Genomic DNA, 111,049 nt, shown 5'->3' with positions numbered 1-111,049 from the left:
TGGCACGGCAGTCGGAGATGGTCGAGTGGGGCAGCCGCCGGTTCGGCCCCTATCCCTTCGGTACGGCGGGCGCGGTCGTGCTGCCGGCCGGGACGCTCGCCTACGCGCTGGAGACGCAGACCAAGCCGGTGTACCCGGGTGCGCCCGTGGACGAGGGGCTGGTCCTGCACGAGCTGGCCCACCAGTGGTTCGGCAACTCGGTGTCGCCGAGGACCTGGAAGGACATGTGGCTGAACGAGGGCTTCGCGACCTACGCCGAGTGGCTGTGGGACGAGGACCACGGCGGGCCCACGGCGCAGCAGCACTTCGACGCGCTCCTGACCGGGGACACGGATGTCGACGAGACCGCCGACTCCGACTGGGCGGCCTTTCCTCCGGCCGATCCGCCGGGACCGGAGGACATCTCGGCGAGCCCGGTCTACCAGCGCGGTGCGATGGTCCTGCACCGGATCCGGCAGGAGGTCGGCGACGAGAAGTTCTTCGCCCTGGTGCGGGGCTGGGCCGCCGACCACCGGCACGGGAACGCCAGCACGGCCGACTTCACCGCCTACGCGCAGGCCCGGACGGGCCACGACCTCAAGCGGGTGTGGGACGTGTGGCTGTACGGCAAGGGCCGTCCCGCATAGATCCGCGGCTCCGCCGCCCTGCCCCGCGCCGTCCTGCGGGGCTACCCGGCGTCGAGGGGTTTGCGCAGGACCGTGCAGTCGCGGCCGCGTTCGCGGTCCTTGGCGCGGCGCACGGGCGAGTACCCACGGGAGCTCCAGAAGGCCGATGCCTTCGGGTTGTTGTCGAGTACGGCGACCTGCACGCCGGTGCGTCCGGCGGCGCGGAAGCGGTCCTCGACCAGGGTGGCGACGGCGCGGCCGTGGCCCTCGCGGTGCGCGGTGGCATCGATGAGCAGCAGGCCGATCCACGGGTCGTCGTCGCCCGGGGCGGCGGCCGGGACGTGGGCCAGGGTGGCGGCGAGGCCGACGAGGCGGCCGGCGCTGCGGGCGAGGAGGATCTCCGCGCCTTCGTGGGCGAGTTCGTCGGCGAGTGCGGCCGCGACCTGTTCGACGGTGATGCGGTTCGGGTCGGGGAAGTCGCCGCTGAGTTCGAAGAACGCGTGGTTGGTCGCGTAAAGGGCGGCGATCTCGGTCAGGACCGGGCCGGGGAGGGCGCCGTCCACGGGAACCAGCGGTTGGAGGATCACCTCTGAACGGTAGCGAAGCCCCCTCCCCGGACGGCCGGGAGGGGGCTTCGCCCGCGCTGGGGTCCGTCAGCGCCGGACCGGTGGGACTCAGACGTTGACGCCGAAGTCCTTGGCGATACCGGTGAGGCCGGAGGCGTAGCCCTGGCCGACCGCGCGGAACTTCCACTCCGCGCCGTTGCGGTAGAGCTCGCCGAAGACCATGGCGGTCTCGGTTGCGGCGTCCTCGGAGAGGTCGTAGCGGGCGATCTCGGCGCCGCCGGCCTGGTTCACCACGCGGATGTAGGCGTTGCGGACCTGGCCGAAGTTCTGGCTGCGGCTCTCGGCGTCGTAGATGGAGACGGGGAAGACGATCTTGTCCACGTCGGCGGGGAGGCCGGCCAGGTTGACGTTGATCGCCTCGTCGTCGCCCGCGCCCTCGCCGGTGCGGTTGTCACCGGTGTGGACGATGGTCTGGTCCGGGGTGGACTTGTTGTTGAAGAAGACGAAGTGGCCGTCGGAGACGACCTTGCCCGTCGCGTTCACGGCGATGGCCGAGGCGTCGAGGTCGAAGTCGACACCGGTCGTCGTACGGACGTCCCAGCCGAGACCGACCGTGACGGCAGCGAGGCCCGGGGCCTCCTTCGTGAGCGAGACGTTGCCGCCCTTGGACAGGCTGACAGCCATGGGAATGTCCCTTTCCTCATCCGACATGCACGTACAGGCGGTCAAACTACCGCTGACCTCTATAACGCGACGAGAGGCCGGTCGGGTTCCCGGCGTGAATTCCGCGTGACGGCAAATGCGGGTGACGCGGGCCGGGCGGCCGCGGATCATAGGGGCATGCCTGGTCCCTATGTCATCCGCGGTTCGGTCGTGCTCCCCGAGGGAGAGCTCTCCTGGCGTTTCTCGCGGTCCTCCGGGCCCGGCGGACAGCACGTGAACACCTCGGACTCGCGGGTGGAGCTCCTATTCGACCTGGGGGCGACCAAGGCGCTGCCGGAGGTGTGGAAGGAGCGGGCGCTGGAGCGTCTGGCGGGCCGGCTGGTGGGCGGGGTGGTGACCGTCCGGGCCTCCGAGCACCGCTCGCAGCTGCGCAACCGGGAGATGGCACTGGTCCGGCTGGCCTCGCTGCTGGCCGAGGCGACGGCGCCGCCGCCCAAGCAGCGCCGGCCGACGAAGATCCCGCGCGGGATCAACGAGCGGCGGCTGCGGGAGAAGAAGGCGCGGGCCGAGACCAAGCGCGGCCGCACCGGCCGGGACTGGTAGCCGACGCCCGCGGCGCGACCGCCGCGGCGGGCCGGCCCGGTCCCGGTTTCAGCCCAGGTGCCGGTAGCGGCCGCGGAAGTACGTCAGGGGTCCCGAGTCCGGGGACGGCAGGGCGGCCGTCAGCACGCGGCCGATCACCAGGGTGTGGTCGCCCGCCTCGACGCGGTTCTCCGTACGGCACTCCAGGGTGGCGAGGGCGCCGTTCAGCAGGGGCGCGCCGGAGGCCTCGCCGCGCACGTACGGCAGGTCGGCGAAGAGCAGCCGGTCGCTGATGCGGCCCTTCATGGCGAAGCGGCCGGCGATCTGCAACTGGTGGTCGGCGAGGACGGAGACCGCCCACAGCGGCTGCTCCGCCAGCAGGTCGTCCATGCGGGAGCCCTCGCGCAGGCTCACCAGGACCAGGGGCGGCTCCAGGGAGACGGACAGGAAGGCGGTCGCCGTCATGCCGACGTCCTCGCCCCGTGGGCCGCCGGGTGCCGTCGGGGCCTCGTGGGCGGTGATCAGGCACACGCCGGCGGCCAGTCGGGACATCGCGGCGCGGAACTCGTCATTGCTCACCCCCTCAGCATGGGGGCTGGCGTCGGGCTCGGCGGGTACGGGGGTCGTCTTCAGCACGCCGAAACGCTAATCTCGCCCTCCCGTACGGCACATCGGGCCCTGGTCCGAGTCGTGCCCCCGCCCCTCGGCCTAGGCCCGGGCGTATCGTTTGCTCAAGAGAAGGTGGGGGAGCGCTCCCAGTCAGAAACCCCTCCGTCCGCACCGTTATTCATCTCATGTGACTTGAGTCACAGAGGGCAAGATTTGTTGACCCTGTGTACCTGGCGCACAGCTCACTGTGATTCAGTGGACGGGACACCGCAACGAAACGCCGATGACAAACCTGGAGTTGCTGTCGAGGTCTCGGGGAGAGCGAGCAATGGAGACCGAGTCGGAGCCGTACGTCCGTCTTGCGACCCTGCGGCAGCTGCACCGGGTGGTGGCCGATCTCAACACGGCCCGGAGCCTGGCGGACACTCTGCAGACCGTCGTGGACGGCATCGTCGTGGGCCTCGGCTATGAGCTCGCCTGTGTCAACCTCGTTCGCCCGGACGGCGATCTGGTCGTCGCCGCCTTCGCCGGCGACCCCGCCGCGGAGGCTCTCATCACAGGTCGCGTGGGTTCCCGCGCCTCGTGGGAGCGCCGTCTGACGATGGGTGAGTGCTGGGACGGGCTCCGCTTCATCCCGCACACGGAGGGCTGGGTCCTCCTGGAGGACGACGTCCCCCAGTGGCACACCGACGGCCCCGATCCGCGCTTCGAGGACGAGTGGCATCCCGAGGACCGGCTCTACGCCCCCATGTATGCGTCCGGCGGGGAACTACTGGGTGTCATTTCGGTGGACAGACCCCGCAACGGCCGCCGGCCCGGCGCCTGGGGCCGTGAAGCGCTCCAGATGTACGCCTTCCAGGCGGCGATTGCGATCAGCAATGCGAGGCTCCGCGCGAACATGCAGCGCGCCCTCGTCCGCCTGGAGCGCGAGCAACAGGCCCTCCGTGCAAGTGAAGAGTCGTTCCGCCAGGCCTTCGAGTACGCGCCCAGCGGCATGGCCATCGCCGAGATGGGCGGCGACCAGCACGGCCGGCTGCTGCGCACCAACGACGCCCTGTGCCGGCTGCTCGGCCGCCCCGCCTCCGTCCTGCGCCGCTACTCCTTCTCCGACCTGGTCCACCCCGAGGACATCGGCACCCTGCTGCGCACCTCCGCCGAGGGCGGCCGCGCCGAGCTGCGCCTGGGCCGCCGGGACGGCACGTACGTATGGGTCTCGCTGCGCAACTCCGTCGTCGCCGACGCCGCCGACGGGCCGCGCTTCCTGCTGACGCACGTCGAGGACATCGAGGAGCGCAAGCGGCACGAGCTCCAGCTCGCGCACCGGGCCAGCCACGACTCGCTGACCGGCCTGCCCAACAGCGCCGAGCTGCGGGCCCGGCTCGGGGCGCGGCTGTGCCGCAGGCCGCAGTCGGCGCGGGCCAGCGCGATCGAGGCGCTGGACGCGGCCTTCGAGGGCCGGGAGGCGCACGGCGGACAGGGGGGACAGGTCGGGCGCGACGGGTTCGAGGTGCGGGCGGAGGCGGGGGGCGGTGCCGGCGAACACGGCTTCCAGCCCGACGGACCCGACCGGTACGGTGCGGTCGATCCCTTCGACTTCCCCGGGGCGCCGACGGCCGCGACGGACGGGCCGTACGACCACCACGTGCACACGGTGGCGCCCGCCACGGACGTCGACGACGGGACGAAGGGGCTCGCGGTGCTCTTCTGCGACCTCGACGGCTTCAAGTCGATCAACGACCGGTTCGGTCACCACACGGGCGACGCGGTCCTGATCGAGGTCGCCCGGCGGCTGACGACGGGCGTCAGGGACGGTGACACCGTCGCCCGGCTGGGTGGTGACGAATTCGTCGTCCTGGCCGACGGCCTCGGCGCCGCGGACGCCGCGGACCTCGCGGTCCGGCTGCGCAACGCGATCATCCCGCCGATCCGCGTGGACGGCCGCGCGGTGCGGGTGGGCGCCAGTTTCGGCATCGGCTGGGCCAGCTGCGGCATGTCCGCGGACGAGGTGCTGCGCTCCGCCGACCAGCGGATGTACATCGAGAAGAGGTCCCGTTCCAAGGCGCACCGCCGAGCGGGCTGAGGCGGTCCGTCGCCCGTGTGGGCACCTGTTCGGGGTAGGCTCCCGGGGGTCGAAAGGAGTGACCTGCGATGACGACGCCCGCGAACAACGGCCCGCACGGTGGGGCGAACAAGCCCGAGGACGATGATCCGTTCGGCTATCTCTACGCGGACGGCCAGTCTGCCGGAGCCACCCCGCCCACGTCGGGCGGCGGATACGGCTATCCCGGCGGCGCGGCCGGCGGTCACCCCGGTGCACAGCCCGGTGTCCCCCGTACCTCGCACCACCAGGTGCGGACGGTCGGCGAGCGCAGGAACGGCGGCGGCCAGCGCGGCCCCGTCCCCCAGCAGAGCCCCGGCTACCAGGCCCAGTACCAGGCGCCCGAGGCGCTGCAGGCGGGCGGGTACGGCGTTCCGCAGCAGCCGCAGGCCGGGCAGACCCAGACGATCTCGCACGCCGGCGGCCACGGAGCGGGCGGTGGCCGCAGGGTGGGCGGCGGTGCCTCCAGCCGGCGCGGGCTGCTGATCGCGGCTGTCGCGGTGGTCGGCGCGGTCGTGATCGGCATCGGCGCGGCCCTCGCCTTCGGCGACCGGGACAAGCCGGAGGACAAGGGCCAGGACACGGCGAACGGCGGCCAGCAGTCGGCGGCCCCGCCCAACCCGGCGAGCCCCACTCCGAGCGCGAAGCCCTCGCAGGCGCCGCTGCCCAAGGCGGACTTCGGCGGCAGCGGCATGTCCCTCACGGGCGGCGCGAACCTGCAGAACACGCTGCCGGGGGCGAAGAGCGAGAACGGCCAGTACGTGACCGGCCTGAACGCCGTCGGTGCGGCCGCCACCTGGTCGGTGGACGTCCCCAAGGCGGGCAAGTACAAGCTGAAGATGACCTACGGGGTGCCGGGCAAGGACGCCAGCACCACGCTCACCGTCAACGGTGAGGCGCAGACCCGGCCGGTCAACATGGCGAACTTCTCCAAGGCCGCCCCGGGCGACTGGGCCAAGGGGTGGACCAACACCTACTCGCTCGTCGACCTCAAGCAGGGCGCCAACACGATCAGGATCTCGTGCGAGGCGGGCAACCAGTGCGACGTCGTCCTCGACCAGCTCTGGCTGGAACAGGGCTGACCCGTGCCGCGCCCTAGGCCGGCGTGACCTTCACCGACCCCCGTACCTCCTCGTAGGTGCGGGGGTCGAACTCGCCCGCCACCGGGGACAGGACCGTGGCCGCCGAGAGGGCGACCGCGCGGGTCAGGCGGTCCGGCCAGTCCAGGTCCTCCGCCAGGGCCGACAGCAGGCCGGCGACGGCGGAATCGCCGGCTCCGGTGGGGTTGCCGGACAGCGGGCGCGGCGGGGCCGCCTGCCAGGTGCCCGCGGCGGTGGCGGCCAGCAGGCCGCCCGGCCCCAGCGAGGTGACCACCGCGTGCGCTCCGCGGCGGCGGGCGTCGCGGGTGGCGGGGAGCGGGTCGCGGGAGCCGGTGAGTTCGGCCAGCTCGGCGGCGTTCGGCTTGATGATCTCGGGACGGGCCGCGACCCCGCGCCGCAGGGCCTCGCCGCTGGTGTCCAGGAGCACGGGGACCCCGGCCGCGCGGGCCACCCGTACGAGCACCGCGTACGCGCCCACGGGCACGCCGGGCGGGAGGCTGCCGCACAGGGCCACCGCCCGGGCCCCGGCCGCCAGTTCCTCGTAGTGGGTGAGGAACCGCGCCCACTCGGCCGGCGTGATCGGCGGACCCGGCTCGTTGAACTGCGTGGTGTCGCCGGAGGCTTCGTCGACCACGGCCAGGGTGCGGCGCGAGGTGCCCGTGCAGGGCACCAGCGCGTCCACCACCCCGGGCGACGCCGCCAGCATGGCGCGGACGACGGCGCCGACCGGGCCGCCGGCGAAGCCCGTCGCGGTCACCTTGTGGCCGAGGGCGGCCAGGACGCGGGCGACGTTGAGGCCCTTGCCGCCGGGCCGCTCGGTGACGGCGGTGACCCGGTGCGAGGCGTGCGGAAGCAGCCGCGGCACGCGGTACGTGACGTCGAGCGCGGTGTTGAGCGTCACGGTCAGGATCATGGGCACCCCCGGGTCTGTTGCTGCCGGGATCATGCCAAACGCGGGGCGGTCGGCCCAGCCCTACGGGCCGACCACCTGTGCGCGACCAGCCGGTCGGCCGTCGGCACGGCCTGGGGAGCGGCGGCCGGAGGCGGTTCTCAGGCGTCCGGCCGGACGACCCATTCGCCGCGCCGCATGACGCCCCGGACGTCGAAGGCGGCGTCCAGGACGACGAGGTCCGCGTACTTGCCGGGCTCCAGCGAGCCGATCTCGTCGTACAGGCCGAGCAGGGCGGCCGGGTTGGCGGAGATCGCCTGGACCACGGACTCCACGGGCAGCTTGTCGAGGGTCACCGAGCGCTTGAAGGCGGTGTCCAGGGTGAGGGTCGAGCCGGCGATGGAGCCGCCCTCGACGAGGCGCGCCACCCCGCCCTTGACCTCGACCTCCAGCGGACCGAGGTGGTAGGTCCCGTCGCCGAAGCCGGCCGCGTCCATGGCGTCGGTGATCAGCGCCACCCGGTGCGCACCGGCGTGGTGGAAGGCCAGTTCGAGGGCGGCGGGATGCAGGTGGGTGCCGTCGTTGATGAGCTCGACGGTGATCCGCTCGTCCTCCAGGAGGGCGGCGATCGGGCCGGGTTCGCGATGCGCGAGGGCCGGCATTGCGTTGAAGAGGTGGGTGGCGACGGTCGCGCCCGCGTCGATGGCGGCGCGTGTCTGCTCGTAGCTGGCGTCGGTGTGGCCGATCGCGGCGACGACCCCGTGCTCGGCCAGCAGCCGTACGGAGTCCAGGCCGCCCGGCAGTTCGGTGGCCAGGGTGACCATGCGGGCGGCGCCGTGCGCGGCGTCGATGAGCTTGCGGACCTCGGCCGGGTCGGGATCGCGGAGCAGGTCCTCCTTGTGGGCGCCCTTGCGGCAGGGGTTGATGAACGGCCCCTCGAAGTGGATGCCGGCGATCTCGCCCGCCTGCGTCAGCTCGGCCAGCAGCCCGGCCCGCCGGGCCAGTTCGTCCAGGTCCCCGGTGACGGTGGAGGCGACCAGGGTGGTGGTGCCGTGCGCGCGGTGGGTGCGCACGCCCCGCAGGACGTCCTCGGCGGTGCCGGAGGTGAAGGAGGCGCCGCCGCCGCCGTGGTTGTGCATGTCCACGAAGCCGGGGACGATCCAGTGCCCGGTCAGGTCGACGGTCTGCGCGCCCTCGCCCGCGCTGCCGGCGATGCGGTCGCCCTCGACGATGACCCGGCCGCCCGCCACGGTCCCGGTGGGCAGCACCACCCTGGCGCCGGAGAGAACAGTGCTGTGTGCGCTTCCGGACATCAGGCCGGTACCTCCGTGGCGAGTAGGTCCCAGGCGAGCAGCCCTGCGCCCAGGCAGCCGGCGGTGTCCCCGAGGGCCGCCGGAACGATGTGGGGGAGCCGCTGGAACGTCACGCGCTCCTCCACGGCCTTCCGTAGTGGTGTGAACAAGGTTTCCCCCGCCTCGGCGAGCCCGCCACCGATGATCAGCGTGCGCGGGTCCAGCAGGGTGATGGCGGTGACCAGCCCGTCGGCGAGGGCTGCGACGGCGGCCAGCCACACCTCGCGGGCGCGCGCGTCGCCGGACTCGACGGCCTTGGCGCAGTGGGCGGCGTCGGCCGCCGGGTCGCCGGAGGCGGCCGCCCAGGCGCGGCTGACGGCGGCGGCCGAGGCGAGGGTCTCCAGACAGCCGCGCTGCCCGCAGCCGCAGTCGGGGCCGCCGGGGCGGACCACGATGTGCCCGATCTCGCCCGCGTACCCGTGGGCTCCGGCCTCGATGCGGCCGGCGATGCCGATGGCGCCGGCGATGCCGGTGCCGAGCGGCACGAAGAGGAAGCGGTCGGCGCCCCGGCCGGCGCCGATGCGGCCCTCGGCGAGCCCGCCCGTGCGCACGTCGTGGCCGAGGGCCACCGGGATCCCGCCGAGGCGTGCGGCGAGCAGCGCGCGCAGCGGTACGTCGCGCCAGCCGAGGTTCGCCGCGTAGACGGCGGTCCCGCGGTCGGCGTCGACGATGCCCGGGACGGCGACCCCGGCGGCCGAGGCGGCCCGCCCGAAGCGTTCCCGGCCGGTGGCGAGGAGCTCGGCGGCGAAGTCCTGGATCGTCTCGACGACGGCGTCGGGGCCCCGCTCGCGGCCGGTGGCGCGGCGCGCTTCGTGCAGCAGGGTGCCGTCGGCGGCGACCAGGGCGGCTTTCATCCCGGTGCCGCCCACATCGAGGGCGATGACGTGTTTCACGGGTTTCACAGAGACAGTCTCGCGTGCTTCACGGGGAAAGGTCTAGTCCATTGAGGGGGATTGTTGAGTGGCCATACAAATCGGGCGCCCCCAGGGGGAGCCGGATGTGGACGAGCCGCCAAAGTGGTGTAGACCTTACGTGGATCGTACGTACAACTAGGGGTGGATCGATACCTGTGAAGGGCCGTTACCTGAGCCTGGCCGCGTCGGGCGCCGCGCTGTGCCTGACCGCTGTGACGCTGACGGGCTGCGGAGCCGTCGACGGACTCACCGGAGACAACGAGGTGACCCTGCGGGTCGTGGCGGCCGACTACGGGGACAATCCGCAGAACTCCTCGGCGGCCTACTGGAAGGAGATCGCCGACGGCTTCCAGAAGGACCACCCCGGCGTCAAGGTCGACGTCGACGTCTACTCCTGGTCCGAGGTCGACGCCAAGGTCGCCGAGATGGTCAAGGCCGGCAAGGCCCCCGACATCGCCCAGATCGGCGCCTACGCCGACTACGCCGCCGCCGACAAGCTGTACTCCGCGGCCGAGCTGCTCTCCGTGAAGACCGAGGCCGACTTCCTCGCCCCGCTGGCGGACGCCGGGAAGGTCAAGCAGGTCCAGTACGGCATGCCCTTCGTCTCCAGCACCCGGCTGCTCTTCTACAACGAGAAGCTCCTCGCCGACGCGGGTGTGATCGCCAAGGACGCCAAGGGCTGGCAGCCCAAGAGCTGGGCGGACCTGGAGGCCGCGGCGAAGAAGCTCAAGGGCGCGGGCGTGCCCACCCCCTTCGCGCTGCCGCTGGGCCGCGAGGAGGCCCAGGCCGAGACGATGATGTGGATGCTCGCCGGCGGTGGCGGCTACACCGACAACGAAGAGGGCTACTCCATCGACTCCGCCGACAACGTCAAGTCGCTGGAGTTCCTGCGCGACAAGCTGGTCGGCCAAGGACTGACCGGCCCCGTCGAGCCGGGCAAGCTCGACCGCCAGGCCGCCTTCGAGGCCTTCACCAAGGGCGAGGTCGGCATGCTCAACGGCCACCCCACGCTGATGAAGCAGGCCGAGGCCAAGGGCGTGAAGTTCGGCATGGTCGCGCTGCCGACCTCCGACGGCTCCCCGCAGCCGGCGATGGGCGTCGCCGACTGGATCATGGCGTTCAAGAACGGCCACCGCGCCGAGTCCGGCAAGTTCCTCGACTACCTGTACCAGCCGAAGAACGTGACGGCCTTCACCGACAAGTACGACCTGCTGCCCGCCACCACCACCGGCTACCAGGCCAAGCAGGCCGCCACCAGCGGCCCGGCGGTCCAGCTGAAGCCCTTCCTGGCCGCCCTGCCCGGCTCCCGCCTGTACCCCGTCGGCAAGAAGTCGTGGGCGGGCGTCAGCGAGGACATCAAGCAGAACATCGGCAAGACCGTCCAGCCCGGCGGCCAGCCCGCCAAGGTGCTGGAGGACATCGCCGAGGCGGCGCGCGCGGCGGAACCGCGCTGACCCGGCGCCGCCGTCTGTCGTACGGCGGCGTTAATGTGGCGGTATGACGGACGAGGGGCAGCTGACGGCCGCGGAGGCCGCGGTGCTCGCGTACGAGGCGCGCACCTGGCCCGGGCCCGGAGCCAAGGAGCGGGCCATACGGGAAGGACTGGGGATGACCCCCGTCCGCTACTACCAGCTGCTCAACGCGCTGATGGACGATCCACGGGCCCTGGCCCACGCCCCGGGCACGGTCAACCGGTTGCGCCGGATCCGCGAGGCCCAGCGAGCCCGGCGGTAGCCGTAGCCGTCGCCCCGCCGGGCCGTTAGGGTCGTGCGTATGGGGAGCCATCCGTACGATCTGCCGTCGCCCGTCACCGCAGCCGGGCGCGAGGGACTCGAAGCCCTGCTCCGCGCACCACGCCGGTCCGTGGTGGCCCTGGACTTCGACGGGACCCTCGCCGACATCGTCCCGGACCCGGACCAGGCGCGGGCACATCCCGACGCCGTGCCCGCGCTCTCGGTGCTCGCCCCCGAGGTGGACGCGGTGGCCGTGGTCACCGGGCGGCCCGCCGGCGTCGCCGTGCGCCACGGGGGTTTCGCCGGGGTGCCCGGACTGGAGCATCTCGTCGTCCTCGGCCACTACGGAGCCGAACGCTGGGACGCGGTGACCGGCCTCGTCCAGGCCCCCGCCGAGCACCCCGGGGTGGCGGCGGTACGGGCCGAACTGCCCGGGTTCCTGGACTCCATCGGGGCCTGGCGGGGCACCTGGATCGAGGAGAAGGGCCGAGCCCTCGCCGTCCACACCCGGCGCGCCGAGGACCCCGTGGCGGCCTTCGCGGCGCTGCGCGAACCCCTGACCGACCTGGCCGCCCGGCACGGGCTCATGGTCGAGCCGGGGCGGGCCGTGCTGGAGCTGAGGCCGCCGGGCATGGACAAGGGCGTCGCCCTGACCGAGTTCCTGACGGAGCGGGACGCCGAGACCGTGCTCTACGCCGGGGACGACCTGGGCGACCTCGCCGCGTACTCGGCCGTCGAGAAGCGGAGGGCCGAGGGGCTGCCGGGGCTGCTGGTGTGCAGCGGCTCGGCGGAGGTACCCGAGCTCGCCGCCCGCGCCGACCTGGTCCTCCCCGGACCGGGCTCCGTGGCCGCCTTCCTGGCCGCCCTGGCCGCAACCCTGCGGGGTTGAACCCCCGAGCTGCGGTGGCGCGCCGCCGCTGCGGGTGCGCTGCCGCCGAGCCCCCGCTCCTCGAACGCCGGAGGGGCTGAAACGACCCGGGGGGGGGCGCGGGTCCGGGGCGGAGCCCCGGCAGCGGCGCCCGGTCTGATCCGTCAGGTCTGCAGGGCGTCGAGCTGGGCCTCGAACCAGGCGGCCGGGGGAAGGGTCGTGGCGGCCGCCGCCAGGCGCTTGGTGCGCTCCGCCCGCTCGGCGTCCGGCATGGCCAGCGCCGCGTGCAGCGCCTCGGCCGTCGCCGACACGTCGTACGGGTTCACCGTCAGCGCGTCCTGGCGGAGCTCCTCGTACGCCCCGGCCCCCGTCGACAGCACCACCGCGCAGCCCGCCTCCGACACCACCGGGATCTCCTTGGCGACCAGGTTCATCCCGTCCCGCACCGGGTTCACCAGCGCCACGTCGGCCATCCGGTAGATCGCCAGCGACCGCGAGAAGTCGTCCTTCACGGACACCAGGACCGGCTGCCAGTCCCCCGTGCCGAACTCCGCGTTGATCTCCGCCGCCAGTTCCGAGACGTCCGCCGTGTAGTCCCGGTACACCTTCAGGTCCTGCCGCGACGGGTACGCCGAGGCCAGGTGCACCACCCGGCCGCGCCACTCGGGGTGGAGCCGCAGCAGCTCCCGGTAGGCCAGCAGGCCCCGCAGGATGTTCTTCGACAGCTCCGTCCGGTCCACCCGGGCGATCGTCCTGCGGTCCCCGACCTCCGCCCGCAGCCCGGCCAGCTTCTCGTCCACCTCCGGCCGGTGCGCCAGCGCCCGCAGTTCTTCGGCGTCCACGCCCAGCGGGTACACGGCCACGCGCCGCTCGTCACCCCCGCGCGCGGCGTCCTCGAAGGCGTCGGCCCAGGCCCGCGTGTGGAAGCCCACCACGTCGGCCCCGAGCATCCCGCGCACCAGCTGCTCCCGGACGTCCGCCGGGAGCATCTCCAGGAACTCGCGCGACGCCCACGGCGTGTGGGTGAAGTGCGCGATCCGCAGGTCCGGCCGCAGCTCCCGCAACTGCCCCGGCACCAGGGCCAGGTGGTAGTCCTGCACCAGCACCCGGGCTCCCTGCGCCGCCTCCTCGGCGAGAGCACGCGCGAAGGCCTCGTTGTAGGCGGTGTAGGAGTCCCACCGGCGGCGGAACTCCGCGTCGAAGACCGGCTCGCGGGGGACGTCGTACAGGTGGTGGTGGGTGAACCACAGCACCGAGTTCGCGATGCCGTTGTACGCGTTGTCGTACATCGTGGGATCGATGTCCAGCATCCGGACACCCGGTTCGGAGACGCCCCGGCGGACCGCCTCCCGGTCCGCTTCCGACAGTGCCGCGCAGATCCACAGCGCCCCCGGCTGCTCCGCGAGGGCGGCCGACAGCCCGGAGACGAGACCGCCCCCGCCGCGCCGGGCACTGAGGGTGCCGTCGTCGGAGAGGGCGTAGGAGAGCGGGCCGCGGTTCGCGGCGACGAGTACCTGAGAAGCCATGCGCCGAACCTAGCCCGGCGGGCGCTCGCTCAAACGTATGGACACGTCGTGCGACGTGGCCGGACACGTCATGCGACGTGGCGCCGGCCGTACTCCTGCACGCCCAGCATCGGCGGCCGTTCCTCGGTGTCCACCGCGTACGTCCGCGGTACGAAGCCCTCCGGCCCCCGCTCGAACTGGGTCAGCTCCGGCCGGACGAGGTGCCCGCGCGAGAGCCGCACCTGCGCCGTCCGGTAGATCGCCGCGGCCATCCGGCCCAGGGCCTGGCCGCCCTGGTGGCGGTGCAGCCGCACGCCCACGTCCACCTGGGCCAGCGCGTCCAGTCCCACGGTGTGCAGCGCGTCGACGAGCAGGCCCAGCTCGACGCCGTAGCCGACGGGGAACGGCAGCCGCTCCAGCAGGGAGCGCCGTACGGCGTACTCGCCGCCCAGCGGCTGCACGAAGCCGGCCAGCTGCGGCCAGTGCAGGTTCAGCAGCGGGCGGGCGACCAGCTCGGTGACCCGGCCGCCCTGGCCGGGGGCGTCCCCCAGCGGGCGGTCGTACATGGCCTTGACGAACTGGACCTCGGGGTCGGTCAGGAGCGGGCCGACGATGCCGGAGACGAAGGCGGCGGAGAAGTCCCGCAGGTCGGCGTCGACGAAGCAGACCACGTCCCCGCCGGTGACCAGCAGGGAGCGCCACAGCACCTCCCCCTTGCCGGGCACGGCCGGGATCCTCGGCAGGATCTCGTCGCGGTGCACCACGCGGGCGCCCGCCTTCGCCGCGACCTCGGCGGTCCGGTCGGCCGACCCGGAGTCGATCACGACCAGCTCGTCCACCAGGGGGACGGGCAGTCCCTCGATCAGCTCACGCCGGATCACCTCGACGATCGCGCCGACGGTGGCCTCCTCGTCCAGCGCCGGCAGCACCACGCTGACCGTGGTCCCGGCCGCCCGTTTGAGGTCGAGCAGCTGGTCGAGCGGTCGGTCGGCGGCGGACCAGGAGCGGTCGGCCAGCCATCGCTCCACCTCTTCCAGCACCCTCAGCACTCCCTGCATGTCGGCGTTATGGGCCTTTATGTGATCCATCTCGCGGTTCGGACGGCTGTCTCAACCGCCCGGCCCTTCGGTTACAGTCTTGAACAACGCGAAGGACCACCGCATGCCGGGGTCCCCCGCGTACAAACGCACCGGCGCGCCACAGAGCGCGTGTGCCGGTGCCATACCGCTCATCCAGAGGGGCAGAGGGACACGGCCCGTTGAAGCCCCGGCAACCCTCCAGTCGGTTCTCGCGATCGCGCAGCAGCGCTCGTCGACGAGGTCCCCGGCTAGGGAAGGTGCCAATTCCGTCTCATGGCGAAATGCGCCATGGGGAAGATGAGGAGAAAGGGCCTCGCCATCATGGCTGCACAGACTGTCGCCACCTCTGTCGATCTCGGACCTGCCAACGCTCTTTCCTGTCGTGAGTGCGGTACCCGCTTCGAGCTCGGTCCCCTCTTCGCCTGCGCCGAGTGCTTCGGACCGCTGGAGGTCGCCTACGAGCTCCCGGCCGGCGACCCCGAGGCCCTGCGCGCGGCGATCGAGGCCGGCCCGGCCAACATCTGGCGTTACGCGCCGCTGCTGCCCGTCCCCGCCGACGTGGCGTCCAAGCCGAGCCTCAACCCGGGCTTCACCAAGCTCGTCGACGCCGCGAACCTGGCCAAGGAGCTGGGCGTCACCGGCAAGCTGTACGTCAAGGACGACTCCGGCAACCCGACGCACTCCTTCAAGGACCGCGTCGTGGCCATCGCCGTCGAGGCCGCCCGCGCCTTCGGCTTCACCACCCTGTCCTGCTCCTCCACCGGCAACCTGGCCGGCGCCGTCGGCGCCGCCGCCGCCCGGGCCGGCTTCCGCTCCTGCGTGTTCATCCCGCACGACCTGGAGCAGGGCAAGGTCGTCATGGCCGGTGTGTACGGCGGCGACCTGGTCGGCATCGAGGGAAACTACGACGACGTCAACCGCTTCTGCTCCGAGCTCATCGGAGACCCGCTGGGCGAGGGCTGGGGCTTCGTCAACGTCAACCTGCGCCCGTACTACGGCGAGGGCTCCAAGACGCTGGCGTACGAGATCTGCGAGCAGCTCGGCTGGCAGCTGCCCGACCAGCTCGTCATCCCGATCGCGTCCGGCTCCCAGCTGACGAAGATCGACAAGGGCCTGCAGGAGCTGATCGGACTCGGCCTCGTCGAGGACAAGCCGTACAAGATCTTCGGTGCCCAGGCCGAGGGCTGCTCCCCGGTCTCGACGGCCTTCAAGGCCGGTCACGACGTGGTCCGCCCCCAGAAGCCCAACACCATCGCCAAGTCCCTCGCGATCGGCAACCCGGCGGACGGCCCGTACGTCCTGGACATCGCGCGCCGCACCGGGGGCTACGTCGAGGACGTGACGGACGAGCAGGTCGTCGAGGCCATCAAGATCCTCGCGCAGACCGAGGGGATCTTCGCCGAGACCGCGGGCGGCGTGACCGTCGGCGTGACGAAGAAGCTCATCGAGAACGGGCAGCTCGACCCGACCCTGACCACCGTCGTCCTCAACACCGGCGACGGCCTGAAGACCCTGGAGGCGGTCGCCGCGGACAGCGGCCAGACCGCCACCATCCGCCCCAGCCTGGACGCGTTCCGCGCCGCCGGCCTGGCCTGACCCCTCCCTCCGCACTACCGGAAAGGCAGTAGCGCCATGAGCGTCAACGTCCGCATCCCCACCATCCTGCGCACCTACACCGGCGGACAGGCCGAGGTCCCGGCGGAGGGCGCGACCCTCGCCGAGGTCATCGAGTCCCTGGAGAAGAACCACCCGGGCATCGCCGCGCGCGTCCTGGACGACCAGGGCAAGCTCCGCCGTTTCGTGAACGTCTACGTCAACGACGACGACGTGCGCTTCGAGGGCGGGCTGCAGGCGGTGACGCCGGACGGCGCCGGCGTCTCGATCATTCCGGCCGTCGCGGGCGGCTGCTGATCCGGGCAGAGCCCGGCCGAGAAACCGAAATTGCCCCCTCCGCTAAAAGTGGAGGGGGTAATTCTGCTTGATTGGGCACGGTAGAGTTGGGGAAGTCCCCTCCGCTGGACTTGCCCGCTGCATATGAACGGGTCGCGTGAGGGTCGACATCGGGCCAATGTGCGGGCGCGGTATGGGGCTTTGGCGAGATATGTCGGGCCCGAGTTGCCCTGGAACATGCCAAATTTTCACTCTATTTCAATGTTTCTCGGTGTCCAGATTTCTCGTCGGATTGACCTGTTGCAGACAGCACTCGCGCAGATACATTCAGCCTCGGTCGAAGCGTTCCGACGCAAGTTCTGACCCGGGAACGCGAAGTGCGTTCCCGCGCAAGGGCCAGTAATAGGGGAGTTAGGCATGGCTCAGGGCACCGTCAAGTGGTTCAACGCGGAGAAGGGCTACGGCTTCATCGCGGTCGACGGTGGTGCGGATGTGTTCGTCCACTACAGCGCCATCCAGATGGACGGGTACCGCACCCTTGAAGAGGGTCAGCGGGTCGAGTTCGAGATCTCGCAGGGCCAGAAGGGTCCGCAGGCGGACATGGTCAAGCTCGCGCTCGGCTAGTCCCGGAGCCTCGACCACCGACGCTCGGTCTTCCGTCGAAGACCCGGAAGACCTACGAGGGGCCCACATCCCGCCACGGGATGTGGGCCCCTCGCGTGTCGCCCGCGCCTGCGCCGAAGCCGCCTGCGGCCACCCGTCACCCGACCGCCGCACCTCACCGGCGCTTCCTCGAAGCCGCTTGCACTCTCGGGGGTCGAGTGCTAATCATTGGCGTTAGCACTCTACGAGTGAGAGTGCTACTGAACGAGGACCGGGTCGGTGAGGCCCGCAGGGTCCGGTGGGAAGGAACCGCCGGGCACGCAGGCCGTCCGTCGCGGGCGCGGGCGCGGTCCTGGGAGCAATCCACCGCTGTCCGGGAGGACCACTTCAGATGGCCAAGATCATTGCGTTCGACGAGGAGGCCCGGCGCGGCCTTGAGCGTGGGATGAACCAGCTCGCCGACGCCGTCAAGGTCACCCTTGGCCCCAAGGGTCGCAACGTCGTCCTTGAGAAGAAGTGGGGCGCCCCCACGATCACCAACGATGGTGTCTCCATCGCCAAGGAGATCGAGCTCGAGGACCCGTACGAGAAGATCGGCGCCGAGCTGGTCAAGGAAGTCGCCAAGAAGACGGACGACGTCGCCGGCGACGGTACGACCACCGCCACCGTGCTCGCCCAGGCGCTCGTCCGCGAGGGCCTGCGCAACGTGGCCGCCGGCGCCAACCCGATGGCCCTCAAGCGTGGTATCGAGAAGGCCGTCGAGGCCGTCTCCGCCGCCCTGCTCGCCCAGGCCAAGGATGTCGAGACCAAGGAGCAGATCGCTTCCACGGCCTCCATCTCCGCCGCCGACACCCAGATCGGCGAGCTCATCGCCGAGGCCATGGACAAGGTCGGCAAGGAAGGCGTCATCACCGTCGAGGAGTCCCAGACCTTCGGTCTGGAGCTGGAGCTCACCGAGGGTATGCGCTTCGACAAGGGCTACATCTCGGCGTACTTCGCCACCGACATGGAGCGTATGGAGTCGGCCCTCGACGACCCGTACATCCTGATCGTCAACTCCAAGATCGGCTCGGTCAAGGACCTGCTGCCGCTCCTGGAGAAGGTCATGCAGTCCGGCAAGCCGCTGCTGATCATCGCCGAGGACGTCGAGGGCGAGGCCCTGTCGACCCTGGTCGTCAACAAGATCCGCGGCACCTTCAAGTCCGTCGCCGTCAAGGCCCCGGGCTTCGGCGACCGCCGCAAGGCCATGCTCGGTGACATCGCCATCCTCACGGGCGGCACGGTCATCTCCGAGGAGGTCGGCCTCAAGCTCGAGAACGCGGGCCTGGACCTGCTGGGCCGCGCCCGCAAGGTCGTCATCACCAAGGACGAGACCACCATCGTCGACGGTGCCGGCGACAGCGACCAGGTCGCCGGTCGCGTGAACCAGATCCGTGCCGAGATCGAGAACTCCGACTCGGACTACGACCGCGAGAAGCTCCAGGAGCGCCTCGCGAAGCTGGCCGGCGGCGTGGCCGTCATCAAGGCCGGTGCCGCGACCGAGGTCGAGCTCAAGGAGCGCAAGCACCGCATCGAGGACGCCGTCCGCAACGCGAAGGCGGCCGTCGAGGAGGGCATCGTCGCCGGTGGTGGCGTGGCCCTGCTGCAGGCCTCCGCGGTCTTCGAGAAGCTGGAGCTCGACGGTGACGAGGCGACCGGCGCCAACGCCGTGAAGCTCGCGCTGGAGGCCCCGCTGAAGCAGATCGCCGTCAACGGTGGTCTCGAGGGCGGCGTCGTCGTCGAGAAGGTGCGCAACCTCCCGATCGGCCACGGCCTGAACGCCGCGTCCGGCGAGTACGTCGACATGATCGCCGAGGGCATCATCGACCCGGCGAAGGTCACGCGCTCCGCGCTGCAGAACGCCGCGTCGATCGCCGCGCTGTTCCTGACCACCGAGGCCGTCATCGCCGACAAGCCGGAGAAGGCCGCGGCCGCTCCGGGCGGCATGCCGGGCGGTGACATGGACTTCTGATCGACCCCGGTCGATCGGCTGTTCTCGAACGAGGGCGGCACCCCCACGGGGGTGCCGCCCTCGGGCGTTCCCCGGGGCCCGCACGGCCGGAAGGCCGCGTCGAGCGCCGGGTCGGGCGGGCCGTGGCGCCGCCGCACCCTCCCGGACGGGAAAAACGCTGGCCGGGGCGGGTGGGGGCGTGTGACCGTACGGCCATGGGGAACTCCGTCGCTCATCCCGTACTGCGTACCGCCGATCCCGCCGAGGCCCATGAAACGGCGCGCCATCTGTGCCGGCTCCTGGCCACCCGGTACGAGCAGGTGTACGTGGGGGCCGAGCTGCGAACGGTCGCGGACGTGCGGCGGATGGCCGGGCTGCTCCCGGACGCGCTGTACGACTACGCGGAGAACCGCACCGACCCGGCGACCGGCGCAACCCTCTACTTCGGCATGGACGTGCGGACGGCCCCCGACACGGAGCTGGCGGGGGAGATGCCGCTCTGGTTCTGCCAGGAGGAGCTGCCGGAAGGGGTCGGCGAGGAGGACTTCGTGCGCGCCGTGGGCGCCGGGCCGGCCTCGGTGCGGTGGGAGGGCTGCTGGCCCGACGAACCGGAGTGGGGCTCGTACCCCTCGCCCGCCTGCGACGGTGTTCAGCTGGTGCTCAACAGCGAGGTGTGCGAATGGCCCGGGGAGACGGCCGGGGTCCACACGGTCTACGTCCACGTGACCACGTTCGGTGACCTCGGGCGGGCCGAGCGGCTTGCCGCCGCGGTCGGCGGGGCCGTGCTCGGCGGGCCGGAACAGGGCTGACGTGGGGAGTTCGCGGGCGTATCCCGTGTTTCGGACGGACGACCTCCGGGAGGCGTACCGGAGGGCGCGGCTGCTGTGCGGGAGGATGAGGCCGCTGGAGCCGGAGCTGTGGCTGTGCGCGCGGACCGAGACCGTCGCCGAGGCCCGGGGAATGGCGGCGCTGCTGCCGGCGGGCATGTTCGATCCGTCGGACTACTGGGCGTCCGCGGACACCTGGTACCTGGGGGCCGAACTGCCCGGCGACGACCGGGAGCTCGCGGCGGCGCTGCCGCTGACCGTCGACGCGTACGCCGCCCCCGGCCCGGTGGAGCAGGCGTTCCTGCGGGCGCTGCACGGCGGGGCCGCCACGCTCCTGTGGCGCGGGGCCTGGCCGGACGTACCCGGCATACCGTCCGCGTCGGCCGATCCGTCGAACCAGCGGGTGGAGCTCGGTCTCAACGAGGCCCGCCCCGACGGGCGGCACACCGTCTATGTGCACTTCGCCGAGGCCGACGAGGTGGGCGCGGCGTACCTCGCCGCCGCCGTCGGCGGGTCGGTGCTGGGTCCCGTCCAGGTCGGCCGCTGACCCCGTCCGGTCGGCATAGGCTGGATCCATGGCTGACCTCTTCGTCAAGATCTGCGGGCTCAGTACCGCGCCGGACGTCGACGCCGCGGTGGCGGCCGGGGCGGACGCCGTCGGGTTCGTGTTCGCGCCCGGCAGCCCCCGTACGGTCGACGCGGCGACCGCGCGGGAGCTGGCGGCGCGGGTGCCGGAGACGGTGCTGACCGTCGGGGTGTTCCGCGGACAGACCGTCGAGGAGGTGCGCCGCTTCACCGAGGAGAGCGGCGTACGGGGCGTGCAGCTGCACGGCGAGGAGGGACCGGGCGACTTCGCGGCGCTGCGCGCCGAGGGCCGCACCCTGCTGCGGGCCACGGCCGGGCGCGTGCAGCGGTGCGGCGAGTACGGCGAGGACCTGCTGCTGCTCGACGCCCCCGACCCGGGATCCGGCAAGCCGTGGAACTGGGGATCGGCGGACTTCACCGCGCCCGAGGGCCGCTGGCTGCTGGCCGGCGGGCTGGACCGTGGCAACGTGCGCGAGGCGATCGCGGCGACCGGAGCCTGGGGGGTGGACGTGTCCAGCGGTGTCGAGCGGGAGCGGGGGGTCAAGTCACCCGACCTGATCCGCGCCTTCGTCGAGGCGGCGCGCGACACCCCCCGGGGAGTGCGCATGTGAGGGAGCGGGCGGGGCACCAGCGTGGTGAGGACGGTCCGTCGTTCAGGAGGTGGCAGCGGTGCGCCCCACACAGGTGTTGGACTCCTTTCCCGCCAGTGACCCCTACGGCAGTTGGCCCGCGGAGGAGTACGCGGCCAGGTGCCGCGAACGGGGCCAGCGGGCGACCGTCGTGATGGACCTCGACCGGGATGCCTTCCTCGTCGTCGCCCTCGAAGGGGACGCCTCGCAGGGGTAGCGCGTCAGGGGGCCGCCCGCCAGACGGTCAGGTCCGCCCGGATCCAGCTCGGGTCCTTCGACAGGCCCGGTGCCGACTTGATCCCGATGACGAACAGCGCGATGTCACCCGAGGGGTGCCGGACGCAGACCTCGCTGCCGGCTGCCATGACGTGCAGCGTCAGGTCGTGTTGCCGGGCGTGGCGCAGTTGCTCGCGGCACGCGTCGAGGCTGCCGGTGCCGGCTTTCTGCGGCATGGAGAAGACGCTGTCGTCGCTCTCCATCCGGCAGCCGCTGGCCATGCCGCACCGCATGCGGATGTCCCCGCTGCGGTCGCCGTCCTCGTGCTGGACCGGCTCTTTCAGACTGATCGAGTTCTTCTCGTTCAGTTCCACCCCGGGGTGCGGCACGGGCCTGGGCGGCTGCGACACGCTCGCTGCCGGAGCGGGCGCGGGGCTGCCGCCGGCGGACGGCGTCGGGCCGGACGACCGGTTCGCGGTCGCTTCCCTGCCGGCCGCCCGGTCGGTTCCGTCCATGAGCTTCCAGCCCAGACCCCCCAAAGCCAGGGCGCCGGTCACGGCCGCCACGGCGGCGACGCGCACCGTGCGCCGCCGCTTGCGGCCCGCCGGCCGCGGACCCGCCGCCACCGCCCGCCCGTCCGGCGTCGCTTCCGCGGTCCGAGCGGCGTGAGCCGCCGGTACGGCCGGGGTCGACCGGCCGGTCTGCGGGGCCGCCGGCCGCTTCCCGGCCTCCCCCGCGAGCGCCGTCACCCGTCCCGCGTCCGGGGCCGGTGCCTCCTCGGCCGTGCCCACGACGTCCCGCCAGACGGCGGGCCCGCCGCCGGCGGCTGCCTCCTCGCCCAGGTAGGCGCGGCACCACGCGAGGATCTCGGCCGGGGTGGCCCGTTCCTCCGGGGCGGTGGCCAGGCACAACTCGAAAAGCGGGCGCAGCGGTTCGGGCAGTTGGGTCAGGTCCGGTGCGGAGTGCACGATCCGGAACAGCACCGTCAGGGACGGCCCGTCCCCGTACAGCGGCCTGCCCAGCGCGGCGTACGCCGCCGTCTGGCCCAGCGCGAAGACGTCGGTCGCCGGGCTGGTCTCGCCCGCCAACCCCTGCTCGGGGGCCATGTACTGGGGCGTGCCGATGGTGCCGCCCGTGCCCGTGCCCGTGGCCGTGAGTCCGGAGGCCTGGGAGATGCCGAAGTCGATGACCCGTGGCCCGTCGGCGGCCAGCAGGACGTTCGACGGCTTCAGGTCCCGGTGCACGATGCCCGCGGCGTGGACGGCGGCGAGGGCCTCGGCCACGCCTGCCACCAGCCACACCACCGCGGCGTCGGGGAGCGGTCCGCGCCGGCGGACGGCCTCCGACAGCGAGGGCCCGGGCACGTACACGGTCGCCAGCCAGGGCGGCGTCGCCTCCGCGTCGGCGTCGATCAGCTCGGCGGTGTACGCCCCCCGGACGCGCCGCGCGGCCTCCACCTCCCGGCGGAACCGCCGCCGGAAGGTCGGGTCCTCGGCCAGCTCGGGGTGCACCACCTTCAGCGCGACGGGACGGCCGCCCCCGGTGTGCGACAGGTAGACCCGGCCCATGCCCCCCGACCCGAGCCGGGCGGCGAGCCGGTAGCCGCCCACACTCTGCGGATCGTCGGCCCGCAGCGGTCGGAATGCCTCGGTCGCACTGTGCATCGGTCTCCCCCCGATCCCCCCGGACCAACCGATGAGCTGATCCACGCAACCCTAAGTGCTGTACGCCGCGAAAGCCTCCCGGTTGCCGGGCTGCCGGTGCACCACGGCGTCCATGCGCCACCAGGGGCGTCGCAGGAGGCCATCCGAGCTGCGAAAACGCAACTTCGACAGGGCCGGTGGCGGCAGCTACGGTCACCGGGTCCTCGGCGAGCGCCTGCGGCGTGAGCCACCGGCCCGGGTCCCTCGGGGACCCCCACCAAGGAGAGACGCATGCCCCTCGCGCTCCACACCTTCGGTGTCCTGAAGTCACCCCTCGCCGATCCCGCCCCCGCCGTACGGGAGTTCTACGACCTGGGCGAAACCGTGTACCGGACGATCGGTCAGCACCCCGGGTTCCTCGCCCGGGCGGAACCGGCCGGCGCAGAGCGGGGCGAGCTCTTCGGGGCGGACTGGGGCCCGTGGGGAGAGTTCGCCGTACCCACGTGGTACGACAAAGGCCGTACGGCCGAGACCACCGCCCTGGCCGCGACCCTCTCCCTCTGGACCGGCCTGCGCCCCGCCTTCGACGCCGTTCACACCGGCCTGCACCGGACGGCTTTGAACCGGCGTCACGACTGGTTCGAGCGGACGAGGCACCCCACGCACGTGATGTGGTGGGTGTCCGACGGCGTGACACCCACCTGGCAGGACGGGGTGGCCAGGCTGGAACACCTCCACGTCCACGGCTCCGCGCCGCACGCCTTCACCTTCCACCGCCCGTACGCCCCGGACGGCACGCCGAGCAGGGCGGCGCGGGCCGGTCAGTCCGCCGTGCCGAAGGAGGACACGCCGCCGTCCTCGTGAATGGACTCCACGCCGGGCATGACGCGCAGGGCCTTGACCTGGCCGGGGGTGAGCCGGGCGGAGAAGCCGTGCAGGGCGGTGCCGAAGACGTAGTCGGGGGAGGCCCCGACCATCATGGCGACCCGCGCCGGATCGGCGTCCTCGTGCACGGTGACGATGTAGGGGGCGTCGTGGGCGTCGGCCGCACGGGAGACGGGCGCGGCGACGGCGGCGGTGGCCGCGGCCACGGGCAGGGCGGTGACGACGGCCAGTGCGGCGACGGCGGCGGCGACGGGCAGGGCTCGGCCGGCCCGGTTCAGGAGGATGCGCATGGGGGGAGGCCATCACGCACGGCAGTGCGGGTCAACGACGTCCGGGGGTGTGGCGGGGGCACGGGCGACGCACCCGCCGCGCGCCCCCCTGATGTGGCGGCGGCCCGTACGGGTGATTCCGCGGGGCCGCCACCGCCAGTACGGGCGGCCCGACACCGGCGTGCGGGACCCGCGCGGCGGTGTGTCTCAGAGGCTGGCCACGAACGCCGCCCAGGCGTCCCCGCGGAAGGCGAGGTGCGGGCCGTCCGCCACCTTGGAGTCCCGTACGGGCACGACGTCGTGCAGCCCCTCGGCCACCTCGACACAATTGCCGCCGCTTCCGTCGCTGTAGCTCGACTTGTGCCACGTTGTTACGGACAGGTCGTACTCACGCGTGCTGATCATGTTCGTAATCCTCCGCTACAGATTCGATCAGAGCCAGCGATTCACGTCGTGGCAAGGCGTCGGCCGTGAGGAGATCGTAGGTCAGGGAATGCCGGTTGACCGTGGCCGGATCATCAAACAGCAGCCCGGTTCCACTGCCCTCGACGTAGGCGAGCGGAGGGGCGTCGTCGAAGGACATCAGCTTGATCGAGCCGCCCGTCGAGGCGTGTGCACCCGCCCGGAACGGAAACACTTGAACGACGATGCGGTTTGCCCGGACGAGGACCGTGAGGTGGCGCAGGGCCTCTGCCATGACTGCACTGCTGCCGACCGCCCTCCGTAGGACCCCTTCGTCAAGGACGATCCACAACAGGGGGGTTGTTGGATCTTGCAGCAAGGCGGCACGGGCCAGCCGGTTCTCGACCAGCTCGTTGATGACCTCCTCCACAGCGGTCGGCTGGTAGGCCCGGAAGATGGCCCGCGCATACGCTTCTGTCTGCAGCAGCCCGGGGATGATCAGAGGGGCGTACTCCCGGATGGCCGTCGCCAGAGCCTCCGCTTCGGCCGCGGCCGCGAAGTGGTCCGGGTACTTGGACTTGGCCGCCGCCCCGCAGTTGCGGACGAAGAACCCGTTCGTGGCGAGGATGTCGTCCATCTGGCGTGCGAACTCGATGTGCATCCGGCGGGTGCCCGCTTCGAGTTGGCCGATGAACGAGCCGCTCACGAACAGCGGCTCGCCCAACTCGGCCTGGCTCAGACCTGCCCGCTCGCGCGCCACGCGCAGTTCGGCGCCGAGCAGGGCGCGGGGTGAGGAGGAGGGGTCGAGGTTCTTACCTGCCACGGCAACTCCAAGGCCAACAGGTGGGGTTGTTCTCGGTGGTTCCTTGAAAGGCTAGCCAGCCGGTCACCACTCTGTGTGCAGAACCCGACCACTCAGAGTAGAAAGGTGACATGCCATGGTGCTCACGCCCACGGAACGGATCCAGGCGGCCGAGGAGGCCGTACGGGAACTGAAGGAGGCGCTGCACGGGGTGGGCGTCGTGTTCCCCTCGCTGGGCGTGGAACGGGTGTCGGCGGCCGGTACGTACGGGTTGCCTCTGGTGGACCTCGGCCGCTGCAACCTGGACACCGCCCTGCGGCTGGCCGCCGTACTCCACGAGCGGGCGAACCCGTGAGCGCCGGGGACCCGGACCGGGACCGGGCTCGCTGTGCGGCCGCCCTGGAGGGGTTCTTCGCGGTGGCGGAGAGCTGGGAGTTCGAGCTGGCGTGGAAGCTGTGCTGGCTGGAGAAGGAGTTCGCCGAGGCGGGGTGGAAGGGCGGCCCGCCGGACCACGGGCCGCCGGAGCAGCGGCCGGAGCTCGTGACCTAGGCGGCATCCGTGCGCAGGCGGGCGTGGAGGTGCTCGTCGTGCCAGCCGTCCGCGTGGAGGAGGGCGCCGCGCATGGTGCCCTCCAGGGGGAAGCCGGCCTTCGTCGCGACGGCGCAGGAGGCCGGGTTGGCCACGGAATGGGTGATGCGCACGCGGTGCAGGCCGAGGCCGTCGAAGGCCCAGCGGGCGAGCCGGTCGGCGGCCTGTGCCATGACGCCGGTGCCGCGGCCCGCGGGCAGCAGCCAGTAGAGGATCTCGCCGCTGCCGCCCGCCAGGTCGAGGTCGGCGATGCCGATCAGGCCGACCGCGCGGCCGCCCTCGGGGGCGATCGCCCAGATCCCGGACTGCTCCGCCTGCCAGCGGCCGCGCCACACGGCGATCCGCTCTTCGGCGCCGGCCAGGTCGAGGCGGCTCGGGCGGTTCCAGTGCCGGATGTCCGGGTCGCGGTGGGCCGCCACGAGCGCGGGGGCGTCGTACGGGGTCCAGGGCCGCAGGAGCATGCCGCCGGTCAGGGCGAGTTCGGGCTGGACGAGCGCGCGCATCCGGCCGGCCGGGACCACCGGGGGTATCGGGTCGATCATGGTCCGATCATGCCCGCCACCGGGTGGTGACGGGCGCGCGGGCCGGGGTCAGGTCAGGGCCGGTTCCTTCGGGGGGCCGGTCACCGGGTCCGGGGTGTCCGGTCCGCCGTCCGGATCGGGGTCGGTGTTGAGATCGGCCAGCATCCGATCGGTGAAGCCGAAGAAGTAGGTGGCGGCGAAGCCGGCGAGGTAGCCGGTGAGGAGGCCGCCCGCGTAGACCGCGACGGTGACGCCCAGTCCCGAGGAGCCGTCCAGCAGGGGGAAGAGGGCCCAGCCCGAGGGGCCGATGGCGGTGGAACCGAAGGCGGTGCCCAGCTGGTTGCAGAGGCCGACGAAGGCGCCGCCGGCCGCGCCGCCGATGCAGGCGGTGACGAAGGGGCGGCCGAGCGGCAGGGAGACGCCGTAGATCAGGGGTTCGCCGATCCCGAGGAAGCCGGCCGGGAGGGCCGACCTGATGGTGGCGCGCAGCGAGCGGTTGCGCGGGAGCCGGCAGTGGACGGCGAGGGCGGCGCCGACCTGGCCCGCACCCGCCATGGCGAGGATCGGCAGCAGGACGGTGTGGCCGGACTGCTCGATGAGGGTGGTGTGGATGGGGATCAGGGCCTGGTGCAGGCCGAGCATCACCAGCGGGAGGAAGAGCCCGCCGAGGACCAGGCCGGCGAACGCGCCGCCGGTGGACAGCAGCCGGTCGGCGAAGGTGCCGATGGCCGCGGACGCCTCACCGGCGAGGAACATCAGGCCGTAGAGGGTGACCAGGCCCGGCACCAGGACCGTGACGGTGGGGGTGACCAGGACGTCCAGGGCCTCGGGGACCAGGCGCCGGCAGCGCTTCTCCACGTACACGCCCAGCAGGGCCGCCGCGAGCGCGCCGAGGACGCCGCCCTGGCCGGGCCTGAGCTCCGTCCCGAAGGCGGTGATCTTCTCGACGCCCGGGAAGACGATGACGGCGGCGATCGCGCCGCCGAGGATCGGGGTGCCGCCGAACTCCTTGGCCGTGTTGTGGCCGACGAACACCGCGATCAGCGACATGAAGCCGGACGCGATCGCGGCGAGCGCCGGGACGACGGTGGGCAGTTGGCCGAAGTTCGTGAGCAGACCGTTCAGGCCGGCGATGATCCCGCAGCCGATGAGGGCGGGGATCAGCGGCACGAAGATGTTCGCGACGCGGCGCAGCATCAGTTTGACGGGGGTGGCGTTGCGTACTTTCCGGGCTTCCTTCAGCGCGGCGCCCTGCGCGGCGAGTTCGTCGGCCGTGACCGGGTGGGGGGCGGGTGCCCCCGCCGAGCGGCCCTCCTCGACCAGCGCCTCGAACTCGGGGGTGATGCGGGCGACGGCACCCGGCCCGAGCACGATCTGGTAGGTGTCGTCCTCGACCACGCCCAGCACCGCCGGGAGCGCCTTGAGGGCCTCGTCCTGGACGAGCGAGCGGTCGCGCAGCGCGAGGCGCAGGCGGGTCATGCAGTGCGCGATCGAGGTGATGTTGTCGGGGCCGCCGACCAGCGGGAGGATCGCGGCGGCCGTGGCGCGGTTCTTGCCGGTGGACTCGGGGGACTCGGGGGACTCAGGGGCCATGGTGGGGTCGCCTTGCCGTAGGGGGTGGGGTCGGTTCAGCGGGTCCGGGCGTGGGCGAGGGCCGTGCGGAGGTGGCCCTGCGAGGCGGCGAGGAGTGCGGCGGCGGCCGGGCCGTCGACCCGGCCGAGGACGACGAGGACGGCGTTCTTGACCTCACCGCCGGTCGCGGTGAGCGCGGCCTCGATCTCCTCGTCGGGGGCGCCGGTGGCGAGGGCGACGATGCGGTGGGCGCGGGCGCGCAGCTTCTCGTTGGAGGAGCGCATGTCGACCATGAGGTTCCCGTAGGTCTTGCCCAGGCGGATCATGGTGATCGTCGAGATGAGGTTGAGGACGAGCTTCTGCGCGGTGCCGGCCTTGAGGCGGGTGGAGCCGGTGAGGATCTCGGGGCCGACGACCACTTCGATGCGGTGGTCGGCCGCGGCGGCGAGCGCGGAGCCGGCGTTGCAGGACAGGCCGACGGTGAGGGCGCCGCGGGCGCGGGCGGCGGTGACGGCGCCGATCGCGTACGGAGTGCGGCCGGAGGCGGAGATGCCGACGACCGAGTCGTCCGGTCCGATCCGCAGGGCGGCGAGGTCCTCGGCTGCGAGCTGCGGGGAGTCCTCGGCGCCCTCGACGGCCTCCACCATGGCGGTCGGGCCGCCCGCGATGAGGCCGACGACGTCGGCCGGGTCGGTGTTGAAGGTGGGCGGGCACTCGCTGGCGTCCAGGACGCCCATCCGGCCGGCCGTGCCGGCACCGGCGTAGACGAGGCGGCCGCCGCGGGCCATCCGCTCGGCGACGGCGTCGATGGCCGCGGCGATCTGCGGCAGCTGCGCGGCGACGGCGGCCGGGACGGTGGCGTCCTCGGCGTTCATGGTGCGGGCGATGTCGAGGGTGGACAGCCGGTCGATCTCGGCGAGCTCGGGACGGAAGGCCTCGGTGGTCAGCGCCTCCAGCTGGGCGCGGAGTTCGGCGTGTGCGGTCATGGCGGGGGCCTCCGGCGGTTCGGCAGGTCGGGCGGGCTGCGGCGGGTGGGGTGCCACGCCGTCGACGCCCGGCGGGGCGAGCGGTGCGGTGCGCGCTGCGGGCGGCGGGTGTTCTCGCGGCTTCGCGTCCGGGGTCGCCGGCTGCCGGTCGGCGTGGGGCCTGCCGTCGGCCGGCGTGAGGTCCGCGGCCGGTCGGTGTGGGGAGGGCCGGGCCGTGTCCGGTGGGGCGCCGGCTGCCGGGCGGGTGCGGGCCGCGGCGGTGGTCCGCGGGATGCCGGCGGGGGCCCCGGAGCCGGGACCCGGGCCGGTGGCCGGGGTTCCGTTCGGCTCCTTGGTCACGCCTGAAAGCTATTTTCGGGCGGGACGGGGGTCAATCCGCCATTGGGCCCACGCCGGACGGGCCTTCGTCAGCGGCTGCCGGGAGGTCCACAATGGGCCCATGGACCACACGACCCCCCTGGAACAGGCGCTGCACGTCGCCCGCGCACTCGTGCTCGCCGACCTCGCCGCAGGTGAGGTCGCCGATGCCGATGTCGTCTCCCTCGTCGAGGACTCGGTCATGCACCGCCGCTGGTGGGTGGAGCAGTGGCCGGAGGGGGTCGACTACCTCCCGGGGCTCGTCGCCCAGGACGTGCAGGACTCGCTGCTGGAGAAGCACGGGCGCTGGCCGCTGTGCCCGGTCTGCGGCCACGGCGAACCGCATGCGCTGGACGTGGAGCCGGAGCTGGGACCCGACCCGCACTGGGTGTGCTCGGAGGCGGGCGTGAGAGTGGCCGCGGTCGGCGGCCTCGGACCGGTCCTCGGCGCCCGGTGAGCCGCCGGTGACCGTCTACATCGATCCGCCGACCTGGCCGGGCCACGGCCGCCTGTGGTCGCACCTGGTCAGCGACGTCTCGTACGAGGAGCTGCACGTGTTCGCGGCGGCCATCGGCTGCCCGCCGCGGGCCTTCGAGCGCGACCACTACGACGTGCCCTCGCACCGCTACGCCGACGCGGTCGCCGCGGGTGCGGTGGAGGTCGGCAGCAAGGAGTTGGTCCGCCGGCTCACGGCGGCCGGCCTGCGCCGCCCGAAGGGCCGGCCGGCGGCGGGCTAGGCCGCACGGCGGGCGAGGTCCGGAAGGGACGGGCCGGGGCGGAGCGCGGTGCCGGCGCCCCGGGCCATCCGGCCGACTACTGGCTCGGCGACGCGGGCGGCGGCGAGGTCGCGGGGGGTGCGGACGGCTCCGGGACCGCGTTGGGCTGGGCTGCCGCGGGGAGGGACCAGACGTGCTGCGGAGTCACGATCCTGGTGATCCTGTTGGCGACGAGGGAACTCAGGCTGCCGGCCTTCCCGTCGACGTCGGAGTTGATGACGATCACCAGGGTGGCGCGGTCCTGCGGCAGGCGGACGGCGATCGTCTCGTAGCCGGGCAGTTCGCCGTTGTGGCCGATCCAGCCGTCGATGGAGGCGATGCCGAGGCCGTAGCCCACGTCGGGGTGGCCGGTGGGCAGCATCCGCAGCCGCTGGGCCTGGGTGCCCGGCTCCAGCATCCGGCCGCCGTCCGGCAGCCGGCCGCCGACCAGGGTCGGGACCCAGCTGCGCAGGTCGTCGACGGTGGAGATCATCGCCCCGGCCGACCAGGCCCAGGAGGGATTCCACCGGGAGGCGTCGACGGTCGCGCCGTCCGGGGTGAAGTTGCTGTAGCCGTGCACGTACGGGCTGGTGATCTCGGCGCCGGTCGGCAGTGAGGTCGCGGCCAGGTCGGCCGGTTGAAGGACGTTCTGCTCCAGGTAGGTGTGCAGGGGCTGACCGCTGACCTTCTCCACGAGGAGGCCGAGCAGGACGGTGTTGGTGTTGGAGTACTCCCAGCGGGCGCCCGGCGGGAAGTTCGCCGGGTGCCGGAAGGCGATGTCCAGCAGTTCCTGCGGCTTCCAGGCGCGGTAGGGGTCCGCCTGGTAGGCGGCCAGCATGCGCGGGTCCTGGGTGTAGTCGTACAGGCCGCTGCGCATCTCGGCGAGTTGCCGGACGGTGATGCGTCCGCCGCCGGGCACCCCGTCCAGGTACGTCGAGATCGGCGCGTCGAGCCGTACCTTCCCGTCGTCGACGAGCTGGAGGACGCCGGTGATGGTGAAGGTCTTGGTGACGCTGCCGATGCGGGTGTGCATGTCGGTCTTGAGGGGTGCGCCGGTGGTCTTGTCGGAGGTGCCGAAGGACCGTACGTAGGCCTCGTCGCCGTCGATCCACAGGCCTACGCCCACCCCGGGGATGCCCGCCTCGCGCATGGCCGCGGTGATCGCGTCGTCGAGTTTCTCGGCGATCACGTCATCGATGCCGACCCGGCCGGGCGGGGCGGTGGCCGGGGCCTGGCCGGCGCACAGCGCGGTCAGCAGGAGGGAGGCGGCGGCCACGACGGTGGGCGTGCGGTAACGGCCCATGCAGGATCACCCCTGAGGCACGTCCCCGAGCGGTCCCTGGTCCCCGAGCGGTCCCATCCATCGTAGGGAGCCCGATGCGGGGCGGCGACCGGGGGCGGCCGGGCCCGGGAGGGACCGCGGCCGCGACCCGGGGCCCGGGCCGTGGCCCGGACGCGACGCCGCCGCGGGCCGGGCGGTCAGGTGCGGGCCGGCGCGGGTGCGGCGGCCCGGGCGGCGCCGCCCGCGGCGACCACGCGGGTGGCGCGCGGCGGCGTACGGCGGTCGAGGCGCAGGGCGGCCACGGCGAGGGCGATCGCGGTCACCGTCATCGCGGCACCGGCCCAGGCGGTCGCGGAGAAGCCCAGCCCGGCGTCGATGACGGTGCCGCCGAGCCAGGGGCCGCCGGTGTTGCCGAGGTTGAAGGCCGCGGTGGTGGTCGCTCCGGCCAGGGTCGGGGCGGCGCCTGCGACGTTGAACATGCGGGCGTTGAGCGCCGGGGCGGTGAAGAAGGCCGAGACGCCCAGCAGGAAGGACAGCGCGACAGCGGCGACGGCCACCGGGGCGAGGAGGGCGAGCGCGGCCAGGAAGACGGTGGAGGCGGTGATGCCCCAGATCATCACGCCGAACAGGTGCGCGTCGGCGACGCGGCCGCCGACGGTCGTTCCGACGAGTGCGCCGATCCCGAAGAGGCCGAGGATCCACGGCACCCACTGCGAGTCCATCCCGGCCACGTCGGTGAGCAGCGGCGAGAGGTAGCTGATGGCGCAGAAGACGCCGCCCGCGCCCAGTGCGGTGATGCCGATCGCGAGCCAGACCTGGCGGTCGCCGTAGATGCGCAGCTCGCGGCGGAGCGTCGGCCGCTCGGCGGGCAGCGGGATGCGGGGGATGAGCGCGAGGATGCCGACGAGGGCGACCGCCGAGGCCGCGCCGACCGCCCAGAACGCGGAGCGCCAGCCGAGGTGCTCGCCGAGGAACGCGCCGGCCGGGACGCCGAGGACGTTGGCGATGGACAGGCCGCCGATCATCACGGCCATCGCGCGGGCGCGCTGGTCCTCGTCGACCATGGCGATGGCGACGGCCGCTCCGACGGCCCAGAAGCCGGCGCAGGCGAGGGCCGCGACCACGCGGGAGGCGAAGAGGAGCTCGTAGGAGGGGGCCAGCGCACCCGCGACCTGCCCGAGGCCGAAGAGGCTGATGAGGGCGATGAGGGTGGTGCGGCGGGGGAGCCGCAGGGTGGCCACGGCCAGCAGTGGCGCGCCGACGACCATGCCGATCGCGAAGGCGGAGATGAGCAGGCCCGCCCGCGGGATGCTGACGCCCATGTCGTCGGCGATCGGCGGCAGCAGCCCGGAGAGCATGAACTCGCTGGTGCCGAGTGCGAAGACGGACAGTCCGAGGACGTGGACGGCGACGGGCATGCGGGGGCGTGCGGTGGCTGCGGGCATGACTGTCACCAACCCGTGCGAACGGGCTTGCATTCCCCCGGCCGTGCCCATTGCGTGCCCGTCCCGTGTCGCTCCCGTGTCATCCTGCGGCCGCCGTGCCCCGGCTCTGCGGTCCGGGCGGCGCGTTCGGCGCGTCAGACGGGTTCGGCGGGTTCGGCGGGTTCGGCGAGTTCGGCGAGTTCGGCGGTGATGTTCGCGCGGGCCCGGGCCTCCCAGTGCGCCGCGCCGTGGGGGGTGCGGAAGAGCCGCGGCAGGTCGAGGAGGTGGCGCAGGACGGCGGCCCGGCCGGTGCGGAAGGCGTCGTCGGGGACGAAGCCGTACTCCTCGCGGACGGCGGCCGCGTAGGCGGCGTACTCCGGCCCGGTGCCGGCCAGCACGGCCAGGTCGGCGTCGCAGAGCACCTCGCCGTCGGTGTCGCCGGGGGCGGGGTCGTGGGTGACGGTGAGCCGGACCAGGCGGGCCACCTCGGCGGTGCGCGCGGCGTCGATGCCGAGTTCGGGGAGGGCGCGCTCGGCGAGGGCGGCGCTGCGCTCCTCGTTCTCGGAGCGGTCGGGACGGTAGACGGCGTCGTGGAACCAGGCGGCGAGCCGGACGGCCGCGGGGTCGGTGGCGTGCGGGGCCAGTACGTCGATCCGCGCGAGTACGTCGGCCAGGTGCGCGGTGGTGTGGTAGCGGCGCTGGGGCTCCGCCCAGGCGGCGAGGAGGCGCTCGGCGTAGGGGTCGGGATCACGGCCGGCGGCGCCGCCGGCCGCGGCCACGGTGGCCCGCCAGCGGGCGCGGAGGTCCGTCGTGTCGGTGTGCGGGGTGCCTGTGTCCATGCGCACATTGTGGGGGTGGCGTGATTGTGCTGGTGGAGCTCCCCCGGCGGCCCGTACCCTGAACATTGGACTAGACCTCTTTTGCGTGGCTTCTCGAAGGATGGGATCGAATGAGCAACCGTGTGCTCCTGGAGGTGATCGCCCTCGACGTGGAGGACGCGGTCGCGGCCCAGGCCGGTGGGGCCGACCGACTGGAGCTGGTGACCGACATGGCCGCCGACGGGCTCACCCCGGCGCGCGAGACGTTCGCGGCGATCCGGGCGGCGGTCGACATCCCGCTGCGCGTGATGATCCGCACGGCGGACGGCTTCGCCGCGGGGGACGTCGCGGGCCTGGCGGCGACGGCGCGGGGGCTGCGGGCGGAGGGGGCGCGGGAGTTCGTACTCGGTTTCCTGAACGCGGACGGCAGCCCCGACCTGGCCGCGGTCGAGGCGGTCGTGGCGGAGCTGGACGGCTGCCCGTGGACGTTCCACCGGGCCATCGACCGCGCGGCGGACCGGGACGGGCTGCGCAAGGCGCTGGCCGACCTGCCGGGGCTGGACACCTACCTGACGGCGGGCTCGGCGGCCGGGGTCGAGGACGGGCTGCCGGTCCTGCTCGCCGAGGCGCGGCGGGGTGGCGAGCCGGGGTACGGGCCGCGGATCCTCGTCGGCGGCGGCCTGACGCTCGCACACGTGGCGGCGCTGCGGGCGGGCGGGGTGGACGCCTTCCACATCGGCGGCGCGGCGCGCCCCGACGGCTGGGACCGCCCGGTCTCGGCAACGGCCGTCGCCGCCTGGCGAACCGCCCTGGACCGCCCGGATCGCAGCCTCGCGGGCGTCTGAGGCGCGGTGTCCGGGGCGGACCTCGGGAGCCCGGCCGGGCGGCGTCCCCGCCCCCGACCAGGCCGGTCCGCCCACGGGACGGCAGTTCCAGCCGCGCCGGCGTTCGAGGCGTGGGGGCCGGTCAGCGGAGGGCGGCGGGGAGGGGGGAGGCGTGGAGGGCCGTCAGGCCGGAGACGGCTCGGGTGAGGCAGACGTAGAGGCGGCGCAGCCCGGTGCGTTCGTCCGGTTCGCCGTCGACGATCGCAGCCGGCTCGTCGAGGACCACGTAGTCGTACTCCAGGCCCTTCGCCAGCGACGCCGGGACGAGCGTCAGGCGCGATTCGGCGGTGGTCTCCTCACCGGGCGACAGGTGGGGCAGGTCCGCCGCCCGCAGGGCCTCGGCCAGGGCGGGGATGCGGGCGTCCGCCGCGATCAGGCCGGTCGAGCCCTCGTGGGCCAGGGATTCCCGACAGGCTTGCACCACCGCCGCCGTCAGGTCGTCCGTCGGCGTCACCCGCAGCGACCCGGGTGCCTCGCGGACCGAGGAGACAGGAGCCAGGCCCGGGGAGATCGCCGGCAGCAGGCGGGACGCGTAGGCGATCACCTCGCGCGGCACACGGAAGCCCGCCGTCAGCTCCTCCAGCACCGCCTGCGGCTTGCCCAGGTGCGCCAGTGCCTCGTCCCAGCTGCGCGTCGCCCACGGCGTGGTGCCCTGCGCGAGGTCGCCCAGGACCGTCGCCGAGCCGGTGGTGCAGCGCCGTCCCACCGCCCGGTACTGCATGGGGGAGAGGTCCTGTGCCTCGTCGAGGACGACGTGGCCGAGTGAGGGGGTGCGTTCCACCAGGTCGGCCGCCTCGTCGATGAGGACGAGGTCCGCCGCCGACCACTTCGCCGACTTCACGCTCCGGAACGGCTTGGGCCACAGCAGCAGCTTCTGCTCCTCCGCCGTCAGGACGTCCTGGGCGTGGACGGCGAGGAAGTCGGGGTCGGAGAGCAGCCGCAGGACCAGCTTCGCCGGTTCGACGGGCGGCCAGATCTCCTTGACCGCGGCCTTGACGGCCGCGTTGCGGGCGACCGCGTCCTGGACGCGGTCGTCGGGGGCCTCGCCCGCCTGCTCCATGCGGACCAGGACGGCGTGCGCGATGCGCCGGGGGAGGGCCTCGCGGGCGGCGCCGTAGCGGATGTCGCGGTTCTGCAGTTCCTCGACCATCTCCTCCAGCTCGTACGCCGGCACGCGCCAGCGGCGGGAGCCGCGGACCACCATCAGGGGTTCCGTGGGGCGGGCGACGTGCGAGCGGACGGCGCGGCGCAACACCTGCGCCATGCGGGCGTCGCCCTTGACGACGGCGGTCGCGGCGGGGTCGCTGCCGCGGACTTCCAGGCCCTCGCGGGCGACGAGGTCGTCGACGGTGGCCTGCTTGACCTCCAGCTCGCCGAGGGCGGGCAGGACCTGCTCGATGTAGTGCAGGAACGAGCGGTTGGGTCCGATGACGAGGGTGCCGGTGCGGGCCAGGCGCTCGCGGTGCGCGTACAGCAGGTACGCCACCCGGTGCAGGCCGACGGCGGTCTTCCCGGTGCCGGGGCCGCCCTGTACGCAGACGGAGCCGGACAGTCCGGCGCGGACGATCTCGTCCTGCTCGGGCTGGATCGTCGCGACGATGTCGCGCATGGGGCCGACGCGGGGGCGTTCGATCTCCTGCTGGAGGAGTGTGCTGACGGCGGCCGCCTCGGCCGGGTCGGACAGGTGCTCGTCCTCGTAGGCGGTGAGTTCGCCGCCCGTGTAGCCGAAGCGGCGGCGCAGCGCGATGTCCTGCGGGTCCTTCTTGGAGGCGCGGTAGAACGGCTGGGAGACGGGGGCGCGCCAGTCGATGACCATCGGGTCGCCGTCGGCGTCGTGGACGTGGCGGCGGCCGATGTAGAACTGCTCGCCCCCCGCACCCTCGGCGAGGTCGGCGCCGGGGGCGTGCAGGTAGTCGAGGCGGCCGAAGAAGAGCGGCGTGTGGGAGAGGTCGGCGAGTGCCTTGATGCGTTCGTCGATCTGGGCTTCCAGCACGGCCGCGTTGACCCAGTTCGCGGTGACGTCGCGGATGTCCAGGGCCTCGACGTCCTCGCGCATGGCGCGCAGGGCGGAGCGCGAGGCGGCGAGGTGGGCCCGCTCGCGGCCCAGCGGGTCGGCGGGCGCGGTCGTGTCGTCGGGTGGGGTGGTGGTCTCGGGGGCGTGCGCGGGCACGGGAATGCCTCCAACTGCTGGTACCTGGTACGGAACAGATGCCCCCGGTTTCCGGCCGGCAGGCGGCTCTCCCCGATGAGCGGTGGGAGGCGGCAAGAGCGGAGATTGTAGCCAGCGCGGGGTACCTGCGCGAACCGATTTCCCGGCCGCCGGTTCCTTCCGCCCGGGACCTCCGTACGGGTGTCGTACGGGGGAGTGTCAGACCTACGGGAGGGCTTGTCGGGGTTGGCATGCGACTGGAGGTGGAGGCTGGAGGCCGTGGGACTGGCTCCTCAGGGCGATGTGCATCCGGTGGCGTCGGCGCACCATGGATTCATGAGCACCGCAACCTTCACCCCGGTCCAGGGTGGCCGCCCGAGCGGCGCCACCGCCATCTCCGATTCCACGCCCCGCCACCGCCTCGGCAGCATGCTGCGCGCCGCGAAGGTGTTCGCGGCGGCCGCTGTGAGCGTCGTCGTGCTGGGCGAGTACGCCGAGGACGCGGGCGTCATACGCCGCTGAGGCCGCCCGCGTCCCGCGTCCGGCGTGCCGCGTCCGCCCGTCAGGCCTCGATCGCCTGGTAGACGGTCGTCCAGAAGTCGTGGATGAGCCGCGCCGGAGCGGGGGTGGTCAGCCCGACCTGCGTGAGGAGGATGCCGGTGATTCCGTTCTCCGGGTCGGGGTAGGCCGAGGTGCCGGTTCCGCCGTCCCAGCCGAACTGGCCGGTGGGCGCGTAGTCGCCGCGGTAGGTGCGCACCGCCATCCCGAAGCCCCAGCCGCCCTGCTGGCCCTGGCCGAAGGACACGTGGACGGCGTTGCGGGCGAGGGCCGACCTCGCGGCTTCCTGTTCGGGCGTGAGGCGGTTGGTGGTCATCAGCTCGACGGCGGGCCGGGACAGGATCCGCTCACCGCCGTGCATGCCGCGGTTCAGCAGCATCCGGAAGTAGGCGTGGTAGTCGTCGACCGTGGAGACCAGTCCGCCGCCGCCGGCCTGGAACGCCGGGGGCATGCTGTACTGCCCGGTCCCGGCCTCGTCCCAGACGGTGAACTCGCCCGTCTGCGGATCGGGTGCGTAGCTGGGAGGCAGGCGGTCGAGCTTGTCGGCGGGCACGTGGAAGCCGGTGTCACCCATGCCGAGGGGGTCGAGGACGCGCTCGCGCAGGAACGTCTCGAAGGGCCGGCCGGTCACCCGCGAGACGAGCACGCCGAGCACGTCGTGGCTGAGGTGGTACTGCCAGTGCTCGCCGGGCTGGTGCATCAGCGGCAGCGTGCCGAGGCGGCGCATCCACTCGTCCGGTTCAGGCAACGGCGTCGCGCCCTGGCTGAACACGCCGCTCTCGAAGACGGCGTTCATGATCGGGGCGCCCAGCGCGGTCAGGTCGATGCCCAGACCGAAGGTGGAGGTCAGCAGGTCCCGGACGGTGATCGGGCGCCGGGCGGGCCCGGTGTCGTCGATCGGGCCGTCGATCCGCTTGAGCACCTGGCGGCCGGCCAGTTCGGGCAGCCACTCGTCCACCGGGTCGTCCAGCCGCAGTCGGCACTCGTCGAGCAGGACCATCGATGCCGCCATGGTCACCGGCTTGGACGTGGAGGCCATCCGGAAGATCGTGTCCCGGCTCATCGGCGCGCCGACGTCGTGGCGCATCGTCCCGATCGCCTCGACGTACGTCTCCTCGCCGCGGCTGACGAGGGCCACCACTCCGGGGATCCTCCCCGAGTCGACGTGCCGGTTCAGTACGTCCCGCATCGTGCGCAGCCCTGCTTCGGAAAAGCCGCCCTTGCTCTTGCCCATGATGGGTCTCCCCCCGGTCGATGTTCGGCGTTTGCTGAACGACTTCGACGCTACATTGCGTTTACGAATCGGTCAACGAAATAGCGGGCTACTGGCCTGTGATTGCAGGGGGGTGTTGGTATTCATTGCAATGAATGTGGCGATGAATGCAATGCGCACCGGGCGGGTGTTGCAATGAGCTGAAGCTGAAAGCGCAGGGGTCGGACAAAGGGGTGTGCGGCCGGCCGGTCCGGCGGATCGGCGGACCGGCAGGGCATGGGCATGGGCGTGGCCTCCGGCCCGGCCCCGACCGGGCGCCGTATCGCCCTGCGCGTCCCGACGGCCGATGACCTCGATCGCGGTGGCCCTCTTCTCGCCGGCCCTCTTCACGCCGACCGCCCGGCTGCCGCCCGGCCCGGTGGGCGCCGTGCTCGTCCTCGGCGGCGCCTGCAGCTCGACCTGCGGTCGCCCGGTCCTACCCCCCCCGAGGGGTGGACCGGGCCGGCCCCGGCGGCCGCCGGTGGCGTCCTCGTCCTGGAGGGGCCGGGTCGGCGGGTGTGGTGCGTTCCGCTGCCCGCCGCGCTGACCGCGCAGGGGCGGATCGCCGGCGGCCGGTCGGTCAGTCGCTCGCCAGCAGCTCGTCCGCGTCCATGATCCGGTACGCGTAGCCCTGCTCGGCGAGGAACCGCTGGCGGTGCGCCGCGAAGTCCTGGTCGATCGTGTCGCGCGCCACGACCGAGTAGAAACGCGCCTCGTGGCCGTCCGCCTTCGGACGCAGGACGCGGCCCAGGCGCTGCGCCTCCTCCTGGCGCGAGCCGAAGGTGCCCGACACCTGGATGGCGACCGTGGCCTCCGGCAGGTCGATGGAGAAGTTCGCGACCTTCGACACGACGAGCACGTTGATCTCGCCCTCGCGGAAGGCGTCGAAGAGCTTCTCGCGCTGAGCGTTGGAGGTCTCGCCCTTGATGACGGGCGCGTCCAGGTGTTCACCGAGCTCGTCGAGCTGGTCGATGTACTGGCCGATGACGAGGGTCTGCTCGCCGCGGTGCTTGCGCACCAGCGCCTCGGTGACCTTCCGCTTCGTCGCCGTCGTCGCGCAGAAGCGGTACTTCTCCTCCGTCTCGGCCGTCGCGTACGCCAGCCGCTCCGACTCCGTCAGGTTGACCCGTACCTCCACGCAGTCGGCGGGCGCGATGTAACCCTGCGCCTCGATCTCCTTCCACGGAGCATCGAACCGCTTCGGCCCGATCAGCGAGAAGACGTCCGACTCCCGTCCGTCCTCGCGCACCAGAGTCGCCGTCAGGCCGAGCCGGCGCCGCGCCTGCAGGTCGGCGGTGAACTTGAAGACCGGCGCGGGCAGCAGGTGCACCTCGTCGTAGACGATCAGCCCCCAGTCCCGGGAGTCGAACAGCTCCAGGTGCGGGTAGACGCCCTTCCGCTTCGTCGTCAGGACCTGGTACGTGGCGATCGTCACGGGCCGGATCTCCTTGCGGGTGCCCGAGTACTCGCCGATCTCGTCCTCCGTCAGCGACGTCCGCCTGACCAGCTCGTGCTTCCACTGGCGGGCGGAGACGGTGTTCGTCACCAGGATCAGCGTGGTCGCCCGCGCCTTCGCCATCGCGCCCGCGCCGACCAGGGTCTTGCCGGCGCCGCACGGCAGCACGACCACCCCGGAGCCGCCGTGCCAGAAGCCCTCGACGGCCTGCTGCTGGTAGGGGCGCAGTGCCCAGCCGTTCTCCGCCAGGTCGATCGGGTGCGCCTCGCCGTCGACGTAACCGGCGAGGTCCTCGGCGGGCCAGCCCAGCTTGAGCAGCGTCTGCTTGATCTGCCCGCGCTCGGACGGGTGCACGGCCACCGTGTCGGGGTCGAGTCGCGCCCCGACCAGCGGGATGATCTTCTTCGACCGCAGGATCTCCTCCAGCACCGGCCGGTCGGTGCTGGTCAGCACCAGGCCGTGCACCGGGTGCTTGGAGAGGGTGAGACGGCCGTACCGGGCCATCGTCTCGGCGACGTCGACGAGCAGGGCGTGCGGCACCGGGTAGCGGGAGAACTCCACGAGCGCGTCGACGACCTGCTCGGCGTCGTGCCCCGCGGCCCGGGCGTTCCACAGCCCGAGCGGGGTGATGCGGTAGGTGTGGATGTGCTCGGGTGCCCGCTCCAGCTCGGCGAAGGGAGCGATGGCGCGACGCGCCGCCCCGGCGAGCTCGTGGTCGACTTCCAGCAGGAGGGTCTTGTCGCTCTGGACGATTAGTGGACCATTCACGCGCGGCGCCCCGTTTCACTCAGGTCAAACCTCCAGTGTGCCGTACGGCGCCGGAGCGGGGAACACGCCGCCCGGGAGGGTCAGCGGTCCAGCCCCGCCAGCAGCAGGGCGAGACCGCCGTGGAACTCCCGGTCGGGAGTGAGTGAGGGCGCGCCGCGGGCGGCTTCGGTCAGGTGCGGGAAGTCGGCCGCCGGAAGCCGGGCGATCGCCGCGGTGCCCGCACCGGACAGGGCGCCGAGGTGCTCCTGCTGGATCGCACCGATCACGTAGGCGAGCAGGGCGCGCAGGGCGACGATCCGCTCCTCCGGTCCCAGTCCGGCCTCGGTGAGCACTCCGAGGACGGTCTCCCCCCAGCGCAGGACGCTCGGGGAGCGGTGGCGGTGCGTGAAGGTCAGCGGCAGTACGTCGGGGTGTGCGCCCACGGTCGCGCGCAGCCGGTCGACGAGGAGGGTGATGCGCGCCTGCCAGGTGCCGGTGGCCGCGGGCGGCGGGGTGCTGTCGACGGAGCCGAGGACCAGCTCGACGACGAGGGCTTCGAGCTCGCCGCGGTCCTGGACGTAGCGGTACAGGGCCATGGTGCTGATGCCGAGCTCGACGGCGACGGCGCGCATCGACAGGCCGGCCAGCCCCTCACGGTCGATCACGGCGAGTGCGGCGGCGGCCAGTCGGTCCTGGGTGAGCGAACGCGGGCGCGGCATGGTGTTGACAGCGTACGGCATACGCTTACGCTGGTAGGTGTACGGCATACGCCTACCAGGGAGGCCCCAGTGCGACTCGACACCGGCTCCACCGTCCGACCCCGGACCCTCACCGCCGTCCGCGACGGCCTGCCCGTCCCCGTCCCGGACCCCGCACGCCTGGTCCACCTGCAGTTCCGCCGGTTCGCCGGCTGCCCCGTCTGCCACCTGCACCTGCGTTCGGTCGTGCGCCGGCACGACGAGATCGAGGCCGCCGGCATCCGGGAGGTCGTGGTCTTCCACTCCGCCGCCGACGAACTGCGCGAGCACGTGGCCGGCCTGCCCTTCGAGGTCGTCGCGGACCCCGACAAGCGGCTGTACGCGGAGTTCGGCGTCGAGTCGTCCTGCCGGGCGCTGCTCAGCCCGCGCGCCTGGTGGCCCGTACTGCGCGCCGTCGCCCTCGGCACGGTGGAGTTGCTGCGCGGGCGGCAGAAGGCGCCCGCCCGGACCCAGGAAAACGGGCGCCTCGGACTGCCCGCCGACTTCCTCGTCGCGCCCGACGGCACCGTCCTCGCCCGGTCGTACGGAGAGCACGTCGACGACCAGTGGCCGGTCGAGACACTCCTGTCCCTCGCCGCGGAGGCGCGTACGGCCCGGTGAGCCGGGGCCGAACGGGTCGGAGGGCGCCGCCGCACGACGTTGCGGGCGGATGATCGTGAAACTGCCGTCATACGGTGGCCGTCGCTCACAGGCGACGTAGGGGGGACCGTACGCTCCTGACGAACGGACGCTCACGCTCATGACGCAAGCACGCTACGACCGCTCGCTCCTCCACGACTCCTCCGCTGCCGGCGAAGGCTCCGTCCACGACGTCGGCCTGCTGGTCCTCCGCCTCGTCGTCGGCCTGTCGATGGCCGGTCACGGCACGATGAAGCTCTTCGGCTGGTTCGGCGGTCCGGGCCTCACCGCGACCGGCAAGGGCTTCTCCATGGCCGGTTACCCCGCCGGCGACGCCATGGCCGTCATCGCCGGACTCTCCGAGACCCTCGGCGGCCTCGGACTCGCCCTCGGCCTGCTCACCCCGCTCGCCGGCGCGGCTCTGACCGGCGTCTTCATCAACATCCTGGACGTCCGCGGCTTCGGCGCCTACTTCCCGCCCAAGGGCATCGAACTCGAAGTCGTGCTGTTCGCGTCGGTCATCGCCCTCACCCTCACCGGGCCCGGCCGCTACGCCGTCGACCACTACCTCCCGGTGCTGCGCGATGCCCGGCCGCGCTACGGCGTGCTCGCCCTGGTCGCGGGCGCCGTCGTCGGCTTCCTCGTCCTGCTCATCAGGGACTGACGGCTCACCCGTCCAGGTGGGCCGGCGGCGCCGCCGGGTAGGGCGTCTCCACCGGCAGCAGGGCGCGTGCCGCGGCGTCCTCGCCCGACCGGACCAGGTGGTGGACCTCCCGCGCCAGCGGGGTCACGTCGCGGATGGAGACCGTCCACTCGTCGGCGTACGCCCGCGAGGCCGGGCCGGACAGGCCGAGCTGGAGCGAGCGGTACGGCAGCTGGTTCAGGTGCAGGTCCCGCTCCGGGTCCCACTGCACCCGGGCGGGCGCGGCACGCAGCGACTCCTGCCAGGCCGCCCGGTCGGCGTGCAGGCCGGGCACGTAGTGCGACAGGCAGGCCTCGCGCAGCGCCCGGTCGAAACCCTCGCGGGTGATCTCGACCGCCAGCACCGTCTCCTGGTCGGCCTTGGTGGCCCAGCCGCAGCGGTACATCATCCACAGGAACGACGGCTTGATCCACGTCATCCGCTCCCGCTTCCAGGCGGGCGGGAAACGGTTGTCGCGGGCCGCCGGGACCCCGAGGTGCGGGGCGTAGGCCTGGTAGACGGTGATCGTGGTGTCGGTGTGGGCGGCGCGGATCTGGCGGTGCGGGGCCTTGTGCATGGGGTCAGGGTGTACGGCGGCGGGGCGGGCCGCCAGCCGTTTTCCCTGCGGGTGCCGCGCCGTCGCCGGGGGCGCCGCCCCCGGACCCCCGCGCCTCAAACGCCGGCGGGGCTGGGAGATCGGGGCTCCGCCCCGGACCCCGCGCCTCAAACGCCGGCGGGGCTGGGATGGCGCGGCGGGGCTGGGATGGTGCGGCGGGGCTGGATGGTGCGCAGGGGCTGAAACCGGGTCAGAGGTGTTCGTCGGCCAGTTCTGCCACGCCTGTGACCCGGTGGAGGGCGTAGGTGCGGACCTCGTCCGCCGTGTGGTCGTAGCCGGTGACGAAGCCGCCCTCGACGCGGACCGGTGCGATGACCCGCTGGCTCGCAGCTCCGTCCGCGTTCACGTAGCCGATCCACACCGCCGAACCGGTCAGCGCCGCCGCCTGCACCGTCGCCAGGGTTTCCGCCGCGCTGGTGCGCGGCAGCTCGCCCGGTGCCCCGGCCGCCGCCGGGGCCGGCTCCTTGCGGACCGCCGTCGCCGCGAGGTCGCCCGCGCGGATCGCCCGTACGGCCGCCCCCAGCAGCGTCGCGTCCGGCACCGGCGGGCCGTCCGGCACCGGTACGGGCGCCTGGCGGGCCGGTGTGCGGTGCGCGTCGGCCCGCGCCACCAGCACGTCGCCGGTCCCCGACTCCGCGGCCGGCGCGTACCCCATCGCCCGCAGCCCCTCCAGCAGCGCGGTCGGTTCGGCCTGCGCGGCCAGCACCGTCGGTGCCAGGCGGCGCAGTCCCAGCCCGGCCGAGCGCTTGTCCGCCAGGATCTCCCCCAGCATCGCGTCGTCGTCGCACCGCACGTACGAGGAGGCCGCGCCGACCCGCAGGTGCCCGTGCCGCCGGGCCACGTCGTCGATCAGGTACGCCAGCGGCTGCGGAACCGGCGTACGGCTGTGCTCCTTGAGGAAGGCGTGCAGGTCGGCGGCCGTCCGACCCGCGTCCAGCGCCCGCCGCACCGAGCCCGGAGTGAACCGGTACACCGTCGCCCCGCCCTTGGACTCCACGTCCGCGAGCACCGCGAGGGTGTCCCCGAGCGGGCGGCGCAGCGGACCCGGCGCCACCGCCGTCAGGTCGGCCTGCAGCAGTACGTGGTCCACCGGTTCGGGCAGCAGCGGCGCCAGTACCGGCGCCGGGTCCCGGTGCTCCAGCAGCGCCCGGCCCGGCCCCGACAGCGCGCCCCGGCCGGTCACGCCGAGGACCTCCGCCTCGGTCAGCGCCCAGCCCGCGAGCCGGGCCCGCAGGTCGCTCGCCGTGCGGACGGGCCGCTCCCACGCGAGCCGCTCCAGCACCGCCGCCGTATCGGGCGAACCGCCCTCCGGCAGCTCCGCCAGCAGCTCCAGGACGCGCCGGCGCACCTCCGGCGCCGCGGAACGGTCCAGCTCCGGGCCCAGCGCCGACAGCGTGCGCCCCTTCGCGTCCTGCTCGCCGACCAGCCCGGGTGTACGGGTGGCCGGCAGCCAGGCCGCCGCCAGCACCGACCACCGCTCGGCGGGCGGCAGTTCGCGCCAGTCGTCGAAGGCCGGGGTCGGCGCGTACCGCTCGTCCGCCTCGCCGTCACTGGCCAGCAGCCCGGCCGCGTACGCGAGTTCGATCCAGAACGCCGCCGACGCCTCGGTGGTGTCCAGGCCGGCCGCGGCCCGCTTCAGGTCCCGTACGGACAGCCCGCCCGCCCGCAGCACGGCCGGACCGGCGTGCTCCCAGGACTTCACCAACTCCTCGACGGTGGCCAGCGAGGCCAGCGCCTGGCCGGCCGCGTTGGCGTCCACAAGCTGTGGACGGTGTTCCCGGTGGGCGGGCACCGGCGGCGGCACCGGAGAGGTGTCCCGGTGCGCGCGACCGCCGCGCAGGTGCAGCGCCACCTCCCGGGGCAGGACCACGGTCCGCGCCGTCGCGGGCAGCAACAGCCCCCGGTCGCGCAGCCAGCGCACCGGCGGCGCCGGGTTGGGCGTCACCTCCCCGTACGGCGGCCCCCACACCAGCCGCCCCAGCACCTGGTGTGCCTCGGCCGGGGCCTCGTCCAGCAGCGCCGACATCCGCTCCGGGTCGGTGAACAGCGCCGTCAGCGCCGTGACCGCGGAGACCGGGTCGTGCGTGGCGGGCAGCCCGACCGCGGCCACGATCTCCTGGACCCGTGTCGGTGACATCCCGGCCGTGGCCTCGGCGACCGTCGGCCCGAGCCCCGTCGGCGACGGCCGCTGCGCGGACGGCGCGAGCAGTTCGCGGGCGGTGCGCACCAGCCGCAGCCGGTCCTCGTCGCCCCACACCAGGGCCTGGTCGCGCAGGCCGGCCAGCGCCCGGGGGAGCGCGGCACGCGCCCGCTCGTCCTCACCGCCGGTCAGCAGTCCCTCCAACACCGGGTAGGGGCACGGGTCCGGGGCCACGGCGAGGGCCTCCGCCGTCTGCAGCGTGAACCGGTCCAGGCGCTCCAGCGCCCGCACCACCGAGGCCCGGGTCCCGGCGCGCGTCGCGAGCTGCGTGATGTCACCGGGCACCGGGTTCAACAGGTCCGGGCGCGCGTGCAGCAGGGCGGACAGCGCGGCGTCGTCGCGGGCGCGCAGCGCCTCCGCGAGGGAGCGCGGGGGGCTCGCCCCGGTCCCGCCCTGCGGAGCTGCCGCAGCAGTGCTTGGCTCGGGCACAGTCGCCTCCCGGTCGCGTCGGCCGGTCGTGTCGGCCGGTCCCCATCCGGCCAACGGTATCCGCTGCGCCCGGGGCGGCTCCACGGATGCACGCGCTACCTTCGGGAGAGCCGGTACGGGAGGAGCCTGGGCGTGGGGATCGAAAGCGACCACCTGGTCTACGAATATCTGAGCGCCGTCGGGGACTTGGCGCAGCGCCGGCACCTCTCCTCCGGCGACCGGATGCGGCTCGTGGCGGGCCTGCGGGACGAGATCGACCGTCGGCGCGCCAAGTACGACCCGGAGACCCCGGCGGCGGTCCGCCGCATCCTGGAGCGCATCGGCACGCCCGAGGAGGTCCTGGACACCCTCGGCACCCGCCAGGGCGCGGCGCCCGACACCGGCCCCGCCGATCCGGTGCCCTCCGTACCCGCGCAGCGGGCCCCCGGCCGGCTGCGCCTGCCGGGGGTGCCCCCGCCGCGGCCCGCGCCGCAGCGGGAGCCGGAGAACGTACCGCCGCACCTGGCCGGGCTGGACGAGCTCGGCCCGTCCGGCGGCGCCGAGCCCGACTGGTGGCGGCTGACGCCCGCCGGCCACGGGCGCGGCCCGCAGGTCGAGGGCTTCGCGGGCGGCATCGAGATCCCCGACCTCTTCGAGGAAGGGCCGGAGGAGGACGAGGAGCAGGGGCGGGGCGATGCCCCGGCCGGGCCGCCGGACTCGCGTGCCCGGACCCTCGTCGCGTTCCTGCGGGAGCGGCGGCGCGCGAAGGCGGAGGCCGCCGGGCCGGCCAAGGCGGGGGCGCAGCCGGAGGCGGCCGTCGTCCCGGCCCGCCCGCGGCCCAACGCCTTCCTGCTGCTGGCGGCCGCGGTCCTCGTCGCCGGGGTCGTCAGCGGCCAGTGGCTGCTGCTCGTCATCGGCTGGCTCCTGCCGTACGCCTCGCGGGTGCTGCGGCCCGCCGAACGCAAGTGGGCCGTCTTCGGGCCGCCGGGCCTGGTCCTGGCGGGCGCCGCGGTGTGGCTGTGGGGACGGACCAACGGCACGTGGGGCGAGGCCCTGGCCGGCGACCAGGTCGGCGGGGCGGTCCAGGGCATGTGGCCGTGGCTGCTGCGGGGCGCCGCCCTGGCGTCCGTGCTGTATCTGGTGTGGCGCTCCCGCCGCCCCTGAACCGGAAAGGTCGAACACGAGTTCCGGGGAGGTTCGCCACAGCGTCCACCGCAGTCCGCCCGCCTCGGCACAATGGGCCGTATGAATCTCACCGTCGGCTTCGACCTCGACATGACCCTCATCGACTCCCGCCCCGGCATCCGTGCCGCCTACCGGGCGCTGTCGGCCGAGACGGGCACGTACATCGACGCCGACGCGGCGGTCACCCGCCTCGGGCCGCCGCTGGAGGAGGAGCTCGCGCACTGGTTCGCGCCGGCCGTGATCCCGGCCATGGCGGACCGCTACCGGGAGATCTACCCCGACCACGCCATCGAGCCGACGCCCGCGATGCCGGGCGCCCGCGAGGCCGTGGCGGCCGTCCAGGCGATGGGCGGCCGCGCGATCGTCGTCACCGCCAAGCACGAGCCCAACGCCCGACTGCACCTCGCACACCTCGGCATCGAGCCGGACGCGGTCATCGGCTGGCTCTGGGCGGAGGCCAAGGCGGGCGCGCTGCGCGAGCACGGCGCGCAGGTCTACGTCGGCGACCACATCGGCGACGTACGCGGCGCCCGCACCGCCGGCGCACTGTCCGTGGCGGTGCCGACCGGCCCCTGCCCGGAGCCGGAGCTGCGCGCGGCCGGCGCGGACGTGGTCCTGCCGGACCTCACCGCGCTGCCCGAGTGGCTCACGCAGTACGTCGCCGCACAGCCCGTCGCCGCACCGTCCGGCACCGCACAGCCCGTCGCAGCGAGCCCGGCCTGATCAGCACTCACCGCAGGCTGCCCAACACCCCCTAGGCCCCCTGCGAGGCCCGGGCAGCCCTGCGCTGGGCGGCGGCCGAGCGCAGCACGCCCGCCGCGGAGATCGCGAAGCCGACGCCCATCAGCATGCACACGGCCCACGCGTACGACGGGAACGGGTCGATGTCGAGGAACAGCGGGGCCATCGTCACCAGGGTGGCCACGGCCCCGGCGATGAACACGATGCCGCCGGCCCTGACCAGTCCGTCGCCGGGCCGCGCTTCGTCCGAATGAGGAGTAACAGTCACCTCACCAGGGTAGTTCCCTGGCCGAAGCAGCCGACCGCGAAGGACCGGGGAACGTCTTGTCACCCGGCCCCCGACCATTAGCCTTGAGGCGGCGGGTCACACATGGCCCGCTGCGCTGTTGTCCGGAGCCGTTCGCGGCCTCTCGGACCCCCGACGAGCACAAGGACAGAGGACGGACGTGCCTACCGGCAAGGTCAAGTGGTTCAACAGTGAGAAGGGCTTCGGCTTTCTCTCCCGCGACGACGGCGGCGACGTCTTCGTCCACTCGTCGGTGCTCCCTGCCGGGGTCGACGCCCTCAAGCCCGGTCAGCGAGTCGAGTTCGGAGTCGTCGCCGGCCAGCGCGGTGACCAGGCACTTTCGGTGACCGTCCTGGACCCGGCGCCGTCCGTCGCGGCCGCCCAGCGCCGCAAGCCCGACGAGCTCGCCTCGATCGTGCAGGACCTCACCACCCTGTTGGAGAACATCACCCCGATGCTGGAGCGCGGCCGCTACCCCGACAAGGTGCACGGCACGAAGATCGCCGGCCTGCTGCGCGCGGTGGCCGACCAGCTCGACGTCTGACGCCCGCCCGCGCCCACCCGCGCCCCGCCCTCCCACGAGCGGCGGGGCGCCGGTGTGCGGGGCGCGCACGGCACTACGGGAAGGCGAGCGCGCCCGGCGCGATGGCCGGTACCAGCCCCTCGGCGGCCGCCCGCGTCAACAGGCCGCGCACCGCCGCGTAGCCGGAGTCGCCGAGGTCCGCCGTGAACTCGTTGACGTACAGCCCGATGTGCTGGTCGGCGACGGCCGGGTCCAGCTCCTGTGCGTGCGCCCGTACGTACGGGCGGGAGGCCTCCGGGTCGTCCCAGGCCATCCTGACCGAGGCCCGCGCCGACTCCGCCAGCTCGCGCAGCCGCTCCGTACCCAGCGACCGCTTCGCGATGATCGCGCCGAGCGGGATGGGCAGGCCGGTCGTGGACTCCCAGTGCTCGCCCATGTCGGCGAGGCGGTGCAGCCCGTAGTCCTGGTACGTGAACCGGGCCTCGTGGATGACCAGTCCGGCGTCCACCCGGCCGTCACGGACCGCCGGCATGATCTCGTGGAACGGCAGGACCACCACCTTGCCGACGCCGTCCGGCAGCACGTCGGCCGCCCACAGCCGGAACAGCAGGTAGGCGGTGGAGCGCTCGCTCGGTACCGCGACCGTCTTCTCCGCCAGGTCCAGGCCCGGCTCGCGGGTGAGCACCAGCGGGCCGCAGCCGCGCCCGAGGGCCCCGCCGCAGGGCAGCAGCGCGTACTCCTCCAACACCCACGGCAGCACCGCGTACGACACCTTCAGCACGTCCAGCTCACCGCGCTCGGCCATGCCGTTGGTGAGGTCGATGTCCGCGAACGTGACGTCCAGGGCAGGCGCGCCGGGCACCCGGCCGTGTGCCCACGCGTCGAAGACGAACGTGTCGTTCGGGCAGGGCGAGTAGGCGATCCTCAGCGGCGCGTCCAGCGGTTCACCGCCGCTCAGGGCGCCGCTGACGGTGTTGGTCCCGCTGCTGCTCCCGGTGTTGCTCATGGCGTTCTCCCCAGTTCGCGATGACGGGTCCCAGCACGTGGAAGCCCTCGGTGAGCGCCGCCAGCGCCCCCCCGATCCGCCAGGCGGCACGGTCGCGCGGCCCCACGGCGTTGGACACGGCGCGGATCTCCAGCACGGGCAGCCCGTGCGCGGCGGCGGCCTCCGCGACCCCGAAGCCCTCCATGGCCTCGGCCCCGGCCATCGGGTGCCGGGCCGTGAGCCCGGCCGCCCCGTCGGCGGTACCGGTCACGGTGGAGACGGTCAGTACGGGAGCCAGCAGCGCCCCGGTCGCCTCCGCGGCCCGGGCCGCCAGCTCGGCGGGCGGCAGGTGCACGCTGTGCCCGAAGCCCAGCGCCGACACGTCGAGGAACCCCTCGGGGGTCTGCGCCCCCAGATCGGCCGCGACGATCGCGTCCGCGACCACGAGGGAGCCGAGCGGGGCGGCGGGCACGAACCCGCCGCCGATGCCGGCGCTGACGACGAGCCCGTACCCGGGCTCGGCGAGCGCCAGCGCCGTGGCGGTGCCCGCGGCGGCCGCGGCCGGGCCGACGCCGGCGACGAGCACGTCGAAGGCGATGCCCGGAAGGTCCCGGCGGGTGATGAGGTACCCGCCGGGCAGGGTGCGCGGCTCGGCACCGGGGCTGTCCGGATGAGGGGTCAGCCCGGCGAGGACGGAGTCCGACTCCGCCCCCACCGCCGTCACGACGAGCGCGCGCACCGGTGCGTCCGTCGTCCGGTTACTTGAGCTTGAGGTTGTAGGACCAGACGGCGAGCGGCTTGCCGTCCTCGCCGATCTGCAGGAACGCGAGCTTCTTCGAGGACGGGGCCTCGCCCTGGCCGCCCGTCGCGAAGACGTCGGCGTTCGGGAAGCTGCGGTACGTGCTCGACGAGGGCTCGGTGATCGGCTGGCCGTCGAGAACCGCCGACCAGCGCTTGCCGTCCTCGACGACCTCCGGCTCGACGCCGAGGCGCAGCGTTTCGCCGCGGCCGTACTCGATGGTCTTGGGGTTCTTGAGGTTCGTCAGGCACTCCTGGACCTCGTCCATGGAGAGCTCCTTGCCGTCGTTGTGGCAGGAGGCCTCTGCGGACACCGACGAGCTGCCGACCGTCACGGTCGCGAGCGGGGTCGGCTTGTCGCAGGCGGAGAGGAGGAGGAGGCCGGCGGACACGGCTCCGAGGGCCGCGACGCTGCGGCGGGCCCTACCCGAGAAAAGCGGTGCGGTCATGAGCCGAAGGCTATCGGGCCCTCGGGCTGCGCCGCTGCATGGGGTACCGCCGGCCTGCGGCGTGGCTCCCGCCGGGACGCCGTTCGGCTCCCGCCGGGGTGGCCGCGGGTGGCCGTGGGTGGCCGCGGGTGGCCGCGGGTGGCCGTGGGCGGACCGGCGCGGCGCCGTTGCCGGGGGCGCTGCCCCGGGCCCCCGCGCCTCGAACGCCGGCGGGGCTGGAGGTGCGGGCGGGGCTGGGCGGGTCAGGCGACCTTCGGGCGGGACGGGCGTTGCGGGTGGGGGCGGTGGGGGGCCGACAGGGCGCCGCGGACGGCCATGGTCGCGCCCAGCGCGACGATGGCCGCGGCCACCGACATGCCGAGGACGCCGTTCAGCGGCAGGACGATGCCGATGGAGCCGCCCAGCACCCACGCCACCTGGAGCAGCGTCTCCGAACGCGCGAACGCGGAGGTCCGCACCGCCTCCGGCACGTCCCGCTGGATCATCGCGTCCAGCGACAGCTTCGCCAGCGCCTGGCAGAATCCCGCCGTCGCGGCCAGCACGGCCACGAACACCCCGCTGTAGAAGACGGCAGCCAGCACCGCCACTCCCAGCGTCACGCACAGCACCGACGCGACGATCACCTCCGGCGCGCGCGCCCGCAACCACGCCCCCACCGCCGTACCGCACGCGTTGCCCACGCCCGCCGACACGCCCACGATGCCCAGCGACACCGCAGCGTTCTGCCCCGCCAGGGGATGCTCGCGCAGCAGGAACGCCAGGAAGAAAATCAAGAAGCCGGAGAGCCCGCGCATCGCCGCGTTCGCCAGCAGGCCGCACAGCACGCTGCGGCTCACCGTCCGCAGCCCCGGCCGCTTCGAGTGCGCCTCGTGCGTCGACAGCCGGGCGCGCCGCTCGCCCTTCGCCTCGTCCACCTTGTGCGGCAGCGTGAACGCCGCGAAGGCGCCGCCCAGGAAGATCACGCACGCCCCGTACAGGGGCCACTGCGGCCCCACGGAGTTCAGCCCCGCTGCCACCGGCGCCGCCGCGCCCGTCGCCAGCAGCCCGGCCAGCGTGACCCGGGAGTTCGCCTTGACGAGTGAGAAATTCGGCGGGAGCAGCCGGGGCACCACCGCGCTGCGCACCACCCCGTACGACTTGGACGCGACCAGCACGCCCAGCGCCTCCGGATACAGCTGAAGGCCCCCCGTGGCCACCACGGCCGACATCAGCAGCGCGAGGACCGCCCGCGCCAGCATCGCCGCCGCCATCGACGCCCGCCGCCCGTGCGGCAGCCGGTCCAGCAGCGGCCCGATCACCGGCGCCAGCACCGTGAACGGCGCCATCGTGATCGCCAGGTACAGGGCCACCCGGCCCCGCGCCTCGTCCGTGGGCACCGAGAAGAACACCGTCGACGCCAGCGCCACGGTGATCATCATGTCGCCCGCGCCGTTGATCGCGTGCAGCTCGATCAGCTTGCCCAGACCCGACTCGCCCGCCCCGTGCGCGTGCGTGGCCCGCCGGATGCCCTTGGCCGGACCGGTGATCGGAAGGTGCAGGGCACGCCCGACAGCCCGGCCGGCCCGCCTGGCCGGTCCCGAGCCGTCGTCGGACGACCGTGCGGGTGCCACACTCGACATAGTGCCCCACCCGGCCCCCGCCCGGGGGCCACCCGGCGCGTCGTGGAACCGGCGGCTTGTCCGCGAATCGGACCTTGCATGTGTGCCCAGGGCTTGAGAGGAGGTAGCGTGCGTAGCGCGCCACCGGCGGTTGCTCCTGGCCGCGCGCCTCTTCGTGATCCCGCAGAATGGATCGCAGTGAGGTGCGCCCGGAGTCCGATCGGGTGCGGACGTCGACGCGGCCCTCTGGTCCGCTCCGCCCGCGCCTCGTACGGACAGCACCACCGGGTCGTTGTGGACGACAGTACGGACGGCGCACACGTGAGACGGCGTAGGAGAGAACGAGACCAGTGAGTGCTGCGACGCGAAGCCGTACCCCGCGTACCCCCGACCGCCTCTGCGTCGAGGCGGTGGAGCTGGCCCGCGCGGCCGCCGAGGAGGCGGCCTTCCCCGGCGTGGTGGGCGCACACGTCTCCGCCGTGGCGGAGGGCGACCGCGTCGTCACCCACTTCTTCGAGTCCAAGGAACCGGGCTACCGCGGCTGGCGCTGGGCCGTCACCGTGGCCCGCGCCTCCCGCGCCAAGAACGTCACCCTCGACGAAACGGTGCTGCTCCCCGGCGACGACGCCCTCCTCGCCCCCGAGTGGGTGCCGTGGAGCGAGCGGCTGCGCCCCGGCGACATGGGCCCGGGCGACCTGCTGCCCACCGAGGCCGACGACCTCAGGCTGGAGCCCGGCTGGACGGGCGAGGACGCCCCGCCGCCGAACTCCGTGGTCTCCGCCGAGATGGCCGAACTCGTCGAGGCCGAGGACGCCGACGTCACCGACCGCCTGACGGTGCCCGCCCGCGGCTCCATCACCTCCGTCGCCGAGGAACTCGGCATGCGCCGGGCGCGTGTGCTCTCCCGGTACGGGCTGCACACCGCGGCCGACCGCTGGGACGAGTCCTTCGGCGCGAAGACCCCGATGGCGCAGGCCGCGCCCGCGTCCTGCGTCTCCTGCGGCTTCCTCGTCGCCATCGGCGGTTCGCTGGGCCAGGCCTTCGGTGTCTGCGCGAACGAGTTCAGCCCGGCCGACGGCCGCCTGGTGTCGCTGTCCTACGGCTGCGGCGGCCACTCGGAGGCCGCGGTCATGCCGGCGCCGCCGCGGCCGGCCCCGCCGGTCCTCGACTCGATGGCCTCCGACGAGTTCGTCCTGCGGCCCGCCGCGGACACCGGCTCGGTCCCCGTCCAGGACGTGCAGCCCGCCGACCTGGACCTCGGCCACTCGTAACCCGTACGGACCCGTCCGCGCCGTCAGCCGCGGGCGCGGCGGCGCAGGAGACGCCTGGCACCGAAGACCAGCACCATGCCGCCCGCCAGGACCAGGGCGCCCTTGCCGAAGCTGGCGGTCGGCTCCGGCGCGGCTGCCGCGTCCGGCGGTGCGCCCGGCTGCGGCGAGGCGGAACCGCCCGGCTGGGCGGCGGCGGCCGCCGGGACCGCGACGACCCGGCTGCTCGCGCCCTCCGAGCCGAACATGAGCGTGGAGCCGTCCGCGCTGTACGCCACCGACTCCGCCTGCCCCTGCCACGGCGCGTCCACGCGCTCGCCCTCGCCCTCCGGCCGGCCGTCCTGCCACGGGTAGGTCCGGGCCGTGAAGTAGCCCCGCAGGGTCAGCCGCCTGCCGTCGGGGGAGAACGCCCCGTCCGTCACCCACGGGACGTCGGCGACCCGCCGGAAGGTGTTGTCCGCACCCGCCGCCAGCTGCGCGGGCCCCTCGTACAGGCCGCCCCGGCTCTCGTCCTTGCTGGCGATGTACACCCGGCCCGTCACCGGATGGACCATCAGGGACTCGGCGTTGCGCGGCCCGTCCGCGTACCGCACCGTGAACTGCGTTGCCTTCACTGTGACATCACCCAGCTGCCGCGGCTCCTGGAAGCGGTAGATCCACACGTGGTCCCAGGTGCCGCCCCGGTTGTCGCCGATGTCCCCCACATAGAGCTGTCCGTCCGGGCCCAGCGAGATCGCCTCGACGTCGCGGGGCCTGCCGATCCCCGTCAGCGTCACCCGGGCGACGGTGCTGCCGGTGGCCGAGTCCACCGCGTAGACGTAGGGGCCGTCGTCGCTGTCGTTGTGCGTCCAGTACACGCCCGGATGGACCCGGCTGGCCGCCAGCCCGCTCGACTCCTTGATGCGCGGATCGGAGATGGTGAACGAGGGCGACTCCGGCGACTGCGCCGCGGACGCTGTGCCCGGCAGCACGGCGACGGCGGTCAGGACGGCGGCGAGGACGGTGGCGGTGGCGGTGGCGGTGGCGGCCGGCAGGGCGGCGGCGGGCGGCAGGGGCGGGCGCATCCTCCCAGCCTGCCAGTACGGGCCGCGTGTCCGGCGTCACAGCGGTTTCCGTCGCGCGATCCGCGATGATGACCGGATGCGTTTCATGTTCGTCGGCGACTCCATGACCATCGGACGCGCCGGCGACTACACCTGGCGCTACCGGATGTGGCAGCACCTCGAAGCGACCTTCGAGGGCCCCTACCGGATCGTCGGCCCGCGCTGCGAGGTCTACGACACGGCCGCCGACGCACCCGCCAGCCACGCCTACGCCGACCCGGACTTCCCGCCGCACGCCCGCCGCCACCTGGCCGGCTGGGGCGAGGGCTGGCAGCACATGGCCCCCGTCATGGCCGAGACCGCGGCCGCCCACCGCCCGGACGTCCTCCTGGTCTCCCTGGGCCTGATCGACCTCGGCTTCTACACCGACGCCGAGCAGACCGCCGCCAACGTCCGGCTCTTCACGGCCGGGGCCCGCGCCGCCCGCCCCGGCATCCGCATGGTCCTGCTGCCCGTCATCCCCAACAGCAGGGCCGAGGAGGACGCCCCCTTCGCGGCCGAGGTGGACCGCTTCAACGAGCTCCTCGCCAAGGCGGTGGCGGACCTCACCACGGACGCCTCGCCGATCCTGCTGGCCGCCCGCCCGGCCTCGTACGACATCCACCGTGACACCTACGACGGCACCCACCCGAACGCCTCCGGCGAGCACCGCCTGGCGGGCGAATTCGCCGCGGTCCTGCACCAGGCCTGGGGCCTCGGCGGCCCGTACCGCCCCGCTCGCGACCCGTAACACGCCCCGCCCACGAGGGTCTTGCTTCGAGTGCACTCCAAGCAGTTGGCTAGTGCCCCATGAAGTACACACAGCTCGGACGCACCGGCCTCAAGGTCAGCCGACTTGTACTCGGCACCATGAACTTCGGACCCCAGACCACGGAGCCCGAAAGCCACTCGATCATGGACTCCGCCCTCGACGCGGGGATCAACTTCTTCGACACCGCCAACGTGTACGGGTGGGGCGAGAACAAGGGCCGCACCGAGGAGATCATCGGCACCTGGTTCGCCCAGGGCGGCCGGCGCCGCGAGAAGACGGTCCTCGCCACCAAGGTCTACGGCTCCATGTCCCGCGAGGGCGAGACCTGGCCCAACTACGACCGCCTGTCGGCGCTGAACATCCGGCGGGCCGTCGACGCCAGCCTCAAGCGGCTCCAGACCGACTACATCGACCTCTACCAGTTCCACCACGTGGACCGGCACACCCCCTTCGAGGAGATCTGGCAGGCCGTCGAGGTCCTCGTCCAGCAGGGCAAGATCCTCTACGTCGGCTCTTCCAACTTCCCCGGCTACAAGATCGCCCAGGCCAACGAGGTCGCGGCGCGCACCGGCCGGTTGGGCCTCGTCAGCGAGCAGTGCCTCTACAACCTCGCCGAGCGGCGCGCGGAGATGGAGGTCATCCCCGCCGCCGAGGAGTACGGGCTCGGCGTCATCCCGTGGTCCCCGCTGCACGGCGGACTGCTCGGCGGGGTCATCAAGAAGGAGGTCGAGGGCGGCAGGCGGGCCTCCGGGCGCTCCGCCGACGCCCTCGCCAACAGCACGGTACGGGCGCAGGTGCAGGCCTACGAGGACCTGCTCGACAAGCACGGGCTGGAGCCGGGCGAGGTCGGGCTGGCCTGGCTGCTGACGCGGCCCGGGGTCACCGGGCCCATCGTGGGGCCGCGTACGCCGGAGCAGCTCGCCTCGGCACTGCGCGCCGTGGAGCTGGAGCTGAGCGAGGAGGTGCTGGCCGGGCTGGAGGAGGTCTTCCCCGGGCCCGGACCGTCGCCGGAGGCCTTCGCCTGGTAGCCGCCCGCCGGCGGCGGCTGCCCTCGGGGCGGCCGGGCCTCGGGGCGGCCGGGCCTCGGGGCGGCCGGGCCTCGGGGCGGCCGGCGCAGGGGCTACTGGCCGACGGCGGCCGCCGCGGCGACGACGAGGAACATCAGCACGAGCACGCCGGCCATCACACGGTTTCTGGTCTTGGGATCCACCCGTCGAGCCTAACGCGGCAGCCCCTGCATCGTGGACGCAGGGGCTGTGCCGTGGGTCATGCGCTGTCGGCCGTGGCCGGACGGTCACTGCCAGCTCATGTCACCGTTCTGGGCGGCGACCGGGGGCTTGGCGGCGGTGAGCGGGGCGGCGGAGGCGACGGCCGGCGCGCCGAGGACGAGGGCGAGGGCGACGACCGCGGCGGCCTTGGCGATGCGGGTGGTGTTCATGGTGTCCGGTGTCCCTTCGGAGGTGCCGTGAGGCGCTGTGACGGTGGCTTCCCGGTCGGTCCCGCACCCCGCGGTGGCGCCGTCCCTTTCCGGTGAGACCTAGCTAAGCCGCAGCTCAACGGGGGGTGAAGGGGTATCGGCTGGCCCAAACCGTCCGTGGACGGATGAGGACAGGCGCCGGAGGACGGGTCGGCGGCCCTGCCGGCCGCACACGCCCGACGCGGTACGCGCCCGCCGTCCGGTGCTGCGGCGCTCCGCCGGGTGCTGCGGTCCGCGGGTGGTCAGCCGCCGCGGAGCTCCAGCACCGACAGCGGCATCAGCGGGACGCCGACGTCCAGCAGGCGCGCCGCGGGCAGTGCCCGGCTGCCGAGCAGGCGGCGGCAGACGGACTCGGCGTGCCGCTCGGCCTCCTCCAGGGAGTCCGAGAGCAGGTAGAAGCCGAGCGTGAAGTGCTCCGCGGACTGGGGGTGCACGGCCAGGTGCTCCACCCGGTCCCTCGGGCGCAGCCCGGCTCGGGCCGCCTCGCGCAGATCGTCGGGCACTTGCACCGGAGGCACCGTCCGCAGACGGGCATGGACGAGGTACATGTCACCACCGTGGCCCCGCCGGACCCCTGCCGGACACCGATCCGGCTGGCCGCTTGTGGCCGTGGACACATCTGGCCAGACGACGCTTCTTTGAGATGATCTTTCCCATCGAAGTACCAACGGGGTGGGGGGATACACATGTTGACCGAACTGGGCCTCGACGCGAGAGCCGAGGCCGTCTACCGGGCCATGCTCATGGAACCCGGATCGGGCGTCACCGCGCTCGCCGACGCCGTGGGGATCGGCGAGCGCGACGTACGGGATGCCCTGGACCTGCTGAGCGAGCTGGCGCTGGTCCAGCCGTCGGCGGACGACAGCGGGCGGCTGCGCGCCGTCTCCCCGGACATCGGGATGGAGATCCTGATGGCCCGGGGGCAGGCGGAACTCGCGGCGCAGCAGCAGCGGTTGGAGGCGTCCCGGGCGGCCGCTGCCCGGCTGATCTCGGAGTACTCGGAGCTGCGGCCGGCCGCCAGGCACCCCGGCGTGGAGCAGCTGATCGGCCTGGACGCGGTGCGCGACCGGCTCGTCGCGCTGACCCGGGAGACGAAGGAGGAGCTGCTGGCCTTCTCGCCGGACGCCACGCTCAGCGAGTCGGCGCTGGCCGCCTCCCGCCCCCTGAACAGGACGCTGCTCGAACGGGGCGTCCGCATGCGCACCCTCTACCTGGACAGCGTGCGCAACAGCCGGCCCTCCGTCGAGCACGCGAACTGGCTCACGGAGTTGGGCGGCCAGGTCCGTACGGTGGCGTCGCTGCCGACGCGGATGCTCATCGTGGACCGTACGACGGCCCTGATCCCGGTGAGCGACGACTCCTCGGCGGGCGCGGTCGTGCTGACCGGGCACGGGATGCTGGTCGCCCTCTGCGCGCTCTTCGAGTCCACGTGGGCGACGGGGCAGCCGCTGGCGGAGGTCGCGGTCCTGGGGCCGGACGGCCTCACCGCACAGCAGTCGGCCGCGGTACGGCTGTTGGCGGACGGGCACACGGACGACGCGATCGCCAAGCGGCTGGGGGTCTCCTCGCGCACGGCCCGGCGCATCGCCAACGAGCTGATGGAACGCCTCGGGGCCCGCAGCCGCTTCGAGGCCGGCGTCCGCGCCGTCCAGCAGGGGTGGTTGCCCACCCGCGCCTGAGGCGTGTCCTTCGGATCGTGCCGGGCTGATCCGAGGGACACGCCCTGGGCCGCACGCTGTGAGCCGCTCGGCGGGACCACGGGAGTGGTCTCGTCGGGCGGCTTTCGTGTGTCCGGGGCCGGACGGCGCAGAAGGGCCGGATCCGGCCACTGTGGACTGGTCCGGCCATGGCCCGTTCGGGCCAGTCGATCTCTCTTCCGCTCGGCCCGGGCAGCGGCGAATCTTTTGCTTGTCAGCGGGGCAGCCCCCGCAGACACGCACCGAAGGCCCTGAAGCCCCCTCAACGGACGCCACCGCGGGACGTCCGAGGGCGACGGGATCAAGCCAACCGACCCTCTTCGTCTCAGGAAGGACGAACACCCCATGCGTACGGGAATCCTCAGGGCCACCGCGGTCGTCGCCCTCACCCTCGGCATCACCTCGGTCGCTCCGATGGCCTCCGCCCACGCCCCGGCCCACCCGGCCCCGGCGACCGGGACGGCCGGCCCGCCGGGCGCCCCGCTCGTCCCGGTGACCGGCCCCCGCTAGCCGGACCGGCCTCGCCGCGGGACCCGTACGAACGACCCGTAAGCAGGACCCGCACACAGGGCCCCGCACGCCCGCCGCTCCGCGCCGTGCCGCACCCCGCACCTCCGTACCACCGCACCGTCCCAGGACCGCTGTACCTGCAGGACAGCTGTCCCCCCGCCACACCGCGCACGCCGTGCGCCGCAGTACCGCCGGTCGAGCCCGCGCTCCCGGCCCCCGACCTCCTGACCCGCCAGAACCGGAGCACAGCCATGTCCCGACACCTGCCCAGAACCCGCCACGCGGCCGTAGCCGCCCTGATCGCCGGCGCCGTCGCCGCCGGCACCGTGGTCGCCGTGGACTCCGCGGCGGTCGCCGCCCCGGCGGCCGTCACCGCCGAAGCACCCGCCAACCCGGACTACGGCAGCCCCGGCCAGGGCGCCGAGGAAGCGGTCGACGGGGAGACCCGGGCGACGTCCTTCGCCGCAGCCACCACCACGAAGATCACCCGCAGCGCGGTCATCGCCCGGGCCAAGAGCTGGGTCGGCATCGGCCTGGACTACAACAGCGGCGGCCGCCACGGCGGATACCGCACGGACTGCTCCGGCTTCGTCTCGATGGCCTGGGACCTGGACTTCCAGCCGGCCACCAACACCTTCGCCTCGCGCGGCGTGACCGAGTCGATCACCAAGTCCGAACTGAAGGCGGGCGACGCCCTCCTGGACGACGACGCCAACGCCTCCGGGCACGTCGTCCTATTCGAGAAGTGGGCCAACTCCGACCGCACGCAGTACTGGGGCTTCGACTTCACCCCCAGCGGCGTCCACCACCGCATCTACGACTACCCGTACTACTCGGGCTACGGCCCCTACGAGCCCGTCCGCTACAAGAACATCGCCGACGACGTCACCACCCCGCCGGCGCCCAAGCCCGGCATGACCGATCTCGTCGCGGCCAACATCAACGGCGACGCCGTGGACGACGTGGTCGGCGTCGAGGCCTCCACCGGCAAGCTGTGGCTCTACAAGGGGGCCTCCAACGGCACGATCTCCTCGGGCAGCAGCCGCGCGGAGATAGGCAGCGGCGGCTGGAACGGCATGGCCGACCTCGCCGGCGGCGACTTCACCGGCGACCGCAAGGACGACATCGTCGCGGTCGAGGAGGCCAGCGGGAAGCTGTACCTCTACCCGGGCACCGGCAGCGGCCTCGCCCCCCGCAAGGAGATCGGCTCGGGCGGCTGGAACGGCATGGCCGAGCTGATGGGCGGCGACTTCAACGGCGACGGCAAGGCGGACATCGCAGCCGTCGAGAAGTCCACGGGCAAGCTGTGGCTCTACAAGGGCAACGGCGCGGGATCCGTGGGCGGCGGCAGCAGCCGCGTCATGATCGGCAGCGGCGGCTGGAACAGCCTGCACGACCTCGTCGGCATGGACATCGACAACGACGGCAGGACCGACGTCGTCGGCGCCGAACAGGCCAGCGGCAGGCTCTACCTCTACACCAGCAACGGCACCGGCCTGAACTCCCGTACGGAGATCGGCTCCGGCGGCTGGAACGGCATGAACGACCTCATCGGCGGCGATTTCACCTCGAACGCGAACGACGACCTCGTCGGCGTCGAGAAGGCCACCGGAAAGCTCTACCTCTACCCGGGCACCGGCACGGGTCTGGGGGCGCGCAAGGAGATCGGCTCCGGCGGCTGGTAGCCCCCGGACATCTCCCCGCTCTCCTGCGCAACCCCCCTCCCCCGACACCTTCTTTGGCACGCCTGTGCCGGTTTGGAAGCACTCCCATGTCTGTCGAGACCACCTCCACCCTCTCCCGCTTCATGTCCCGCCGGGTCCGCATCGCGACCGGTCTGGTCTGCGCCACCGTCGCCGCCGTGGCCCTCTCCGCCGGCGGGGCGAACGCCGACGGCGGCCCGGAGGACCCGCACGGCGACATGACCGAGCTGACTGCGGCCGACCTCGGCCTGCCCGAGAGCACGCAGATGACCGCCATGGCGGCCACCGCCGGCGATGACCGCCCGGACTTCCAGATGCCGTTCAAGTGCGGCGAGACCTGGCAGGGCGCCTCCCGCCCCCACCACAGCCCCACCGCCAACGCGATCGACTGGACGCAGGGCGGCTCGACCGTCAACTCCCCGGTCGTGGCGAGCGCCGACGGCGTCGTGTCCAAGGTGAGGGACCTGGGCGGCTCCAGCTACGGCAAGTACGTGGTCATCAACCACGGCGGCGGCTGGTCCACCGTCTACGCCCACCTCAACGGCTTCAACACCTCCACCGGTGCCACGGTCAAGGCCGGACAGCAGATCGGCATCGTCGGCAGCACCGGCAACTCCTCCGGCGCCCACCTCCACTACGAGCAGCGCCACGACCTGGTCGACCGGACCACCGTCTTCAACGGCACCGCCTTCAGCGGCACCGGATCCTGGTCCAAGTCGCTGACCAGCAAGAACTGTGAGACCAAGGCTCCCGAGCCGAAGCCCGAAGGCCCCGGTGACGGGGGTGCCGGCTCCACCGGCATGGTCGACCTGGCCTCGGCCGACCTCAACGGCGACAACGTGGTCGACATCGCGGCCGTGGAAGCGTCCACCGGCAAGCTGTGGCTCTACAAGGGCGCCTCCAACGGCACCATCGCCTCCGGCAGCAACCGCGTCCTGATCGGCTCGGGCGGCTGGAACGGCATGACCAACCTGACCGGCGGCGACTTCACCGGCGACGGCAAGGACGACATCGCCGCGGTCGAGGAGTCCACCGGCAAGCTGTGGCTCTACAAGGGCGCCGACAACTCCACGATCTCCTCCGGCGGCGCCCGCGTCCTGATCGGTTCGGGCGGCTGGAACGGCATGTCGAACCTGACCGCCCTGAACCTCAACGGCGACAAGATCGCCGACCTGGCGGCCGTCGAGAAGTCCACCGGCAAGCTGTACCTCTACCCGGGCAACGGCACCGGCCTGAACGCCCGCAAGGAGATCGGCTCCGGCGGCTGGAACGGCATGTCGAACCTCACCGGCATGGACCTCAACAACAGCGGCCGTCAGGACCTCGTCGCGGTGGAGAAGTCCACGGGCAAGCTCTTCATGTACCCGGGTGACAGGGGCTACCTCAGCCCGCGCATCCTGATCGGCTCGGGCGGCTGGAACGGCATGTCCGACCTGGTCGGCGGCGACCTGCTGAACTCGCAGCTCTCGGACGACCTGATCGCCGTGCAGAACTCCACCGGCAAGCTCTTCCTCTACCCCGGCACCGGAGCCGGCGGTCTCGGCGCCCGCAAGGAGATCGGCACCGGCGGCTGGTAAATCCCCGGAGACGACCCACTGAAGTGCAGACATGTGAGGCGGCCCGTCCCTGCAGGACGGGCCGCCTCACGGCGTTCTGCGCAGGGTCAGCCGGCCAGCGGCCAGGCGCGCACGGTCTCGTAGCGGGGCTGCTCGCCCGGCACCCCACCGACGGGCAGGTTGCTGCGGACCAGGCAGAGCGTGTCCACCTGCCAGGCGGTGCCCTCGAAGTCCGCGAGGGCGTCCAGGTACGGGCGCAGGGGCGCGGCGGTGCCCCGGCCGTGGCTGCGCGCCAGCGTGAGGTGCGGGGTGTAGCGGCGGTGCTGCTCCATGGGGACCCCGGCCCGCCGTGCGGCGGCGTCGGCCCGCTCGGCGAGCAGGCGCAGGGCGGGGAGGTCCCCGGCGGCCCCGGCCCACAGGGCGCGGTCGCCGAAGTGCCCGCAACAGTGCAGGCGCAGCGCGAAGGGCGCCGTGCGATGGGCGGCCCGTTCCAGGCGCGCGTACAGCTCGGGGAGCACGTCGTCGCGCACCTCGCCCATGAAGGCGAGCGTGAAGTGCCATCCGGCTTGCGCGGTCCAGGTCAACCGGTCGTCACGGAGCGGCTGTAGCGCCTCCCGCAGCTCGGCGACGGCAGCCTCGGGCGGGAGGACGGCGGCGAACAGTCTCATGCGGTGAGGGTATGCCGTGCGGGCCGCCGGTGCGGGGGGCTCCGCCCCGGCACCGGCAGCGCCGGCGGCTTCCCGGGGCACACCCCCCGCCCTAAGCCACCGTCACCAGTTCGCGGGGGCGCGAGACGGCCGGGACGAAGGCCACCCCGTGCCGGCCGACCCGCAACCGGAGGTTGCCGACCCGGGCCAGGACCACGGCGATCGCGACGGACGCGGCCAGGGAGATCAGCGCACCGGAGGCCATGCCGATGCGTGCGCCGTAGGTGTCCGTGATCCAGCCGAGCAGCGGGGCGCCCAGCGGCGTGCCGCCGGTGAAGACCATCATGTAGAGGGCCATGACCCGGCCCCGCATCTCGGGGTCGGTGGCCATCTGCACGCTGGAGTTGGCGGTGACGTTGACCGTCAGGCCGAAGACGCCGATGGGCACGAGGAGCGCGGCGAACAGCCAGAAGCCGGGCGCGAAGGCCGTCACGAGCAGCAGTACGGAGAACAGTGCGGCCGCGGCCACCAGCAGCCGCAGGCGGGAGTGTCCGCGCCGGGCCGCCAGCAGGGCGCCCGCGAGGGAGCCGGCCGCGATCAGGGTGTTGAAGAGTCCGTAGGTGCCCGCGTCGCCGTGGAAGACGTCGCTGACGAACGCCGACAGCCAGATCGGGAAGTTGAACCCGAAGGTGCCGATGAAGCCGACGAGCACGATCGGCCAGACCAGCTCGGGCCGGCCGGCGACGTAGCGCAGGCCTTCGCGCAGCTGGCCCTTGGCGCGGGGTCGGGGCTCGACCGGGTGCAGTTCCTTCGTCCGCATCATCAGCAGGCCGGCGACGGGCGCGGCGAAGGACAGGCCGTTGAGCAGGAACGCCCAGCCGGAGCCGACGGCGGTGATCAGTACGCCGGCGATGGCCGGGCCGACCAGCCGCGCGGACTGGAAGTTGGCCGAGTTGAGGCTGACGGCGTTGGCGACCTGGTCCTTGCCGACCATTTCGGGGACGAAGGTCTGGCGGGCCGGGTTGTCCACGACGGTGATCAGGCCGAGCAGGAGGGCGGCGAGGTAGACGTGCCAGACCTGGACGTGGCCCGCCAGGGTGAGCGCGGCGAGGGCGATGCCGGTCAGGCCCATCGCGCTCTGGGTGGCGAGGAGCAGGGGCCGCTTGGGCAGCCGGTCGGCGAGTACGCCCCCGTAGAGGCCGAACACCAGCATCGGAAGGAACTGCAGGGCGATGGTGATGCCGACGGCGGAGGCGGAGCCGGTCAGGGAGAGGACCAGCCAGTCCTGGGCGATGCGCTGCATCCAGGTGCCGGTGTTCGAGACGACCTGGCCGGTCGCGAAGAGCCGGTAGTTCCGGATCCTCAGCGAGCCGAACATGGAGTTCCTGCTCGCGGTCGCCACGGTCGCGCCGGGGGCCGCGGATGCGGCCGGTGGTGCGGCGGTAGTAGGGGTGGATATGTGGCCGGGTGCGGAGTCTGCTCCGTTTCCCGTACTCAAAAGCGTTCGCCTCCTGGCGTCGTTCCTACAGGTGCGCGAGCTTCTCCAGGACGGGTGCGGCCGCGCGCAGCTTGGCCCATTCGTCCTCGGTCAGCTCTGCCGCGAGCCCGGCCAGGAAGGCGTTGCGCTTGCGGCGGCTCTCTTCGAGCATCGCTTCGGCCTCCTCCGTCTGGCGGACCACCTTCTGGCGGCGGTCGTCGGGGTGCGGTTCCAGCGTGACCAGTCCCTTGGCTTCCAGCAACGCGACGATGCGCGTCATGGAGGGCGGCTGGACGTGCTCCCGCCGCGCCAGCTCGCCGGGTGTGGCCTGGCCGCAGCGGGCGAGGGTGCCGAGGACCGACATCTCGGTCGGGCTCAGCGACTCGTCGACGCGCTGGTGCTTCAGGCGCCGCCCCAGCCGCATGACGGCGGAGCGGAGGTCGTTCACGGCGGCAGCATCGTCGCCATGGGAGAGGTCGGGCATGTACTTAGAATAACTCATTACTCTCGCTAAGGAACACCGGGTTTCCCGGCCATGCGCGGGGTCACTCAAACGGGTGAGTCGGCGGCCGAAAGCGACCCGCGTGCGCCCCCTGTGCCCCGACTCTTTCGCCATGGGGACACATGTGCTGAGCATGCGCATAGACGGGGAGCTCCTCGACAGGCTCCGGATCCATGCCGCCAAACGCGGAATGAGCGTCCAGGACTATGTGGTCCGGACGCTCATTCGCGACGACTTCGACGAGCGCTTCAAGGCGGCCGTCGACGAGACGGAGAAGTTCTACGGGCTGACGTGAGCCCGCCCGGCCTTCTGCAGCACCCTTCAGCCGAGACCGAGCGCGGGCATCGCGTAGTAGAAGACGAAGACCGCCGAGACGACGTACATGGCGGTCGGGACCTCGCGGCCCCGGCCGGTCGCCAGGCGCAGCACGCTGAAGGCGATGAAGCCGATGCCGATGCCGTTGGTGATCGAGTACGTGAAGGGCATCATCACCATGGCCAGGAAGGCCGGGACGGCGATGGTGAAGTCGCTCCAGTCGATGTCCTTGACCGAGCCCGCCAGGATCAGGAAGCCGACCGCGACCAGCGCGGGCGTGGCCGCCTGCGACGGCACCATGGTCGCCAGCGGGGTGAGGAACAGCGCCACGCCGAAGAGCGCGCCGGTGACGATGTTCGCCAGGCCCGTACGGGCACCCTCGCCGACGCCGGCGGTCGACTCCACGAAGCAGGTGGTGGCCGAGGACGAGGTCGCGCCGCCCGAGGCGACGGCGAGCCCGTCGACGAAGAGGACCCGGTTGATGCCGGGGAACTCGCCCGAGGTCCTGTCGATCAGCTTGGCCTCGTCGCCGACGCCCAGGATCGTGCCCATCGCGTCGAAGAAGCAGGACAGCAGCACGGTGAAGACGAAGAGGATGCCGGTGAGCACGCCGACCTTCGCGAAGCCGCCGAACAGGCTGACCTGGCCGACGAGCCCGAAGTCGGGTGCGGCCACCGGGTTGCCGGGCCAGGCCGGGACGGTCAGGCCCCAGCGGGAGTCGGGCAGGTCGGCGACGAGCTGGACGACGACCGCGACGAGCGTCATGGCGACGATCGAGATCAGGATCGCGCCGGGGACCTTGCGGATCAGCAGCGCGAGGGTGAGCAGGGTGCCGATGGCGAAGATCAGCACCGGCCAGCCGTCGAGGTGACCGTTGCCGCCGAGCTGCAGCGGGACCGTGGTGTGCGCGGCGTCCGGGATGCGGGAGACGAAGCCGGAGTCGACGAGGCCGATCAGCATGATGAACAGGCCGATGCCGATCGCGATGCCCTTGCGCAGGCCCTGCGGGACGGCGGTCATGACGCGCTCGCGCAGGCCGGTGGCGACCAGCAGCATCACGACGAAGCCGGCCAGGACCACCATGCCCATCGCGTCGGGCCAGCTCATGCGCGGGGCGAGCTGGAGGGCCACGACGGTGTTCACGCCGAGGCCGGCGGCCAGCGCGATCGGGACGTTGCCGATGACGCCCATGAGGAGGGTGGTGAAGGCGGCCGTCAGGACGGTGGCCGTCACGAGCTGGCCGCTGTCGAGCTGGTGGCCGTACATGTCCTTCGCGCTGCCCAGGATGATCGGGTTCAGCACGATGATGTACGCCATGGCGAAGAAGGTCGCGAAACCGCCGCGGACCTCGCGGGCCACGGTGGAACCGCGCTCGGAGATCTTGAAGTGGCGGTCCAGCCCGCCGGAGGGCTCCCGGGGGGAAGGCTCCGAGGAGGCGGGGGCGGGGGCCGGGGTGCTCATACGGTCCTCATTGGTGGTTCATACGAAGAAAATGGGCCGCGCCCAAACCGTTTCAGTATGAACAGATCAGAGAAGGGCCGTCCATCTCCGCGCGTAGACCGCGTGGGCCGTGCAGACCGCATGGCCGCGGCCGCGGGCGGCCGCCCCGGAGGGGCGTTCCGGCGCCCGCTTAAACTTGCGACATGGCGAAATGGATTGCGAAGTACGAGGCGCCCGAACCTCTGGAGGGTCCCGTCGTCGCGACGGTCACGGGCGGCACGATCCTGTGGTTCGCCCTCTTCGTGGTCCAGCTGCCGTTCTACGGATGGTTCGCGGACCGCGGCCAGCTGTGGTGGGTCTGGACCTGTGCGGCCGGCGGCTTCCTCGGCCTGATCGGCATCTGGTACGTCCGCGGCCGCGACGCGGCGCTCAAGCGGCACGCCGCGGCGGCCGCAGCCGCCGCCGCTGCCGCCCAGGGGCGGCCGGAGCCGGGCGGGGCCGGGCCGTCGTAACCGCGGGTCGGGGGGCGGCGGGGCGACGGGTCCTCCTCGGGGACGATCCGGGTCATCCCGAAGTCGGTTCTTCGGGCTTCTCGGCGGGTGAAGCCCCACGACCCCGCTTACCGTCGAAACCATGACGGAGCGGGCGAGGGCAGAGCAGGACGGGCGGGAGCCGGGCGGCGGCGGGCCCGGTACGGCCATCGACGCCGGGGCCGAGCTGGACCCGGTGCACCCCGTGCGGCCGCCGGCGCCCCGGTTCAAGCCGGGCGGGCTGACCACCGCGGAGGTCGCCGAACGCGTGGCCCGCGGAGACGTCAACGACGTCCCCGTGCGCTCCTCCCGCTCCACCGTCGACATCGTCCGCGGCAACGTCTTCACCCGGTTCAACGCGATCATCGGCGTCCTGTGGGTGATCATGCTCTGCGTCGCGCCGATCCAGGACAGCCTCTTCGGCTTCGTGATCATCGCCAACACCGGTATCGGCATCATCCAGGAACTGCGCGCCAAGAAGACCCTCGACAGCCTCGCCCTCATCGGCGAGGCCAGACCCAGCGTGCGCCGCGACGGCCGTACCGCGGAGATCTCCACCTCCGAGATCGTCCTGGGGGACGTCGTCGAACTCGGCCCCGGCGACAAGGTCGTCGTGGACGGGTGCGTGGGCGAGGTCGACGGCCTGGAGGTCGACGAGTCCCTGCTCACCGGCGAGGCCGACCCGGTCCTGAAGAAGCCCGGCGACCAGGTCATGTCCGGCTCCTTCGTGTGCGCGGGCGGCGGCGCGTTCACCGCCACCAAGGTCGGCCGCGAGGCCTACGCCGCCCAGTTGGCCGAGGAGGCCTCCCGGTTCACCCTCGTCCACTCCGAGCTGCGGTCCGGGATCTCCACCATCCTCAAGTACGTCACGTGGATGATGATCCCGACCTCCATCGGCCTGATCATCAGCCAGCTGGTCGTCAAGGAGGACGACCTCGACGACGCCATCGCCCGGACCGTCGGCGGGATCGTCCCGATGATCCCCGAGGGGCTCGTCCTGCTCACCTCCGTCGCCTTCGCCATCGGCGTCATCCGCCTGGGCCGCAAGCAGTGCCTCGTGCAGGAGCTGCCCGCCATCGAGGGCCTCGCCCGCGTCGACGTCGTCTGCCTGGACAAGACCGGCACCCTCACCGAGGGCGGAATGGACGTCACCGAGCTCCGGCCGCTCGGCGGCGCGGACCCCGCGTACGTCCAGAAGGTGCTCGGCGCCCTCGGCGAGTCGGACCCGCGCCCCAACGCCAGCCTCCAGGCGATCGTCGACGCCTACCCCGACAGCGCCGACTGGCGGTGCACCGAGTCCCTGCCGTTCTCCTCGGCCCGCAAGTACAGCGGCGCCAGCTTCAGCGAGGGCGACGGCGAGAACACCACCTGGCTGCTCGGTGCCCCCGACGTCCTCCTGCCCGCCGGGGACCCCGCCCTCGACGAGATCAACGAGCTCAACGAACAGGGCCTGCGGGTCCTGCTGCTGGCGCGCTCCGCCCGCGAACTGGACGACGAGGCCGTCGCCACCGGCGTCCGGCCGACCGCCCTCGTCGTACTCGAACAGCGGCTTCGGCCCGACGCCGCCGACACGCTGCGCTACTTCGAGGACCAGGACGTCAGGGCCAAGGTCATCTCCGGCGACAACGCGGTCTCCGTCGGCGCGGTCGCCGGCAAACTGGGCCTGCCCGGTGCGCAGAACACCGTCGACGCCCGCAAGCTGCCCGCCGAACGGTCGGCGATGGCCGAGGTCCTCGACGGCAACTCCGTCTTCGGGCGCGTGACCCCGCAGCAGAAGCGGGACATGGTCGGCGCCCTCCAGTCCAGGGGCCACACGGTCGCCATGACCGGCGACGGCGTCAACGACGTGCTCGCCCTCAAGGACGCCGACATCGGCGTCTCCATGGGCTCCGGCTCCGAAGCCACCCGCGCCGTCGCGCAGATCGTCCTGCTCAACAACAGCTTCTCCACCCTCCCGTCGGTGGTCGCCGAAGGCCGCCGGGTCATCGGCAACATCACACGCGTGGCGACCCTCTTCCTCACCAAGACCGTCTACTCGGTGCTGCTGGCCATCCTGGTGGTCTGCTCGCAGGTCGAGTACCCGTTCCTGCCGCGCCACCTGACACTGCTGTCCACCCTCACCATCGGCATCCCGGCCTTCTTCCTGGCGCTGGCCCCGAACAAGGAGCGCGCGCAACCGCACTTCGTGCGGCGGGTGATGCGCTACGCGATCCCCGGCGGCGTCATCGCGGCGACGGCCACCTTCGCCACGTACCTGATCGCCCGCCACCACTACACGGGCCCCGAAGCCCTACCCGCGGAGACCAGCGCGGCGACGCTGACGCTGTTCCTCACCTCGATGTGGGTCCTGGCGATCATCGCCCGCCCGTACACCTGGTGGCGGGTCGCCCTGGTGGGCGCGATGGGCGGCGGCTTCCTGGTCGTCCTGATCGTGCCGTGGCTCCAGGACTTCTTCCAGCTCAAGCTGGTGGGAACCACGATGCCGTGGACCGCGGTGGCGATCGCGGCGGTCGCCGCGACCCTCATCGAGTTCGTCTTCCGCCGGGTCGACCGCACCATCCCGGCCTGACGGCCTAGGCCAGACCGTCCTCCTGCAAGCCGGTCAGGACGGCCCGGCCCAGGGTCTGGACCGCGGACAGGGGGCGGACCATCACCGTGAACTCCTTGATCCGGCCCGCCCCGTCGAAGTGCAGCATGTCGATGCCGTGGACCTCCTTGCCGTCCACGGTGGCCCGGAACGGCAGGACCGAGGCCGGGCCCGCGGTGCCGTCCCGGCCGGTCTCGGTCGCACCGTCGAAGTGACCGACGTAGCGCAGGTCCTCGAAGACGCGCAGCAGGACCCCGAAGAGGCCCAGCACCATCGGCCTGCCCTCGAAGGGGCGGAACTTCACCGGGCTGTACAGCCGGATGTCCTCGGTGAACAGGTCCTCCAGCGCGGCGAGGTCCCGTTCCTCCACGGCGGCACGGAAGCGTTCGGCGGTCTCCACGACGGACTCCACGGCCCCTCCTGATACTCAAGGAATTGACTAATCAGTTTTGTGAGTATCATGCGGGTCGTACGAGGACAAGGGAAGGGGGCGGCCGCGATGGCCCTGCGACATGCCGTACTGGCGGCGCTGCTCGACGGCGAGTTCAGCGGCTACGAGCTGGCGAAGTCGTTCGACATCGGCGTCGCGAACTTCTGGTACGCCTCACCCCAGCAGCTCTACACCGAGCTGGCCAAACTGGAGAAGGCAGGCCTCGTCGATGGCCGGCAGGTGGTCCAGGAAGCCCGTCCCAACAAGCGCCTCTTCCGCGTCACCGACGCCGGCCGGGCCGAGCTGGAGGCGTTCGCCGCGGCGGCCGTGAAACCCTCGGTCATCCGCGACGACCTCCTCGTCAAGGTGCAGACCGCCGACCGCATCGGCACCGCCCCCGTGATCGCACAGCTCGAAGAACGGGCGGCCGCCGCCGACGCCAAGATCGACCTCCTCGGCCGGGTGCTGCGCAAGATGCGCGACGGCCTCGACGAGGAGGAGTTCCTGCTCCGCGGCGAGGCGATCGGGGGGTACCTGACCTGCCTGCGCGGCATCGCCTTCGAGCAGGGCCACCGCGACTGGTGCCGCCGCAGCGCGGCGGTCCTGCGAGAACGAGAGGGGCTGACCGCCCGTGCCGACGAGCACTGACTACCGACGCTACGTCGCCCTCGGCGACAGCCAGACCGAAGGCCTCGGCGACGGCGACGACACCGCCGGCCTGCGCGGCTTCGCCGACCGCTTCGCCGGACACCTGGAGGCCGCCCGGCCCGGCCTGCTCTACGCCAACCTCGCCGTACGCGGGCGCCTCGCCTCCCAGGTCCGCGCCGAACAGCTCGGCCCCGCCCTGGCCCTGCGCCCCGACATCGCCACCGTCGTCGCGGGCGTCAACGACGTGTTGCGGCCCCGCTTCGACGCGGCCGAGGTCGCCCGGCACCTGGAGGAGATGTTCGCCGCGCTCACCGCCGCCGGGGCGCACGTGGCGACCGTGACCTTCCCCGACATCGGCCGGATCGCCCCCCTGGCCCGCCCCCTCGCCCCGCGCCTGCTCGAACTGAACGCGCTCGTGCGCGCCGCGGCCGCCCGGCACGGGGTCTTCGTCGCCGAGACCGCCCTGCCGGAGGCCGTCGCGGACCCGCGGATGTGGACCGAGGACCGCCTCCACGCCAGCTCCACCGGCCACGAACGGATCGCCGCCGCCCTCGCCCACGCCGTCGGCCTGCCCGGCAGCGACGACACCTGGACCCGGCCGCTGCCCCCGCAGGGCGCGGCCCGCCGCTCGGCCGTCGCCGCCGAACTGCGCTGGGCGGCCGCGTTCCTCGGCCCGTGGCTCGGCCGCCGCCTGCGCGGCCGCTCCTCCGGCGACGGCCGCACCGCCAAACGACCCGACCTGCTCCCGCTCACTGCCGGCCCGTCCGGTACGGCGTCCTAGTCGAACCAGCGGTCGCGGGCCAGTTCCGCCGTGCGGGACGGGTCCTCCAGGAGGGCCGCCACCTCGAAGCGGCGCGGCCACTGGCCCGCCGACCAGGCCAGGCCCGCCGCCACGCCCTCCAGCGTGGACGCGTGCAGGGTTCCGTCGGGCGTACGCCGCCAGTCCAGCTCCGTGCCGCCCGCGACCAGTTCCTCGTGCTCGACGTACGTCCGCGGCGTCGCCGGACCCAGCAGCACCCGCACCGACTCCGGCACCTCGTGCTCCTCGCCCGGCGTCGTCACCTCCGCCGGCACTGTCTCCGACAGCCGGCGCACCTGCAGCAGCTCCGCCAGGTCCGCCGCACGCACCGGCGACACCGGCAGCAGCGGCAGGCCCGCCGCCAGCGGCAGCAGGTCCGGGGCGTCCGCGATCACCGCGTCCGCCGCGTCCACCACGAGCACCTCGCCGTCCACCACAGCCCGCAACTCGTCCGGCAGCGTCACCTGCTCGGGGTCGAGATCCGCCAACACCCCGTACAAGCCGTGCAACTGGCGATCCGTCACCTCGCGTTCCGGGTCGGCGAGCCGGCCCAGCAGCTCGGCCGCGCCGCCCGGCTCGTCCAGCAGGGCCGCCGTGGTGGTCCGTACGCCCAGCGCCCGCAGCACCTGCTCGTCCTCGAAACCGGTGGCGTCCGCCGACGTGTAGAGGCCCTCCAGCAGCGGGTCGCCGCCCGCCGCCCGCAGACCCGCCGGCCGGCGGCCGTCCAGCACCGGGTGGTCGCGCAGCCACCACGCCGTGTACGGGCGTACCGACTGCGTCGTGCCGTCCGGCAGCAGGATCCGCACCGGCTGCGTCAGCGCGTCCCGCAGCGGCGGCTGCGCCAGCATCGCCAGGGCCTGCGGCCAGCAGTCGTCGTCGACGAGGTCCAGGTCGCGCACCGCGACCAGCTCGGTCGCCACCGGCGGCACGGGCAGGTCCGGCAGCTGGTCCAGTACGTCCTCGCACCACACGTCCACCGCGTCCAGCAGACCCGCGTCGTCCGGCTCGGCGAAGTCGCCCTCCCGCGGCTCCAGTTCGTCCGGATCCAGGACCACGTCGGTGGCCCGCACCAGCTGGAACGTCGCCAGCACCCCGCACGCCGTCAGCGGGCCCGCGCCCCACCGCTCGGCCAGTTCGGCGTCCACGTACGGGACCTCGTCCTCCCGGATGACGGAGGCCAGCGGCGAGCCCGGCAGCAGCAGTTCGCCCGCCGGGGTCGGCTCGCCGTCCTCGTCGGGCAGGGCCAGCGCCCCGAGCCACGGCTCGTCCCCCGGCGCCAGGTCCGCGTCGCGGACCAGCCCGAGGACCACCTCGGCCAGCTCGTCGGCGTCCAGGGTGTCGGCGTCCTCGTCCCAGATCTCCCCGGCGTCCAGGGAGGCGGCCACCGCGGCCCGCACCTGCGGGGTCGTCAGCACGGCGCGCGGCGTCGCCGGCAGGGACCCGAGCTTCTCCAGCAGCGGGTGCGCCGCGTCCGGGTGGGCCACCTTCAGCCCCAGGCGGGCCAGGTCCGACGGGGTGTCCGCATACGGGAGCAGGACGTGGCGCGGCCCGATCGTCGTACGGCCGTCGGCGAGCGGCACGGGCAGCCCGGACAGCCGGTCGGGGTCCACCCCGGCGAGGCTGTCGTAGAGCCGGTACCACCACTCCGGGGTCCGCTCGATGCCCGCGATCCGCTCGATGGCGTCGCCCAGCGGGAGCCGGCCCACCCCCAGGGTGCGCAGCTCCGGCCGGCGCTCCAGGCCCGCCGGCAGCAGGGTCGGCAGGACCTCCGCCAGGACGCGCACGGTCTCGGCACCCGCGCCCTCCACCACCTCGGCCTCGAAGGGACGCAGGGCGTTGCGCTCCTCCGCGTGCTCGGGCGGCGCGGCCGGCGCGAGGAAGGCGGTACGGGGGAGCCGCTGGAGCACGGCGGCGCGCAGGGCACCGTCCAGCTCGCCCTTGCCGAGCGGGCCGGGCACCAGGTCCACGAGGCCGCTGCACACCGGGTCCCAGGAGCCGAGGAGTTCGGCGTACGCGTCCGCCGCGCGCTCCACGAGGAAGTCGGTCAGCGGTCCCGGCGCGGGATGGCGGCGGCTGGTGTCCAGCGGCAGGGTCGCGATGAGCAGCGCCGGGATGCCCAGCGGCTCGTCGGTGGGGGTGGGGGCGTGCACCACGGGCGCGGTGGTCGGGTGCAGCGGGGCACCGTCGGGGTCGACGGGCACCGCCCACGACACCGCCCAGGAGGGGCGCAGCCGTTCCTCGACGGGCCGGTCGGCGAGCAGCGCGCGCTCGATGGCACCGCCGTGGCGGACGGTGCGCCAGCGGGTGGTGTGCGTACCGGAGCCGGTGGTGTCCTCGACCACGGTGTACGGGCCCTCGTCGCGCCGGTGGAGCGTGCGCATGCCGGCGCGGGTCTCCACGACGACCTCGCACAGCCCGGGCAGGGTCAGCAGCAGGGCGTCGTCGATGCCGGCGAGCAGCCGCTCCACCAGGTCCTCGGCGGCGGCGTCGCGCAGCGGCAGGACCACGACGGTGTCGTAGCCCTCGGGGGCGGTGCCCTCGGCGGGCAGCGGCAGCCGCAGCAGCGGGACGTGGCCGTCGCGGCGGCGCAGTTCGTCGCCGAGGCCGGGGCTGCCGACGGCTGCGTCGCGGGCCAGTTCGCGGGCCTCGGCGAGAGACCAGCGCACGCCGCCGTGGCGGCCGAGGACCGCCGGCTCGTCGCAGACCGCGAGGACGGCGGCGAAGCCGACGCCGAACCGGCCCACGCTCTGCGCGGCGGGCTCCCGCTTGGCGGAGGCCCGCAGGGTGCTCAGGGACTCCACGCCCGTCGCGTCCAGCGGGGCGCCGGTGTTGGCGACGGCCAGCAGCGCGCGGCCGCCCTCGCCCTCGTGGAGGGTGAGCCGCAGCCGGCCGGGCACCTCGGCGCGGGCCGCGGCGTCGGCGGCGTTCTGGGCCAGCTCGACGACGAGACGGTCCCGGTAGCCGCCGAGGGCGAGGTCCTCCTCGGCATTGGCGTCCTCGCGGAACCGGGCCGGGCCGGCACCCCAGGCGTCCAGCACGGCGCGCCGCAGCCGGGCCGTGCCGAAGGGGTCCACGCCGCTCTGGGCCGCCGTCACTCGCACGCTCACGCCGCTGCCTCCAAGAATCGCCCCACGGAACTCCTGAAGGTATCGCGTGCCGCCCCGCGCCCTGCCCGTGAGGTGGGCGAACACGACGGCGCCCCCGTGCCGGTCCTCCGATCACCTGCGGCGGCGCCGCCGCAGGTGATCGGGAAAGCCCCCGGCGACGACGCGTCACCGGGGGCTTCGGCCGTTACGGGCGGTTGACGTCAGAGCTTCTCGATCACGTAGTCGATGCAGGCCGTCAGCGCCTGCACGTCCGCCGGGTCGATCGCCGGGAACATGGCGATGCGCAGCTGGTTGCGGCCGAGCTTGCGGTACGGCTCCGTGTCCACGATTCCGTTGGCACGCAGCACCTTCGCCACGGCCGCCGCGTCGATGTCGTCCGAGAAGTCGATCGTGCCGATGACCGCGGAGCGCTTGTCGGCGTCCACGACGAACGGCGTCGCGTACTTCGACGCCTCCGCCCAGCCGTACAGGGTGCGCGCACTGGCCGCCGTACGGGCCGTGGTGAACTCCAGACCGCCCTGGCCGTTCATCCACTCCAGCTGCTGGTCGAGCAGGAACAGGGTGGCCAGCGCCGGGGTGTTGTACGTCTGGTTCTTCAGCGAGTTGTCGATCGCCGTCGGCAGCGAGAAGAACTCCGGGATGTGCCGGCCCGACGCGTGCACGCGCGCCGCGCGCTCCAGGGCCGCCGGGGAGAACGCCGCCAGCCACAGACCGCCGTCCGAGGCGAAGGACTTCTGCGGGGCGAAGTAGTAGACGTCCGTCTCGGTGATGTCCACCGGCAGACCGCCGGCGCCCGACGTCGCGTCCACCAGAACGAGGGACCCGGCGTCCGCACCGGCGACGCGCTTGATCGGCGCCGCGACACCCGTCGAGGTCTCGTTGTGGGTGTAGGCGTACACGTCCACGCCCGCCTCGGCCACCGGCTCCGGGTGCGTACCCGGCTCGGAGGAGATCACGGACGGCTCGTCCAGCCACGGCGCGAGCTTCGCGGCCTTGGCGAACTTCGACGAGAACTCGCCGAAGGTCAGGTGCTGGGACTTCCGCTCGATCAGACCTGCGGTCGCGATGTCCCAGAAGGCGGTGGAGCCGCCGTTGCCCAGGATCACCTCGTAGCCCTCGGGCAGGGAGAAGAGGTCCCGGAGGCCCTGGCGCACCGATCCGACCAGGTTCTTGACCGGGGCCTGGCGGTGGGAGGTTCCGAGCAGGGAGGTACCGGTGGCGGCGAGGGCGTCCAGCGCCTCGGTCCGCACCTTGGAGGGGCCCGCGCCGAAGCGTCCGTCGGCGGGCTTGATGTCAGCGGGAATCTGGATCTCAGCCACGAGCGGAGCGTATCGGGTCCGGGTCCGCGTTCCGGAAGCGCGTCCACCCGATGAGACGCGGCGCGACCCCGGCAGGGCGGTGGCAGGCTGGACGCCGTGACGACACCCGGTGAAGTCGAGCGGACCCTGCGGGCGGAGCTGCGCGGTGAGGTGGACTTCGGCGCCGCCGCCCGCGCCCTCGTGACCATGGACGCCTCCAACTACCGGCGCGTCCCGATCGGCGTCGTCTCCCCGCACGACGCCGACGACGTCGCCGCCGCCCTGCGCGTGTGCGCCGAAGCCGGCGTCCCCGTCGTCCCCCGGGGCGGCGGCACCTCCATCGCCGGGCAGGCCACCGGCGTCGGTGTCGTCCTCGACCTCACCCGGCACATGGACGCCCTCGTGTCCGTGGACCCGGCCGCCCGCACCGCCGTCGTCCAGCCCGGCCTGGTCCTCGACCGCCTGCGCGACGCCGTACGCCCCCACGGACTGACCTTCGGACCCGACCCCTCCACCCACTCCCGCTGCACCCTCGGCGGCATGATCGGCAACAACGCGTGCGGCGCCCACTCCGTCGCGTGGGGCACCACCGCCGACAACGTCACCGAGCTCGCCGTCACCACGTACGCGGGCACCGCCCACCGCATCGGCACCGGCTGGGACGGCGCCCCCCACGGCCTGCGGGAACTGATCGGCGCACACCTGGGCCTGCTGCGCACCGGCCTGCCGCCCCGCTTCTCCCGGCGGATCTCCGGCTACGGCGGACTGGACGCCCTGCTCCCCGAACGCGGGGTGCGGCTCGCCGAGGCCTTCTGCGGCAGCGAAGGCACCCTCGGCGTGGTCACCGAAGCCGTGGTGCGCCTCGTGGACCTGCCGCCCGCGCCCGCCCTCGCCGTCCTCGGCTACGCCGACGAGGGCGCCGCCGCCGACGCGGCCGCCGGACTGCTTCCGCACCGGCCGCTGACGGTCGAGGGCATGGCCGAGGACCTGCTCGGCGGGACGGCGGCGGTCCGCGGTGGGGGCGCCGCGGGGCTGCCGCGCGGCCGGGCCTGGCTGTTCGTGGAGATGCCGGACGAGGGCGCGGCACGGGCCGTCGTCCGGGGCGCCGATGCGTCGGACGCGCTGGTCGTCACCGACCCGGTGGGACAGCGCGCCCTGTGGCGGATCCGCGAGGACGCGGCGGGCACCGCCACCAGGACGCCCGACGGGCGGATGGCCAGGCCCGGCTGGGAGGACTGCGCGGTCCCGCCGGCCCGCCTCGGCGCCTACCTGAGGGACTTCCGCGCCCTGCTCGCCGCCCACGGCCTGCGCGGGACCCCGTACGGGCACTTCGGCGAGGGGTGCGTCCATGTCCGCATCGACTTCGACCTCGCCTCGGCCGCGGGCACGGCCCGCTACCGCGCCTTCTCCGAGGAGCTCGCCGACCTGGTCGTCTCCCACGGCGGATCCCTCTCCGGCGAACACGGCGACGGGCAGGCCCGCGCCGAACTCCTGCCGAAGATGTACGGCGAGGACGTGATCAGGCTCTTCGGCGCGTACAAGGACGTGTGGGACCCGGCGGGCGGCATGAACCCGGGCATGCTGGTCAGGCCCGCCCGGCTGGACGAGAACCTCCGCTTCGAGGTGCTCCCGGCCACCCCCTTCGCCGGTGAGGTCGCCCGGTGCGTCGGCGTCGCGAAGTGCCGTACGACCGCGTCCGGCGGCCCCGGCGTGATGTGCCCGTCCTACCGGGTCACCGGCGACGAACGGCACTCCACGCGCGGCCGGGCCCGGCTGCTGCACGAGATGCTCGCCGGGGAGGTCGTCACCGGCGGCTGGCGCTCGCCGGAGGTCGCCGAGGCGCTCGACCTGTGCCTGGCCTGCAAGGGCTGCCGCAGCGACTGCCCGGTGGGCGTGGACATGGCCGCGTACAAGTCGGAGTTCCTGCACCACCACTGGGCGGGCCGGATCCGCCCCCTCGCCCACTACACCCTCGGCGGCCTGCCGGGATGGCTCCGCCTGATCACCCGCCTGCGCGCGGCGGGCGCCGTCAACGCGGCCGTCCGCCTCCTGCCGCTCCCCCTGCCCGGCCTGGCCCGGGAACGGACCCTGCCGGCACTGGCGAAGCGGCCGTTCACGCGGGACGCGGACGCGGACGGGGGCGGGGGCCCGGGCGGGGGCCGGCCGCCCGTCGTGCTGTGGCCCGACACCTTCACGGAGTACCTCGCCCCCGAGGTCGGGCACGCCGCGCTCCGCGTGCTCCGGGACGCCGGCCTCGACGTCCGCGTCCCGCGCACCGGCGGCCGGGTCTGCTGCGGCCTGACCTACCTCTCCACCGGCCGGCTCGACCGGGCCCGGACGGTCCTGCGCCGCACCCTCGACACCCTGGACGCACTGGACGCCTTCGACCCCCTCGACGCCGCGGGCGAGGCCTCCTGGCCCGTCACCGTCCTCGAACCCAGCTGCGCCGCGGCCCTGCGCACCGACCTTCCCGCCCTGCTCCCCGACGACCCCCGAGCGGCCCGCCTGGCGGCAGCCGTACGCACCGTCGCGGAGACGCTGGAGGAGTACGCGCCCCACTGGCGGCCGCCCCGCCTCGACCGCACCCTGGTCGGCCAGACGCACTGCCACCAGCACGCCGTCCTCGGTGACGCCGCCGACCGCAGGCTGCGCGAGCACGCCGGACTGGTGGGGGAGCCCTCCGGCGGCTGCTGCGGCCTCGCCGGGAACTTCGGCTTCGAGCCCGGCCACCACGAGGTGTCGGTGGCCTGCGCGGAGGAACAACTCCTGCCCTCCCTGCGTGCGGCCCCGCCGGACGCCCTGGTCCAGGCGGACGGATTCTCCTGCCGCACACAGATCGCCCAACTGGGCGGCGTCCGGGCCCGTCACCTCGTCGAGCTTCTCGCGGACGGCCTGGCGGGCGGGGCCGCGCCGGCCGCGCCCGCCGCTCCCGACACGCAGCCGTAGCGAAGATGTAAGGCAACAGAAGCGGCGTCACTCCTTACGGCGGCTTAGGCTGGAGGCATGCCCGCACCTACCGCGTCCCCGATGACCACCCCTGCCACCACGCACTCCGGCGACCCGTCCGCCCAGGGCGCCCGGTCCCGCTTCGGACCGGTGGCACTCGTGATCTCGGCGGGCGTCTCGGTGCAGTTCGGGGCGGCCCTGGCGGTCATGATCATGCCGAGGGCGGGCGCGGCGGGCGTGGTCACCCTCCGCCTCGCGGCCGCCGCGGTGGTGCTGCTGCTCCTGTGCCGGCCGAAGGTGCGCGGGTACACGCGCGCCGACTGGGGCACCGTCGTCGCCTTCGGCGTGGCGATGGCCGGCATGAACGGCCTCTTCTACCAGGCCATCGACCGGATCCCGCTCGGCCCGGCGGTCACCCTGGAGGTGCTCGGGCCGCTCGCCCTCTCCGTCGTGGTCTCCCGCCGCCTGGTGAACCTGCTGTGGGCCGGCCTCGCCCTCGGCGGCGTGGTCCTGCTGTCCGGGCACGGCGGGGGCGGCCTCGGCTTCGGCTCCCTCGACCCGCTGGGCGCGGCCTTCGCGCTCGGAGCCGGCGCGATGTGGGCGGCGTACATCGTCTTCAGCGCCCGTACCGGCCGCCGCTTCCCCCAGGCCGACGGCCTGGCCCTCGCGATGGCGGCGGCCGCCGTGCTCTCGCTGCCGCTGGGCGTCGTCGAAGCCGGCTCGGACCTGCTGGTCCCGAGCACCCTCGCGCTGGGGGTGGGCGTGGCCGTCCTGTCCTCCGTACTGCCCTACACCCTCGAACTCCTCGCCCTGCGGCGCATGCCCGCCCCGACCTTCGCGATCCTGATGAGCCTGGAGCCGGCCATCGCGGCCACCGCGGGTTTCCTCGTCCTGAGCCAGGCGCTGTCCGCGCTCGACGCCCTCGCCATCGCCCTCGTCATCGCGGCGAGCATGGGCGCGGTGCGCTCCCAGATCGCAAAGCAGCCCGCCTGATGGACGTCACCGCCTACCTGGCCGCCGCCCCCGACACCCGCCGTCCGGCCCTCGCCCGCCTGCGCGAGCTGTGCCGCGCGGAACTGCCGGGCTACGAGGAGGGCATCGCGTACGGGATGCCGGTCTATGTCCGCCGGGGCGGGACCGACGCGGAGATCGCCTGGGCGAACCAGAAGCAGTACATCTCCTTCTACCTCATGCGCCCGGACGTCCGGGAGGCCTTCGCGGACCGCCTGGCAGCCCACGACATGGGCCGATCCTGCCTCCGCTTCCGCAACCCGGCCAAGGTCGACTTCGACCTCGTCCGCGACCTCCTGCGCGCCACGGCCGAAGCGGAGGCCGGTGGCCCGCAGCACGGAGGCTGACCCCGCCCGCACCCCTACCTCCCCCGAACCCGTTCCGTGGATCCGCAACCGGAGCGGCGGGGCGTGCGTCGTTGCTGGTGCGCCCGCCCGGACGGCCGCGGGGGACCGGCTGGGCGGGCGCACGGCATCAGCCGAGGGGGAGGTCCAGGTACGACGGGGTGGCCTCGGGGGAGGTGAAGGCCAGCGTCGCGCGGGGCAGGTTGGCGTCTGCGTAGAACGGGTCCCTGGCGTCGATCACCAGCATCAGCCGGTGGTCGCGCTGCACGTCGTACGCCGTGGCCTGGAGCTCGATGTCCGCACTGATCAGGCTGTCGGGCGGTGACTGGAGGTCGCTGAACGGGGCGTGGGTGATCAGGTGGGCCGTGCCGTCCGGGGCCGTGTCGAAGAGGTACGCGACGAAGGTCGAACCCGGGTTCGCCGCCCGGTAGGTCACGCGGAGCCGGGGCGTGCCGCGCAGCCGGACGGTCTCCGCGGCCGGGTCGGCGGTCCAGACGGCGGCGACGGTGCGGTCGATGTCCTCCGTCTGGTAGACCTTCGGCCGGCCGGCCAGTTCCGCGTAGCCGGACTCGACGACCTTGTCGGCGACGACCGCCGGGGTGTCCATTCCGCACAGCACGGTCGCCGTCCAGCCGGCCTCCGCCCGCGGGCCGAGTTCGCCGCCGTCGGCGAGGTAGAGGCGGTGCAGCTGTTCGGTGACGGAGGGCCAGGTGGGGCGGGGTTCGAGGGTCCGGCTCCACATGACCTCGCCGATCACCTGGCCCTCGTCGGCGATGCCGTTGTCGATGCCCTTCAGATGGTGGTCGAACCACCGGTGGGCGTCCGTCCAGATCCGGTTGGGCAGACCGAGGAGGCCCGGCATCTCGGGGCCGGAGTGGTCGCCGATGGAGACGGCGAGGCGCTTGGGCCCGGTCAGTTCGTTGAACATGCGGAGTGTCTGGTTGGCGGGGAAGAGCGTCTCGTGCCAGGCGTGCGAGAAGAAGACCGGTACCTGGCGGCGGTTGAGCTCCTTGATGTGGGTGAACGGCGAGCGGACCTCGGCCCAGCGCAGGGTCCCGCGGACGTCGCCGCCGGTCAGGACGTTGCGGAAGGCGCTCTGCGTCTGCGGGCTCAGGCGGGCCTTCGCCGCCGCCCCGAGCAGGGCCTGCACGGCCGCGACGCGGCGGGTGGAGTTCTCGTAGAAGGCCTCCCCGAGGTCGCCCCATGTGCTGAGCGCGACGACGGCGTCGACGCGGGTGTCATGGGCGGCGACGAGCTGGCTGATGCCGGAGCCGTACGAGTCCCCGAGGAAGCCGATCTTCGTCACGGGCCCGGGGCTGCGCTCGATCAGGTGGTCCAGGGCGCGGCTGCCGTCGGCGACGTCGAGCGGGCCGGCCATGTCGACCTGGCCCTCGGAGCCGGCGAAGCCGCGCGCGGAGTAGGCGAGGACGTGGTAGCCGCGGGCCGCGAAGAGGGTCGCCTGGACGGCGTACGCCGGCCAGCCCACACCGGTCCAGGGCGAGGGCATGACGATCGCGGGGCGCGGCTGGGCCCCGGTGTGCCGCCAGAGCGCCGCGTCGAGGAGGTCGCCATCGGCGCCGGTCACCTTGCCGCGGGTGAAGACGGTGAGGGCGCGCGCTCCGGCGACCTCGGCGGCGCGGGCGGGCGGCAGGCCGGTGACGTCGCCGCTCTCCAGCGCGGAGACGAAGGCGCCGAGGGCGGTCGCGTCGAGTTCGGGGCAGAGCGAGAAGGGAGGTTGGGCGGCTGCAGTCACGTCGGTTCATCCTCTTCGTTGAGTGACATGGACGTGGTCGCCCGCCCGGGCCCGGAGCGGAGCGTTCAGTATCGAGGGGCCCTCCGGTGGCGTAGCGCGGGTTTGCCGGTGTACGGCCTGAACCGCCCTGGCGGTGTTCGCAGGCGTCCGTGCCGTGAGACCTGCGGCCGGTCCGGTGTGGATCAAGTGCCCTTGTTCGAGGGCGGTTCGGGCCGGGTGGCGGGAAGGCGTCGCCCGACCAGAAAATCATGCAAGCGTGCTTGATTGTTTTCTGAGGTGCTGCCACTCTTCCCTCACGCCGAGAAGGGGAGCGCACCGTGCCCGATCCGTCCGCCGTCGACGACGCCGTCGCCGTCTTCACCGATCTGCGCGAGGAGGGGCGTGAACTAGACGCCCTGGTGGGGCAGTTGCCCGTCCCGGACTGGGCCCGGCCCACTCCCGCGCCCGGCTGGACCGTCGCCCACCAGATCGCCCACCTGCACTGGACCGACCGGGCCTCGCTGCTCTCCCTCACCGATGCCACCGCCTTCGGCGGGATGGTCGAGGAGGCGCTGAAGTCCCCCGACTCCTTCGTCGACGACGGGGCCCGGGAGGGGGCGGCCCTGCCGCCCCCAGAACTGCTCACCCGCTGGCGCGACACGCGCGACGCTCTCGCGCAGGCCCTCGCCGCGGCCCCGCCCGACACCCGTTTCCCCTGGTACGGGCCGCCGATGAAGGCCGCATCGATGGCGAGCGCCCGCCTGATGGAGACCTGGGCGCACGGGCAGGACGTCGCGGACGCGCTCGGGGTGCGCCGTCCCCCGACCGTACGGTTGCGGCACGTGGCGCGGATCGGTGTACGGGCCCGCGACTACGCCTACGCCGTACGCGGGCTGCCCGCGCCGGAGAGCGAGTTCCGGGTGGAGCTGGCCGCTCCCGGCGGCGCGGGGGTGTGGGCGTACGGGCCGCCCGGGGCTCCGCAGCGGATCACCGGACCGGCCCTGGACTTCTGCCTGCTGGTGACCCGGCGGGCGCACCGCACGGACCTGGACCTGACCGCGACCGGCCCGGACGCGGACCGCTGGCTGGACATCGCCCAGGCCTTCGCCGGCCCGCCGGGCGCGGGCCGGGAACCGGGTGCCGGGCGGGAAGCGGGTGCGGGGCGGTGAGTCGCCGGCCGTTGCGCATCGGCAACGCCTCCGGTTTCTACGGGGACCGTTTCGGTGCCCTGCGCGAGATGCTCACCGGCGGCCCGCTGGACGTGCTGACCGGGGACTACCTGGCGGAGTTGACCCTGCTGATCCTGGGCCGGGACCGCCTGAAGAACCCGGACCTCGGCTACGCCAGGACATTCCTGCGCCAGCTGGAGGAGGGGCTCGGACTCGCGCACGAGCGCGGCGTACGCATCGTCACGAACGCGGGAGGTCTGCACCCGGCCGGACTCGCCGACGCGGTACGGGCACTGGCGGCCGAGGTGGGCGTACCCGTCCGCGTGGCCCACGTGGAGGGCGACGACCTCACCGCCCGCCAGGACGGAGCCCTGACGGCCAACGCCTACCTCGGCGGCGCCGGCATCACGGCCTGCCTGCGGACCGGCGCGGACGTGGTCATCACCGGCCGGGTCACGGACGCGGCGCTGGTCAGCGGCCCGGCGGCCTGGTGGTTCGACTGGGTGCCGGAGGACCACGACCGGCTGGCGGGCGCGGTGGTCGCGGGCCACGTCCTGGAATGCGGCACCCAGGCCACCGGCGGCAACTACTCCTTCTTCACCGCCCACGACGTGCGCCGCCCCGGCTTCCCGCTCGCGGAGATCTCCGCGGACGGTTCGGCGGTCATCACCAAGCACCCGGGGACGGGCGGGGCGGTCACCGCCGGCACGGTCACCGCCCAACTCCTCTACGAGACCCAGGGCGTCCGCTACCTGGGCCCGGACGTCACCGCACGCCTGGACACCGTCCGCCTCAGCGACGACGGGCCCGACCGCGTGCGGATCACGGGCGTGCGCGGGGAACGGCCGCCGGCCACCCTCAAGGTGGGCGTGACCCGGCTCGGCGGCTGGCGCAACGAGATGGTCTTCGTCCTGACCGGCCTGGACATCGAGGCGAAGGCGGACCTGGTCCGCTCCCAGCTCGCCGAGGCCCTGGACGGTGTCGCCGACGTCGCCTGGACCCTTGCGCGCACCGACCACGAGGACGCCGCCACGGAGGAGACGGCGAGCGCCCTGCTGCGGCTGGTGGTCCGCGACCCGTCCCCCGACCGGGTCGGCCGCGCCCTCACCTCGGCGGCCGTGGAGCTGGCCCTGGGCAGCTACCCCGGCTTCCACGTCACGGCTCCACCCGGCCCGGCCCAGCCTTACGGAGTCTTCACCTCGACCTCCGTCCCGGCGGCCGACGTCCCCCACACCGCAGTCCTCCCGGACGGCACCCGCCTTCCGATCCCCGCCCCGCCCCGGCCCCCGACGGCCCCTTCCCCACCCGAGGCCGAACCGGTGGAACCCGCCGCCTCTCCCGCCCCGCCGGCATGCGAGGCACGGTGGCCCGGGGGGAAGTCCCGACCCACCCTGCGCGCGCCCCTCGGCGCACTGGCCGGGGCCCGCAGCGGGGACAAGGGCGGCGACGCCAACGTCGGCGTATGGGCCCGGTCCGGCCCCGCCTGGACCTGGCTGCGTGCCACCCTCACCGTCGAACGGTTCCAGGACCTGCTCCCCGAGACCCGCGGCCTGGCCGTGCAGCGGCACGAACTGCCGAACCTGCGGGCCCTGAACTTCACCGTCACCGGCATCCTGGGCGGCGGCGTCGCCTCGGGGCACCGGTTCGACCCCCAGGCCAAGGCGCTGGGCGAGTGGCTTCGTGCCCGCCACCTCGACATTCCCGTCGACCTGCTGCCGCCGTCCCACGAGGCGCCCGCCGACGTGCCCGCGCCCGTACCCGCCCGGCCCGCCGAAGGACCCTCCCCGCACCTCGCCGCGCAACCCGCCCCGCAGCCCGCCCAGGGCCCCGCACCCGTACCCGCCCCGGAGGGGACCGGCTCATGACCCGCCTGCGCACCACCGTCGATCCCCGCGCCCCCGAGTACACCAGCGCCCGTACCGCCGCACTGGAGCGCCTCGACGCCCTCGGCGCCGAGCACGCCAAGGCCCTTCAGGGCGGCGGGGAGAAGTACACGGCCCGGCACAAGGAGCGCGGCAAGCTCCTGGCGCGCGAGCGCGTCGAGTTGCTCCTGGACCCCGACACGCCGTTCCTGGAGCTGTCCCCGCTCGCCGCCTGGGGCAGCGACTACCCGGTCGGCGCCTCCATGGTGACCGGCATCGGCACCGTCGCGGGCGTCACATGCCTGGTCACGGCCAACGACCCCACCGTCCGCGGCGGCGCCAGCAACCCCTGGACGCTGAAGAAGGCACTGCGCGCCAACGAGATCGCCCGGCAGAACCGCCTCCCCGTCATCAGCCTCGTGGAGTCGGGCGGCGCCGACCTGCCCTCCCAGAAGGAAATCTTCATCCCGGGCGGCGCGATCTTCCGCGACCTCACGCGGCTCTCGGCCGAGGGCATCCCGACCGTCGCCGTCGTCTTCGGGAACTCCACCGCCGGAGGCGCGTACGTCCCCGGCATGTCCGACCACACCGTCATGATCAAAGACCGTTCCAAGGTGTTCCTCGGCGGCCCGCCCCTGGTCAAGATGGCCACCGGCGAAGAGAGCGACGACGAGTCCCTCGGCGGGGCCGACATGCACGCCCGCATCTCCGGACTCGCCGACCACTACGCACTCGACGAGTACGACGCCCTCCACCAGGCCCGCCGCATCGTGGCCCGCCTGAACCACCGCAGGCCGTACCAGGACCCGCCGAAGGCCGAAGAGCCGCTCCACGATCCCGAGGAACTCCTCGGGATCGTCCCGCCCGACCTGAAGACCCCCTTCGACCCGCGCGAGGTCATCGCCCGCATCGTCGACGCCTCCGACTTCGACGAGTTCAAGCCGCTCTACGGCACCAGCCTCGTCACCGGCTGGGCCACCCTCCACGGCTACCCGGTAGGCATCCTCGCCAACGCCCAGGGCGTGCTGTTCAGCGCCGAGTCCCAGAAGGCCGCGCAGTTCATCCAGCTCGCCAACCAGCGCGACATCCCCCTCCTCTTCCTCCACAACACCACCGGCTACATGGTCGGCAAGGAGTACGAGCAGGGCGGCATCGTCAAACACGGCTCGATGATGATCAACGCCGTCTCCAACTCCCGCGTCCCGCACCTGTCCGTGCTCATCGGCGCCAGCTACGGCGCCGGCCACTACGGCATGTGCGGCCGCGCCTACGAGCCCCGCTTCCTCTTCGCCTGGCCCAGCGCCAAGTCAGCCGTGATGGGCCCCCAGCAGCTCGCCGGGGTCCTCTCCATCGTGTCCCGGCAGTCCGCCGCAGCCAAGGGACTTCCGTACGACGAGGAACAGGACGCCGGGATGCGGGCCTTCGTCGAGGCGCAGATCGAGTCCGAGTCCCTCCCCATGTTCCTGTCCGGGCGGCTGTACGACGACGGGATCATCGACCCGCGCGACACCCGTACCGTCCTCGGCCTGTGCCTGTCGGCCGTCCACAACGCCCCCGTCGAGGGCGCCCGCGGCGGCTTCGGCGTCTTCCGGATGTGAGCCCGCACATGACGAACCTGACCTCCCTCCTCGTCGCCAACCGGGGCGAGATCGCCGTACGGATCTTCCGCACGGCCCGCGACCTCGGCCTGGCCACCGTCGCCGTCCACTCCGACCCGGACGCCGACGCCCTGCACGTCCGTAGCGCGGACGCGGCCGTACGGCTGCCGGGCGCCGCCCCCGCCGACACCTACCTGCGCGGCGACCTCGTCATCAAGGCCGCGCTGGCCGCCGGGGCCGACGCCGTCCACCCCGGCTACGGCTTCCTCTCCGAGAACGCCGACTTCGCCCGCCAGGTCCAGGACGCCGGCCTGACCTGGGTCGGCCCGCCGCCCGAGGCCATTGAGGCCATGGCCTCCAAAACACGCGCCAAGGAGCTGATGCGCGCCGCCGGAGTCCCGCTCCTGAGCCCCGTCGACCCGGCCGCCGCGACCTCCGCCGACCTGCCGCTCCTGCTGAAGGCGGCCGCCGGCGGGGGCGGCCGCGGCATGCGCGTCGTCCGTGACCTGGACGCCCTCAAGGAGGCCCTGCACGCCGCGTCCGCCGAAGCGGCCTCCGCGTTCGGCGACGGCGAGGTCTTCGCCGAGCCGTACGTGGAGCGGGGCCGCCACGTCGAGGTGCAGATCCTCGCCGACGCCCACGGCACCGTCTGGGCCCTCGGCACCCGCGACTGCTCACTCCAGCGCCGCCACCAGAAGGTCATCGAGGAGGCCCCCGCCCCCGGCCTGCCGGACGCCCTCCGCGCAAGCCTCCACAGCGCGGCCGTCGCCGCCGCCCGGGCCGTCTCCTACCGGGGAGCCGGCACCGTCGAGTTCCTCGTCACCGCCGACGGACGTCCGTACTTCCTGGAAATGAACACCCGCCTCCAGGTCGAACACCCCGTCACCGAATCCGTCTTCGGCCTCGACCTCGTCGCCCTGCAACTGCGCGTCGCCGAGGGCGCGGCCCTGCCCGCGTCGCCGCCGGAGCCGACCGGCCACGCCGTCGAGGCCCGCCTGTACGCCGAGGACCCCGCCCAGGACTGGCGCCCCCAGACCGGGGTCCTGCACACCCTGGACATCCCGGGCCCGGTGCGCGTCGACACCGGCTTCACCGACGGGGACACCGTCGGCATCCACTACGACCCCATGCTCGCCAAGGTCGTCGCCCACGCCCCCACCCGCGCCGAAGCCGTACGCGCTCTCGCCCGCGCCCTGGCCGGGGCCCGCATCCACGGGCTCACCACCAACCGCGACCTCCTCGTGGGCTCCCTGCGCCATCCGGAGTTCACCGCCGGACAGCTCGACACCGGCTTCTACGACCGCCACCTCGCCACCCTCACGCAGGCCGTCCCCGACGCCGGCACCGCCGCCCTGGCCGCCGCCCTCGCCGAGGCCGCCCCCGGACCGGACGCCTCCCTCGCCGCCCGCCTCGGCGCCTGGCGCAACCTCCGCTCCCAGCCGCAGACCCGCCGCTTCACCAGCGCCGGCACGGAGTACGAGGTCCAGTACCACCCCGTCGACCACCCGGGCGTGCGCGTCCTGGCCGCCGAACGACACCTCGTCACCCTGGAAGTCGACGGCATCCGACGGGTGTTCCACGTGAAACGAAATTCGAACAACACCGAGGTGTACGTCGACTCCCCCCTCGGAGCGCACACCCTCACCCCCGTCCCCCGGTTCCCCGACCCCCAGGACCGCACCGAACCGGGCTCCCTGCTCGCGCCCATGCCCGGCACCGTCGTCCGCGTCGCCGAGGGCCTCGCCCCCGGCAGCCCCGTGACCGCCGGGCAGCCCCTGCTCTGGCTGGAGGCCATGAAGATGGAGCACCGCATCCTCGCTCCGGCCTCCGGCACGCTCACCGCGCTCCACGCCGCCACCGGCCAACAGGTCGAGTTCGGCGCCCTGCTCGCCGTAGTCCAGGAGGAACCGCAGCCATGAGCTCCACCGTCGAATCGACCGAACACCAGGCCCTGCGCAGCGCCGTCGCCGCCCTCGGGCAGCGCTACGGCCGCGACTACCTCGCCCGCGTCGCCCGCGAGGGCGGCCACCCCGACGCACTGTGGGCCGACGCCGCAAAGCTCGGCTACCTCGGCGTGAACCTCCCCGAGGAGTACGGAGGCGGAGGCGGCGGCATCAGCGAACTGGCCATCGTCCTCGAAGAACTGGGCGCTGCCGGCTGCCCCCTGCTCATGATGGTCGTCTCACCCGCCATCTGCGGCACGGTCATCGCCCGCTTCGGTACCGACGAGCAGAAGCGGACCTGGCTCCCCGGCCTCGCCGACGGCACCCGCACCATGGCCTTCGGCATCACCGAACCCGATGCCGGATCCAACTCCCACCGCATCACCACCACGGCCCGCCGCGACGGCGACGACTGGATCCTCACCGGCCGCAAGGTCTTCATCTCCGGCGTCGACATCGCCGACGCCACCCTCATCGTCGGCCGCACCGAGGACGCCCGGACCGGCCGCCTCAAGCCGTGCCTGTTCATCGTCCCGCGCGACGCCCCGGGCTTCGGCCGCTCCGTCATCGACATGGAACTGCAGGCGGCGGAGAAGCAGTTCGAACTCACCCTCGACGACGTGCGCCTGCCGGCCTCCGCACTGGTCGGGGACGAGGACGCGGGCCTGCTCCAGCTCTTCGCCGGCCTCAACCCCGAACGCATCATGACCGCCGCCTTCGCCATCGGCATGGGCCGCCATGCGGTGGGCCGCGCCGTCGAGTACGCGAAGACCCGGCAGGTGTGGAGGGAGCCCATCGGCAGCCACCAGGCCGTGGCCCACCCGCTCGCCCAGGCCCACATCGAACTGGAGCTGGCCCGTCTGATGATGGCGAAGGCGGCCCGGCTGTACGACGCGGGCGACGACATGGGCGCGGGCGAGGCCGCCAACATGGCGAAGTACGCGGCGGGCGAGGCGTGCGTCCGAGCGGTGGACCAGTCGGTCCACACCCTCGGCGGCAACGGCCTCACCCGCGAGTACGGCCTCGCCTCGCTCATCACGGCCTCCCGCGTGGCCCGCATCGCCCCCGTGAGCCGCGAGATGATCCTGAACTTCGTCTCCCACCAGACCCTGGGCCTCCCCAAGTCCTACTGACCCCGTCCGGAGAGGGCACGGCGGGGGGTCCCCGGCCCGGCGGGGACCCGGCCCGGACACCGCCGAGCCCCCCGCGGGGGACACCGCATAACCTCCACCCGGAGGAGCCCCCACACCCCGCCGACCGCTCCGGAGGAGCCATGGCCACACCCGTCCACGCCACCACGGCGGCCGGAGTCACCACCCTGACCCTCGACTCCCCGGCCAACCGCAACGCGCTCTCCGCGGAGCTCGTCGCCGAGCTCCGCGCCGCCTTCGCCGCGGCCGGGGCGGACCCGGCCGTGCGCGCCGTCGTCCTCACCCACACCACCGGCACGTTCTGCTCCGGGGCCGACCTCACGTCCCCCTTCGACCCGGCCGACTTCGTGGCCCTGCTGCGCGAGATCGCCGACCTGCCCAAGCCCGTCGTCGCCCGCGTCACCGGCCACGTCCGGGCCGGCGGCCTCGGCCTGCTCGGCGTCTGCGACATCGCCGCGGCCGGGCCGCAGTCCTCGTACGCCTTCACGGAGACCCACCTCGGCGTGGTCCCCGCCGTCATCTCCGCGCCGCTGCTGCCCCGCCTGGATCCGCGCGCCGCCTCCCGGTACTGCCTGACCGCCGAGGTGTTCGACGCCGCCGAGGCCACCCGGATCGGTCTGCTCACCCTCCACGGGGAGGACGTCGACGAGACGCTGAAGCCCGTCCTGGCGGGCCTGCGCAAGGCCGGCCCCGAGGCGCTCGCCGCGACCAGGCGCCTGCTCACCGCACCCGTGCGCGCGGCCCTCGCACGGGACGGTGTGGCCCTCACCGAGCTGTCCGCGCACCACTTCGCCTCCGCCGAGGCCCGCGAGGGCATCACCGCCCGCTTCGAGCGCCGGGACCCGTCGTGGGCACGGTGACGGGCACCCCGGCCGGCGCGACCGGCCCCAAGCAGGCCCGCAGCCGCGTCACCCGCCGACACCTCCTGGAAGCAGCCGTGTCCTGCCTGGCGGAGCACGGCTGGGCCGGCTCCACCGTCTCCGTCGTCGCCGAACGCGCCGGCGTCTCGCGCGGAGCCGCCCAGCACCACTTCCCCACCCGCGAGGACCTGTTCACCGCCGCCGTCGAGTACGTCGCCGAGGAACGCTCCACCGCACTGCGCGACCTCTTCCACGCCGGCCCCGCCGCCCGCCCGGCCGTCGTGGAGGCACTGGTCGACCTGTACACCGGCGCCCTGTTCCGGGCCGCGCTCCAGTTGTGGGTCGCCGCCTCCAACGAGGAGCAGCTGCGCCCGCGGGTCACCGAGCTGGAGGCGCGGGTCGGCCGCGAGACCCACCGCATCGCCGTCGAACTGCTGGGCGCCGACGAGTCCGTGCCGGGCGTACGGGAGACCGTGCAGGGCCTCCTCGACATGGCCCGCGGGCTGGGCCTGGCCAACGTCCTGACCGACGACGCGGCCCGCCGGGCCCGGGTCGTGGCCCAGTGGTCGCGCATCCTCGACACGGCGCTGGCCTGACACGCCGAGGGCGCCGCACCCCGGAAGGGGTGCGGCGCCCTCGGCGTCCCACGGGTCAGGCAGTGGCGGCGATGTCCGCGTAGCCCTCGATCTCCTGCGGGTTGCGCCGGCCCGGACCGGTGTAGCGGGCCGACGGGCGCACCAGGCGGCCCGTGCGCTTCTGCTCCAGGATGTGCGCCGACCAGCCGGCGGTACGGGCGCAGCTGAACATCGAGGTGAACATGTGCGCCGGGACCTCCGCGAAGTCCAGCATGATCGCGGCCCAGAACTCCACGTTGGTGGCGAGCACCCGGTCGGGGCGGCGCGCGTGCAGCTCCTCCAGGGCGGCCTTCTCCAGCGCGGCGGCCACCTCGTAGCGCGGCGCGTCGAGTTCCTTCGCCGTGCGCCGCAGCACGCGGGCGCGCGGGTCCTCGGCGCGGTAGACGCGGTGCCCGAAGCCCATCAGGCGCTCGCCCTTGTCGAGGGCCTTCTTCACGTAGGCGACGGCGTCACCGGTGCGCTCGATCTCCTCGATCATGCCGAGCACACGGGAGGGCGCGCCGCCGTGCAGCGGTCCGGACATCGCGCCGACGGCCCCGGACAGGGCGGCCGCGACGTCGGCGCCGGTGGAGGCGATGACGCGCGCGGTGAAGGTGGAGGCGTTCATGCCGTGCTCGGCGGCGGAGGTCCAGTACGCGTCGACGGCCTTGACGTGCTTGGGGTCCGGCTCACCGCGCCAGCGGATCATGAACCGCTCGACGACGGACTCGGCCTTGTCGATCTCGCGCTGCGGCACCATCGGCAGCCCCTGGCCGCGGGCGGACTGGGCGACGTAGGACAGCGCCATCACGGCCGCGCGCGCGAGGTCGTCGCGGGCGGTCTGCACGTCGATGTCCAGCAGCGGTTTCAGACCCCACACGGGGGCGAGCATCGCGAGCGCGGACTGCACGTCGACGCGGATGTCACCGGAGTGGACCGGGATGGGGAAGGGCTCGGCGGCCGGCAGGCCGGGGTTGAAAGCACCGTCGACCAGCAGGCCCCAGACGTTCCCGAAGGAGACGTGGCCCACGAGGTCTTCGATGTCGACACCCCGGTAGCGGAGCGATCCGCCTTCCTTGTCGGGTTCGGCGATCTCCGTCTCGAACGCGACGACCCCTTCGAGCCCGGGTACGAAGTCGGACATCAGGCGGCTCCTCAGATAGTGCGAACACGCGCGGCTCCCGGCGTGACTCGCGGTCCGGCGCGGTCATCCCCGTTGATGCCCGGCACGGCCGTCGGTCACCCGTGCGGGGGCCTTCGGACCGGCCCCAAGATTTTGGCGGCTGCGCCCCGACTGCGGAAGCGTGACATACGGCACACCGCCGCCGGTCCACCTGCGGCAGGATGGCTCGCGTGACCGATCAGGACATTGACCCCGCCATGATGCGCAAGCAGTACCGCTCGGAGATCGTCCACGAGGAGAGCCTCGCCGAGGACCCCATGGAGCAGTTCGCCCGGTGGTTCCAGCAGGCGGCCGACTCGCACCTCTTCGAACCGAACGCGATGGTCGTCTCGACGGCCACCCCCGACGGACGGCCCAGCTCGCGCACGGTGCTGCTGAAGCAGTTCGACAGCCGGGGCTTCGTCTTCTTCACGAACTACGCCTCCCGCAAGGGCCGGGAGCTCGCGCAGAACCCGCACGTCGCGCTGCTCTTCCCCTGGCACCCCATCGCCCGCCAGGTGATCGTCACGGGCACGGCGGACCGTATCGGCCGCGACGAGACGGCGGCGTACTTCCGCTCCCGGCCGCACGGCTCGCAGCTGGGCGCCTGGGCGAGCGAGCAGTCGAGCGTGATCGGTTCCCGGGCGGAGCTGGACCGCCGCTACGCGGAGCTGGCCGCCCGCTACCCGGAGGGTGAGCAGGTCCCGGTGCCGCCGGAGTGGGGCGGGCTGCGGGTGGTGCCGCACGAGGTCGAGTTCTGGCAGGGCCACGAGAACCGGCTGCACGACCGGCTGCACTACGTCCTGGACGGCGGGAAGTGGCGTCTGGAAAGGCTGTGCCCGTAGCCGCGACGAGACAGCAGACGACCCGCGGGCTCGGTCCTCTCCTGCAGTGAGAGGAGCCGGCCGGACGTGCCGGCGAGCCCGCGGGTCGGGTGACTGCTTGGGATTGGCGCCTGGCATCCGCCGGGCACCGCACTGGGTGCGTTGCTGACGACGGGCCCTAGCCCGCAGCCACCTCACGCGTCCGGTTTCCGTACATTGCGGGAACCACCTCCCTTCTCGTGTGCATCAAAGCCTAGGCAGGCACGAGGACGGCCACAAGCGTTTTATTTTCTGGATCCCGCGAGCGGGCAGACCGCCGGTCCGTCCTGCCGACCGGTCCTTCCTGACCGGATTTCGGGTGCCCAATCCCGCGAAAGCGGTGTGGTGTGGGTCACGTTCGAGTTCAATGATCTGACGTGCCGCATACGCGAACACCTGCTGGGGGTTCCAGGTGAGTGCTTCCGGACGTAACGAGACCACCGACGATCTGCTGGCCGCGCTGCTCGACGGGATGGACGCCGCGCTGTGCGCCTTCGACTCCGACGGCGTGATCACCCACTGGAACCGTGAGGCCGAGCGGATCCTGGGCTGGTCCGCGGCGGAGGCGGTGGGGCGCAAGGGGTTCGAGGGGTGGGCGGTGCGGGCCGCCGACGCGCAGCACGTGCAGGACCGGCTCATGTCCGCCCAGCACGTGCCCGGACGGCAGGTCCACGAGTTCGCTCTGCTCACCAAGGACGGCGGGCGTGTCCTCGTACGGACGCAGTCCGCCGGGGTGCCGGGCGCCGACGGATCGCCCGCGGGGGTGTACTGCGCGTTCAGCGAGGTGCACGCGCAGATCGACCTGGAGCGGTCCATCGCGCTGAGCGAGGCCCTGATGGAGGACGCCTCCTGGGGCGTCGTCCTCGTCGACGTCGACCTGCGGCCCGCCGTCGTCAACGCGCACGCCGCGCGGGCCTTCGGCACCGGCCGCACCGCACTGCTCGGCAGGCCCCTCGGGGAGCTCCTGGCGCAGGGGGTGGAGGAGCTGGAGGGGGCGCTGCAGCACGTGCTCGCGGAGGGGGCGCCGCCGGCGCCCGTGGAGATGTGGGTGGCGGTGCGCACGGCGGAGGGCGTGCGGCGCCGGTGCTGGCGCTGCGGATTCCTGCGGCTGGCCTCGCCGCTCGCGGAGGAACCGGTGCCGCTGGGCGTGGGCTGGCTGATCCAGGACGTCACCGAGGCCCGGCAGGAACAGCTCGACACCGCGCAGTCCCGGTTCCGTTCGCACCAGCTGCACCGCGCGGGGCGGGCCGCCGCCGAGTGCGAGGACCCCGCGGAGGCCGCCGCCGTCCGGCTGGACTTCGCGCTCGCCGGCTTCGCCGAGCACGCCCTGCTGGACGTACTGGCCCCGGCGGCCGGCTCCGGGCGGCGCCGGCTCGTGCGGTGCGCGATGTCACCGCCCGCGCTGCCGGGGCCCGGTTCGATTCCCGTTCGGTACGCGGCCGGGCACCCCGCGCTGCAGGCGCTGGACCGGATCGGGTCGGTGCGCACGAGCGCCCCGCGCGGTGAGGCGGACGCGGAGTGGGCGCGGGCGCGGCAGTGGCCGGAGGGGGCGGCGCACGTGCTGTGCACGGTGCTGCGCAGCCGGGGGCGGACCCTGGGGGCGCTCACCTTCCTGCGCGGGCCCTCGCGGGCGGCGTTCGAGCGTGCGGACGCCGCGTACGCGGAGGAGGTGGCGGCGCGGGTGGCCGCGGACCTGGACCTGGCGGCGGTGGCCGGGGCCGGGGGAGCGGACGGGAGCACTGCCGGGGCGCCGCAGTGACCCCGGCGGCCTGGAGTGGCCGCAGGGCCCGGTGACCGCAGCGGCCGGTTCGGCCGCAGGGGCCTCCGTGGCCGCAGGGGGCTCATCGGCCCGAGCGGCCCGAGCGGCCCCAGTGGCCCGAGCGGCCCGGGAAGTCCTCAGCAGCCCCGGCGGCCTCAGTGACGGAAGAAGATCCGATCGCCGTACTCCTGCATCACGCGGCCGTTCCACTCGTGGCCGCCGTCGACGTTGCCGGAGCGCAGCAGTGGGGGTTCCAGGCCGCGGGCGGCGAGTTCCCCGGCGGCGGTGGCCATGACGGCCTGCATGATCGCGCTGGTGACGACGGTGGAGGCGGGGGCGAAGGGCGCGTCGATGCCGTCGAGGGTCAGCTCGGCGTCCCCGACGGCGATCTTGCTGTCGAGGACGACGTCGCAGTGGTCCTTGAGGAAGGTGCCGGAGACGTGCCGTGACCTGGTGCCGGTGGCGTAGGCGACGGAGGTGACGCCGATGACCTTGAGGCCCAGGGCGCGCGCGTTCATGGCCATCTCGACCGGGAGGGCGTTGCGCCCGGAGAGGGAGATGATCACGAGGACGTCGCCGTCGGAGGCCGGGCTGCTGTCGAGGACGGCGCCTGCGAGGCCGTCGACGCGTTCCAGGGCGCTGCCGAGGGTGGCGGGCATGACGTCGACGCCGGCCGTGCCCGGTACGGCGAGGAAGTTCATCAGGGCCAGGCCCCCGGCCCGGTAGACGACGTCCTGGGCGGGCAGGGAGGAGTGCCCGGCGCCGAAGGCGAAGAGGCGGTTGCCGGCGGCGACGGCGTCCGCGACGAGGGTGCCGGCCTCGGCGATGCCCACGGCCTCCTCGTCCCGTACCCGCTCCAGCAGGCCGATGGCGGCGTCGAAGAACTGACCGGCCAGCTTGCTCTCGCTCATGCGCCGAAGGCCCTTCCAGAGGTGGGGTGCGTCCGTGTCCGCCGCTCACCGTGCGGTCTGGACCAAGGGCGTGTCAATACGGCCGTCAATCCCGCCGCCGGGGCGGGCCGATGCCCGCGGGGTACGTACCGGACTGCTCTTGCCGTCGGCACGGGACGGTTGTCCGCCCGATGCGTCAGAATTGGGGACAGGGCCAGCGCACGCAATCCGAGGGGCACGAATGTCCGGACTGATCGATACCACGGAGATGTATCTCCGCACCATCCTCGAGCTGGAAGAGGAAGGCGTGGTCCCCATGCGCGCCCGGATCGCCGAGAGGCTGGACCAGAGCGGGCCGACGGTGAGCCAGACGGTGGCGCGCATGGAGCGCGACGGCCTGGTGGCCGTCGCGACGGACCGCCACCTGGAGCTGACGGACGAGGGCAGGCGGCTGGCGACCCGCGTGATGCGCAAGCACCGCCTCGCCGAGTGCCTGCTCGTGGACGTCATCGGGCTGGAGTGGGAGCAGGTCCACGCCGAGGCCTGCCGGTGGGAGCACGTGATGAGCGAGGCGGTGGAGCGGCGGGTGCTGGAGCTGCTGCGCCACCCGACGGAGTCGCCGTACGGGAACCCCATTCCGGGGCTGGAGGAGCTGGGCGAGAAGGCCGAGGCCGAGCCGTTCCTGGAGGACGGGATGATCAGCCTGTCCGAGCTGGACCCGGGTACCGAGGGCAAGACGGTGGTCGTGCGGCGGATCGGTGAGCCGATCCAGACCGACGCCCAGCTGATGTACACGCTGCGGAGGGCGGGTGTGCAGCCCGGCTCGGTGGTCAGCGTGACCGAGTCCCCGGGAGGTGTGCTCGTCGGCAGCGGTGGTGAGGCCGCCGAGCTGGAGGTCGAGATCGCCTCGCACGTGTTCGTGGCGAAGCGCTGAGCCGGATGGTCGCAGTCCGCAGGGTCCCGGCCGTGACGGACGTGATCTGATCGGGCGGATCCGATCGGGCGGAGCTGTACGAGCGGATCGGACCGCCCGTAGGCCCTGATGTGGGCGGTCCCGGCGCCTTGCGGCGCCGGGACCGGTCCTCCCCTGTGTGACCTGGAGCCCCGAGCTCTCAAGGTCGTCCCCTCGGACCGTCTTCCCCGAGCGGTCCGCCTCCCTGTTGAAAGGATCTCCATCGGCAGCGGCGGTCAATCCTTGAGCAAGGTCACTCGAAAGAGCGGTGTTGTGGGCGGGAACCCCGTTTTCGAATGGGGGTTCGATAGTCTGGCGGGGAGCGAAGGGGGTGCATCTGCGGTGGTACAGCGCATCGATGTGACAGGGGCCGGAGGGGTCCGACTGGCCGCCTGGCAGTTCCGGGAACCGGCCGCCGGAGCAGACCCCCGACCCGGAGTGCTGTTACTCCACGGCCTGATGGGCCGCGCCTCCCACTGGGCCGGCACCGCCCACTGGCTCGGCGAACGCCGCCGCGTCGTGGCCCTCGACCAGCGAGGCCACGGCCACAGCGACCGCCCTTCCGCCGGCGCCGCCCCCCACACCGCCCTCGGCCGCGAGGCCTTCGTGGCCGACGCGGAAGCCGCCGTCGAGCAGCTCGGCCTCGCCCCCGTCACCCTGATCGGGCACTCCATGGGCGCCCTCACCGCCTGGCAGCTCGCCGCCCGCCGCCCCGACCTCGTCGCGGCCCTCGTCATCTGCGACATGCGCGCCTCCGCCCTCGGCGCGGCCTCCCAGCGCGACTGGGAGGACTGGTTCCACCTCTGGCCCCTGCCCTTCCCCACCCAGGACGCCGCCCGCCGCTGGTTCGGCGAGGACGACCCCCGCGTGGAGCGCCCGGATCCCGGCCGCGGTGCCTTCTTCGCCGAGGTCATGCACGAGTCCTCGGACGGCTGGCGGCCCCTCTTCTCCCGCCGCCAGATGCTGACGGTCCGTGAGACCTGGGTCCACGACGCCCACTGGGACGAGCTGACACAGGTCCGCTGCCCGACCCTGGTGGTCCGCGGTCTCGACGGCGAGCTGGGCCGGGCCGAGGCCCAGGAGATGGTCCGCGTCCTGCCCGCCGGCCGCTATGCGGAGATCCCCGACGCCGGCCACTACCTCCACTACGACCAGCCCGCGGCCTGGCGCGCCGTCCTGGAGCCGTTCCTGGACGACATCCACGCCCCCGCGCCCTGACGGCCTCCGCAACGGCCGTGCCGGGCGCCGGAGTCGACCGGCGGGCGCCGAGCGAGCGCGCGACGGGCCGGCCCCCGCCCCACGAGGGAGCGGAGGCCGGCCCGTCGCCCGCACGCAGCGGCGGCGTCAGCCCTTGCTCACCGCCGACAGGATCTCGGGCAGCTTGCGCGCCACCGTCGGCGCCGCGAGCCGCAGCCCCGCCCAGGCGGCCAGCCAGCCCCAGACCACGCCGACCGGGAGCACGATCCAGGAGACGTCCCGGTACTCGGCCGTGTTCAGCCACACCGCCAGCGCGATCACCGGCGCGCACACCAGCGCCGACGCCAGCATCCCGGCGACGATCCCGCCCCACGCGAGCCCGCCCTGCCCCGGGGCGACGTTCTTGAACGCGCCCTCCGTCGGAATGGAGTACGGGAAGCGGGCCGAGGCAAGAGCCCCCGTGCACAGCATCGAACCCAGCAGCGCGAGGGCGACGCCCACCCCCGCGGGCAGCCCCTGCCAGTCGTCCAGCAGGGCGGCGGTGACCACGGTGACCAGGACCGTGTACGGGAGGGTGACCAGGGCCAGCGCGAAGGCCCGGGCCCGCAGCTCCACGTAGGCGTCGCGGGTGCCGGAGATGGTCTGCGCGACCATCCAGAACGCCGAGGTGTCCTGCCCGAACTGGTTGTACATCTGGATGCCGAGCATGCCCGCGCCGAAGCTGCCGAGGTACACCGACCCGGTGCCCTGCAGCGCGTTGAAGACGGGCACGATCAGGCCGATCGCCAGCGCGGTCACCCAGGCCGACTTCGTCTTCGGGTCCCGCACGGCGTAGCGCAGGGTCCGCTGCACGGAGGCGCCCGTCCGGCCGGCGGGCAGCAGCGACCAGAGGCCGCCGCCGGCGCCGCCGCGCCTGGTGACGGTCCCGGAAGCCGCGACGAGGGTCGAACCGTCCGGGGTCACCATCAGCCGGGTCAGACTGCGCTCCCACCACCACAGCAGGCCGGCCAACGCCGCCAGGGTCAGCGCCAGCTGGACGGCCGCCCGCCCGTACGCGCCCTCGCCGACGGAGTCCACCATGGCGACGGCGGTCGCCGGCGGCAGCCACCGCACCACCGCCTCGACGGGCTCCAGCGCCGACAGGCCGCCGGACTGGACGAGGCTCTGGCTGGCGAAGTTGGCGAGCTGCGCGCCCACCGCGATGACCAGGCCGCTGAGCACCGCGAGGTCGCGGCCCTTGCGGCTGGTCAGCAGGCGCACGTTGGCCGTCGCGACGGCCCGCGCGAGGACCACGCAGCCGAGCAGCAGCAGCGGCACCGCCACCACGGCGGCCACCGCGCCGGCGGCGCCGCGCGCCACGGCCGTCACCGAGCCGACCGCCAGGCACAGGGTGAACAGCGGCCCGATGCCGACGAGCGAGGACGCCAGCAGGGCCCGTACGAGAGGCCGCGGTCGCAGCGGCAGCATCACCAGTCGGCTCGGGTCGAGCGTCTCGTCCCCGGAGGGGAAGAACAGCGGCATGAACGCCCAGCCGAGCGCCAGGATCGCGGCGAGCAGGACCACCACGGTGCCGGCGTGCGCACGGCCGTGCAGCAGGCTCAGGCCGAGGGTCATGAACAGGCCGACCACCAGCGCGAACGCGAGCGACGAGAAGTAGGCGGCCTTGCGCTTCGAGGAGCCCTTCAGCCCGTTGCGCAGCAGCGACAGCTTGATGCGGACGAAGAGCGGGGTCAGCGCCGGCGGCGCCGCGCCGGCGGCCGGTCCGGCAGCGGCGATCCCCGGCGCACCGGCCGCACCGGGCGAGGCGGAGGCGGTGGGCGCGCTCATCGCGTGACCGCCCCGGAGTTGCCGCCGAGCCAGTCCAGGGAGTCCCCGGCCGCGCCCCGCCCCTGCGCGCCGACCAGTTCGAGGAAGGCGGCCTGCAGGGACGGCGCCGAGCCCCGTACGTCGGCCAGGGGGCCCGCGGCCCGGATCCGGCCGGCGGCCATCACGGCCACCCAGTCGCACAGCGACTCGACGAGCTCCATCACGTGGGAGGAGAAGACGACCGTGGCGCCGGACGCGGTGTAACGTTCCAGCACTCCCCGGATGGTCTGCGCCGACACCGGGTCGACCCCCTCGAACGGCTCGTCCAGGAAGAGCACTTCGGGGTTGTGCAGCAGGGCCGCCGCCAGGCCGATCTTCTTCCGCATGCCGGTCGAGTAGTCGACGACCAGTTTGTGCTGCGAACCGGCGAGGTCGAGGATGTCCAGCAGTTGCGTCGCCCGCTTGTCGGTCTCCTCACCCGGAAGCCCGCGCAACCGCCCCATGTAGCCGAGCAATTCGCGCCCCGACAGTCGCTCGAAGAGCCGCAGCCCCTCGGGCAGTACCCCGATCCGTGCCTTCACCTCGGTCGGGTCGGCCCACACGTCGTGTCCCGCGACGACGACCCGCCCCATGTCGGGGCGCAGCAGGCCGGTCACCATGGACAGGGTCGTCGTCTTGCCGGCGCCGTTCGGCCCCACCAGGCCGATGAACTTCCCCGCGGGCAGCTCCAGGTCGATGCCGGCGACGGCCACCTGCTCGCCGAACCGCTTCCACAGCCCTTCCACACGCACGGCTGACGGCGCCGTGCGCGCGCCGTCCGTCCCGTACGTCCCACCCGTCGCATCACCCTGGTCCGGCATGCGCCTGCCTCTCATCACGTCCCCCTTGGTCGTTCCTCCTTCACGATAGGAGGAGGGGGAGAGGCCTCATCAGTTACTTATGTCATGAGTTTCCGTCATCCCTGGCGGCGCCTGCGTTCCGCCGCGGCCTCGCTCCCGCACGCGTACGCGAGCGCGTCGATCAGCTCCTCCGTGTCCGGGAGCCACCGGTTCGCGGGCGTGGGACGCCGTGCCCACTGCACGGCGCCCCGGCCGCCGTAGCGGGTGGGCGGGGCGGCCACGTACTCGCCCTCGCCGCGGGCGGTCAGGTCGAGCGCGGACGGGGACCAGCCCAGCTTGCGCACGAGGTCGGGCACCTTGGCGCCGGCGCCGGGCAGGACGAAGAACAGCATCCGGTGGTCGGGCGTCAGGGTGACCGGGCCGAGGGTGCGCTGCATCCGCTCCAGCCGGGCCAGCGCCAGGAAGCCGGCGGAGTCCGGCACGTCGAGCACGTCGAAGGTGCGGCCGGTCGGCATCAGGATCGACGCCTGCGGGTGCTTGCCCCAGACCCGGCGCACCTGCACCGCGCTGCCGGTGGCGTGCGCCGCCCAGTCCTTCACCGCAGGGTGCGCGCCGGGAACCGGGCAGTCCGCGGCCCCGCAGGAGCACAGCTCCCGGCCGTCCCCGGGCTCCAACCAGGTGCCGGCGAAGACATCCCAGTGCCGTTCTTCCGCATACCGCACGGCATGGTCCAGCAGCTGCTCGCCGCGCTGCTTGGGGATGGGTGCGGTCTCCGTGACTCCCATGGTCTCTTCCACGCCCATCACAACTGCCCGGGTCAGCCGGGGTTACGGGCGTGCACCGGGCGGGGCGCGGAGCATCGATCCTGCACGCGGGGCGCACTGATGCACGAGTGGGGGCGCGTAGGAGGCCGGGGCGCTGTTGCTGGGTAGCGACACGACGCAGAGCGGAAGATTCTCCGCACATCAGGCGGGCAGTGATCATTCCAACGGATCACCCGCGGTCAGCAGGGGGTTTTCATGGCAGCCAGGCCTCTCGTCGCCCGCCAGCCGAACGAACGGCTGCAGGCGCTCATCCAGGAAGCCGGGTGCTCCAACGCCGGGCTCGCCCGGCGCGTGAACATGTGCGGGGCCGAACACGGCCTCGATCTGCGCTACGACAAGACCTCCGTGGCCCGCTGGCTGCGCGGGCAGCAGCCGCGCGGCCGGGCGCCGGGCATCATCGCGGAGGCGCTCGGGCGCAAACTCGGCCGGACCGTCACCATCGACGAGATCGGGATGGCCAACGGCAAGAACCTCGCCTCCGGCGTCGGCCTGCAGTTCTCCCCGACCGTCATCGGCGCGATCGAGCAGGTCTGCGAGCTGTGGCGCAGCGACGTCGGCCGCCGCGACTTCCTGGCCGGCTCCAGCGTGGCGGCCTCGGCGCTCGTCGAGCCGAGCCGCGACTGGCTGATCACCGGTGCCGACACCCAGGTGGCGCGCAGCGGCGGTTCGCGGGTGGGCATGTCGGACGTCGAGGCGGTACGGGCGACCACCGAAGCCCTCAAGGACCTCGACCACCGCTTCGGCAGCGGCCACGTACGGCCGGTGGTCGTGCACTACCTCAACTCGGTGGTGTCGGGCCTGATCGGCGGCTCCTACCGGGAACCCGTCGGCCGGGCCCTCTTCGGGGCGGTGGCCCGGCTGACGGAACTGGCCGGCTACATGGCGGTCGACACGGGCCAGCCGGGCCTGGCCCAGCGCTACTACATCCAGGCGCTGCGGCTGGCCCAGGCGGCGGGCGACCGCGCGTACGGGGGCTACGTACTGGCGGCGTCCATGAGCCACCTGGCCGCCGAGCTGGGCAACCCGCGGGAGATCGCCCAGCTGGCGCGGGCCGCGCAGGAGGGGACGCGCGGGCAGGTCACCCCGCGGGTGGAGGCCATGTACTACGCCGCCGAGGCGCGCGGACACGCACTGCTGGGCGACGGCCGGGCGACGGGCGTGCTGTCGGCGCGGGCGGTGAGCGCGCTGGAGCGGGCCGAGCCGGAGTCGGGCGACGACCCGGTGTGGATCCGCCACTTCGACGAGGCGTACCTCGCGGACGAACTGGCGCACTGCCACCGGGACCTGGGGCAGGGGGACGCGGCGGCCCGACAGGCCGAGCAGGCCCTGCGCGGCCTCCCGGCGGGCAAGGCGCGCCGCCGGGCGATCGGTCTGCTGCTGCTGGCGGCGGCGCAGGTGCAGCAGCGGGAGGTGGAACAGGCCTGCCGGACGGCCACGGAGGCGGCGGAACTGCTGGAGGGTCTCCGCTCGAACCGGGGCGCGGAGTACCTGGAGGACTTCAGGGCCCGCCTGGACCCGTACCGGGAGGAGCCGGCGGCCCGAGAATTCGCCGCCCGGGTCGCCTGACCCCCGGGGCTCCGCCCCGCACCCCGCGCCTCGAACGCAGGCGGGGCCGAAGGTGCCGGCACCCCGCCCCGCCCGCGGCCCCCAACCCTGCAGCGCCGCGGTTGCGGGACCGCCCGCCCACCGCCGCGTCCCGGGAGCAGGTAGCGTTGCCGGACGGTTCCGTACGGTCGGGCGAGTCGGAGAAGGAGTCCCGGTGACGCAGAGCGGACAAGGGGGCGCACCGCAGTCCGGTGGCCCGTGGGATCCGGACCCGGCGTCCGGCCGTCCGGCATACCCGGAACAGCCGCAGCCGCAGCAACCGCAGCCCGGTGCCGCCTACGGCTACCCGCAGGCGTACCCCGCCTCCGCGGTCGAGCCCGGACACGTGGTCGGCCCCGGTTACGAGGGGCCCGGCGCACCCCACGGCTACGGCTACCCGCCGCTGCCCGAGGCCGTCACCCAGTACATCCCGCCCGTACCGGCCGCTCCCGAGGAAGCGGCCACGCAGTACATTGCGCCCGTACCGCCCGGAGCGGCCTCGCCCGGGCACGACGAGGCCGCGACCCAGTACCTCCCGCCCGTACCGCCCGCCTCCGGGCACGACGAGGCCGCGACCCAGTACCTTCCGCCGGTCCCGGCCGCCCCGGGCGGCGTCGAGGGGTTCGACGGCCTCTTCCGCGGTGACGACTCCGCCGGCCACACCCAGCACCTCCCTCCCGTGCAGGAGCCCGTCCTGCGGGGCCGCCCGCCGCAGCGCCCCCGCCCGCCGCGCGCTCAGGGCCCCGTACCGCCGCAGCAGCATCCGCACTACGCCCCGCCCGCGCCCCCGCCGGCGGAGCCGTCCCGCAAGGTCTCGCCGGCGATCGTCGGCGCGGTCGTCATCGGCCTGGCCGTCGTCGGCCTCGGCGTCGGCTCGCTGCTCGGCGACGGCAAGCCCCAGAACAACGATCCCGGCGCCGTGCCCGCCGCGCCGACCGCGAGCGGCGGCTCCGCCGCGCCCGCCGGCGAGGCCCCGGTCGACCCGGCCCGTCCCCAGGCCGTCCAACTGGACAAGCTCCTCGCCGACAGCAACGACAGCCGGGCCGCGGTGATCAAGGCCGTGGAGGACATCAAGGGCTGCGCCAACCTCGACCAGGCGGCCGCGGACCTGCGTGACGCGGCCCGCCAGCGCGAGGGACTCATCACCCGCCTGCAGGAGTTGAAGCTGGACAAGCTCCCCGACCACGTCAGGCTGTCCGCCGCGCTGACCAAGGCGTGGCGGGCGTCGGCGGACGCCGACAACAGCTACGCCGCCTGGGCGGACGACGTCGAGGACGACAAGTGCAAGGACGGCAGGGCCAAGGTCACCAAGAACGCCTCCGAGGGCAACAAGTCGAGCGGTGAGGCGACGAAGGCCAAGGAGTCGGCCGCGACCATGTGGAACTCGATCGCGGGGAAGTACGGCCTGACCAAGCGCGACAAGTCCCAGCTCTGAGCCCCGCTGCCCGGTGGCCGGTGTCCGGAGCAGACCCCGCCCGGGCCGCGCCGCCCCGCGAGGCCCGCGCTCAGGCCGTGCGCGGCGCCTGCACCAGCGTCGGGGTCATGTCCAGGGGCTGCTCGCCCGGCTGCGCCACGAGCCGCCCGGCCTGGACGATCTGGAAGGTGACCTGGCCGTTGACGATGCGCGGGAAGCCGGCGACGGCGCGCATGTCCTGGTAGCGCCAGCTCAGGTCCGGGGTGAGGCCGCCGGTCTTCACGGGCTGGGACTCGTTCAGCGACCGCTTGACCTTGCGGGCGTCGATCTCCTCTCCCTCCTTGAAGCGCTTCACGATCTCGCCGAGCACCGTGTACGCGATCCAGGTGGTCTGGGCCCCGCTGTCGTCGGGGTCGACGGCGTCGTCACCGAAGGCGAAGTCGGCGACGACCTTGCGCATCGGGTCCCAGAGGGGATCGGAGGAAACCGGGTACCAGCTCGTGAGGTACGCGCCCTCGAAGGGGCTCTCGCGGCCGCCCGTGCGGTCCACCAGGGACTGGCTGACGCTGCCCAGCACGGAGGAGATCTGCGGCTTCCGGCGCTGGGGCTCGGTGCGGCGGAAGGCGTCGAAGAACGTCTCGGTGCGCTCGCCGAGCACGGCCGTCACGCAGCCCTTCTCCTTCTCCTTCTCCTTCTCCTTGCCGGAGCCGATGGTGTGGGCGATGGCCTCGCCGGCCTGCGGCTTGAAGTCCGCGGAGTCCTCGGCGGCCCGGATGTCGGCGGCGTCGGCCATCTTGTTGGCCCGCAGCCCGGCGTTGAGCAGGACCGGCAGGGTGTCGCCCGCGATGGTGTCGGGGCGGACCAGCGCGACCTGGTCGCAGACGCGTCCCAGCTGGTGTCCGGCGCCGGCGATGAGGACGGACTGGCCGCCGTTGACGGGGTAGGAGAGCGGGGACTGGAACTCCTCGGAGGAGACTCCGTAGCCGCCGATGAACGGGATGCCCTCCGCCTCCAGCGGGGCCATGAAGGCGCGTCCGTGCTGGCTGTAGGAGCCGACGACGGCGACGGCCTTCTCGGCGACGGCCTTGCGGGCGCAGTCGGCGGCGCCGCTGGGCGTGTTCTTCTCGTTGCAGGTCAGCACGCGGAGCCGGTGGCCGTTGATGCCGCCCTTGGCGTTCACCCAGCGCTCGTACGCCTTGGCCATACCGGTCATGCCCGGCATGTTGGTGGCCTTGGTCCCCTCCGGGGCGAAGGTCATGACGGTGATCGTGCCCCCGGAGCCCCCCGAGCCTCCCGGGAGGGTCCCGCAGCCGGCCACGAGGCAGGCACCCGTCGCCGTGGCCACGAGGGTGCGGGAGAGGGATGCTGCACGTCGCGAGATGGTCATGTCCATGCACCATTCCGCCCCACCGGTAACTGTCGAGTGAGATGGACACAACATCGGGTGACACGGAGGTGAATTACGGGAGTGCGGTCCCTTGCGGGCGCTTCAAGATCGCATCGAACGGGAACGTACGATCGAAAGCGTGACATTCGCCCAAGGTTCGAAGAACTCTTCCAAACGCGGCGGCCGCTCCTCCACCATGGGCGGCATGCCCCTGAACGACATGCCGTGGTGGCGCTGGCGCAGCAACGTGCGCTCGGCGCTGCACATGCTTTCCGATCCGGCCTTCCACGAGGACACCTGGCTGGCCGGCGACGAGGCGTACGGCGACGTCACCGACGCCGTGTACCGACTGGTCGAGGACACCTGGCTCGACAGCTGGTCGGCGGAGAAGTACGTCGGCACGATCTTCCGTGACTCGCAGGAGGCGGCCCTCGTGGACCTCGCCGTGCTGCGCGTGCTCCGGATCCTCCACCAGGTCGGCCCCGACGCCCCCGTCTCCGTCTACCTGGAGCACCACGCGTGGCCCGAGGCGGTCCGCGCCGCGCGCGAGGCCCACGTACGGCTCGCGCAGGCGGACGGGGACGACCCGGACGTACGCCCCACCTCACTGGAAGTGTTGAAGATCCTCACCCGCGCGGTGTGAAAGGCTGTGCGGTCATGAGCGACCCGCACAACGAGGCCCAGGCCCAGCAGCAGCCCCAGCCCCAGTACGTCCTGACCGTGTCCTGCCCCGACAAACAGGGCATCGTGCACGCCGTGTCGAGCTACTTGTTCATGACCGGCTGCAACATCGTGGACAGCCAGCAGTTCGGAGACCGGGAGACCGGGCTCTTCTTCATGCGGGTGCACTTCGAGGCCGAGCCGGCCGTGACGGTGGAGAAGCTGCGGGCGAGCTTCGCCGCCATCGGCGAGTCCTTCAAGATGGACTGGCAGATCCACCGCTCCGATGAGCGCATGCGGGTCATCCTGATGGTCTCGAAGTTCGGGCACTGCCTCAACGACCTGCTGTTCCGCTCGCGGATCGGGGCCCTGCCGGTCGAGATCGCGGCCGTGGTCTCCAACCACACCGACTTCGCCGAGCTGGTCGCCTCGTACGACGTCCCGTTCGTGCACATTCCGGTGACGAAGGAGACCAAGGCCCAGGCCGAGGCCCGGCTGCTGGAGCTCGTACGCGCCGAGAACGTCGAGCTGGTGGTGCTGGCGCGGTACATGCAGGTGCTGTCCGACACCCTCTGCAAGGAGCTGAGCGGGCGGATCATCAACATCCACCACTCGTTCCTGCCGAGCTTCAAGGGCGCGAAGCCGTACCACCAGGCGCACGCGCGCGGTGTGAAGCTGATCGGCGCCACCGCGCACTACGTCACGGCGGACCTCGACGAGGGGCCGATCATCGAGCAGGAGGTCGAGCGGGTCGGCCACGAGGTCACCCCCGACCAGCTGGTGGCGGTGGGCCGCGACGTGGAGTGCCAGGCGCTCGCCCGCGCGGTGAAGTGGCACAGCGAGCACCGCGTACTGCTGAACGGCTCCCGCACGGTGGTCTTCGCCTGACGGGCGGCAGCCGCGTCACCGGAGTCGGGTAGGGCCGGCCGCGCCCGGCGGCCCTGACCGCCGGTCGGCGCCCCGCGGCCCCGGGGCCGCGGCCCGTGACGGCAGTCCCGTGACGGCAGTACGGGACGCCCCCCGGGGCCGCGGCCCGTGACGGCAGTCCCGTAACGGCAGTACGGGACGCGCCCGCCGTGCGGACGTCTGCGCCCCCGCCGCGGCAGGGGCCGGGCCCGCCGGGCCGAAGGGGCGCACCGGTGGGGCCGACGGGCGCACCGGCCGGGGAGGACGGGCCGCGACGGGCCCCGGTCCGCAGCGGGTCGTACGACGCCCGTCGGAGCCCCGCGCCCGCCCGTCACCTCTGGGCGCGCAGCGCGGCTGCGGGCGGTCCGTCCCGATCCTGCGAGCCCACCGCGGGCGTCACGCGTCCGGAGCCTCCACCCCGCAGTACGCCGCGAAGGCGGCCAGGATCTCGTTCTCCGAGATGCGGCCGTCGCCGTCGGTGTCGAGGGCCTGCGCCACCTGCTCGGCCAGTTCGGGCGCGGTGCCGAGCACGCGCAGCACCCGGGCCACGGCCGGCGGCGTCGCGCCGAGGCCGTCCTCGTCCGCCACCCTGATCACGGCCCGCAGGAACGGCCGCGCGATCTCCGCGAAGCGCTGCGGATTGTCCCGCAGCCGCTTGGCCGCCCCGGTGATGAACTCCTCGCGGGACACCCGCTGGTCCCCGTCGACGTCCGCGATCCCGGCCATGCCCTGCCAGAACGCCTCGGCGCCGCCGAAGACGGCCTGGCCCTTCTCCGACCGTGCTGCGGTACCGAATTCGGCCAGGACGGCCTTCGCGGCCGTGCTGAAGTCCTCCCGGTCGATGAAGCCGGACCCGTCCTGGTCGAAGGTGGCGAATCGGGCGGCGATCTTGCGCTCGTATTCTGCGCTGTCCATATGCGGCGTTCCACCTTCACGTGTGCGTGGGGTTCAGATCAAGACAAGGCAGGAGCGTAAGGCCTAGTTGGCCTGCACGTTAAGCGAAGCGGTCAAGCAGGCGGCCGCATCGAACCCGCGCACGGGGAGCGCGGCGGGGCGCGTACGCGTGTACCCATGTGCCCGCCACCGCGCCACCGTTCACGCCCTGCGACGCCCCTATCACGCAGGGCCCACTTCGGAAGGGAGCTTCGGTCAAAACAGGCGCGATCCGCCATGTGCCCACTACATTCGATGCGTCGACACACGGCTGGGGGCACTTATGCCGAAGGACGTACCACCGCGCTGGGACCGCCGCATGCAGCAGCGCCTCGCCCGCGGCGAGGCCGCCGCGCTCGGCGAGCTCTACGACCGCTTCGCCTCGCTCGTGCACAGCCTGGCGCACCGCGTACTGGGCGACGAGAAGGCCGCGGACCGGATCACCCGCGAGGTCTTCGGCTACATCTGGGAGAACCCCGACGCCTACGACCCCAAACAGGGCTCCATGCGCTCCTGGGTCGCCCGGATCACCCAGGGCCAGGCGGTGGCCCGCCTGCGCCAGGCCGAACTGGGCCGGGGCTCCCGCGAGGAGCTGGAACAGAAGGTGCGCAGCGCCAACGCCGCCGCCCGCGCGGACTACATCGTCACCTCCATGCCCGCGCCGCTGCGCGCCGCGCTGGAGCTCGCCTACTTCAAGCGGCGCGACTACCGGCAGGCCGCCGCCGACCTCCGGATCAGCGAGGACGAGGCGCGCCGCAGGCTGCGCCTCGGGCTCCAGCTGCTGTCGACCGCCAACGCCCTCCCGCAGGAGGACACCACCCAGCCCGGTTACGGCCCGCGCGAATACGGAACGCCCCGATGAACGGCTCCGCCCAGTCGCCCGACGACGGATACGAGCGTCCCGGCGGTCCGGCGCGGATACCCGGCCCGCGCGGAGCCGCCGACGACCTCGACCCGGGACACGCGCCGCGGCCCCTGCCGTCGCCGCCGTCCGAGCCGGCGTCTTCCCCGCCGCCCTCGCACGCGGTGCTGAAGTCCCTGCTCGGAGCGTGGGCGCTCGCCGCGTGCTCGCCCGAGGAGACCCGGGCGGTCGAGGACCACCTCACCGAATGCGCGCCCTGTGCGGAGGAGGCGCTGCGGCTGCGCGACGCGGTCGGCCTGCTGCACCCGGAGGAGAGCCTCGACCTCAAACCGCTGCTGCGCTCACGCGTCCTGGAGGACTGCCTCGGCAAGCGGCCGGCCCGTATCCCCGTGCCGACGTGGGCGAGCCCGTACGACACGGAGACCGCGCGGCTCGACGCGCTGCTCCAGGACTTCGGCGATTCCGAGTGGCACACCCCGGTACGCCTGAAGTGGTTCGAGGAGGAACGCAGCCGGTCGCAGCGGACCACGGTCGCCGGCGTGATCGGGCACCTCATGACCGTCGACGGGCTGATCGCCACCGCCCTCGGCCTGGACGACCCGCTCGGCGCGGCCGCGCCGCCGGGCGGCCCGACCGTACGGACGGAGTACTTCTGGGGCGCGTCGTCGTATCCGACGACGCGCCAAGTGCGCGAGCCGTGGCGGGAACAGGGCCACACCCTGGTCCGCACGGTGTCCTTCGCGGGCCGCGGCGTCGCCGAACTCGCCGTGGACTACGGCGGCTTCGCCCTGCCGCTCGGTGACGCCTTCCTGGAGCGGGCCTTCGAGTGCTGGGTGCACGCGTGGGACATCGCGGACGCGGTGGACTACCCGTACGAACCGCCCTCCGGGCCGCACCTGCACGGGATGATCGACCTGGCGGCGCGGCTGCTGCCGGGCGCGCTGGCACAGCGCCGCCGCGCGGGCCTCGCGGCCCCGGCGCAGGGCCTGGTCGCGGCAGGGGCACCAGGGCGGACCCTGCACCTGGAGATCGAGGGTGCGGGAGGCGGCGGCTGGGACATCGCGCTGGACTCGCCGGGCGCGAAACCCTCGGCGGAACGCACGGTGGCGGAGATCGCCCTGGACGGCATCGAATTCTGCCAGCTGGCCGCCGGCCACATCTCCCCGGAGGACGCGGCCGTGGGCCAGCACGGCGACCGCGAGGCGATCCGTGACGTCCTGTTCGCGGCGGCATCCCTGAGCCGCCTGTAGGGGGTGGGGGTGGGGGGGGCCGGGTGCTCGGGGGTCCCACCCCCGCGGCTCCCCGCTCCCGGCCGGTGGTTGCCCACCCGCCGCCGCCGGCGGTGGGGGCGGGGGCGGGTTGCCTGCGGGTCGGGATCCGGGGGCGGGCTTCGATAAATCGGTGTGGGGGAGGATCTGGGGGTTTCCCGTCAGTCC

Annotated in this window: 106 protein-coding genes and 1 riboswitch (1 of these 107 cut by a window edge); of the genes, 59 read left to right on the top strand and 47 right to left on the bottom strand. The window is 73.3% G+C overall.

Features of this window, described 5'->3' with window-relative positions:
- A protein-coding gene (locus IF89_RS0119835) for a M1 family metallopeptidase (RefSeq protein ID WP_043194145.1) crosses the window boundary here: on the top strand, positions 1-626 show its 3' portion. Its footprint begins 805 nt before the window's first position; the window shows 626 of its 1,431 coding nt (coding positions 806-1,431); the start codon falls outside the window, past its left edge; the stop codon is at positions 624-626.
- Positions 627-667: 41 nt separating this feature from the next.
- On the opposite strand, the gene IF89_RS0119830 is transcribed toward IF89_RS0119835, so the two are convergent.
- Positions 668-1,192, bottom strand: a complete 525-nt coding sequence (locus tag IF89_RS0119830) for a GNAT family N-acetyltransferase (RefSeq protein ID WP_030769555.1) — start codon at positions 1,190-1,192, stop codon at positions 668-670.
- A gap of 87 nt (positions 1,193-1,279) precedes the next feature.
- Positions 1,280-1,855, bottom strand: a complete 576-nt coding sequence (locus IF89_RS0119825; protein ID WP_030769551.1) for a TerD family protein — start codon at positions 1,853-1,855, stop codon at positions 1,280-1,282.
- Positions 1,856-2,011: 156 nt separating this feature from the next.
- Between IF89_RS0119825 and arfB the strand changes: the two genes are divergently transcribed.
- Positions 2,012-2,437 carry an alternative ribosome rescue aminoacyl-tRNA hydrolase ArfB gene (arfB, locus tag IF89_RS0119820; RefSeq protein ID WP_030769549.1) on the top strand — a complete coding sequence of 142 codons (426 nt, stop codon included), beginning with the start codon at positions 2,012-2,014 and terminating at the stop codon, positions 2,435-2,437.
- A gap of 48 nt (positions 2,438-2,485) precedes the next feature.
- Here the strand turns inward: arfB and IF89_RS0119815 are convergent, their stop codons facing one another.
- A complete protein-coding gene (locus tag IF89_RS0119815) occupies positions 2,486-3,052 on the bottom strand; it encodes a flavin reductase family protein (RefSeq protein WP_030769544.1) in 567 nt (188 codons plus the stop codon).
- A gap of 301 nt (positions 3,053-3,353) precedes the next feature.
- Here IF89_RS0119815 and cdgB point away from each other — a divergent pair, with 301 nt between their 5' ends.
- A complete protein-coding gene (gene cdgB, locus IF89_RS0119810) occupies positions 3,354-5,105 on the top strand; it encodes a diguanylate cyclase CdgB (protein WP_030769541.1) in 1,752 nt (583 codons plus the stop codon).
- 68 nt (positions 5,106-5,173) lie between these two features.
- Positions 5,174-6,205 (top strand): CBM35 domain-containing protein, encoded by a 1,032-nt coding sequence (locus tag IF89_RS0119805; protein WP_030769538.1) that lies wholly within the window; start codon positions 5,174-5,176, stop codon positions 6,203-6,205.
- Positions 6,206-6,218: 13 nt separating this feature from the next.
- On the opposite strand, the gene IF89_RS0119800 is transcribed toward IF89_RS0119805, so the two are convergent.
- The 3 genes from IF89_RS0119800 to IF89_RS0119790 all read right to left on the bottom strand — a co-directional run bounded on the left by IF89_RS0119800 (position 6,219) and on the right by IF89_RS0119790 (position 9,357).
- A complete protein-coding gene (locus IF89_RS0119800; RefSeq protein ID WP_030769535.1) occupies positions 6,219-7,136 on the bottom strand; it encodes a 1-phosphofructokinase family hexose kinase in 918 nt (305 codons plus the stop codon).
- A 137-nt stretch (positions 7,137-7,273) separates the two neighbouring features.
- The gene (gene nagA / locus IF89_RS0119795; protein WP_030769532.1) at positions 7,274-8,425 is read right to left on the bottom strand and encodes an N-acetylglucosamine-6-phosphate deacetylase; all 1,152 of its coding nucleotides are present in this window, start codon (positions 8,423-8,425) and stop codon (positions 7,274-7,276) included.
- Positions 8,425-9,357, bottom strand: coding sequence for an ROK family protein (locus IF89_RS0119790; RefSeq protein WP_030769529.1), 933 nt, complete (start codon positions 9,355-9,357; stop codon positions 8,425-8,427). Before IF89_RS0119790 ends, nagA begins: the two co-directional genes overlap by 1 nt.
- 176 nt (positions 9,358-9,533) lie before the next feature.
- On the opposite strand from IF89_RS0119790, the gene IF89_RS0119785 reads away from it, so the two are divergent.
- Genes IF89_RS0119785 through otsB form a run of 3 tightly spaced genes read left to right on the top strand, consistent with a single transcriptional unit; the run spans position 9,534 to position 12,000 of the window.
- The gene (locus IF89_RS0119785; protein ID WP_030769527.1) at positions 9,534-10,832 is read left to right on the top strand and encodes an extracellular solute-binding protein; all 1,299 of its coding nucleotides are present in this window, start codon (positions 9,534-9,536) and stop codon (positions 10,830-10,832) included.
- Positions 10,833-10,875: 43 nt separating this feature from the next.
- Positions 10,876-11,112, top strand: a complete 237-nt coding sequence (locus IF89_RS0119780; RefSeq protein ID WP_030769524.1) for a DUF3263 domain-containing protein — start codon at positions 10,876-10,878, stop codon at positions 11,110-11,112.
- Positions 11,113-11,151: 39 nt separating this feature from the next.
- Entirely contained in the window at positions 11,152-12,000 is an 849-nt protein-coding gene (gene otsB / locus IF89_RS0119775) for a trehalose-phosphatase (protein ID WP_030769522.1), read from the top strand.
- A gap of 143 nt (positions 12,001-12,143) precedes the next feature.
- Here the strand turns inward: otsB and IF89_RS0119770 are convergent, their stop codons facing one another.
- Together IF89_RS0119770 and IF89_RS0119765 are read right to left on the bottom strand one after the other, a co-directional pair.
- On the bottom strand, positions 12,144-13,505 hold the full coding sequence (locus IF89_RS0119770; RefSeq protein WP_030769520.1) for an alpha,alpha-trehalose-phosphate synthase (UDP-forming): 1,362 nt from the start codon (positions 13,503-13,505) through the stop codon (positions 12,144-12,146).
- 68 nt (positions 13,506-13,573) lie between these two features.
- A complete protein-coding gene (locus tag IF89_RS0119765; protein ID WP_030769517.1) occupies positions 13,574-14,524 on the bottom strand; it encodes a glucosyl-3-phosphoglycerate synthase in 951 nt (316 codons plus the stop codon).
- Between the two features lie 185 nt (positions 14,525-14,709).
- A riboswitch (SAM riboswitch) is annotated at positions 14,710-14,867 on the top strand.
- Between the two features lie 17 nt (positions 14,868-14,884).
- Between IF89_RS0119765 and thrC the strand changes: the two genes are divergently transcribed.
- From thrC to IF89_RS42200, 8 genes are all read left to right on the top strand, one after another.
- Entirely contained in the window at positions 14,885-16,159 is a 1,275-nt protein-coding gene (thrC, locus tag IF89_RS0119760; protein ID WP_030769514.1) for a threonine synthase, read from the top strand.
- A gap of 36 nt (positions 16,160-16,195) precedes the next feature.
- On the top strand, positions 16,196-16,474 hold the full coding sequence (locus IF89_RS0119755; RefSeq protein ID WP_030769511.1) for a MoaD/ThiS family protein: 279 nt from the start codon (positions 16,196-16,198) through the stop codon (positions 16,472-16,474).
- 396 nt (positions 16,475-16,870) lie between these two features.
- Positions 16,871-17,077: a cold-shock protein gene (locus IF89_RS0119750; protein WP_030009783.1), complete on the top strand. Its 207-nt coding sequence runs from the start codon at positions 16,871-16,873 to the stop codon at positions 17,075-17,077.
- Positions 17,078-17,447: 370 nt separating this feature from the next.
- Positions 17,448-19,067, top strand: coding sequence for a chaperonin GroEL (groL, locus tag IF89_RS0119745; protein WP_030769508.1), 1,620 nt, complete (start codon positions 17,448-17,450; stop codon positions 19,065-19,067).
- Positions 19,068-19,261: 194 nt separating this feature from the next.
- Positions 19,262-19,855: a hypothetical protein gene (locus IF89_RS0119740; protein ID WP_030769505.1), complete on the top strand. Its 594-nt coding sequence runs from the start codon at positions 19,262-19,264 to the stop codon at positions 19,853-19,855.
- An 85-nt stretch (positions 19,856-19,940) separates the two neighbouring features.
- A complete protein-coding gene (locus tag IF89_RS40865) occupies positions 19,941-20,420 on the top strand; it encodes a hypothetical protein (RefSeq protein WP_051807294.1) in 480 nt (159 codons plus the stop codon).
- A 28-nt stretch (positions 20,421-20,448) separates the two neighbouring features.
- Positions 20,449-21,069: a phosphoribosylanthranilate isomerase gene (locus tag IF89_RS0119730; protein ID WP_030769499.1), complete on the top strand. Its 621-nt coding sequence runs from the start codon at positions 20,449-20,451 to the stop codon at positions 21,067-21,069.
- A gap of 58 nt (positions 21,070-21,127) precedes the next feature.
- Complete coding sequence (locus IF89_RS42200) at positions 21,128-21,304, top strand: hypothetical protein (RefSeq protein WP_234327814.1); 177 nt, start codon at positions 21,128-21,130, stop codon at positions 21,302-21,304.
- Positions 21,305-21,308: 4 nt separating this feature from the next.
- Here IF89_RS42200 and IF89_RS0119720 read toward each other — a convergent pair whose 3' ends face one another.
- On the bottom strand, positions 21,309-22,967 hold the full coding sequence (locus IF89_RS0119720; protein ID WP_030769493.1) for a serine/threonine-protein kinase: 1,659 nt from the start codon (positions 22,965-22,967) through the stop codon (positions 21,309-21,311).
- 270 nt (positions 22,968-23,237) lie between these two features.
- Between IF89_RS0119720 and IF89_RS0119715 the strand changes: the two genes are divergently transcribed.
- Positions 23,238-23,810 (top strand): DUF3291 domain-containing protein, encoded by a 573-nt coding sequence (locus IF89_RS0119715; RefSeq protein ID WP_030769491.1) that lies wholly within the window; start codon positions 23,238-23,240, stop codon positions 23,808-23,810.
- On the opposite strand, the gene IF89_RS0119710 is transcribed toward IF89_RS0119715, so the two are convergent.
- The 3 genes from IF89_RS0119710 to IF89_RS0119700 all read right to left on the bottom strand — a co-directional run bounded on the left by IF89_RS0119710 (position 23,768) and on the right by IF89_RS0119700 (position 25,325).
- Positions 23,768-24,121 (bottom strand): protease inhibitor I9 family protein, encoded by a 354-nt coding sequence (locus IF89_RS0119710; RefSeq protein ID WP_030769489.1) that lies wholly within the window; start codon positions 24,119-24,121, stop codon positions 23,768-23,770. The genes IF89_RS0119715 and IF89_RS0119710 overlap by 43 nt on opposite strands.
- A 186-nt stretch (positions 24,122-24,307) precedes the next feature.
- Positions 24,308-24,505, bottom strand: coding sequence for a DUF397 domain-containing protein (locus tag IF89_RS0119705; RefSeq protein WP_030769485.1), 198 nt, complete (start codon positions 24,503-24,505; stop codon positions 24,308-24,310).
- Positions 24,489-25,325, bottom strand: a complete 837-nt coding sequence (locus tag IF89_RS0119700) for a helix-turn-helix domain-containing protein (RefSeq protein ID WP_030769483.1) — start codon at positions 25,323-25,325, stop codon at positions 24,489-24,491. Before IF89_RS0119700 ends, IF89_RS0119705 begins: the two co-directional genes overlap by 17 nt.
- 115 nt (positions 25,326-25,440) lie before the next feature.
- Between IF89_RS0119700 and IF89_RS0119695 the strand changes: the two genes are divergently transcribed.
- Positions 25,441-25,659 (top strand): hypothetical protein, encoded by a 219-nt coding sequence (locus tag IF89_RS0119695; RefSeq protein WP_030769479.1) that lies wholly within the window; start codon positions 25,441-25,443, stop codon positions 25,657-25,659.
- Complete coding sequence (locus IF89_RS0119690) at positions 25,656-25,853, top strand: hypothetical protein (RefSeq protein ID WP_030769477.1); 198 nt, start codon at positions 25,656-25,658, stop codon at positions 25,851-25,853. The genes IF89_RS0119695 and IF89_RS0119690 overlap by 4 nt, the downstream gene beginning before the upstream one ends.
- On the opposite strand, the gene IF89_RS0119685 is transcribed toward IF89_RS0119690, so the two are convergent.
- From IF89_RS0119685 to murQ, 3 genes are read right to left on the bottom strand one after another with little or no spacing between them, the layout of a single operon-like run.
- Positions 25,850-26,434, bottom strand: a complete 585-nt coding sequence (locus IF89_RS0119685) for a GNAT family N-acetyltransferase (RefSeq protein WP_030769474.1) — start codon at positions 26,432-26,434, stop codon at positions 25,850-25,852. The genes IF89_RS0119690 and IF89_RS0119685 overlap by 4 nt on opposite strands.
- A 48-nt stretch (positions 26,435-26,482) precedes the next feature.
- Positions 26,483-28,006 carry a PTS transporter subunit EIIC gene (locus IF89_RS0119680; protein ID WP_051807292.1) on the bottom strand — a complete coding sequence of 508 codons (1,524 nt, stop codon included), beginning with the start codon at positions 28,004-28,006 and terminating at the stop codon, positions 26,483-26,485.
- A gap of 35 nt (positions 28,007-28,041) precedes the next feature.
- Positions 28,042-28,971 (bottom strand): N-acetylmuramic acid 6-phosphate etherase, encoded by a 930-nt coding sequence (murQ, locus tag IF89_RS0119675; protein WP_030769469.1) that lies wholly within the window; start codon positions 28,969-28,971, stop codon positions 28,042-28,044.
- Positions 28,972-29,410: 439 nt separating this feature from the next.
- On the opposite strand from murQ, the gene IF89_RS0119670 reads away from it, so the two are divergent.
- Positions 29,411-29,785 (top strand): hypothetical protein, encoded by a 375-nt coding sequence (locus IF89_RS0119670; RefSeq protein ID WP_030769466.1) that lies wholly within the window; start codon positions 29,411-29,413, stop codon positions 29,783-29,785.
- 7 nt (positions 29,786-29,792) lie between these two features.
- Positions 29,793-30,065 (top strand): DUF4031 domain-containing protein, encoded by a 273-nt coding sequence (locus IF89_RS0119665; RefSeq protein ID WP_030769464.1) that lies wholly within the window; start codon positions 29,793-29,795, stop codon positions 30,063-30,065.
- 76 nt (positions 30,066-30,141) lie between these two features.
- Here IF89_RS0119665 and IF89_RS0119660 read toward each other — a convergent pair whose 3' ends face one another.
- From IF89_RS0119660 to IF89_RS0119650, 3 genes are all read right to left on the bottom strand, one after another.
- Positions 30,142-31,386, bottom strand: a complete 1,245-nt coding sequence (locus IF89_RS0119660; protein ID WP_030769461.1) for a serine hydrolase domain-containing protein — start codon at positions 31,384-31,386, stop codon at positions 30,142-30,144.
- 176 nt (positions 31,387-31,562) lie between these two features.
- Positions 31,563-32,783: a Cmx/CmrA family chloramphenicol efflux MFS transporter gene (locus IF89_RS0119655; RefSeq protein WP_199820528.1), complete on the bottom strand. Its 1,221-nt coding sequence runs from the start codon at positions 32,781-32,783 to the stop codon at positions 31,563-31,565.
- Between the two features lie 161 nt (positions 32,784-32,944).
- Positions 32,945-33,628 carry a hypothetical protein gene (locus IF89_RS0119650; RefSeq protein ID WP_043194144.1) on the bottom strand — a complete coding sequence of 228 codons (684 nt, stop codon included), beginning with the start codon at positions 33,626-33,628 and terminating at the stop codon, positions 32,945-32,947.
- 110 nt (positions 33,629-33,738) lie between these two features.
- On the opposite strand from IF89_RS0119650, the gene IF89_RS0119645 reads away from it, so the two are divergent.
- Positions 33,739-34,452, top strand: coding sequence for a copper homeostasis protein CutC (locus IF89_RS0119645; RefSeq protein ID WP_030769452.1), 714 nt, complete (start codon positions 33,739-33,741; stop codon positions 34,450-34,452).
- A 121-nt stretch (positions 34,453-34,573) separates the two neighbouring features.
- On the opposite strand, the gene IF89_RS0119640 is transcribed toward IF89_RS0119645, so the two are convergent.
- The gene (locus tag IF89_RS0119640; RefSeq protein WP_030769449.1) at positions 34,574-36,661 is read right to left on the bottom strand and encodes a HelD family protein; all 2,088 of its coding nucleotides are present in this window, start codon (positions 36,659-36,661) and stop codon (positions 34,574-34,576) included.
- Positions 36,662-36,976: 315 nt separating this feature from the next.
- On the opposite strand from IF89_RS0119640, the gene IF89_RS0119635 reads away from it, so the two are divergent.
- Complete coding sequence (locus tag IF89_RS0119635; protein WP_030769446.1) at positions 36,977-37,162, top strand: hypothetical protein; 186 nt, start codon at positions 36,977-36,979, stop codon at positions 37,160-37,162.
- Between the two features lie 40 nt (positions 37,163-37,202).
- Here the strand turns inward: IF89_RS0119635 and IF89_RS0119630 are convergent, their stop codons facing one another.
- From IF89_RS0119630 to IF89_RS0119620, 3 genes are all read right to left on the bottom strand, one after another.
- The gene (locus IF89_RS0119630; RefSeq protein WP_030769443.1) at positions 37,203-38,432 is read right to left on the bottom strand and encodes a serine hydrolase domain-containing protein; all 1,230 of its coding nucleotides are present in this window, start codon (positions 38,430-38,432) and stop codon (positions 37,203-37,205) included.
- 598 nt (positions 38,433-39,030) lie between these two features.
- Complete coding sequence (locus tag IF89_RS0119625) at positions 39,031-40,674, bottom strand: DNA repair helicase XPB (protein ID WP_030769440.1); 1,644 nt, start codon at positions 40,672-40,674, stop codon at positions 39,031-39,033.
- Positions 40,675-40,754: 80 nt separating this feature from the next.
- Positions 40,755-41,372: a TetR/AcrR family transcriptional regulator gene (locus tag IF89_RS0119620; RefSeq protein WP_030769436.1), complete on the bottom strand. Its 618-nt coding sequence runs from the start codon at positions 41,370-41,372 to the stop codon at positions 40,755-40,757.
- Positions 41,373-41,441: 69 nt separating this feature from the next.
- Between IF89_RS0119620 and IF89_RS0119615 the strand changes: the two genes are divergently transcribed.
- Positions 41,442-42,011, top strand: a complete 570-nt coding sequence (locus IF89_RS0119615; RefSeq protein ID WP_030769433.1) for a peroxiredoxin-like family protein — start codon at positions 41,442-41,444, stop codon at positions 42,009-42,011.
- Positions 42,012-42,150: 139 nt separating this feature from the next.
- Positions 42,151-42,693 carry a DoxX family membrane protein gene (locus tag IF89_RS0119610; RefSeq protein WP_030769431.1) on the top strand — a complete coding sequence of 181 codons (543 nt, stop codon included), beginning with the start codon at positions 42,151-42,153 and terminating at the stop codon, positions 42,691-42,693.
- A gap of 4 nt (positions 42,694-42,697) precedes the next feature.
- Here IF89_RS0119610 and IF89_RS0119605 read toward each other — a convergent pair whose 3' ends face one another.
- Both IF89_RS0119605 and IF89_RS0119600 read right to left on the bottom strand, forming a co-directional pair.
- A complete protein-coding gene (locus IF89_RS0119605) occupies positions 42,698-43,288 on the bottom strand; it encodes a DUF4291 domain-containing protein (protein ID WP_030769428.1) in 591 nt (196 codons plus the stop codon).
- 229 nt (positions 43,289-43,517) lie between these two features.
- On the bottom strand, positions 43,518-45,956 hold the full coding sequence (locus IF89_RS0119600; protein ID WP_030769423.1) for a helicase C-terminal domain-containing protein: 2,439 nt from the start codon (positions 45,954-45,956) through the stop codon (positions 43,518-43,520).
- Between the two features lie 132 nt (positions 45,957-46,088).
- Here IF89_RS0119600 and IF89_RS0119595 point away from each other — a divergent pair, with 132 nt between their 5' ends.
- Both IF89_RS0119595 and IF89_RS0119590 read left to right on the top strand, forming a co-directional pair.
- Positions 46,089-47,099, top strand: a complete 1,011-nt coding sequence (locus tag IF89_RS0119595) for a hypothetical protein (RefSeq protein WP_030769420.1) — start codon at positions 46,089-46,091, stop codon at positions 47,097-47,099.
- Positions 47,100-47,171: 72 nt separating this feature from the next.
- Positions 47,172-47,843 (top strand): HAD family hydrolase, encoded by a 672-nt coding sequence (locus IF89_RS0119590; protein ID WP_051807290.1) that lies wholly within the window; start codon positions 47,172-47,174, stop codon positions 47,841-47,843.
- 31 nt (positions 47,844-47,874) lie between these two features.
- On the opposite strand, the gene IF89_RS0119585 is transcribed toward IF89_RS0119590, so the two are convergent.
- The gene (locus IF89_RS0119585) at positions 47,875-48,129 is read right to left on the bottom strand and encodes a hypothetical protein (RefSeq protein WP_030769415.1); all 255 of its coding nucleotides are present in this window, start codon (positions 48,127-48,129) and stop codon (positions 47,875-47,877) included.
- Positions 48,130-48,307: 178 nt separating this feature from the next.
- Between IF89_RS0119585 and IF89_RS49365 the strand changes: the two genes are divergently transcribed.
- Positions 48,308-48,691, top strand: a complete 384-nt coding sequence (locus tag IF89_RS49365; protein ID WP_030012939.1) for a cold-shock protein — start codon at positions 48,308-48,310, stop codon at positions 48,689-48,691.
- Positions 48,692-48,764: 73 nt separating this feature from the next.
- Here the strand turns inward: IF89_RS49365 and IF89_RS0119575 are convergent, their stop codons facing one another.
- From IF89_RS0119575 to IF89_RS0119560, 4 genes are all read right to left on the bottom strand, one after another.
- Positions 48,765-49,676: a 1,4-dihydroxy-6-naphthoate synthase gene (locus IF89_RS0119575; RefSeq protein ID WP_234327812.1), complete on the bottom strand. Its 912-nt coding sequence runs from the start codon at positions 49,674-49,676 to the stop codon at positions 48,765-48,767.
- Complete coding sequence (locus IF89_RS0119570) at positions 49,615-50,394, bottom strand: futalosine hydrolase (protein ID WP_051807288.1); 780 nt, start codon at positions 50,392-50,394, stop codon at positions 49,615-49,617. Before IF89_RS0119570 ends, IF89_RS0119575 begins: the two co-directional genes overlap by 62 nt.
- Positions 50,395-50,413: 19 nt before the next feature.
- Entirely contained in the window at positions 50,414-50,902 is a 489-nt protein-coding gene (locus IF89_RS0119565) for a hypothetical protein (RefSeq protein WP_030769410.1), read from the bottom strand.
- 242 nt (positions 50,903-51,144) lie between these two features.
- Positions 51,145-52,521 carry an MFS transporter gene (locus tag IF89_RS0119560; protein ID WP_030769408.1) on the bottom strand — a complete coding sequence of 459 codons (1,377 nt, stop codon included), beginning with the start codon at positions 52,519-52,521 and terminating at the stop codon, positions 51,145-51,147.
- 329 nt (positions 52,522-52,850) lie between these two features.
- On the opposite strand from IF89_RS0119560, the gene IF89_RS0119555 reads away from it, so the two are divergent.
- Entirely contained in the window at positions 52,851-53,771 is a 921-nt protein-coding gene (locus tag IF89_RS0119555; protein ID WP_030769407.1) for a DUF3027 domain-containing protein, read from the top strand.
- 23 nt (positions 53,772-53,794) lie between these two features.
- Here IF89_RS0119555 and IF89_RS0119550 read toward each other — a convergent pair whose 3' ends face one another.
- The gene (locus tag IF89_RS0119550; RefSeq protein ID WP_030769405.1) at positions 53,795-54,832 is read right to left on the bottom strand and encodes a hypothetical protein; all 1,038 of its coding nucleotides are present in this window, start codon (positions 54,830-54,832) and stop codon (positions 53,795-53,797) included.
- A gap of 76 nt (positions 54,833-54,908) precedes the next feature.
- Between IF89_RS0119550 and IF89_RS0119545 the strand changes: the two genes are divergently transcribed.
- Positions 54,909-55,601, top strand: a complete 693-nt coding sequence (locus IF89_RS0119545) for a GDSL-type esterase/lipase family protein (protein ID WP_030769402.1) — start codon at positions 54,909-54,911, stop codon at positions 55,599-55,601.
- Between the two features lie 59 nt (positions 55,602-55,660).
- Positions 55,661-56,650 carry an aldo/keto reductase gene (locus tag IF89_RS0119540; RefSeq protein WP_030769398.1) on the top strand — a complete coding sequence of 330 codons (990 nt, stop codon included), beginning with the start codon at positions 55,661-55,663 and terminating at the stop codon, positions 56,648-56,650.
- 266 nt (positions 56,651-56,916) lie between these two features.
- On the opposite strand, the gene IF89_RS46040 is transcribed toward IF89_RS0119540, so the two are convergent.
- Entirely contained in the window at positions 56,917-57,060 is a 144-nt protein-coding gene (locus IF89_RS46040; RefSeq protein ID WP_158717892.1) for a hypothetical protein, read from the bottom strand.
- A gap of 281 nt (positions 57,061-57,341) precedes the next feature.
- Positions 57,342-57,647 (bottom strand): hypothetical protein, encoded by a 306-nt coding sequence (locus IF89_RS0119525; protein WP_030769395.1) that lies wholly within the window; start codon positions 57,645-57,647, stop codon positions 57,342-57,344.
- Between the two features lie 138 nt (positions 57,648-57,785).
- Here IF89_RS0119525 and IF89_RS0119520 point away from each other — a divergent pair, with 138 nt between their 5' ends.
- The 4 genes from IF89_RS0119520 (at position 57,786) to IF89_RS40855 (ending at position 62,586) form a co-directional block, all read left to right on the top strand.
- Complete coding sequence (locus tag IF89_RS0119520) at positions 57,786-58,778, top strand: helix-turn-helix transcriptional regulator (RefSeq protein WP_030769392.1); 993 nt, start codon at positions 57,786-57,788, stop codon at positions 58,776-58,778.
- A 363-nt stretch (positions 58,779-59,141) separates the two neighbouring features.
- On the top strand, positions 59,142-59,306 hold the full coding sequence (locus IF89_RS46035; RefSeq protein ID WP_158717891.1) for a hypothetical protein: 165 nt from the start codon (positions 59,142-59,144) through the stop codon (positions 59,304-59,306).
- Positions 59,307-59,557: 251 nt separating this feature from the next.
- Positions 59,558-60,991, top strand: coding sequence for an FG-GAP repeat domain-containing protein (locus IF89_RS40860; protein WP_051807285.1), 1,434 nt, complete (start codon positions 59,558-59,560; stop codon positions 60,989-60,991).
- A gap of 86 nt (positions 60,992-61,077) precedes the next feature.
- On the top strand, positions 61,078-62,586 hold the full coding sequence (locus IF89_RS40855) for a peptidoglycan DD-metalloendopeptidase family protein (RefSeq protein ID WP_051807284.1): 1,509 nt from the start codon (positions 61,078-61,080) through the stop codon (positions 62,584-62,586).
- A gap of 86 nt (positions 62,587-62,672) precedes the next feature.
- Here the strand turns inward: IF89_RS40855 and thpR are convergent, their stop codons facing one another.
- The 3 genes from thpR to IF89_RS0119490 form a co-directional block, all read right to left on the bottom strand.
- A complete protein-coding gene (gene thpR / locus IF89_RS0119500) occupies positions 62,673-63,233 on the bottom strand; it encodes an RNA 2',3'-cyclic phosphodiesterase (protein ID WP_030769385.1) in 561 nt (186 codons plus the stop codon).
- A 91-nt stretch (positions 63,234-63,324) separates the two neighbouring features.
- Positions 63,325-64,710 carry an MFS transporter gene (locus IF89_RS0119495; protein WP_078628403.1) on the bottom strand — a complete coding sequence of 462 codons (1,386 nt, stop codon included), beginning with the start codon at positions 64,708-64,710 and terminating at the stop codon, positions 63,325-63,327.
- Positions 64,711-64,735: 25 nt separating this feature from the next.
- Positions 64,736-65,173 (bottom strand): MarR family winged helix-turn-helix transcriptional regulator, encoded by a 438-nt coding sequence (locus IF89_RS0119490; RefSeq protein WP_030662370.1) that lies wholly within the window; start codon positions 65,171-65,173, stop codon positions 64,736-64,738.
- Between the two features lie 130 nt (positions 65,174-65,303).
- On the opposite strand from IF89_RS0119490, the gene IF89_RS0119485 reads away from it, so the two are divergent.
- Positions 65,304-65,486, top strand: a complete 183-nt coding sequence (locus IF89_RS0119485) for a hypothetical protein (protein WP_030010567.1) — start codon at positions 65,304-65,306, stop codon at positions 65,484-65,486.
- Positions 65,487-65,512: 26 nt separating this feature from the next.
- Here IF89_RS0119485 and IF89_RS0119480 read toward each other — a convergent pair whose 3' ends face one another.
- Positions 65,513-66,967: an NCS2 family permease gene (locus IF89_RS0119480; protein WP_030769379.1), complete on the bottom strand. Its 1,455-nt coding sequence runs from the start codon at positions 66,965-66,967 to the stop codon at positions 65,513-65,515.
- 182 nt (positions 66,968-67,149) lie between these two features.
- On the opposite strand from IF89_RS0119480, the gene IF89_RS0119475 reads away from it, so the two are divergent.
- Entirely contained in the window at positions 67,150-67,458 is a 309-nt protein-coding gene (locus tag IF89_RS0119475) for a DUF2530 domain-containing protein (RefSeq protein WP_030769376.1), read from the top strand.
- A gap of 121 nt (positions 67,459-67,579) precedes the next feature.
- Positions 67,580-70,045, top strand: coding sequence for a cation-translocating P-type ATPase (locus tag IF89_RS0119470; RefSeq protein ID WP_030769373.1), 2,466 nt, complete (start codon positions 67,580-67,582; stop codon positions 70,043-70,045).
- A 4-nt stretch (positions 70,046-70,049) separates the two neighbouring features.
- On the opposite strand, the gene IF89_RS0119465 is transcribed toward IF89_RS0119470, so the two are convergent.
- A complete protein-coding gene (locus IF89_RS0119465) occupies positions 70,050-70,463 on the bottom strand; it encodes a nuclear transport factor 2 family protein (RefSeq protein WP_030769370.1) in 414 nt (137 codons plus the stop codon).
- Positions 70,464-70,562: 99 nt separating this feature from the next.
- Between IF89_RS0119465 and IF89_RS0119460 the strand changes: the two genes are divergently transcribed.
- Both IF89_RS0119460 and IF89_RS0119455 read left to right on the top strand, forming a co-directional pair.
- Entirely contained in the window at positions 70,563-71,141 is a 579-nt protein-coding gene (locus IF89_RS0119460; RefSeq protein WP_030769368.1) for a PadR family transcriptional regulator, read from the top strand.
- Positions 71,125-71,922 (top strand): SGNH/GDSL hydrolase family protein, encoded by a 798-nt coding sequence (locus IF89_RS0119455; protein WP_030769367.1) that lies wholly within the window; start codon positions 71,125-71,127, stop codon positions 71,920-71,922. Before IF89_RS0119460 ends, IF89_RS0119455 begins: the two co-directional genes overlap by 17 nt.
- Here IF89_RS0119455 and IF89_RS0119450 read toward each other — a convergent pair.
- Both IF89_RS0119450 and serC read right to left on the bottom strand, forming a co-directional pair.
- A complete protein-coding gene (locus IF89_RS0119450; protein ID WP_420706944.1) occupies positions 71,919-75,041 on the bottom strand; it encodes a sacsin N-terminal ATP-binding-like domain-containing protein in 3,123 nt (1,040 codons plus the stop codon). The genes IF89_RS0119455 and IF89_RS0119450 overlap by 4 nt on opposite strands.
- Positions 75,042-75,247: 206 nt before the next feature.
- A complete protein-coding gene (gene serC, locus IF89_RS0119445) occupies positions 75,248-76,366 on the bottom strand; it encodes a phosphoserine transaminase (protein ID WP_030769364.1) in 1,119 nt (372 codons plus the stop codon).
- 96 nt (positions 76,367-76,462) lie between these two features.
- On the opposite strand from serC, the gene IF89_RS0119440 reads away from it, so the two are divergent.
- The 3 genes from IF89_RS0119440 to IF89_RS0119430 all read left to right on the top strand — a co-directional run bounded on the left by IF89_RS0119440 (position 76,463) and on the right by IF89_RS0119430 (position 80,649).
- Positions 76,463-79,291, top strand: coding sequence for an FAD-binding and (Fe-S)-binding domain-containing protein (locus IF89_RS0119440; RefSeq protein ID WP_420706939.1), 2,829 nt, complete (start codon positions 76,463-76,465; stop codon positions 79,289-79,291).
- Positions 79,292-79,372: 81 nt separating this feature from the next.
- The gene (locus IF89_RS0119435) at positions 79,373-80,284 is read left to right on the top strand and encodes an EamA family transporter (protein WP_420706943.1); all 912 of its coding nucleotides are present in this window, start codon (positions 79,373-79,375) and stop codon (positions 80,282-80,284) included.
- The gene (locus IF89_RS0119430; RefSeq protein WP_030769359.1) at positions 80,284-80,649 is read left to right on the top strand and encodes an iron chaperone; all 366 of its coding nucleotides are present in this window, start codon (positions 80,284-80,286) and stop codon (positions 80,647-80,649) included. The genes IF89_RS0119435 and IF89_RS0119430 overlap by 1 nt, the downstream gene beginning before the upstream one ends.
- A gap of 127 nt (positions 80,650-80,776) precedes the next feature.
- On the opposite strand, the gene IF89_RS0119425 is transcribed toward IF89_RS0119430, so the two are convergent.
- The gene (locus tag IF89_RS0119425; protein WP_030769357.1) at positions 80,777-82,399 is read right to left on the bottom strand and encodes a CocE/NonD family hydrolase; all 1,623 of its coding nucleotides are present in this window, start codon (positions 82,397-82,399) and stop codon (positions 80,777-80,779) included.
- Positions 82,400-82,716: 317 nt separating this feature from the next.
- Here IF89_RS0119425 and IF89_RS0119420 point away from each other — a divergent pair, with 317 nt between their 5' ends.
- The 7 genes from IF89_RS0119420 (at position 82,717) to IF89_RS0119390 (ending at position 91,557) form a co-directional block, all read left to right on the top strand.
- Positions 82,717-83,547: a TIGR03084 family metal-binding protein gene (locus IF89_RS0119420; protein WP_030769354.1), complete on the top strand. Its 831-nt coding sequence runs from the start codon at positions 82,717-82,719 to the stop codon at positions 83,545-83,547.
- Complete coding sequence (locus IF89_RS0119415) at positions 83,544-85,412, top strand: acyclic terpene utilization AtuA family protein (protein ID WP_078628402.1); 1,869 nt, start codon at positions 83,544-83,546, stop codon at positions 85,410-85,412. Before IF89_RS0119420 ends, IF89_RS0119415 begins: the two co-directional genes overlap by 4 nt.
- Complete coding sequence (locus IF89_RS0119410; RefSeq protein WP_030769348.1) at positions 85,409-87,007, top strand: acyl-CoA carboxylase subunit beta; 1,599 nt, start codon at positions 85,409-85,411, stop codon at positions 87,005-87,007. Before IF89_RS0119415 ends, IF89_RS0119410 begins: the two co-directional genes overlap by 4 nt.
- A gap of 8 nt (positions 87,008-87,015) precedes the next feature.
- Positions 87,016-88,926, top strand: a complete 1,911-nt coding sequence (locus IF89_RS0119405; protein ID WP_030769345.1) for an acetyl/propionyl/methylcrotonyl-CoA carboxylase subunit alpha — start codon at positions 87,016-87,018, stop codon at positions 88,924-88,926.
- Complete coding sequence (locus IF89_RS0119400) at positions 88,923-90,083, top strand: acyl-CoA dehydrogenase family protein (protein WP_030769342.1); 1,161 nt, start codon at positions 88,923-88,925, stop codon at positions 90,081-90,083. Before IF89_RS0119405 ends, IF89_RS0119400 begins: the two co-directional genes overlap by 4 nt.
- A gap of 140 nt (positions 90,084-90,223) precedes the next feature.
- Positions 90,224-90,961, top strand: a complete 738-nt coding sequence (locus tag IF89_RS0119395; protein ID WP_030769339.1) for an enoyl-CoA hydratase family protein — start codon at positions 90,224-90,226, stop codon at positions 90,959-90,961.
- On the top strand, positions 90,949-91,557 hold the full coding sequence (locus tag IF89_RS0119390; RefSeq protein WP_030769337.1) for a TetR/AcrR family transcriptional regulator: 609 nt from the start codon (positions 90,949-90,951) through the stop codon (positions 91,555-91,557). Before IF89_RS0119395 ends, IF89_RS0119390 begins: the two co-directional genes overlap by 13 nt.
- Before the next feature lie 55 nt (positions 91,558-91,612).
- On the opposite strand, the gene IF89_RS0119385 is transcribed toward IF89_RS0119390, so the two are convergent.
- A complete protein-coding gene (locus IF89_RS0119385) occupies positions 91,613-92,719 on the bottom strand; it encodes a citrate synthase 2 (RefSeq protein WP_030769333.1) in 1,107 nt (368 codons plus the stop codon).
- Positions 92,720-92,919: 200 nt separating this feature from the next.
- On the opposite strand from IF89_RS0119385, the gene pdxH reads away from it, so the two are divergent.
- Both pdxH and IF89_RS0119375 read left to right on the top strand, forming a co-directional pair.
- Positions 92,920-93,582, top strand: coding sequence for a pyridoxamine 5'-phosphate oxidase (gene pdxH, locus IF89_RS0119380; RefSeq protein ID WP_030769330.1), 663 nt, complete (start codon positions 92,920-92,922; stop codon positions 93,580-93,582).
- A gap of 430 nt (positions 93,583-94,012) precedes the next feature.
- Positions 94,013-95,359, top strand: coding sequence for a PAS domain-containing protein (locus IF89_RS0119375; protein WP_051807283.1), 1,347 nt, complete (start codon positions 94,013-94,015; stop codon positions 95,357-95,359).
- Positions 95,360-95,514: 155 nt separating this feature from the next.
- On the opposite strand, the gene IF89_RS0119370 is transcribed toward IF89_RS0119375, so the two are convergent.
- Positions 95,515-96,270, bottom strand: a complete 756-nt coding sequence (locus IF89_RS0119370; RefSeq protein ID WP_030769324.1) for an SIS domain-containing protein — start codon at positions 96,268-96,270, stop codon at positions 95,515-95,517.
- Positions 96,271-96,490: 220 nt separating this feature from the next.
- Here IF89_RS0119370 and IF89_RS0119365 point away from each other — a divergent pair, with 220 nt between their 5' ends.
- Positions 96,491-97,183, top strand: a complete 693-nt coding sequence (locus tag IF89_RS0119365; protein ID WP_030769322.1) for a metal-dependent transcriptional regulator — start codon at positions 96,491-96,493, stop codon at positions 97,181-97,183.
- 360 nt (positions 97,184-97,543) lie between these two features.
- Positions 97,544-98,419, top strand: a complete 876-nt coding sequence (locus IF89_RS0119360) for an alpha/beta fold hydrolase (protein WP_030769316.1) — start codon at positions 97,544-97,546, stop codon at positions 98,417-98,419.
- Positions 98,420-98,545: 126 nt separating this feature from the next.
- On the opposite strand, the gene IF89_RS0119355 is transcribed toward IF89_RS0119360, so the two are convergent.
- From IF89_RS0119355 to IF89_RS0119345, 3 genes are all read right to left on the bottom strand, one after another.
- Positions 98,546-100,225, bottom strand: coding sequence for a transporter (locus IF89_RS0119355; protein ID WP_234327811.1), 1,680 nt, complete (start codon positions 100,223-100,225; stop codon positions 98,546-98,548).
- A complete protein-coding gene (locus tag IF89_RS0119350; RefSeq protein WP_030769310.1) occupies positions 100,222-101,064 on the bottom strand; it encodes an ABC transporter ATP-binding protein in 843 nt (280 codons plus the stop codon). The genes IF89_RS0119355 and IF89_RS0119350 overlap by 4 nt, the downstream gene beginning before the upstream one ends.
- Positions 101,065-101,159: 95 nt before the next feature.
- Entirely contained in the window at positions 101,160-101,828 is a 669-nt protein-coding gene (locus IF89_RS0119345; protein WP_234327810.1) for a bifunctional DNA primase/polymerase, read from the bottom strand.
- A gap of 234 nt (positions 101,829-102,062) precedes the next feature.
- Between IF89_RS0119345 and IF89_RS0119340 the strand changes: the two genes are divergently transcribed.
- Entirely contained in the window at positions 102,063-103,433 is a 1,371-nt protein-coding gene (locus IF89_RS0119340; protein ID WP_030769303.1) for a hypothetical protein, read from the top strand.
- Between the two features lie 193 nt (positions 103,434-103,626).
- Complete coding sequence (locus IF89_RS0119335) at positions 103,627-104,886, top strand: hypothetical protein (RefSeq protein WP_051807282.1); 1,260 nt, start codon at positions 103,627-103,629, stop codon at positions 104,884-104,886.
- 70 nt (positions 104,887-104,956) lie between these two features.
- On the opposite strand, the gene IF89_RS0119330 is transcribed toward IF89_RS0119335, so the two are convergent.
- Positions 104,957-106,252: an ABC transporter substrate-binding protein gene (locus IF89_RS0119330; protein ID WP_030769296.1), complete on the bottom strand. Its 1,296-nt coding sequence runs from the start codon at positions 106,250-106,252 to the stop codon at positions 104,957-104,959.
- 196 nt (positions 106,253-106,448) lie between these two features.
- Here IF89_RS0119330 and IF89_RS0119325 point away from each other — a divergent pair, with 196 nt between their 5' ends.
- Both IF89_RS0119325 and purU read left to right on the top strand, forming a co-directional pair.
- The gene (locus IF89_RS0119325) at positions 106,449-106,895 is read left to right on the top strand and encodes an SCO4402 family protein (protein WP_030769292.1); all 447 of its coding nucleotides are present in this window, start codon (positions 106,449-106,451) and stop codon (positions 106,893-106,895) included.
- Between the two features lie 14 nt (positions 106,896-106,909).
- A complete protein-coding gene (gene purU, locus IF89_RS0119320) occupies positions 106,910-107,800 on the top strand; it encodes a formyltetrahydrofolate deformylase (RefSeq protein WP_030769291.1) in 891 nt (296 codons plus the stop codon).
- A gap of 414 nt (positions 107,801-108,214) precedes the next feature.
- Here purU and IF89_RS0119315 read toward each other — a convergent pair whose 3' ends face one another.
- Positions 108,215-108,733: an EF-hand domain-containing protein gene (locus IF89_RS0119315; protein ID WP_030769288.1), complete on the bottom strand. Its 519-nt coding sequence runs from the start codon at positions 108,731-108,733 to the stop codon at positions 108,215-108,217.
- 301 nt (positions 108,734-109,034) lie between these two features.
- On the opposite strand from IF89_RS0119315, the gene IF89_RS0119310 reads away from it, so the two are divergent.
- Both IF89_RS0119310 and IF89_RS0119305 read left to right on the top strand, forming a co-directional pair.
- Entirely contained in the window at positions 109,035-109,613 is a 579-nt protein-coding gene (locus IF89_RS0119310) for a sigma-70 family RNA polymerase sigma factor (RefSeq protein WP_030769284.1), read from the top strand.
- Entirely contained in the window at positions 109,610-110,863 is a 1,254-nt protein-coding gene (locus IF89_RS0119305) for a zf-HC2 domain-containing protein (protein WP_030769279.1), read from the top strand. The genes IF89_RS0119310 and IF89_RS0119305 overlap by 4 nt, the downstream gene beginning before the upstream one ends.
- The last annotated feature ends 186 nt before the right edge of the window (positions 110,864-111,049 follow it).

This window comes from Streptomyces sp. NRRL F-2664 (assembly GCF_000719345.1).
Taxonomy (GTDB): domain Bacteria; phylum Actinomycetota; class Actinomycetes; order Streptomycetales; family Streptomycetaceae; genus Streptomyces.
The sequence above is the reverse complement of the archived record's forward strand: the minus strand, read 5'-3'. Positions and strand labels throughout refer to the sequence as shown.

Bases quoted from the DNA above. Each gene is read 5' to 3' on its own strand.
- IF89_RS0119590 (WP_051807290.1), top strand. From the start codon at position 47,172: ATGGGCCGTATGAATCTCACCGTCGGCTTCGACCTCGACATGACCCTC.
- IF89_RS0119750 (WP_030009783.1), top strand. From the start codon at position 16,871: ATGGCTCAGGGCACCGTCAAGTGGTTCAACGCGGAGAAGGGCTACGGC.
- IF89_RS0119550 (WP_030769405.1), bottom strand. From the start codon at position 54,832: ATGCGCCCGCCCCTGCCGCCCGCCGCCGCCCTGCCGGCCGCCACCGCC.
- IF89_RS0119345 (WP_234327810.1), bottom strand. From the start codon at position 101,828: ATGGGAGTCACGGAGACCGCACCCATCCCCAAGCAGCGCGGCGAGCAG.
- murQ (WP_030769469.1), bottom strand. From the start codon at position 28,971: ATGACCGCACACGCCGAACTCCGCGCCCAGCTGGAGGCGCTGACCACC.
- thpR (WP_030769385.1), bottom strand. From the start codon at position 63,233: ATGAGACTGTTCGCCGCCGTCCTCCCGCCCGAGGCTGCCGTCGCCGAG.
- IF89_RS0119770 (WP_030769520.1), bottom strand. From the start codon at position 13,505: ATGGCTTCTCAGGTACTCGTCGCCGCGAACCGCGGCCCGCTCTCCTAC.
- IF89_RS0119350 (WP_030769310.1), bottom strand. From the start codon at position 101,064: ATGCCGGACCAGGGTGATGCGACGGGTGGGACGTACGGGACGGACGGC.
- IF89_RS0119400 (WP_030769342.1), top strand. From the start codon at position 88,923: ATGAGCTCCACCGTCGAATCGACCGAACACCAGGCCCTGCGCAGCGCC.
- IF89_RS0119365 (WP_030769322.1), top strand. From the start codon at position 96,491: ATGTCCGGACTGATCGATACCACGGAGATGTATCTCCGCACCATCCTC.
- thrC (WP_030769514.1), top strand. From the start codon at position 14,885: ATGGCTGCACAGACTGTCGCCACCTCTGTCGATCTCGGACCTGCCAAC.
- IF89_RS0119430 (WP_030769359.1), top strand. From the start codon at position 80,284: ATGGACGTCACCGCCTACCTGGCCGCCGCCCCCGACACCCGCCGTCCG.
- IF89_RS0119660 (WP_030769461.1), bottom strand. From the start codon at position 31,386: ATGGGCCGTTACCGCACGCCCACCGTCGTGGCCGCCGCCTCCCTCCTG.
- IF89_RS0119680 (WP_051807292.1), bottom strand. From the start codon at position 28,006: ATGGCCCCTGAGTCCCCCGAGTCCCCCGAGTCCACCGGCAAGAACCGC.
- IF89_RS0119340 (WP_030769303.1), top strand. From the start codon at position 102,063: ATGGCAGCCAGGCCTCTCGTCGCCCGCCAGCCGAACGAACGGCTGCAG.
- IF89_RS0119525 (WP_030769395.1), bottom strand. From the start codon at position 57,647: ATGTACCTCGTCCATGCCCGTCTGCGGACGGTGCCTCCGGTGCAAGTG.
- IF89_RS0119310 (WP_030769284.1), top strand. From the start codon at position 109,035: ATGCCGAAGGACGTACCACCGCGCTGGGACCGCCGCATGCAGCAGCGC.
- nagA (WP_030769532.1), bottom strand. From the start codon at position 8,425: ATGTCCGGAAGCGCACACAGCACTGTTCTCTCCGGCGCCAGGGTGGTG.
- IF89_RS0119435 (WP_420706943.1), top strand. From the start codon at position 79,373: ATGACCACCCCTGCCACCACGCACTCCGGCGACCCGTCCGCCCAGGGC.
- IF89_RS0119305 (WP_030769279.1), top strand. From the start codon at position 109,610: ATGAACGGCTCCGCCCAGTCGCCCGACGACGGATACGAGCGTCCCGGC.
- IF89_RS46035 (WP_158717891.1), top strand. From the start codon at position 59,142: ATGCGTACGGGAATCCTCAGGGCCACCGCGGTCGTCGCCCTCACCCTC.
- IF89_RS0119560 (WP_030769408.1), bottom strand. From the start codon at position 52,521: ATGTCGAGTGTGGCACCCGCACGGTCGTCCGACGACGGCTCGGGACCG.
- IF89_RS0119630 (WP_030769443.1), bottom strand. From the start codon at position 38,432: ATGGGCAAGAGCAAGGGCGGCTTTTCCGAAGCAGGGCTGCGCACGATG.
- IF89_RS0119705 (WP_030769485.1), bottom strand. From the start codon at position 24,505: ATGATCAGCACGCGTGAGTACGACCTGTCCGTAACAACGTGGCACAAG.
- IF89_RS0119715 (WP_030769491.1), top strand. From the start codon at position 23,238: ATGCCCCTCGCGCTCCACACCTTCGGTGTCCTGAAGTCACCCCTCGCC.
- purU (WP_030769291.1), top strand. From the start codon at position 106,910: ATGAGCGACCCGCACAACGAGGCCCAGGCCCAGCAGCAGCCCCAGCCC.
- IF89_RS0119740 (WP_030769505.1), top strand. From the start codon at position 19,262: ATGGGGAACTCCGTCGCTCATCCCGTACTGCGTACCGCCGATCCCGCC.
- IF89_RS0119490 (WP_030662370.1), bottom strand. From the start codon at position 65,173: ATGCCCGACCTCTCCCATGGCGACGATGCTGCCGCCGTGAACGACCTC.
- IF89_RS0119410 (WP_030769348.1), top strand. From the start codon at position 85,409: ATGACCCGCCTGCGCACCACCGTCGATCCCCGCGCCCCCGAGTACACC.
- IF89_RS0119470 (WP_030769373.1), top strand. From the start codon at position 67,580: ATGACGGAGCGGGCGAGGGCAGAGCAGGACGGGCGGGAGCCGGGCGGC.
- IF89_RS40860 (WP_051807285.1), top strand. From the start codon at position 59,558: ATGTCCCGACACCTGCCCAGAACCCGCCACGCGGCCGTAGCCGCCCTG.
- IF89_RS0119780 (WP_030769524.1), top strand. From the start codon at position 10,876: ATGACGGACGAGGGGCAGCTGACGGCCGCGGAGGCCGCGGTGCTCGCG.
- IF89_RS0119825 (WP_030769551.1), bottom strand. From the start codon at position 1,855: ATGGCTGTCAGCCTGTCCAAGGGCGGCAACGTCTCGCTCACGAAGGAG.
- IF89_RS0119720 (WP_030769493.1), bottom strand. From the start codon at position 22,967: ATGCACAGTGCGACCGAGGCATTCCGACCGCTGCGGGCCGACGATCCG.
- IF89_RS0119755 (WP_030769511.1), top strand. From the start codon at position 16,196: ATGAGCGTCAACGTCCGCATCCCCACCATCCTGCGCACCTACACCGGC.
- IF89_RS0119635 (WP_030769446.1), top strand. From the start codon at position 36,977: ATGAGCACCGCAACCTTCACCCCGGTCCAGGGTGGCCGCCCGAGCGGC.
- IF89_RS40865 (WP_051807294.1), top strand. From the start codon at position 19,941: ATGAGGCCGCTGGAGCCGGAGCTGTGGCTGTGCGCGCGGACCGAGACC.
- cdgB (WP_030769541.1), top strand. From the start codon at position 3,354: ATGGAGACCGAGTCGGAGCCGTACGTCCGTCTTGCGACCCTGCGGCAG.
- IF89_RS0119315 (WP_030769288.1), bottom strand. From the start codon at position 108,733: ATGGACAGCGCAGAATACGAGCGCAAGATCGCCGCCCGATTCGCCACC.
- IF89_RS0119805 (WP_030769538.1), top strand. From the start codon at position 5,174: ATGACGACGCCCGCGAACAACGGCCCGCACGGTGGGGCGAACAAGCCC.
- IF89_RS0119545 (WP_030769402.1), top strand. From the start codon at position 54,909: ATGCGTTTCATGTTCGTCGGCGACTCCATGACCATCGGACGCGCCGGC.
- IF89_RS0119685 (WP_030769474.1), bottom strand. From the start codon at position 26,434: ATGATCGACCCGATACCCCCGGTGGTCCCGGCCGGCCGGATGCGCGCG.
- IF89_RS0119355 (WP_234327811.1), bottom strand. From the start codon at position 100,225: ATGAGCGCGCCCACCGCCTCCGCCTCGCCCGGTGCGGCCGGTGCGCCG.
- IF89_RS0119480 (WP_030769379.1), bottom strand. From the start codon at position 66,967: ATGAGCACCCCGGCCCCCGCCCCCGCCTCCTCGGAGCCTTCCCCCCGG.
- groL (WP_030769508.1), top strand. From the start codon at position 17,448: ATGGCCAAGATCATTGCGTTCGACGAGGAGGCCCGGCGCGGCCTTGAG.
- IF89_RS0119695 (WP_030769479.1), top strand. From the start codon at position 25,441: ATGGTGCTCACGCCCACGGAACGGATCCAGGCGGCCGAGGAGGCCGTA.
- IF89_RS0119710 (WP_030769489.1), bottom strand. From the start codon at position 24,121: ATGCGCATCCTCCTGAACCGGGCCGGCCGAGCCCTGCCCGTCGCCGCC.
- IF89_RS40855 (WP_051807284.1), top strand. From the start codon at position 61,078: ATGTCTGTCGAGACCACCTCCACCCTCTCCCGCTTCATGTCCCGCCGG.
- IF89_RS0119475 (WP_030769376.1), top strand. From the start codon at position 67,150: ATGGCGAAATGGATTGCGAAGTACGAGGCGCCCGAACCTCTGGAGGGT.
- IF89_RS0119460 (WP_030769368.1), top strand. From the start codon at position 70,563: ATGGCCCTGCGACATGCCGTACTGGCGGCGCTGCTCGACGGCGAGTTC.
- IF89_RS0119370 (WP_030769324.1), bottom strand. From the start codon at position 96,270: ATGAGCGAGAGCAAGCTGGCCGGTCAGTTCTTCGACGCCGCCATCGGC.
- IF89_RS0119385 (WP_030769333.1), bottom strand. From the start codon at position 92,719: ATGTCCGACTTCGTACCCGGGCTCGAAGGGGTCGTCGCGTTCGAGACG.
- IF89_RS0119575 (WP_234327812.1), bottom strand. From the start codon at position 49,676: ATGAGCAACACCGGGAGCAGCAGCGGGACCAACACCGTCAGCGGCGCC.
- otsB (WP_030769522.1), top strand. From the start codon at position 11,152: ATGGGGAGCCATCCGTACGATCTGCCGTCGCCCGTCACCGCAGCCGGG.
- IF89_RS0119395 (WP_030769339.1), top strand. From the start codon at position 90,224: ATGGCCACACCCGTCCACGCCACCACGGCGGCCGGAGTCACCACCCTG.
- IF89_RS0119605 (WP_030769428.1), bottom strand. From the start codon at position 43,288: ATGCACAAGGCCCCGCACCGCCAGATCCGCGCCGCCCACACCGACACC.
- IF89_RS0119610 (WP_030769431.1), top strand. From the start codon at position 42,151: ATGACGCAAGCACGCTACGACCGCTCGCTCCTCCACGACTCCTCCGCT.
- IF89_RS0119405 (WP_030769345.1), top strand. From the start codon at position 87,016: ATGACGAACCTGACCTCCCTCCTCGTCGCCAACCGGGGCGAGATCGCC.
- IF89_RS0119650 (WP_043194144.1), bottom strand. From the start codon at position 33,628: ATGGACACAGGCACCCCGCACACCGACACGACGGACCTCCGCGCCCGC.
- IF89_RS0119800 (WP_030769535.1), bottom strand. From the start codon at position 7,136: ATGATCCTGACCGTGACGCTCAACACCGCGCTCGACGTCACGTACCGC.
- IF89_RS0119730 (WP_030769499.1), top strand. From the start codon at position 20,449: ATGGCTGACCTCTTCGTCAAGATCTGCGGGCTCAGTACCGCGCCGGAC.
- IF89_RS0119485 (WP_030010567.1), top strand. From the start codon at position 65,304: ATGGGGACACATGTGCTGAGCATGCGCATAGACGGGGAGCTCCTCGAC.
- IF89_RS0119655 (WP_199820528.1), bottom strand. From the start codon at position 32,783: ATGCCCGTCGCCGTCCACGTCCTCGGACTGTCCGTCTTCGCACTCGGC.
- IF89_RS0119565 (WP_030769410.1), bottom strand. From the start codon at position 50,902: ATGACCGCACCGCTTTTCTCGGGTAGGGCCCGCCGCAGCGTCGCGGCC.
- IF89_RS0119330 (WP_030769296.1), bottom strand. From the start codon at position 106,252: ATGACCATCTCGCGACGTGCAGCATCCCTCTCCCGCACCCTCGTGGCC.
- IF89_RS0119645 (WP_030769452.1), top strand. From the start codon at position 33,739: ATGAGCAACCGTGTGCTCCTGGAGGTGATCGCCCTCGACGTGGAGGAC.
- IF89_RS0119670 (WP_030769466.1), top strand. From the start codon at position 29,411: ATGGACCACACGACCCCCCTGGAACAGGCGCTGCACGTCGCCCGCGCA.
- IF89_RS0119325 (WP_030769292.1), top strand. From the start codon at position 106,449: ATGGGCGGCATGCCCCTGAACGACATGCCGTGGTGGCGCTGGCGCAGC.
- IF89_RS46040 (WP_158717892.1), bottom strand. From the start codon at position 57,060: ATGAACACCACCCGCATCGCCAAGGCCGCCGCGGTCGTCGCCCTCGCC.
- IF89_RS0119540 (WP_030769398.1), top strand. From the start codon at position 55,661: ATGAAGTACACACAGCTCGGACGCACCGGCCTCAAGGTCAGCCGACTT.
- IF89_RS0119620 (WP_030769436.1), bottom strand. From the start codon at position 41,372: ATGCCGCGCCCGCGTTCGCTCACCCAGGACCGACTGGCCGCCGCCGCA.
- pdxH (WP_030769330.1), top strand. From the start codon at position 92,920: ATGGCTCGCGTGACCGATCAGGACATTGACCCCGCCATGATGCGCAAG.
- arfB (WP_030769549.1), top strand. From the start codon at position 2,012: ATGCCTGGTCCCTATGTCATCCGCGGTTCGGTCGTGCTCCCCGAGGGA.
- IF89_RS0119520 (WP_030769392.1), top strand. From the start codon at position 57,786: ATGTTGACCGAACTGGGCCTCGACGCGAGAGCCGAGGCCGTCTACCGG.